Source organism: Streptomyces solicavernae (assembly GCF_029968095.1).
GTDB classification, from domain to species: Bacteria; Actinomycetota; Actinomycetes; order Streptomycetales; family Streptomycetaceae; genus Streptomyces; species Streptomyces solicavernae.
Genome location: NZ_JASCIR010000016.1, coordinates 1 through 115343, shown reverse-complemented (window position 1 = coordinate 115343; position 115343 = coordinate 1). Strand labels below are relative to the sequence as shown.

The 115343-nt window shown below is 71.1% G+C and carries 97 protein-coding genes, 4 pseudogenes and 1 riboswitch (1 of these 102 running past the window's edge); of the genes and pseudogenes, 74 read left to right on the top strand and 27 right to left on the bottom strand.

Features of this window, described 5'->3' with window-relative positions; all coding sequences use genetic code 11:
• The 13 genes from trmD to QIS99_RS19570 all read left to right on the top strand — a co-directional run.
• Window positions 1–332: the final stretch of a tRNA (guanosine(37)-N1)-methyltransferase TrmD gene (gene trmD / locus QIS99_RS19630; protein ID WP_282514850.1), read on the top strand. It extends 490 nt beyond the left edge of the window; the window shows 332 of its 822 coding nt (coding positions 491–822); its start codon lies beyond the left edge, outside the window; it ends in the stop codon at window positions 330–332.
• A 132-nt stretch (window positions 333–464) separates the two neighbouring features.
• Window positions 465–815, top strand: a complete 351-nt coding sequence (gene rplS, locus QIS99_RS19625) for a 50S ribosomal protein L19 (protein WP_282514849.1) — start codon at window positions 465–467, stop codon at window positions 813–815.
• Between the two features lie 65 nt (window positions 816–880).
• Window positions 881–1579 (top strand): signal peptidase I, encoded by a 699-nt coding sequence (gene lepB / locus QIS99_RS19620; protein ID WP_282514848.1) that lies wholly within the window; start codon window positions 881–883, stop codon window positions 1577–1579.
• Window positions 1572–2837, top strand: a complete 1266-nt coding sequence (lepB, locus tag QIS99_RS19615) for a signal peptidase I (protein WP_282514847.1) — start codon at window positions 1572–1574, stop codon at window positions 2835–2837. The genes lepB (QIS99_RS19620) and lepB (QIS99_RS19615) overlap by 8 nt, the downstream gene beginning before the upstream one ends.
• The gene (gene lepB, locus QIS99_RS19610) at window positions 2785–3855 is read left to right on the top strand and encodes a signal peptidase I (protein ID WP_282514846.1); all 1071 of its coding nucleotides are present in this window, start codon (window positions 2785–2787) and stop codon (window positions 3853–3855) included. Before lepB (QIS99_RS19615) ends, lepB (QIS99_RS19610) begins: the two co-directional genes overlap by 53 nt.
• A gap of 94 nt (window positions 3856–3949) precedes the next feature.
• Window positions 3950–4699 (top strand): signal peptidase I, encoded by a 750-nt coding sequence (gene lepB, locus QIS99_RS19605; RefSeq protein WP_282514845.1) that lies wholly within the window; start codon window positions 3950–3952, stop codon window positions 4697–4699.
• Between the two features lie 79 nt (window positions 4700–4778).
• Window positions 4779–5273 carry an NUDIX hydrolase gene (locus QIS99_RS19600; RefSeq protein ID WP_282514878.1) on the top strand — a complete coding sequence of 165 codons (495 nt, stop codon included), beginning with the start codon at window positions 4779–4781 and terminating at the stop codon, window positions 5271–5273.
• Window positions 5274–5328: 55 nt separating this feature from the next.
• A complete protein-coding gene (locus tag QIS99_RS19595; protein ID WP_005311352.1) occupies window positions 5329–5637 on the top strand; it encodes a DUF2469 domain-containing protein in 309 nt (102 codons plus the stop codon).
• 128 nt (window positions 5638–5765) lie between these two features.
• Window positions 5766–6152, top strand: a complete 387-nt coding sequence (locus tag QIS99_RS19590) for a YraN family protein (protein ID WP_282514844.1) — start codon at window positions 5766–5768, stop codon at window positions 6150–6152.
• Window positions 6152–7750, top strand: a complete 1599-nt coding sequence (locus tag QIS99_RS19585) for a YifB family Mg chelatase-like AAA ATPase (protein ID WP_282514843.1) — start codon at window positions 6152–6154, stop codon at window positions 7748–7750. Before QIS99_RS19590 ends, QIS99_RS19585 begins: the two co-directional genes overlap by 1 nt.
• 173 nt (window positions 7751–7923) lie before the next feature.
• Window positions 7924–9093, top strand: a complete 1170-nt coding sequence (dprA, locus tag QIS99_RS19580; protein ID WP_282514842.1) for a DNA-processing protein DprA — start codon at window positions 7924–7926, stop codon at window positions 9091–9093.
• A 243-nt stretch (window positions 9094–9336) separates the two neighbouring features.
• The gene (gene whiG, locus QIS99_RS19575) at window positions 9337–10176 is read left to right on the top strand and encodes an RNA polymerase sigma factor WhiG (RefSeq protein WP_282514841.1); all 840 of its coding nucleotides are present in this window, start codon (window positions 9337–9339) and stop codon (window positions 10174–10176) included.
• Between the two features lie 234 nt (window positions 10177–10410).
• On the top strand, window positions 10411–10968 hold the full coding sequence (locus QIS99_RS19570) for a TetR/AcrR family transcriptional regulator (protein ID WP_282514877.1): 558 nt from the start codon (window positions 10411–10413) through the stop codon (window positions 10966–10968).
• A 181-nt stretch (window positions 10969–11149) separates the two neighbouring features.
• Here QIS99_RS19570 and QIS99_RS19565 read toward each other — a convergent pair whose 3' ends face one another.
• Window positions 11150–11722: a murein hydrolase activator EnvC family protein gene (locus QIS99_RS19565; RefSeq protein ID WP_282514840.1), complete on the bottom strand. Its 573-nt coding sequence runs from the start codon at window positions 11720–11722 to the stop codon at window positions 11150–11152.
• Between the two features lie 443 nt (window positions 11723–12165).
• Between QIS99_RS19565 and rpsB the strand changes: the two genes are divergently transcribed.
• The 10 genes from rpsB (at window position 12166) to QIS99_RS19515 (ending at window position 23186) form a co-directional block, all read left to right on the top strand.
• The gene (gene rpsB, locus QIS99_RS19560) at window positions 12166–13119 is read left to right on the top strand and encodes a 30S ribosomal protein S2 (RefSeq protein WP_282514839.1); all 954 of its coding nucleotides are present in this window, start codon (window positions 12166–12168) and stop codon (window positions 13117–13119) included.
• A 185-nt stretch (window positions 13120–13304) separates the two neighbouring features.
• Window positions 13305–14141, top strand: coding sequence for a translation elongation factor Ts (gene tsf, locus QIS99_RS19555; protein WP_282514838.1), 837 nt, complete (start codon window positions 13305–13307; stop codon window positions 14139–14141).
• A 191-nt stretch (window positions 14142–14332) separates the two neighbouring features.
• Window positions 14333–15100 (top strand): UMP kinase, encoded by a 768-nt coding sequence (gene pyrH / locus QIS99_RS19550; protein ID WP_282514837.1) that lies wholly within the window; start codon window positions 14333–14335, stop codon window positions 15098–15100.
• A 154-nt stretch (window positions 15101–15254) separates the two neighbouring features.
• Window positions 15255–15812 (top strand): ribosome recycling factor, encoded by a 558-nt coding sequence (gene frr / locus QIS99_RS19545; RefSeq protein WP_161702561.1) that lies wholly within the window; start codon window positions 15255–15257, stop codon window positions 15810–15812.
• A complete protein-coding gene (locus tag QIS99_RS19540) occupies window positions 15812–16981 on the top strand; it encodes a phosphatidate cytidylyltransferase (RefSeq protein ID WP_282514836.1) in 1170 nt (389 codons plus the stop codon). Before frr ends, QIS99_RS19540 begins: the two co-directional genes overlap by 1 nt.
• Before the next feature lie 268 nt (window positions 16982–17249).
• Entirely contained in the window at window positions 17250–18356 is a 1107-nt protein-coding gene (rlmN, locus tag QIS99_RS19535; RefSeq protein ID WP_282514835.1) for a 23S rRNA (adenine(2503)-C(2))-methyltransferase RlmN, read from the top strand.
• A gap of 58 nt (window positions 18357–18414) precedes the next feature.
• Window positions 18415–18521, top strand: a riboswitch (TPP riboswitch).
• Window positions 18518–19606, top strand: a complete 1089-nt coding sequence (locus QIS99_RS19530; RefSeq protein WP_282514834.1) for a thiamine ABC transporter substrate-binding protein — start codon at window positions 18518–18520, stop codon at window positions 19604–19606. (Overlaps the previous riboswitch by 4 nt.)
• Window positions 19607–19650: 44 nt before the next feature.
• Window positions 19651–21291, top strand: coding sequence for an ABC transporter permease (locus QIS99_RS19525; protein ID WP_282514876.1), 1641 nt, complete (start codon window positions 19651–19653; stop codon window positions 21289–21291).
• On the top strand, window positions 21291–22322 hold the full coding sequence (locus QIS99_RS19520) for an ABC transporter ATP-binding protein (RefSeq protein ID WP_408909593.1): 1032 nt from the start codon (window positions 21291–21293) through the stop codon (window positions 22320–22322). Before QIS99_RS19525 ends, QIS99_RS19520 begins: the two co-directional genes overlap by 1 nt.
• 96 nt (window positions 22323–22418) lie before the next feature.
• Window positions 22419–23186 (top strand): hypothetical protein, encoded by a 768-nt coding sequence (locus QIS99_RS19515; protein WP_282514833.1) that lies wholly within the window; start codon window positions 22419–22421, stop codon window positions 23184–23186.
• 115 nt (window positions 23187–23301) lie between these two features.
• Here the strand turns inward: QIS99_RS19515 and QIS99_RS19510 are convergent, their stop codons facing one another.
• The 5 genes from QIS99_RS19510 to QIS99_RS19490 all read right to left on the bottom strand — a co-directional run bounded on the left by QIS99_RS19510 (window position 23302) and on the right by QIS99_RS19490 (window position 27860).
• The gene (locus QIS99_RS19510; RefSeq protein WP_282514832.1) at window positions 23302–23721 is read right to left on the bottom strand and encodes a VOC family protein; all 420 of its coding nucleotides are present in this window, start codon (window positions 23719–23721) and stop codon (window positions 23302–23304) included.
• Window positions 23722–23883: 162 nt separating this feature from the next.
• A complete protein-coding gene (locus tag QIS99_RS19505; RefSeq protein WP_282514831.1) occupies window positions 23884–25071 on the bottom strand; it encodes a hypothetical protein in 1188 nt (395 codons plus the stop codon).
• Window positions 25053–25787 carry an ABC transporter ATP-binding protein gene (locus QIS99_RS19500; RefSeq protein ID WP_282514830.1) on the bottom strand — a complete coding sequence of 245 codons (735 nt, stop codon included), beginning with the start codon at window positions 25785–25787 and terminating at the stop codon, window positions 25053–25055. Before QIS99_RS19500 ends, QIS99_RS19505 begins: the two co-directional genes overlap by 19 nt.
• 217 nt (window positions 25788–26004) lie before the next feature.
• A complete protein-coding gene (locus QIS99_RS19495; RefSeq protein WP_282514829.1) occupies window positions 26005–27384 on the bottom strand; it encodes an aspartate aminotransferase family protein in 1380 nt (459 codons plus the stop codon).
• Window positions 27369–27860, bottom strand: coding sequence for an Lrp/AsnC family transcriptional regulator (locus QIS99_RS19490; protein ID WP_282514828.1), 492 nt, complete (start codon window positions 27858–27860; stop codon window positions 27369–27371). Before QIS99_RS19490 ends, QIS99_RS19495 begins: the two co-directional genes overlap by 16 nt.
• Before the next feature lie 234 nt (window positions 27861–28094).
• On the opposite strand from QIS99_RS19490, the gene QIS99_RS19485 reads away from it, so the two are divergent.
• Entirely contained in the window at window positions 28095–29531 is a 1437-nt protein-coding gene (locus QIS99_RS19485; RefSeq protein ID WP_282514827.1) for a gamma-aminobutyraldehyde dehydrogenase, read from the top strand.
• An 89-nt stretch (window positions 29532–29620) separates the two neighbouring features.
• Window positions 29621–29893, top strand: a pseudogene (locus tag QIS99_RS19480) (twin-arginine translocation signal domain-containing protein); the annotation flags it as partial.
• Here QIS99_RS19480 and QIS99_RS19475 read toward each other — a convergent pair.
• From QIS99_RS19475 to QIS99_RS19465, 3 genes are all read right to left on the bottom strand, one after another.
• Window positions 29883–30827 carry an ADP-ribosylglycohydrolase family protein gene (locus tag QIS99_RS19475; RefSeq protein WP_282514826.1) on the bottom strand — a complete coding sequence of 315 codons (945 nt, stop codon included), beginning with the start codon at window positions 30825–30827 and terminating at the stop codon, window positions 29883–29885. The pseudogene QIS99_RS19480 and the gene QIS99_RS19475 overlap by 11 nt on opposite strands.
• Before the next feature lie 253 nt (window positions 30828–31080).
• Entirely contained in the window at window positions 31081–31773 is a 693-nt protein-coding gene (locus QIS99_RS19470; protein ID WP_282514825.1) for a glycerophosphodiester phosphodiesterase, read from the bottom strand.
• Window positions 31774–31838: 65 nt separating this feature from the next.
• Window positions 31839–32870 (bottom strand): adenosine deaminase, encoded by a 1032-nt coding sequence (locus QIS99_RS19465; protein WP_282514824.1) that lies wholly within the window; start codon window positions 32868–32870, stop codon window positions 31839–31841.
• A 142-nt stretch (window positions 32871–33012) separates the two neighbouring features.
• On the opposite strand from QIS99_RS19465, the gene QIS99_RS19460 reads away from it, so the two are divergent.
• Entirely contained in the window at window positions 33013–33897 is an 885-nt protein-coding gene (locus QIS99_RS19460; protein ID WP_282514823.1) for a DUF4190 domain-containing protein, read from the top strand.
• A 74-nt stretch (window positions 33898–33971) separates the two neighbouring features.
• Here the strand turns inward: QIS99_RS19460 and QIS99_RS19455 are convergent, their stop codons facing one another.
• Window positions 33972–34544 (bottom strand): NADAR family protein, encoded by a 573-nt coding sequence (locus QIS99_RS19455; protein ID WP_282514822.1) that lies wholly within the window; start codon window positions 34542–34544, stop codon window positions 33972–33974.
• Window positions 34545–34722: 178 nt separating this feature from the next.
• Between QIS99_RS19455 and QIS99_RS19450 the strand changes: the two genes are divergently transcribed.
• From QIS99_RS19450 to QIS99_RS19425, 6 genes are all read left to right on the top strand, one after another.
• On the top strand, window positions 34723–36291 hold the full coding sequence (locus tag QIS99_RS19450; RefSeq protein ID WP_282514821.1) for a gamma-aminobutyraldehyde dehydrogenase: 1569 nt from the start codon (window positions 34723–34725) through the stop codon (window positions 36289–36291).
• Window positions 36292–36379: 88 nt separating this feature from the next.
• Window positions 36380–37630: a polyamine ABC transporter substrate-binding protein gene (locus tag QIS99_RS19445; RefSeq protein WP_282514820.1), complete on the top strand. Its 1251-nt coding sequence runs from the start codon at window positions 36380–36382 to the stop codon at window positions 37628–37630.
• Window positions 37631–37676: 46 nt separating this feature from the next.
• Window positions 37677–38846 carry an ABC transporter ATP-binding protein gene (locus QIS99_RS19440; protein ID WP_282514819.1) on the top strand — a complete coding sequence of 390 codons (1170 nt, stop codon included), beginning with the start codon at window positions 37677–37679 and terminating at the stop codon, window positions 38844–38846.
• Entirely contained in the window at window positions 38843–39766 is a 924-nt protein-coding gene (locus QIS99_RS19435) for an ABC transporter permease (protein WP_282514818.1), read from the top strand. The genes QIS99_RS19440 and QIS99_RS19435 overlap by 4 nt, the downstream gene beginning before the upstream one ends.
• Window positions 39766–40566 carry an ABC transporter permease gene (locus QIS99_RS19430; RefSeq protein WP_282514817.1) on the top strand — a complete coding sequence of 267 codons (801 nt, stop codon included), beginning with the start codon at window positions 39766–39768 and terminating at the stop codon, window positions 40564–40566. Before QIS99_RS19435 ends, QIS99_RS19430 begins: the two co-directional genes overlap by 1 nt.
• A gap of 30 nt (window positions 40567–40596) precedes the next feature.
• Window positions 40597–42021 (top strand): NAD(P)/FAD-dependent oxidoreductase, encoded by a 1425-nt coding sequence (locus tag QIS99_RS19425; RefSeq protein WP_282514816.1) that lies wholly within the window; start codon window positions 40597–40599, stop codon window positions 42019–42021.
• Window positions 42022–42310: 289 nt separating this feature from the next.
• Here the strand turns inward: QIS99_RS19425 and tnpB are convergent, their stop codons facing one another.
• Entirely contained in the window at window positions 42311–43744 is a 1434-nt protein-coding gene (gene tnpB, locus QIS99_RS19420) for an IS607 family element RNA-guided endonuclease TnpB (RefSeq protein ID WP_282514815.1), read from the bottom strand.
• A gap of 188 nt (window positions 43745–43932) precedes the next feature.
• A pseudogene (locus QIS99_RS19415) lies at window positions 43933–44496 on the bottom strand (IS607 family transposase); the annotation flags it as partial.
• Between the two features lie 57 nt (window positions 44497–44553).
• Between QIS99_RS19415 and QIS99_RS19410 the strand changes: the two are divergent.
• A pseudogene (locus QIS99_RS19410) lies at window positions 44554–44931 on the top strand (hypothetical protein); the annotation flags it as partial.
• Here the strand turns inward: QIS99_RS19410 and QIS99_RS19405 are convergent.
• On the bottom strand, window positions 44932–45642 hold the full coding sequence (locus QIS99_RS19405) for a phosphatase PAP2 family protein (protein WP_282514814.1): 711 nt from the start codon (window positions 45640–45642) through the stop codon (window positions 44932–44934).
• A 272-nt stretch (window positions 45643–45914) separates the two neighbouring features.
• A complete protein-coding gene (gabT, locus tag QIS99_RS19400; protein WP_282514813.1) occupies window positions 45915–47249 on the bottom strand; it encodes a 4-aminobutyrate--2-oxoglutarate transaminase in 1335 nt (444 codons plus the stop codon).
• A gap of 368 nt (window positions 47250–47617) precedes the next feature.
• Here gabT and QIS99_RS19395 point away from each other — a divergent pair, with 368 nt between their 5' ends.
• The 14 genes from QIS99_RS19395 (at window position 47618) to QIS99_RS19330 (ending at window position 67363) form a co-directional block, all read left to right on the top strand.
• Window positions 47618–49966 (top strand): type IV secretory system conjugative DNA transfer family protein, encoded by a 2349-nt coding sequence (locus QIS99_RS19395; RefSeq protein ID WP_282514812.1) that lies wholly within the window; start codon window positions 47618–47620, stop codon window positions 49964–49966.
• 282 nt (window positions 49967–50248) lie between these two features.
• The gene (locus QIS99_RS19390; RefSeq protein WP_282514811.1) at window positions 50249–51865 is read left to right on the top strand and encodes a PucR family transcriptional regulator; all 1617 of its coding nucleotides are present in this window, start codon (window positions 50249–50251) and stop codon (window positions 51863–51865) included.
• Window positions 51866–52064: 199 nt separating this feature from the next.
• The gene (locus tag QIS99_RS19385; protein ID WP_282514810.1) at window positions 52065–53510 is read left to right on the top strand and encodes an aldehyde dehydrogenase family protein; all 1446 of its coding nucleotides are present in this window, start codon (window positions 52065–52067) and stop codon (window positions 53508–53510) included.
• A gap of 207 nt (window positions 53511–53717) precedes the next feature.
• Window positions 53718–55688 (top strand): acyl-CoA dehydrogenase family protein, encoded by a 1971-nt coding sequence (locus QIS99_RS19380; protein WP_282514809.1) that lies wholly within the window; start codon window positions 53718–53720, stop codon window positions 55686–55688.
• 181 nt (window positions 55689–55869) lie between these two features.
• Window positions 55870–56730: an ABC transporter ATP-binding protein gene (locus tag QIS99_RS19375; RefSeq protein ID WP_282514808.1), complete on the top strand. Its 861-nt coding sequence runs from the start codon at window positions 55870–55872 to the stop codon at window positions 56728–56730.
• Window positions 56727–57719 (top strand): iron-siderophore ABC transporter substrate-binding protein, encoded by a 993-nt coding sequence (locus tag QIS99_RS19370; protein ID WP_282514807.1) that lies wholly within the window; start codon window positions 56727–56729, stop codon window positions 57717–57719. The genes QIS99_RS19375 and QIS99_RS19370 overlap by 4 nt, the downstream gene beginning before the upstream one ends.
• A 3-nt stretch (window positions 57720–57722) precedes the next feature.
• Window positions 57723–59792, top strand: coding sequence for an iron ABC transporter permease (locus tag QIS99_RS19365; protein ID WP_282514806.1), 2070 nt, complete (start codon window positions 57723–57725; stop codon window positions 59790–59792).
• 20 nt (window positions 59793–59812) lie between these two features.
• A complete protein-coding gene (locus QIS99_RS19360; protein WP_282514805.1) occupies window positions 59813–60040 on the top strand; it encodes a hypothetical protein in 228 nt (75 codons plus the stop codon).
• On the top strand, window positions 60037–61308 hold the full coding sequence (gene dxr / locus QIS99_RS19355) for a 1-deoxy-D-xylulose-5-phosphate reductoisomerase (protein ID WP_282514804.1): 1272 nt from the start codon (window positions 60037–60039) through the stop codon (window positions 61306–61308). The genes QIS99_RS19360 and dxr overlap by 4 nt, the downstream gene beginning before the upstream one ends.
• Window positions 61305–62606, top strand: coding sequence for a M50 family metallopeptidase (locus QIS99_RS19350; RefSeq protein ID WP_282514803.1), 1302 nt, complete (start codon window positions 61305–61307; stop codon window positions 62604–62606). Before dxr ends, QIS99_RS19350 begins: the two co-directional genes overlap by 4 nt.
• 184 nt (window positions 62607–62790) lie before the next feature.
• On the top strand, window positions 62791–63972 hold the full coding sequence (gene ispG / locus QIS99_RS19345) for a flavodoxin-dependent (E)-4-hydroxy-3-methylbut-2-enyl-diphosphate synthase (RefSeq protein WP_282514802.1): 1182 nt from the start codon (window positions 62791–62793) through the stop codon (window positions 63970–63972).
• A 152-nt stretch (window positions 63973–64124) separates the two neighbouring features.
• On the top strand, window positions 64125–64976 hold the full coding sequence (locus tag QIS99_RS19340; protein WP_282514801.1) for a GNAT family N-acetyltransferase: 852 nt from the start codon (window positions 64125–64127) through the stop codon (window positions 64974–64976).
• 51 nt (window positions 64977–65027) lie between these two features.
• Window positions 65028–65567 (top strand): GNAT family N-acetyltransferase, encoded by a 540-nt coding sequence (locus QIS99_RS19335; RefSeq protein ID WP_282514800.1) that lies wholly within the window; start codon window positions 65028–65030, stop codon window positions 65565–65567.
• A 98-nt stretch (window positions 65568–65665) separates the two neighbouring features.
• The gene (locus QIS99_RS19330; RefSeq protein ID WP_282514799.1) at window positions 65666–67363 is read left to right on the top strand and encodes a proline--tRNA ligase; all 1698 of its coding nucleotides are present in this window, start codon (window positions 65666–65668) and stop codon (window positions 67361–67363) included.
• 114 nt (window positions 67364–67477) lie between these two features.
• Here the strand turns inward: QIS99_RS19330 and QIS99_RS19325 are convergent, their stop codons facing one another.
• From QIS99_RS19325 to QIS99_RS19315, 3 genes are read right to left on the bottom strand one after another with little or no spacing between them, the layout of a single operon-like run.
• Window positions 67478–68383: an aminoglycoside phosphotransferase family protein gene (locus QIS99_RS19325; protein WP_282514874.1), complete on the bottom strand. Its 906-nt coding sequence runs from the start codon at window positions 68381–68383 to the stop codon at window positions 67478–67480.
• A gap of 57 nt (window positions 68384–68440) precedes the next feature.
• Complete coding sequence (locus tag QIS99_RS19320; protein WP_282514798.1) at window positions 68441–68908, bottom strand: ferritin-like domain-containing protein; 468 nt, start codon at window positions 68906–68908, stop codon at window positions 68441–68443.
• Window positions 68905–69438 (bottom strand): hypothetical protein, encoded by a 534-nt coding sequence (locus tag QIS99_RS19315; protein WP_408909592.1) that lies wholly within the window; start codon window positions 69436–69438, stop codon window positions 68905–68907. The genes QIS99_RS19320 and QIS99_RS19315 overlap by 4 nt, the downstream gene beginning before the upstream one ends.
• Before the next feature lie 192 nt (window positions 69439–69630).
• Between QIS99_RS19315 and rimP the strand changes: the two genes are divergently transcribed.
• The 11 genes from rimP to QIS99_RS19260 all read left to right on the top strand — a co-directional run bounded on the left by rimP (window position 69631) and on the right by QIS99_RS19260 (window position 85419).
• Entirely contained in the window at window positions 69631–70155 is a 525-nt protein-coding gene (gene rimP, locus QIS99_RS19310; protein ID WP_282514796.1) for a ribosome maturation factor RimP, read from the top strand.
• 2 nt (window positions 70156–70157) lie between these two features.
• On the top strand, window positions 70158–71153 hold the full coding sequence (gene nusA / locus QIS99_RS19305) for a transcription termination factor NusA (protein ID WP_282514795.1): 996 nt from the start codon (window positions 70158–70160) through the stop codon (window positions 71151–71153).
• 185 nt (window positions 71154–71338) lie between these two features.
• Window positions 71339–71647 (top strand): YlxR family protein, encoded by a 309-nt coding sequence (locus QIS99_RS19300; protein ID WP_282514794.1) that lies wholly within the window; start codon window positions 71339–71341, stop codon window positions 71645–71647.
• A 148-nt stretch (window positions 71648–71795) separates the two neighbouring features.
• Window positions 71796–74894 (top strand): translation initiation factor IF-2, encoded by a 3099-nt coding sequence (gene infB, locus QIS99_RS19295; protein WP_282514793.1) that lies wholly within the window; start codon window positions 71796–71798, stop codon window positions 74892–74894.
• A gap of 134 nt (window positions 74895–75028) precedes the next feature.
• Complete coding sequence (locus QIS99_RS19290; protein WP_282514792.1) at window positions 75029–75322, top strand: DUF503 domain-containing protein; 294 nt, start codon at window positions 75029–75031, stop codon at window positions 75320–75322.
• Between the two features lie 54 nt (window positions 75323–75376).
• Window positions 75377–75844: a 30S ribosome-binding factor RbfA gene (gene rbfA / locus QIS99_RS19285; RefSeq protein WP_282514791.1), complete on the top strand. Its 468-nt coding sequence runs from the start codon at window positions 75377–75379 to the stop codon at window positions 75842–75844.
• The gene (gene truB, locus QIS99_RS19280; protein WP_282514790.1) at window positions 75841–76764 is read left to right on the top strand and encodes a tRNA pseudouridine(55) synthase TruB; all 924 of its coding nucleotides are present in this window, start codon (window positions 75841–75843) and stop codon (window positions 76762–76764) included. Before rbfA ends, truB begins: the two co-directional genes overlap by 4 nt.
• Window positions 76765–76953: 189 nt before the next feature.
• Window positions 76954–80484, top strand: a complete 3531-nt coding sequence (locus tag QIS99_RS19275) for a serine protease (protein WP_282514789.1) — start codon at window positions 76954–76956, stop codon at window positions 80482–80484.
• Between the two features lie 199 nt (window positions 80485–80683).
• Complete coding sequence (locus QIS99_RS19270; protein WP_282514788.1) at window positions 80684–81628, top strand: bifunctional riboflavin kinase/FAD synthetase; 945 nt, start codon at window positions 80684–80686, stop codon at window positions 81626–81628.
• Window positions 81629–81793: 165 nt separating this feature from the next.
• Window positions 81794–83857, top strand: coding sequence for a hypothetical protein (locus QIS99_RS19265; RefSeq protein ID WP_282514787.1), 2064 nt, complete (start codon window positions 81794–81796; stop codon window positions 83855–83857).
• A complete protein-coding gene (locus QIS99_RS19260) occupies window positions 83854–85419 on the top strand; it encodes an ABC transporter substrate-binding protein (protein WP_282514786.1) in 1566 nt (521 codons plus the stop codon). The genes QIS99_RS19265 and QIS99_RS19260 overlap by 4 nt, the downstream gene beginning before the upstream one ends.
• A gap of 76 nt (window positions 85420–85495) precedes the next feature.
• On the opposite strand, the gene QIS99_RS19255 is transcribed toward QIS99_RS19260, so the two are convergent.
• From QIS99_RS19255 to QIS99_RS19235, 5 genes are all read right to left on the bottom strand, one after another.
• The gene (locus QIS99_RS19255; RefSeq protein WP_282514785.1) at window positions 85496–86485 is read right to left on the bottom strand and encodes an ABC transporter ATP-binding protein; all 990 of its coding nucleotides are present in this window, start codon (window positions 86483–86485) and stop codon (window positions 85496–85498) included.
• A gap of 37 nt (window positions 86486–86522) precedes the next feature.
• A complete protein-coding gene (locus QIS99_RS19250; protein WP_282514784.1) occupies window positions 86523–87473 on the bottom strand; it encodes an ABC transporter ATP-binding protein in 951 nt (316 codons plus the stop codon).
• A complete protein-coding gene (locus tag QIS99_RS19245; RefSeq protein ID WP_282514783.1) occupies window positions 87470–88408 on the bottom strand; it encodes an ABC transporter permease in 939 nt (312 codons plus the stop codon). Before QIS99_RS19245 ends, QIS99_RS19250 begins: the two co-directional genes overlap by 4 nt.
• Window positions 88405–89478 (bottom strand): ABC transporter permease, encoded by a 1074-nt coding sequence (locus QIS99_RS19240; RefSeq protein WP_282514782.1) that lies wholly within the window; start codon window positions 89476–89478, stop codon window positions 88405–88407. Before QIS99_RS19240 ends, QIS99_RS19245 begins: the two co-directional genes overlap by 4 nt.
• 88 nt (window positions 89479–89566) lie before the next feature.
• Window positions 89567–91441, bottom strand: a complete 1875-nt coding sequence (locus tag QIS99_RS19235; RefSeq protein WP_282514781.1) for an ABC transporter substrate-binding protein — start codon at window positions 91439–91441, stop codon at window positions 89567–89569.
• Between the two features lie 298 nt (window positions 91442–91739).
• Here QIS99_RS19235 and QIS99_RS19230 point away from each other — a divergent pair, with 298 nt between their 5' ends.
• Window positions 91740–92015, top strand: a complete 276-nt coding sequence (locus QIS99_RS19230; protein WP_282514780.1) for a DUF397 domain-containing protein — start codon at window positions 91740–91742, stop codon at window positions 92013–92015.
• 89 nt (window positions 92016–92104) lie between these two features.
• Here the strand turns inward: QIS99_RS19230 and QIS99_RS19225 are convergent, their stop codons facing one another.
• The 3 genes from QIS99_RS19225 to eccE all read right to left on the bottom strand — a co-directional run bounded on the left by QIS99_RS19225 (window position 92105) and on the right by eccE (window position 97946).
• A complete protein-coding gene (locus tag QIS99_RS19225) occupies window positions 92105–95320 on the bottom strand; it encodes an SCO5717 family growth-regulating ATPase (protein ID WP_282514779.1) in 3216 nt (1071 codons plus the stop codon).
• 446 nt (window positions 95321–95766) lie between these two features.
• On the bottom strand, window positions 95767–96618 hold the full coding sequence (locus QIS99_RS19220) for a hypothetical protein (RefSeq protein WP_282514778.1): 852 nt from the start codon (window positions 96616–96618) through the stop codon (window positions 95767–95769).
• A complete protein-coding gene (gene eccE / locus QIS99_RS19215) occupies window positions 96618–97946 on the bottom strand; it encodes a type VII secretion protein EccE (protein WP_282514777.1) in 1329 nt (442 codons plus the stop codon). The genes QIS99_RS19220 and eccE overlap by 1 nt, the downstream gene beginning before the upstream one ends.
• A 426-nt stretch (window positions 97947–98372) precedes the next feature.
• On the opposite strand from eccE, the gene eccB reads away from it, so the two are divergent.
• The 14 genes and pseudogenes from eccB to QIS99_RS32440 form a co-directional block, all read left to right on the top strand.
• Window positions 98373–99935 carry a type VII secretion protein EccB gene (gene eccB, locus QIS99_RS19210; protein ID WP_282514776.1) on the top strand — a complete coding sequence of 521 codons (1563 nt, stop codon included), beginning with the start codon at window positions 98373–98375 and terminating at the stop codon, window positions 99933–99935.
• A 373-nt stretch (window positions 99936–100308) separates the two neighbouring features.
• The gene (locus QIS99_RS19205) at window positions 100309–100620 is read left to right on the top strand and encodes a WXG100 family type VII secretion target (protein WP_282514775.1); all 312 of its coding nucleotides are present in this window, start codon (window positions 100309–100311) and stop codon (window positions 100618–100620) included.
• 119 nt (window positions 100621–100739) lie between these two features.
• Complete coding sequence (locus QIS99_RS19200; RefSeq protein WP_282514774.1) at window positions 100740–101024, top strand: WXG100 family type VII secretion target; 285 nt, start codon at window positions 100740–100742, stop codon at window positions 101022–101024.
• A gap of 362 nt (window positions 101025–101386) precedes the next feature.
• Entirely contained in the window at window positions 101387–102571 is a 1185-nt protein-coding gene (gene mycP, locus QIS99_RS19195) for a type VII secretion-associated serine protease mycosin (RefSeq protein ID WP_282514773.1), read from the top strand.
• Between the two features lie 41 nt (window positions 102572–102612).
• Window positions 102613–102954, top strand: a complete 342-nt coding sequence (locus QIS99_RS19190) for a hypothetical protein (RefSeq protein ID WP_282514772.1) — start codon at window positions 102613–102615, stop codon at window positions 102952–102954.
• A 42-nt stretch (window positions 102955–102996) separates the two neighbouring features.
• Window positions 102997–104412 carry a hypothetical protein gene (locus QIS99_RS19185; RefSeq protein ID WP_282514771.1) on the top strand — a complete coding sequence of 472 codons (1416 nt, stop codon included), beginning with the start codon at window positions 102997–102999 and terminating at the stop codon, window positions 104410–104412.
• A gap of 199 nt (window positions 104413–104611) precedes the next feature.
• Window positions 104612–105664 carry a type VII secretion-associated serine protease mycosin gene (gene mycP, locus QIS99_RS19180; RefSeq protein ID WP_282514770.1) on the top strand — a complete coding sequence of 351 codons (1053 nt, stop codon included), beginning with the start codon at window positions 104612–104614 and terminating at the stop codon, window positions 105662–105664.
• Window positions 105665–106338: 674 nt separating this feature from the next.
• A complete protein-coding gene (locus QIS99_RS19175; protein ID WP_282514769.1) occupies window positions 106339–106911 on the top strand; it encodes a hypothetical protein in 573 nt (190 codons plus the stop codon).
• Window positions 106912–107177: 266 nt separating this feature from the next.
• Entirely contained in the window at window positions 107178–108749 is a 1572-nt protein-coding gene (locus QIS99_RS19170; protein WP_282514768.1) for a hypothetical protein, read from the top strand.
• Window positions 108749–110278 (top strand): outer membrane protein assembly factor BamB family protein, encoded by a 1530-nt coding sequence (locus QIS99_RS19165; protein ID WP_282514767.1) that lies wholly within the window; start codon window positions 108749–108751, stop codon window positions 110276–110278. The genes QIS99_RS19170 and QIS99_RS19165 overlap by 1 nt, the downstream gene beginning before the upstream one ends.
• Window positions 110279–110593: 315 nt before the next feature.
• Window positions 110594–110917 (top strand): hypothetical protein, encoded by a 324-nt coding sequence (locus QIS99_RS19160; protein ID WP_282514766.1) that lies wholly within the window; start codon window positions 110594–110596, stop codon window positions 110915–110917.
• Window positions 110914–112242, top strand: a complete 1329-nt coding sequence (locus QIS99_RS19155; RefSeq protein ID WP_282514765.1) for a WXG100 family type VII secretion target — start codon at window positions 110914–110916, stop codon at window positions 112240–112242. The genes QIS99_RS19160 and QIS99_RS19155 overlap by 4 nt, the downstream gene beginning before the upstream one ends.
• Entirely contained in the window at window positions 112239–113735 is a 1497-nt protein-coding gene (locus QIS99_RS19150) for a hypothetical protein (RefSeq protein ID WP_282514764.1), read from the top strand. The genes QIS99_RS19155 and QIS99_RS19150 overlap by 4 nt, the downstream gene beginning before the upstream one ends.
• Before the next feature lie 62 nt (window positions 113736–113797).
• Window positions 113798–113903, top strand: a pseudogene (locus QIS99_RS32440) (IS982 family transposase); the annotation flags it as partial.
• Window positions 113904–113912: 9 nt separating this feature from the next.
• Here the strand turns inward: QIS99_RS32440 and QIS99_RS19145 are convergent.
• Entirely contained in the window at window positions 113913–114071 is a 159-nt protein-coding gene (locus tag QIS99_RS19145) for a hypothetical protein (RefSeq protein ID WP_282514763.1), read from the bottom strand.
• Between the two features lie 93 nt (window positions 114072–114164).
• Here QIS99_RS19145 and QIS99_RS19140 point away from each other — a divergent pair, with 93 nt between their 5' ends.
• A complete protein-coding gene (locus QIS99_RS19140) occupies window positions 114165–114575 on the top strand; it encodes a SadB/YajI family lipoprotein (RefSeq protein ID WP_282514762.1) in 411 nt (136 codons plus the stop codon).
• A 27-nt stretch (window positions 114576–114602) separates the two neighbouring features.
• Here QIS99_RS19140 and QIS99_RS19135 read toward each other — a convergent pair whose 3' ends face one another.
• Window positions 114603–114941: a hypothetical protein gene (locus tag QIS99_RS19135; RefSeq protein ID WP_282514761.1), complete on the bottom strand. Its 339-nt coding sequence runs from the start codon at window positions 114939–114941 to the stop codon at window positions 114603–114605.
• Window positions 114942–115343: the final 402 nt, after the last annotated feature.

The window sequence follows — 115343 nt, the reverse complement described above, 5'->3', positions numbered from 1 at the left end:
CCGGCGTCCTCGGCAACGCCGCCTCCCACCAGGACGACTCCTTCGCGCCCGGCGCCATGGCCAACCTCCTCGAAGGGCCCGTCTACACCAAGCCCCCCGAGTGGCGCGGCCGGGACATCCCCGAGGTGCTGCTCAGCGGCCACCACGGCAAGATCGCCCGCTGGCGCCGCGACGAGGCGCTGCGCCGCACCACGCGCAACCGCCCCGACCTCATCGAGCGCACCGACCCCAAGGCCTTCGACAAGAAGGACCGCGAAATGCTCTCGATCCTGGGCTGGGCCCCCGGCCCCGACGGGCGATTTGGGCCAACGCCCGACGCCGTGGAAGAATAGGCCGCTGCTGTACGTCCAGCCTGCGCCCCTGCCACAGGGGGACCGCCGTCGGCCCGATGTAATCAGCTACCGAAACTCACCTCGTATCCTCCCGCCGATGACCTGTGGCATCGGTGAAGAAAGCAGACGAACATGTCTCACCTGCTCGACACCGTCGACGCCGCGTCGCTGCGCAGCGACGTCCCCGCCTTCCGCCCGGGCGACACCGTCAACGTCCACGTGCGCGTCATCGAGGGCAACCGCTCCCGTGTGCAGCAGTTCAAGGGCGTAGTCATCCGCCGCCAGGGCGCGGGCATCAGCGAGACCTTCACGGTCCGCAAGGTCTCGTTCTCCGTCGGCGTCGAGCGCACCTTCCCGGTGCACACCCCGATCGTCGAGAAGATCGAGCTCGTCACCAGGGGTGACGTGCGTCGCGCCAAGCTGTACTACCTCCGTGAGCTGCGCGGCAAGGCCGCGAAGATCAAGGAGAAGCGCGAGAACTGATCTCGCGCCCCGGATCCCTACGCGGATCCGGCGCCTCGGGGCCGGCCGGATAGGCTCTGACCCCGATGGACACCGAAGCAGCACAGCATGCGGAGCGCGACCGCTCCTCCCAACCCGCCGACGCCGAGCGGGAGGAGGAGGGGGCGCGCTCCGCTGCTGTCTCCGGCCGCCGTTGGCGGCGGGCCGGAGTACTCCTCGCGCTCTGCCTGGTGTTCCTGCTGCTCGTCAGCACCTTCGTACTGCAGCCGTTCCTCATCCCCAGCGGCTCCATGGAGCCGACCCTGAGCACCGGCGACCGTGTCCTGGTGAACAAGTTGGCGTACCGTTTCGGTTCCGGGCCGCAGCGCGGGGATGTCGTCGTCTTCGACGGCAGCGGCTACTTCGGCGACTCGGACTACATCAAGCGGGTGGTGGGCGTCGGCGGTGACCGGGTGACCTGCCGCGGCAAGCGGGGCGGCGGGCAGGGGCGGATCGAGGTGAACGGGGAGCCGGTGGACGAGCCTTATCTGTTTCCGGGGGACGCGCCGTCCTCGGTGCCGTTCGACGTGGTGGTGCCCGAGGGCACGCTGTTCGTCCTCGGCGACCACCGCAGCGACTCCAGCGACTCCCGCGACCACCTCGGCTCACCCGGCGGCGGCATGGTCCCCGTCGACACCGTGATCGGGCGCGCCGACTGGATAGGGCTGCCTCTCGACCGGTCCGGCGCCCTCGGGCGGCCCGACGTCTTCGCGAAGGTGCCGGAGCCGGGCGGCGCCCATGGGTAGGCGCGGCAAACCGAAAGGCGGCCAAGGCCTGCCGAAAGGCACCGGCCGCGCGGACACCGGAACGCCGCCCACCGGAACGCCGCCCACCGGAACGCAGGCCGCCGACACCCATGGCGGCACCCGCCCAACCGGAACCCACGGCGCCGGCTCCGGACCTACCGGCTCCGGCCCCAGCGACTCCGGCCCTACCGGCTCCGGCCCCAGCGACTCCGGCCGCCCCAGCGACGAGCCCGCTGCCCCGCCCCGCGCCGGCCGGGCCGAGCGCCGCAAGCTGGCCCGTAAGGTCAAACGCCGCAGGAGGCGCTCCGCGATCAAGGAGATACCCCTCCTGCTGGGCGTCGCCGTCCTCATCGCCCTCGTCCTGAAGACGTTCCTCGTCCAGGCCTTCGTCATCCCGTCCGGCTCCATGGAGCAGACGATCAAGATCGGCGACCGTGTCCTCGTCGACAAGCTCACTCCCTGGTTCGGCGCCGAACCCCAGCGCGGCGACGTCGTCGTCTTCCAGGACCCGGGCGGCTGGCTGCGCGCCGAACAGCAGCCTCAGACGGCCGACGACCCCATCGGCGTCAAACAGTTCAAACAGGCGCTCACCTTCATCGGCCTGCTGCCCTCCGCCGACGAGCAGGACCTCATCAAACGCGTCGTCGCCGTCGGCGGGGACCGCGTCAAGTGCTGTGGCCAGGACGGCCGCGTCACCGTCAACGGCGTCGCCCTCAACGAGCCCTACCTGCACCCCGACGACATCAACCAACCCTCCCAGCGCACCTTCGACGTCAAGGTCCCCGAAGGCCGCATCTTCGTGATGGGCGACCACCGCTCCGACTCCGCCGACTCCCGCTACCACCTCGACAGCCCCTACCAGGGCACCGTCTCCCAGGACCAGGTCGTCGGCACCGCCAAGGTCATCGCCTGGCCCGTCGACCACTGGAGCGAGCTGGAGCAACGCGAGACGTACGCCTCCGTGCCCGACGCCGTGGACGCGCGCGGCGATTCGGATGCCGCGGACAGCAGGTCGCATAGGGTGGCCCCCGAGAATCTGAACGCGAACGTCCCCCTCCCGACCCCTGCGGAACTCCCGCTCGTTATGGGAGTGGTAGGCCTGCAGCGCGTACGACGTCACGCACGACATCGACTGCGACATCGACTGCGACATCGCGTACGAGATGCCGTACGAAGCAGGCAGCGGCACGGAACGAGGAGTGGATGTGGGGGATTTGGCCGTCGGCGCACGATCCGGACACGACGAACCCGAGGATGAACGCGACGTGATCAACGGCGGCTCCGGCGGCTCCGGCGGCTCCGACCCAGGCGCGACGGACCCCGAGGGCAGCTCCGAGGACAGCTCCGAGGGCAGGTCCGACGACCGCTCCGAGGGCAGCTCCGGGCGGGGCCGGGGCGGGCACCGCTCCTTCTGGAAGGAGCTGCCGCTCCTCATCGGTATCGCCCTGCTCCTCGCCCTGCTGATCAAGACGTTCCTGGTGCAGGCGTTCTCCATCCCCTCGAACTCCATGCAGGACACCCTGCAGACGGGCGACCGGGTCCTCGTGGACAAGCTGACCCCCTGGTTCGGCTCCGAGCCCGAGCGCGGCGAGGTCGTCGTCTTCCACGACCCGGGCAACTGGCTCAAGGGCGAGCCCACCCCCGAGCCGAACTTCGTGCAGCAGGCCCTCAGCTTCATCGGCCTCATGCCGTCCGCCGAGGAGAAGGACCTGATCAAGCGCGTCGTCGGCGTCGCCGGTGACACGGTCGAGTGCAACGGCACCGGCCCGCTGAAGGTCAACGGCAAGGCCCTCGACGAGAGCAGCTACGTCAGCCACAGCTTCGGCGACTTCAAGGCGACGCCCTGCAGCGACGACGACCTGGGCGGCCAGTTCAAGGTCACCGTGCCCGCCGGCAAGATCTGGGTCATGGGCGACAACCGCCAGAACTCCCTGGACTCCCGCTACCACCAGCGGGACCCCGGCGGCGGCTTCGTGCCCGTCGACAACGTCGTGGGGCGCGCCATTGTCAAGGCCTGGCCCATCGACCGCTGGGGCACGCTGCCCGTCCCGGACACCTTCGACCAGCCGGGCATCAACACGGCGGCAGCGGCCGTTCCGGGGGCGCTGGGTGTGGCCGGGGCGCTGCCGCTGGTGCTGTGGCGCAGGCGCAGGGTTTCCGGCGGCGGCAACCTCGGGGTTTCCGGCTCCGACAGCTCCAGGCTTTCCGACGGCGACGACTCCAGGCTTTCCGGCGGCGGCAACTCCAGGGTTTCTGGCGGCAGTACCGCCCGGTAGGGTGCCGTCCCAGATCACCGATCTTCCGAGTGCGACCGGTCATGCCCGAGCGTGACCGAATGTCACCGGGTCGATTCACCGAGGTGGGGCTGGGATGACCAGAACGCGACGTACGGACGAGGGCCGCGGCGGGCTCGGCAGCAGGCTGTCGAACCTGGCCGTGGCCCTCGGCTGTGTGCTCTTCCTCGGCGGCTTCGCCTGGGGCGCGCTGCTCTACCAGCCCTACACCGTGCCGACCCAGTCGATGACCCCGACCATCGGCGCCGGCGACCGGGTCCTCGCCGAACGCATCGACGGCAGCGAGGTGCGCCGCGGCGACGTCGTCGTGTTCAACGAGGAGTCCTGGGGTGACCTGCCCATGGTCAAGCGCGTGGTGGCCGTCGGCGGCGACAGGATCGCCTGCTGCGACGACCAGGGCCGCCTCACCGTCAACGGCGAGGCCATCGACGAGCCGTACCTCCCCGACGGCGTCAAGGCCTCCGACACCGGCATCCCCCCGACCACCGTGCCCAAGGGCCGCCTCTTCCTCCTCGGCGACGAACGCAGCACCTCCCTCGACTCCAGCGTCCATCTCGACGACGCGGGCAAGGGCTCCGTACCGCGCGACGCCGTGGCCGCCCGCGTCGACGCCGTCGCCTGGCCCCTGAACGGCATGCTGCCACGTCCCACCGGCTTCGCCGACCTGCCCGGCGGCCTCTCCGAACCCGGACCGCTGCGCCTCGTCGTCGGCGCGATCGGCACGGGTGCGGTCCTCATCCTCGGCGGCGCCGCGGGCGGCTCGTTCGCCAAGCGCGGCAGGCGCCGACCCCAGGGGCGACGCAGGGAGCCGGCCGGTGTCCGCTGAGCCCGCCGGGCCTGCCGGGCCTGCCGGTCCTGCCGGTCCTGCCGGTCCTGCCGGGCCCGCCCCGCTTGCCGAGGACGAGGTGCGGAGGGTCGCCCGCGTCGTGCTCCTCGACCCCGACGACCGCATGCTGCTGCTGTACGGGCACGAGCCGGAGGACCCGGACGACACCTGGTGGTTCACGCCCGGCGGCGGCCTGGAGGGCGACGAGACCCGCGAGCAGGCGGCCCGGCGCGAACTCGCCGAGGAGACCGGCATCACCGACGCCGAGCTCGGCCCGGTGCTGTGGCGGCGCACCTGCTCCTTCCCGTTCGCCGGCCGCCGCTGGAACCAGGACGAGTGGTACTTCCTCGCCCGTACGAGACAACTCGCCCCCACCGCACGGACCGCGGCGCACATGCCGGGGCTCACCGATCTTGAACAGCGCAGTGTGTCCGGAATGCGGTGGTGGACCTGGGAAGAACTCTCCGCCACCCATGAGACGGTGTATCCGACCAAGCTCGCCGGGCTGCTGAAGGCGCTGCTCGACGAAGGACCCCCGGCCAGTCCCACCGTCCTCGACACAGAAATCGTCTAGCGACGGACCGGACTGGCGCACAATAGGGGCACGCACGGCTGAAGGGGAACATGCCATGAGCGCCGAGGACCTCGAAAAGTACGAGACCGAGATGGAGCTGAAGCTCTACCGGGAGTACCGCGACGTCGTCGGTCTGTTCAAATACGTGATCGAGACGGAGCGGCGCTTCTACCTCACCAACGACTACGAGATGCAGGTGCACTCCGTCCAGGGCGAGGTCTTCTTCGAGGTGTCCATGGCCGACGCCTGGGTGTGGGACATGTACCGGCCGGCCAGGTTCGTGAAGCAGGTGCGGGTCCTCACGTTCAAGGACGTGAACATCGAGGAGCTCAACAAGAGCGACCTCGAACTGCCGGGCAGCTGAGTTCTGTGGCGCCCTGGGGCGGGCGTAACCCCTGTGGGTGACGGAGTTATCCACAACCAGCCGGTTATCCACCAAGATCCACAAGCGCGGCGCTGATACGCCACCTTCGAACCCGGAGGTGGTGCCCCATGAACGCACGCGGAGCACTCGGCAAGTACGGCGAAAACCTCGCCGCGCGGCAACTCGTCGCCGCAGGAATGAAGATCCTCGACCGCAACTGGCGGTCCGGACCCGGCGGCGAGATCGACATCGTCGCCCTCGACCACGACACCCTCGTCCTCTGCGAAGTCAAAACGCGCCGAGGACACCCCGACCCCCACCACACCGACCGGCCCTTCCAGCACCCCATGGCGGCCATCACCCCCGCCAAGGCCGACCGTCTGCGCACCCTCGCCGCACGCTGGCTCCACCACCACGGAGGACCACCACCCGGCGGCGTCCGCATCGACCTCATCGGCGTCCTCCTGCCCACCCGCGGCGCCCCCGTCGTCGAACACGCACAGGGGGTGGCGTGATGGCCTTCGCCCGCACCTGCTCCGTCGCGCTCGTCGGCGTCGAAGGCGTCGTCGTCGAAGTCCAGGCCGACCTCGAACCCGGCGTCGCCGCGTTCAGCCTCGTCGGCCTCCCCGACAAGAGCCTCACCGAAAGCCGCGACCGGGTCCGCGCCGCCGTCGTCAACTCCGGCAACTCCTGGCCGCAGAAGAAACTCACCGTCGGCCTCAGCCCCGCCTCCGTACCCAAGGGCGGCAGCGGCTTCGACCTCGCCGTCGCCTGCGCCGTACTCGGCGCGGCCGAACGCCTCGACCCCCGCACCCTCGCCGACGTCGTCATGATCGGCGAACTCGGCCTCGACGGACGCGTCCTGCCCGTACGCGGCATCCTGCCCGCCGTCCTCGCCGCAGCCGACGCAGGCTACGACCAGGTCGTCGTCCCCGAACACGCCGCAGCCGAAGCCGCCCTCGTCCCCGGCATCTCCGTCCTCGGCATCCGCAGCCTGCGCCAACTCATCGCCGTACTCACCGACGAACCCGTACCCGAGGAAGAACCCGCCACCGACACCACCCGCACCACCCCCGCAGGCTTCGCCGGAACACTCGCCACCATCAGCACCCCCGACACCACAGCCGCCCACCACGACCTCTCCGAAGTCGTCGGCCAGACCGCCGCCCGCACCGCCCTCGAAGTCGCCGCGGCCGGCGGCCACCACCTCTTCCTCCAAGGCCCCCCAGGCGCGGGCAAAACCATGCTCGCCGAACGCCTGCCCTCGATCATGCCGCCCCTCACCCAGAAGGAATCCCTCGAAGTCACCGCCGTCCACTCCGTCGCCGGCACCCTCCCGCCAGGCCGCCCCCTCGTCGAAACCCCGCCCTACTGCGCGCCCCACCACTCCGCCACCATGCAGTCCCTCGTCGGCGGCGGCCCAGGCCTCCCACGACCCGGCGCCGTCTCCCTCGCACACCGCGGCGTGCTCTTCCTCGACGAGGCGCCCGAGTTCAGCGCCAAAGCCCTCGACGCCCTGCGCCAACCCCTCGAATCCGGGCACATCGTCGTCGCCCGCGCAGCCGGAGTCGTCCAACTCCCCGCCCGCTTCCAGATGATCCTCGCCGCCAACCCCTGCCCCTGCGGCCGCTGCACCCTCCTCAGCGAGACCAGCAGCTGCACCCCCGGCGCCATCCGCCGCTACCAAGGACGCCTCTCCGGCCCTCTCCTCGACCGCGTCGACCTCAAAGTCGAAGTCGAACCCGTCACCCGCGCCGACCTCACCGCCACTGTCCGCCGCGGCGATTCCACCCGCCAGGTCGCCGACCGGGTACGCCAGGCCCGCGAGCGCGCGGCCGCACGCCTCACCGGCACACCCTGGACCACCAACAGCCACATCCCCGGACACGAACTCCGCACCCGCTGGCACCCCGCCCCCGGCGCCCTCCACGAAGCCGAACGCGACCTGGAGCGCGGACTCCTCACCGCCCGCGGCCTCGACCGCGTCCTCCGCATCGCCTGGACCATCGCCGACCTCAGCGGCCGCGACCGCCCCGACGTCAACGACGTCAACCTCGCCCTCCACCTCCGCACCGGCATCCCCCGCGGCACGCCCATGGCCATCGCACCCTGACCGCCGCAGCGCGCAACTCACCGCCACCGCAACCTTCCTGACCACCCCTTTCGCAACTCACCGCCACCGCAACCCTCCTGACCACCCCTTCCACAACTCACCGCCACCACAACCCTCCGGACCACCCGTTCCACAACTCACCGCCACCACAACCCTCCGGACAGGAAGCAGCCATGCCCGCCGACACCGCAGCGGACGAACGCCACGCCCGCATCGCCCTCAGCCGCATCCTCGAACCGGGCGACGAAACCACCGGCCGGTGGCTCCGCACCTACGGCGCCACCGGCCTCCTCCACCACCTCACCCACGAAGACACCGCCCTCCCGGGCGTCACCCCCAAACGCCTCGCAGGACTACGCCACCGCGCCATCACCACCCACCCCGAAACCGACCTCCACACCCTGCACGCCACCGGAGCCCGCTTCCTCATCCCCACCGACCCCGAATGGCCCGGCCAACTCCACGATCTCGGCGACACCCGGCCCATCGGCCTCTGGGTGCGCGGCAACGCCGACCTCCGCATATGGGCCCTGCGCTCCGTCGCCGTCGTAGGCGCACGCGCCTGCACCGAATACGGCGCACACATGGCCGCCAGGATCGCCGCCGGCCTCGCCGAACACGGCTGGGTCGTCGTCTCCGGCGGCGCCTACGGCATCGACGGCGCAGCACACCGCGCCACCCTCGCCGCAGGCGGCGCCACCGCCGCCGTCCTCGCCAACGGCGTCGACACCGCCTACCCCCGCGGCCACACCGGGCTCCTCCAGCGCATCGCCCAACAAGGCCTCCTGGTCGCCGAGTTACCCCCCGGTGCGCACCCCACCGCCTACCGTTTCATCCAACGCAACCGCATCATCGCCGCCCTCACCCGCGGCACCCTCGTCATCGAAGCCGCCCACCGCAGCGGCGCCCTCGTCACCGCCCGCAACGCCGCCCGCCTCGGCCGCCACACCCTCGGCGTCCCCGGTCCTGCCACCAGCAGCCAGTCGGCAGGCGTCCACCAACTCCTGCGTGGCGAGGCCACCCTCGTCACCGACGCGGCCGAAGTCATCGAACTCATCGGCGAGATGGGCCAGCTCGCCCCCGAACGCCGCGGCCCCGTCGTCCCCAGAGACCTCCTCAAACCCCTCCCCGCACGCGTACTCGCCGCCCTCCCTGCCGCCCGGCCCGCCCCCGTCGCGGCCATCGCCACCGACGCGGCCACCACCACCGACGACACCATCGCCAGCCTGTACGAACTCCAATCCCTCGGATTCGTCGAACGACACGGCGACAACTGGAAGTTGACACGCCAGAGCGCCCGAAACGACTTTCCGCGACGCGAAGACAAACGTGAAGACACCTGAAACGTCACGTTGCGCCGTCCGGACGATCCCCGGTGACCTTGGCAGATTCTGTGATTTCGGCCCCCGCAGACGTCATCCGCACACCCGACGGGAACAACCTCCGGCAACCCCGACCGCACATCCCGCGGCCAACAGATCCCCTACTCTTCGCACACTGCGACGCTCCAGTCACGCTACGCTCACAAAGCTTCCGACTCCGATGCGCACGTACTCGATCCACAGCAGAACGGCTCAAGGCAACGAATGCCCCAGCACACCTCCGGGTCCGACCGGGCGGCGGCCATTACCCCCGCCGCCCGCGACGGCGCGCGGCCCCCCGCACCCTCGTCGCTCGACGAACTCTGGAGGTCGTACAAGGCAACGGGCGACGGACGACTGCGCGAACAACTGATCCTCCACTACTCGCCCCTGGTGAAATACGTCGCCGGCCGCGTCAGCGTCGGCCTGCCGCCCAACGTCGAACAAGCGGACTTCGTCTCCTCCGGCGTATTCGGACTCATCGACGCCATCGAGAAGTTCGACATCGACCGCGAAATCAAATTCGAGACGTACGCCATCACCCGTATCCGCGGCGCCATGATCGACGAACTCCGCGCCCTCGACTGGATCCCACGCTCCGTACGCCAAAAGGCCCGCAACGTCGAACGCGCCTACGCAACCCTCGAAGCCCAACTGCGCCGCACACCCTCCGAAAGCGAAGTCGCCGCGGAGATGGGCATCCCACTCGAAGAACTCCACGCGGTCTTCAGCCAGTTGTCCCTCGCCAACGTCGTAGCCCTCGAAGAACTCCTGCACGTCGGAGGTGAGAGCGGCGACCGGCTCAGCCTCATGGACACCCTTGAGGACACCGCCGCCGAGAACCCCGTGGAGATCGCCGAGGACCGCGAACTCCGCCGGCTCCTCGCCCGCGCCATCAACACCCTGCCCGACCGCGAGAAGACCGTAGTCACCCTCTACTACTACGAGGGCCTCACCCTCGCCGAGATCGGCAACGTCCTCGGGGTCACCGAGAGCCGCGTCAGCCAGATCCACACCAAGTCCGTCCTCCAGCTCCGCGCCAAGCTCGCCGGCTTCGGACGCTGAATCGGTCCTGCCCCCACGACCACACCGAACGCCCGCCACCGGAACCGCCCGCCGCGCGCCGCCTGCCGCCCGTCGCCCGTCGCTCGGCCCTTGGCCGCCGGGGCCGCGATCGACTGCGACGGACTGCGACGGACCCCGACGGACCCGAACACGGCGGATCCCCGCCCGAGCCGACTCCCGCACCAGGCGTCCGCTCCGTACAGTGGGTACGTGCCAAGGATTCGAGCGGCCTCAGTGGCCGAGCACCGGTCGATGCAGCGCGGCGCCCTCCTTGACGCCGCCAGGTCCCTGCTGTCCGAAGGCGGAACGGAGGCGCTGACCTTCCCCGCGCTCGCCGAACGCACCGGGCTGGCCAGATCCTCCGTCTACGAGTACTTCCGCTCCCGCGCAGCCGTCGTCGAGGAACTCTGCGAAGTCGACTTCCCCGTCTGGGCCGCCGAGGTCGAATCCGCGATGCAGGCCGCGGTAGGCCCCGAGGACAAGGTCGAGGCGTACGTACGGGCCCAGCTCGCCCTCGTCGGCGACCGCCGCCACCGAGCCGTGGTCGCCATCTCCTCCAGCGAACTCGACGCGGGCGCCCGCGAGAAGATCCGCGCCGCACACGGTGGCCTCGTCTCCATGATCGGCGAAGCACTCGAAGCGCTCGGCCACGAACAGCCACGCATGGCGGCGATGCTCCTCCAAGGCATCGTCGACGCCGCCGTCCGCCGCATCGAACTCGGCGCGGCCGAGGACCCGGAGGCGATCACGGAGGCTGCTGTCGGGATGGCCCTGCGCGGCGTCCACGGCTGACCCGGGGGCCCTCCCCCCTCCCCCTCCCCCCACCCCCACCCCCACCCTCACCCCTCCCTCTCCTCGCCCCCTCCAGTGCACAGAGGACCTCGGCCGTCCCGAGATCCGTATGACGGAAGGCGGCTGGAGTGCCTTCGTCGAGTCGTTGGCGTTGGGCGCGGCCGGGCCGGAGGACTCGGATCTACCTCGTCCCTGACTCCGACCCCTTCCCCGACCCCCAAACCGGCAGCAGCCTGGAAGGCCCTCGGCTGAGGAGTTGTGGCGGCAGCAGCGTGAGCGGGTCGAGGTACGTCGCGCCGCGCCGCAGGCCCCAGTGCAGGCAGGATCGCGGGCAATGGGCGTCGGCGGCTGACGCCGGGCGTTCCACGGTGCCGATGACGTCTCCTGCGGCTACTTCATCACCCTTGTCGACGAGGGCGTGTACGGGTTCGTACGTGGTGCGCAGGGGTGGGTCTCCGGTTCCGGTGTGGTCGATGGTGAGGACTCCTCTGTCCGCGATGCGTCCGACGTAGCTGATGCGGCCGGGTGCGGCCGCGCGTACGTCGGTTCCGCGTGGTGCGGCGAGGTCGATGCCGCGGTGGCCGGGGCCGTAGGGCGTGGCCGGTGGGTCCCAGCCGCGGACGATCAGGGCGCGGACGGGCCAGGCCCGGTCGCCGGGCGGCGTGGGCGTGACCGCAGCAGGAGGCGTGGCCGGTGCCGTGGCCGGCGGCGCCGTGCCCCCGGCCTCGGCAGCCCGCACCGGTGTGCCGCCCACATGACTCCCGGCGGCCGCCGAGATCACAGCCGGGGCGGCGAGCGCCAGCGCCAGAGCCCGAGCCAGCGCCAGCCGGGGCGTCAGAGCCCGAGCCCGAGCCCGAGCCCGAGCCGGGACCAGGGTTGGTGGCCGTGGCCGTGGCCGTGTCCGGGGTTTTCGGGGTGCGAAGTGCATGGGTGGAGTCTGCCGAAGTGGGCTCGGTGGCGGTGATCTTGGTGCGGATCTGTGGATAACTGGCCGGTTGTGGATATCGGCGTCACCCGGTACGTCGCGGGTCCCGTACACTTCTTGTGGCGATCCGGGTCACCGGGTCGACTTCGCACGCCCCGACACCTGGCTGCAGAGCCGGAAGGTGTCAGCGCCCCTCGGTCCCGTACGCAGGTACGTGGCATGGCGCGCGCCGGGGTGTCAGGACACAACCGAGAAAAACAAGGAGTACGGCCATGGCCGTCGTCACGATGCGGGAGCTGCTGGAAAGCGGCGTCCACTTCGGTCACCAGACCCGTCGTTGGAACCCGAAGATGAAGCGTTTCATCTTCACGGAGCGCAACGGCATCTACATCATCGACCTGCTCCAGTCGCTGTCGTACATCGACCGCGCCTACGAGTTCGTCAAGGAGACCGTCGCCCACGGCGGCACGGTCATGTTCGTGGGTACGAAGAAGCAGGCCCAGGAGGCGATCGCCGAGCAGGCGACCCGCGTCGGCATGCCCTTCGTCAACCAGCGCTGGCTGGGCGGCATGCTCACCAACTTCTCGACGGTCTACAAGCGCCTGCAGCGCCTGAAGGAGCTTGAGCAGATCGACTTCGAGGATGTGGCCGCGTCCGGCCTCACCAAGAAGGAGCTCCTGGTCCTCTCGCGTGAGAAGGCCAAGCTGGAGAAGACCCTCGGCGGTATCCGCGAGATGCAGAAGGTGCCCAGCGCCGTCTGGATCGTGGACACCAAGAAGGAGCACATCGCCGTTGGTGAGGCCCGGAAGCTGAACATTCCGGTCGTCGCGATCCTCGACACCAACTGCGACCCCGACGAGGTCGACTACAAGATCCCCGGCAACGACGACGCGATCCGCTCCGTCACGCTGCTCACCCGTGTCATCGCCGACGCCGTCGCGGAGGGCCTGATCGCCCGCTCCGGCGGTGCCGGTGAGGGCAAGGGCGAGAAGGCCGCGGGCGAGCCGCTGGCCGAGTGGGAGCGCGACCTGCTTGAGGGCGAGAAGAAGGCCGAGGCCGACAAGCCGGCCGAGGCCGAGAAGGCCGCCGAGGCCGACAAGCCGGCCGAGGCCGAGAAGGCCGCCGAGGCGGAGAAGCCGGCCGAGGCCGCTGCCGAGGCTCCCGCTGCCGAGGCTCCGGCCGCTGACGCCCCGGCTGCCGACGCCCCGGCCGCCGAGCAGGCCTGACCTTTCACCGGTCACAAGGTCACAGCTTCGGTAGGTGACGGCGGGGGCCGATGTGCCCCCGCCGTCGACCCGTCACGTGGAACCCGCTGAACCGCTGAACCTCTGAACCGCTGACCCGCAGATCTCTGGTCGCAGGTGTTCGAGCCCGGCGGCCGTCACAGACTTCGAGAAAGATTCACTGAATCATGGCGAACTACACCGCCGCCGACGTCAAGAAGCTCCGGGAGCTCACCGGCGTAGGCATGATGGACTGCAAGAAGGCGCTCGACGAGGCCGAGGGCAACGTCGACAAGGCCGTCGAGGCGCTTCGTATCAAGGGCCAGAAGGGCGTCGCCAAGCGCGAGGGCCGCAGCGCCGAGAACGGCGCCGTGGTCTCCGTGATCGCCGACGACAACACCTCGGGTGTCATCGTCGAGCTGAAGTGCGAGACGGACTTCGTCGCCAAGGGTGAGAAGTTCCAGGCTGTCGCGGGCGCGCTCGCCGCGCACGTCGCCGCCACCAAGCCCGCCGACATCGAGGCGCTGCTCGCGTCCGAGATCGAGGCCGGCAAGACCGTGCAGGCGTACGTCGACGAGGCCAACGCCCTCCTGGGCGAGAAGATCGTCCTGGACCGCTTCGCCCAGTTCTCCGGCGCTTTCGTCTCGGCGTACATGCACCGCACGATGCCCGACCTGCCGCCGCAGATCGGTGTTCTGGTCGAGCTGGACAAGGCCGACGCGGACCTCGCCAAGGGCATCGCGCAGCACATCGCCGCGTTCGCTCCGAAGTACCTGACCCGTGAGGACGTCCCGGCCGAGGTCGTGGAGTCCGAGCGTCGCGTCGCCGAGGAGACCACGCGCGCCGAGGGCAAGCCGGAGGCCGCGCTCCCGAAGATCGTCGAGGGTCGCGTCAACGCGTTCTTCAAGGACGCCACGCTGCTCGGCCAGCCGTACGCCCTTGACAGCAAGAAGTCCGTCGAGCAGGTCCTCAAGGAGGCCGGTGTCAGCCTGAAGCGCTTCTCGCGCATCAAGGTCGGCATCTGAGTCCGTACCGCGCTCGACTCAAGACCCCGCTAGGGTCGACAGCAGCCGTCCGGGACAGGATGCGCCCGCGGAGTGCCGTGGGCGCCGGGCGGCCGCAGATCTGACGAGGAGGCCATTGCCGCAGTGGGACGCAAGTACCCCCGGCAATGGCCTTCTTGTATGTGTGCCACGCAAGAGAGCGAGATCTCCCCATGACCAAGGCCGACCAAAGCGGCGACGGTAAAACGACCGGCAAAACGACCGGCCGATTTCTGCTGAAGCTCTCCGGTGAGGCGTTCGCCGGCGGCGGCGGTCTGGGCGTCGACCCCGACGTGGTGCACGCCATCGCCCGCGAGATCGCGGCCGTGGTGCGGGACGGCGCGCAGATCGCCGTCGTCATCGGCGGCGGCAACTTCTTCCGCGGCGCCGAGCTGCAGCAGCGCGGCATGGACCGGGCCCGCTCGGACTACATGGGCATGCTCGGCACGGTCATGAACTGCCTTGCCCTGCAGGACTTCCTGGAGAAGGAAGGCATCGACAGCCGGGTGCAGACCGCCATCACGATGGGTCAGGTCGCCGAGCCGTACATTCCGCTGCGGGCCGTGCGGCACCTGGAGAAGGGCCGCGTGGTGATCTTCGGTGCCGGTATGGGCATGCCGTACTTCTCCACCGACACCACCGCCGCGCAGCGCGCCCTGGAGATCGACGCCGAGGCGATGCTGATGGGCAAGAACGGCGTCGACGGGGTGTACGACTCGGACCCGAAGAAGAACCCCGACGCGGTGAAGTTCGACGCGCTGGGGTACGGCGAGGTCATCACCCGGGACCTGAAGGTGGCCGACATGACCGCCATCACGCTGTGCCGGGACAACAGCCTTCCCATCCTGGTCTTCGAGTTGCTGGCGGAGGGCAATATCGCCCGCGCCGTCAAGGGTGAGAAGATCGGCACTCTCGTGAGCGACCAGGGCACCCGGTCCTGACCCTCATCTCCCGGGCCCGGTCCGGGGGATGGACAATGTCCTGCCGGTCGGACACCGTGCAGGAAGAGACGCGACGCAGCCGGTGCCCTTGCCGTACCCGCGGACGGGACGCGCGGGGTGCCCCCAGCCCACTCAAGACACGCAGGAGCAAGTGGTGATCGAAGAGACCCTCCTCGAAGCCGAGGAGAAGATGGAGAAGGCCGTCGTGGTCGCCAAGGAGGACTTCGCCGCAATCCGTACGGGGCGGGCGCACCCGGCGATGTTCAACAAGATCGTGGCCGACTACTACGGGGCGCTGACGCCGATCAACCAGCTGGCCTCGTTCTCCGTGCCGGAGCCGCGCATGGCCGTGGTGACGCCGTTCGACAAGAGCGCGCTGCGCAACATCGAGCAGGCCATCCGCGACTCGGACCTGGGCGTCAACCCGAGCAACGACGGCCACATCATCCGAGTGACGTTCCCGGAGCTGACCGAGGAGCGCCGCCGCGAGTACATCAAGGTCGCCAAGACCAAGGCCGAGGACTCCAAGGTCTCGATCCGCTCGGTGCGCCGCAAGGCCAAGGACACCATCGACAAGGCCGTCAAGGACGGCGAGGTCGGTGAGGACGAGGGCCGTCGCGCGGAGAAGGAGCTCGACGACACCACCGCGAAGTACGTCGCGCAGGTGGACGAGCTGCTCAAGCACAAGGAAGCCGAGCTGCTAGAGGTCTGATGAACGACTCTTCGTGGGGGGCTCCGCCGCAGGCCGGTTATGGGGAACCGCCCGAGACGGGCCCCGCCCAGGGGCGCCCCCCTGCGGGTGCTGCCTACGATGAGGCCGACGCGCAGCGGACTCGGCCCATGCCGGTCGTCCCCGGGATGTCCGAGCTGCCCGGCACCGGGGGAGCACCCGGCACCGGGGGAGCACCCGGCACCGGGAGAGCACCCGGCACCGGGGGAGCCGCTGCAGACCGGTTCGACAGCGAGGCGGGGGCCGCTCTGACGAGTGGCCCCTTGTTCCGCGACGAGATGCCGCAGGAGCCCATGGCCAGTCCCACACCTCAGGTTCCGCAGCCGCCTCAGAAGAAGCGTGCGGGCCGCGATCTGCGGGCGGCCATAGGGGTCGGCGCCGGACTCGGCGCGGTCATCGTGGCGTCGTTGTTCGTCGTCAAGGCCGTGTTCGTCGGTGTGATCGCGGTCGCCGTGGTCGTCGGCCTGTGGGAGCTGACGTCGCGGCTGCAGGAGCGCAAGGAGATCAGGGCTCCGCTGGTGCCGCTCGCGATCGGCGGCGCGGCGATGGTCGTCGCCGGGTACGCCCGGGGCGCCGAGGGCGCCTGGGTGGCGATGGCGCTCACGGCGCTCGCGGTCCTGGTGTGGCGCATGACGGAACCGCCCGGAGGTTATCTGCGGGACGTCACGGCCGGTGTGTTCGCCGCGTTCTACGTGCCGTTCCTCGCGACGTTCGTGTCGATGATGCTGACCGCGGACGACGGCGCCTGGCGGGTGCTGACGTTCCTGGTCCTGACGGTCGTCAGCGACACCGGCGCGTACGCGGTGGGCTGGCGGTTCGGCAAGCACAAGCTGGCGCCGCGGATCAGCCCCGGCAAGACCCGCGAGGGGCTGCTCGGCGCGGTGTCGTTCGCGATGGCGGCGGGCGCGCTGTGCATGGAGTTCCTGATCGACGGGGGCTCCTGGTGGCAGGGGCTGCTGCTCGGCCTCGCAGTGGCGGCGAGCGCGACCCTCGGCGACCTCGGCGAGTCGATGATCAAGCGGGACCTCGGCATCAAGGACATGGGCACCCTGCTTCCCGGCCACGGCGGGATCATGGACCGGCTCGACTCGCTGCTGCCGACGGCTCCGGTGGTGTGGCTGCTGCTCGTGCTGTTCGTCGGCTCCGGCTGACCTCGTCGTACTGCTTCCTTACGGTTGCGGGCCCGCCGCCCCCCGGACGGCGGGCCCGCTGTCGTATCGCAGGTACCCCCGAGTGGCAGCCGCCGTGAGACAGTCGCCACGTGAGAGACGCAGGTCACGCGGGTGCGGCGGCCCGGCGGCCGGGCCGCCTGTGGGCCGTCCGAGGGGGCCTACGACGACCAACGACGACCGCCAACGGCCACTGCGGGAACCTTGAGCCGCAGGTCACCCCAAGTGGATCTGCCACACTGGTGGAGTCATGCCTAAGCCCGGAGAACTCACTTTCGTCGCGCCCCGCGGAGCCAAGAAGCCGCCGCGGCACCTCGCCGACCTCACGCCCGCCGAGCGCAAGGAAGCGGTGGCCGAGATCGGCGAGAAGCCGTTCCGCGCCAAACAGCTGTCCCAGCACTACTTCGCGCGGTACGCGCACGACCCCGAGCAGTGGACGGACATCCCCGCCGCCGCCCGCGGCAAGCTGCAGGAGACGCTGCTGCCCGACCTGATGTCGGTCGTGCGGCACATCAGCTGTGACGACGACACCACCCGTAAGACGCTGTGGAAGCTGCACGACGGGACGCTCGTCGAGTCCGTCCTGATGCGGTACCCGGACCGGGTCACCATGTGCATCTCCTCGCAGGCCGGCTGCGGCATGAACTGCCCGTTCTGCGCGACCGGGCAGGCCGGCCTCGACCGGAACCTGTCCACCGCGGAGATCGTCCACCAGATCGTGGACGGCATGCGGGCGCTGCGCGACGGCGAGGTGCCCGGCGGTCCCGCGCGGCTGTCGAACATCGTGTTCATGGGCATGGGCGAACCCCTCGCCAACTACAACCGCGTCGTCGGCGCCATCCGCCGCCTCACCGACCCCGAGCCGGACGGCCTCGGCATCTCGCAGCGCGGCATCACCGTGTCCACGGTCGGCCTGGTGCCCGCGATGCTGCGCTTCGCCGACGAGGGCTTCAAGTGCCGCCTCGCGGTCTCCCTGCACGCCCCGGACGACGAGCTGCGCGACACCCTCGTGCCGGTCAACACCCGGTGGAAGGTCCGCGAAGTCCTCGACGCCGCCTGGGAGTACGCGGACAAGTCGGGCCGCCGCATCTCCATCGAGTACGCCCTCATCCGGGACATCAACGACCAGGCGTGGCGCGGCGACCGGCTCGGCCGGCTCCTCAAGGGCAAGCGCGTGCACGTCAACCTGATCCCGCTGAACCCGACGCCCGGCTCGAAGTGGACGGCCTCGCGGCCCGAGGACGAGAAGGCGTTCGTCGAGGCCATCGCGGCGCACGGCGTGCCCGTCACCATCCGGGACACCCGCGGCCAGGAGATCGACGGGGCCTGCGGGCAGCTCGCCGCCGCCGAGCGCTGAGCCCCGGGCCCGCACAGGGGCGCCCGGCACCGGTGCAGTACTGTGCATTAGTACAAATGAATTCCGACAGGGGAGCGCCAGACGGGCGCTGAGAGTGCGGCGGTGCCGCAGACCCTCGGACCTGATCCGGGTCATACCGGCGTAGGGAGTCAGCACCAGTCATGAAGATCCATACTCGGCGTGTCTGCACGGTCGTCCTCTGCGGGGCGCTCGGCGTCTCCACCCTCGCCGCCTGCGGCGACAGCGGCGGCTCCGGGGCCTCCGGCGACGGCGGCAAGACCGTCACGCTCGTCACGCACTCGTCCTTCAACGTCTCCCCCGAGGTGCTGAAGGAGTTCGAGAAGACCTCCGGGTACAAGGTCGACATCCTCAAGGGCGGCGACGGCGGCGAGGTCGTCAACAAGGCCGTCCTGTCCAAGGGCAACCCGCAGGGCGACGTCCTCTTCGGCGTCGACAACACCCTGCTGTCCCGCGCCGTCGACAACGGCCTGTTCACGCCGTACGAGGCGAAGGGCCTGGAGAACGTGCTGCCCCAGTACCGGGTGGACGAGAAGCACCACGTCACGCCCGTCGACAGCGGCGACATCTGCGTCAACTACGACCGGAAGTACTTCGCCGACAAGAACATCGAGCCGCCGAAGACCTTCGACGACCTGATCAAGCCCGAGTACAAGAACCTCCTCGTCACCGAGAACGCCGCGACCTCCTCGCCCGGCCTCGGCTTCCTCCTCGGCACCGCCGCCGAGTACGGCGACCAGGGCTGGCAGGACTACTGGAAGAAGCTGAAGGCCAACGGCGTGAAGGTCGTCGACGGCTGGGAGCAGGCCTACAACGAGGAGTTCTCCGGCTCGGCCGGCGGCAAGAAGGCGGGGGCGGACCGGCCGCTCGTCGTGTCGTACGCGTCCAGCCCGCCCGTCGAGGTCCTCGGTGTGAAGCCGGAGCCGGAGCAGGCGCCCACCGGCGTCGCCACCGGGACCTGCTTCCGGCAGATCGAGTTCGCGGGCCTGCTGAAGGGCGCGAAGAACGAGAAGGGCGGCAAGGCCCTCATCGACTTCCTGATCTCCAAGAAGTTCCAGGACGACATGCCGCTGCAGATGTTCGTGAACCCGGTCCGTGAGGGCGCCCAACTGCCCGAGCTGTTCCGGAAGTTCGGCGTCGAGGTCGAGGACCCGAAGACCATGGACCCGAAGAAGATCACGGAGCACCGTGAGGACTGGGTCAAGTCGTGGCAGTCGCTGGTCCTGAAGTAGACGCAACGGCCCGCAGCACGACGAAGGACGTCCGCGGGAGCGCGCTGCGGCTCGGCCTGCTCGTCGTGCCGGTCGCGTTCTTCGCGGTGTTCTTCGCCTACCCGGTCGCGGCGATCGTCGCCCGCGGCCTCAAGACGGGCGACGCATGGCAGTTCGGGCGGCTCGCCGATGTCCTCGCCGAGCCCGACCTGCAGCAGGTGCTGTGGTTCACCACCTGGCAGGCGCTCGCCTCCACCGGGCTCACGCTGCTCGTCGCACTCCCGGGCGCGTATGTGTTCGCGCGCTACGACTTCCCCGGCAAGCAGCTGCTCCGGGCCGTCGTCACCGTGCCGTTCGTGCTGCCCACCGTCGTCGTCGGCACCGCGTTCCTCGCGCTGCTCGGCCGCGGCGGCGCCCTCGACGAGCTGTGGGGGCTGCGGCTCGACACCACCGTGTGGGCGATCCTCCTCGCGCATGTCTTCTTCAACTACGCCGTCGTCGTCCGCACCGTCGGCGGCCTCTGGGCGCAGCTCGACCCGCGGCAGGAGGAGGCCGCGCGGATGCTCGGCGCGTCCCGGTTCGCCGCCTGGCGGAAGGTGACGCTGCCCGCGCTCGGGCCCGCCGTCGCCGGGGCCGCGCTGATGGTGTTCCTGTTCACGTTCACGTCGTTCGGTGTCGTGCAGATCCTCGGCGGGCCCACCTTCACCACCCTCGAAGCGGAGATCTACCGGCAGACCGCGCAGCTCCTCGCCCTCGACACCGCCGCCGCCCTCACCCTCGTGCAGTTCGCCGCCGTCGGCGCCATCCTCGCCGTGCACGCCTGGACCGTGCGCCGCCGCGAGGCCGCCCTCCGCCTCGTCGACCCGGCACAGACCGCCCGCCGCCCGCAGGGCCCGGCCGGGTGGGCGCTGCTCGGCGGGGTGCTGCTGACCGTGCTGCTGCTCGTCCTCGTCCCGCTCGGCGTCCTCGTCGAACGCTCCCTGCACCCCTCCACCGGCTACGGCCTCGACTACTTCAGCGCCCTCACCTCCGCCGACGGCGGCGCCTTCCTCGTACCGCCCATCGAGGCCATCGCCAACTCCGTCGAGTACGCGCTCGCCGCCACCGCGATCGCCGTGACCGTCGGCGGGCTCGCCGCGCTCGCCCTCACCCTCACCCGGCGCGGCGGCACCACCGCAGGACGGTTCGTACGGGGCTTCGACGCGCTGCTCATGCTGCCGCTCGGGGTGTCCGCCGTGACCGTCGGCTTCGGGTTCCTCATCACCCTCGACGAACCGCCGCTCGACCTGCGCGCCTCCTGGATCCTCGTGCCGCTCGCCCAGGCCCTCGTCGGCGTGCCCTTCGTCGTACGGACCATGCTGCCGGTGCTGCGTGCCGTGGACGAACGGCTCCGCGAGGCCGCCGCCGTGCTCGGTGCGTCCCCGTGGCGGGTGTGGCGCGAGGTGGACCTGCCGCTCGTGCGGCGCGCGCTGCTCGTCGCCGCCGGGTTCGCGTTCGCCGTGTCCCTCGGCGAGTTCGGGGCGACCGTGTTCATCGCGCGGCCCGACCAGCCCACCCTGCCCGTCGCCGTCGCCACCCTCCTCGGCCGCGCCGGCGAGCTCAACTACGGGCAGGCGATGGCCCTTTCGACCCTGCTGATGCTGGTGTGCGCGGTGTCGCTGCTGCTCCTCGAACGCATCCGCACCGACCGGACCGGAGAGTTCTGATGCTGCGCCTCGACGACGTGTCCGTACGCTTCGACGGCCCGGCGGGCCGCGCGGCGCTCGACGGCGTCGACCTCGACGTCGCCGAGCACGAGACCGTGTGCGTGCTCGGGCCCAGCGGCAGCGGCAAGTCCACGCTGCTCCGCGTCGTCGCCGGACTCCAGGCACCGGACACCGGGCGTGTGCTGCTCGCCGAGCACGACCAGCGCGGCGTGCCCGCCCACAAGCGCGGCGTCGGCCTGATGTTCCAGGACCACCAGCTGTTCCCGCAGCGCGACGCCGGCGCCAACGTCGCCTTCGGCCTGCGCATGCACCACGTACCCCGCGCCGAACAAGACGCCCGCGTACGGGAGTTGCTCGACCTCGTCGGACTGCCCGGCGCCGCACGGCGCGCCGTCGCCTCGCTCTCCGGCGGCGAGCAGCAGCGCGTCGCCCTCGCCCGCGCCCTCGCCCCGCGCCCCCGGCTGCTGATGCTGGACGAGCCGCTGGGCCAGCTCGACCGGTCCCTGCGCGAACGCCTCGTCGTCGAACTCCGCGCCCTCTTCGGCGAGTTGGGCACCACCGTGCTCGCCGTCACGCACGACCAGGGCGAGGCCTTCGCGCTCGCCGACCGGGTCGTCGTCATGCGCGAGGGACGGATCGCGCAGAGCGGCACGCCCCTCGACGTGTGGCAGCGGCCGGCCGACGCGTTCGTCGCCCGCTTCCTCGGCTTCGACAACGTGGTCCCCGCCGCCGTCGCCGGTGAGGCCGCCGACACCGCCTGGGGCAAGCTCCCGGTGCCGCCCGGCTCCGCCCAGGGCAGCCACGACCTGCTCGTACGGCCCGCAGGAGTACGGCTCGTGGCCGCCGCGGACGGCCTGGCCTGCACGGTCACGGCCCGCACCTTCCGCGGCACGCACGTCGCCGTCCACCTCAGGCCCGAGGACGCCGCGGCACCCCGCCTCGAAGCGGCCTGCGCGCTGCGGGACGCGCCGGAGCCGGGCGCGCGGGTGGGTGTGGTGTTCGACGTGGCGGACGTGGTGGTGCTCGGCTGAGCAGGCCGCGTACCGCCGTGCAGGTCCTGCCTGTTCGGGCCTGTTGACCGCGTTGATAACTTGGACCCTCAGTCTTCACTCCTTCCCGGGGGACCAATGAGCCAGCCCTGGCAACCCGCCTCTCAGCCGCAGCCGCCCCAGCCGGACGGCGGCAACCCGTACGCACAGTCGCCCGGGGCCGGGGCCGGCGCGCCCCCGCCCATGCCCCCGCAGCCGCCCGCGGGCCCGCCGCCGGGCGCGCCCGCAGGACCGCCGCCCGGCCCGCCGCAGGGCATGCCGCAGGGCCCGCCCCAGGGCATGCCCCCGCAGGGTGTGCCCCCGCAGGGCATGCCGCCGCAGGGCTTTCCCGGGCAGCCGCCCGCGCCGCCGCAGTTTCAGGGCGGCCCGATGCCGTACCCGCCCCAGCGGACGGGCTCGCCGGGCAGCCCGGTCGGCGCGTTCTTCCTCGGCCTGCTCGTCTCGTTCGTGATCTCGCTGATCTACGTGGTCGTCATCTTCGCCTCGTACAAGAGCCTGACCGACGAGGCCGCGGGCTACGCCCTGTACTACGGCCACGCGTTGCTCAACGGCGCCGCCGTCGGTGCGGTCGCCGGGCTCGTCGGGCGGCGCAGCAACGGTGCGCATGTCTCCGCAGGCATCATCGGCGCGCTGGGCGCGTTCTTCGGCAGCACCAACGCCTTCGTGGCCCTGTACCTGGACACCCCGGGCAGCAGCCCGACCTTCCTGCTGCGCGAGATGCCGTTCTTCCCCGCCCAGGCCTGGTGGGGCCCGGACGCCGGCTCCGGGATGCTCGCGCTCCTCGGCCTCGTCCTCGCCGCCGGCGCGGGCTGGGGCATCGCCCGGCTCACCGGTTCCCGCCGCTGAGTCCCGTACGTACGAGAAGGGCCCGCACCGTCCCGACGGACGGCGCGGGCCCTTCGGCGTGCCGGGGCCGTCCGGCGCCGCGTGCGCGCCGGGGTTCGGGGAGCGGCGGCGGAGCTCAGCCCTGCACGGCGCTCTGGTCCATCCACAGGACCTCGAAGTGATGGCCGTCCGGGTCGAGGAAGGAGCGGCCGTACATGAAGCCCATGTCGCTCGGCTCGCCCGCGGGGGAGCCGCCCGCGGCGAGGGCGCGGTCGGCCAGCTCGTCGACCTGGCGGCGGCTCTCCGCGCTCAGGCAGATCAGGGCCTCCGTGGACCGGGTGGAGTCCGCGACCGGCTGCACCGTGAAGCGGGCGAACTTCTCCTCCTGGAGGAGCATGAGGACGATGGCGTCGCTGACGGTGACGCAGGCGGTCTCGTCGTCGCAGAACTGCGGGTTGAGTGCGTAGCCGACCTCGCTGAAGAACTTCTTCGACAGCTCGACGTCCTTGACGGCGAGATTGATGAAGACCATCTGCTGGTGCGGGCGCGCGGCCATGTGGGGCTCCGTGAGGTGTGAGGGTCGGTCTCCGTGCCGGCCCGCCGTACGTGACGTGCCGTAACAGGGGAGACCGGACCGGCGTGCGGAACTCATCGGTGGGCCACCGGATTTGGGGAAGGTTTTTCGCAGGCTGATCCGCAAGGACCGGGGAGACGGGCCCTAGCCGCTGAGCGGGGCCGACGCGAGCGTGCCGACCAGCCAGGTGAGCGGGGAGAACACGGCGAGCAGCGCCAGCGCGCGCAGACCGGCGGCGCCGCGCAGGAGCGAGACCGGCGCGCCGAGCTGCAGCAGGGCGGTGGTGGTGTCGGCGCGGGACTGGCGGGCCTCGACCGCCGCGGTGGCGAGGGTGAGGACCGCGCACCCGCCGACCAGAACGCCGCCGAGCACCGTCAGCGGTCCGATGCGCGGCGCGGCGCCGCCGTAGAGCTGGAGGGCGGCGAGTCCGGCGGCGGCGACCGCGCACAGCACGCCGAGCGGCCGGCCGATGCGGCGCGACTCCTCCTGCAGGGCGCGCCCCGCGAGCAGCCGGGCGGCGCCGGGCCTGGCCGACTGCAGCAGCGTGCCGCACAGGTAGGTGAGCGCGGGCCCGGCGAGGGTGAGGCCGAGCGCGGTGATCGCCCAGCCGCCGAGCACGGCCGCGGAGGACGAGGCGAGCCGGCCGGGCAGCGGGAAGCCGGTGGCCGTCTCGCGCGCCGCGTACGTCTCCACCGCCAGGCCGACTGCCATCAGGGCCACGCCCCAGGGGAGCCCGGCGGGCTGCGGCATCGGCGGCGCGGGCTCGTCGTCGGCGGGACCGGTGCTCTCCGGGGCCAAAGCCGGAGTCCGGCCGGACTTGACCGTACGAGGGCGCAGCGCGAGGGCGCCCGCGACGGTGCCGGCGACCGGGACGGTCAGCAGCAGCGTGCCGACGGCGGCGAGCGGCAACGGCCGTCCCGCACCGAGGAGTTCGGCGGCGGCGCCGTCCAGCGGGAGGCCGCGGATGTCGCCGCGCAGGTGCAGGAAGAACAGCAGCGCCAGCATCGAACCGAGGGTGCAGGAGATCGCCGTGTTGATCGCGGAGAGCAGCATCAGGCGGGCCGGTCCGAGGCCGGCCGCGAAGAGCGCGGCGCGCGGCCGGGTCGCCGGGTCGGTACGGGCGACCGCCACCGCGAATTGCACGGTCGCGGCGAGCGGCACCACGCACCAGGCGAGGCGCAGCGCGGACGAGCCGGCGGTCTGCGGGTGGCCGAGCGCGTACCCGAGGGCGCACAGCAGCAGGAAGCCGGTGCCGGCGGAGGCGGCGGCGACGGCGAGCCGGCGCAGCAGGACGAGCGGGTGGGCGCCGCGGGCTAGACGGAGAGCGAGCACGCCGCGCCTTCCGCCTCGGCGTCCGCGGGCAGCCGGACGGTGTTGACGAGGCGGCCGTCCAGGAGGCTGACGCTGCGGTCGGCGTAGGCCGCGACGCCGGCGTCGTGGGTGGCGAGGACGACGGTGATGCCGTGCGAGCGGGCCGCCGTGGTGAGGGTGCGCAGGACGTGGGCGCGGTCGGCGGCGTGCAGGGGGGCGGTGGGTTCGTCGGCGAACAGGACGGTCGGCTCGTTGACCAACGCCCGGGCCACGGCGACGCGTTGGCGTTCCGCGTGGCTGAGGGCGTGCGGGCGCTTGCGGGCGAGGTGGCCGATGTCGAGCCGGTCCAGCCACTCCAGGGCGGCCTTGCGGGCGGGGCGGTGGCCGGCGCCGTGCAGCAGCAGCGGCAGGGCGGCGTTCTCCCAGGCGGTGAGTTCGGGGACGAGGCGCGGCTGCGGGTCGATCCAGCCGAACTTGTCGCGGCGCAGCCGTTCGCGGACCAGCGGGCCCATGGTGTGTACGGGGGCGGAGTTGAACCAGACCTCGCCCTGCTGTGCGACGAGCTGACCGGAGAGGCACCGCAGCAGCGTCGTCTTGCCGCTGCCGCGCGGGCCGCCGACGGCGAGGATCTCCTGCTCGCGCACGCCGACGGAGATGCCGGTGAGGGCGGGGGTGCCGCCGCGCGAGACGTGCAGGGTGCGTGCCCACAGCACGTCGTTGTCCGGTGGGGCCACCATGGCGATACACCTCGGTTCGGTTTACGAAGGGCGTGGAAGGCGCACGGGGAACCGTGCGGTGCCGTCCCCCGTACGGGGGAACGAGGCACTGGGCCGATCGGTCACAGGAACCGTAGGGACATATGGGGACAATAAGGACAGCACACGGCCCGGGGGCACGCGTTCTCACTCGAACGGGGCACCCGGGCCGTGGGGTGGTGCGCGGCGCGCGTGGGCTTTACAGCTTGGTCCACGCCTCCGTGAGGACGTTCCGCAGGATCTGCTCGATCTCGTCGAACGTCGACTGGTCGGCGATCAGCGGCGGTGCCAGCTGGATGACCGGGTCGCCACGGTCGTCGGCACGGCAGTACAGGCCGTTGTCGTACAGCGCCTTGGAGAGGAAGCCGTACAGGACGCGCTCCGTCTCCTCGTCGTTGAAGGACTCCTTGGTGGCCTTGTCCTTCACGAGCTCGATGCCGTAGAAGAAGCCGTTGCCGCGGACGTCGCCGACGATCGGCAGGTCGTGCAGCTTGCTGAGGGTGTTGAAGAAGTTGCCCTCGTTGTCCAGGACGTGCTTGTTCAGGCCCTCGCGCTCGAAGATGTCGAAGTTGGAGAGCGCCACGGCCGAGGAGACCGGGTGGCCGCCGAAGGTGTAGCCGTGCAGGAAGGTGTTGTCACCCTTGTAGAACGGCTCCGCCAGGCGGTCCGAGACGATGCAGGCACCGATCGGGGAGTAGCCCGAGGTCATGCCCTTGGCGCAGGTGATCATGTCCGGCACGTAGCCGAACTTGTCGCAGGCGAACATCGTGCCCAGGCGGCCGAAGGCGCAGATCGTCTCGTCCGAGACGAGCAGCACGTCGTACTGGTCGCAGATCTCGCGCACGCGCTGGAAGTACCCGGGCGGCGGCGGGAAGCAGCCGCCGGCGTTCTGCACCGGCTCCAGGAAGACGGCCGCGACGGTCTCGGGGCCCTCGAAGAGGATCTGCTGCTCGATCTGGTCGGCGGCCCAGCGGCCGAAGGCCTCCGGGTCGTCGCCGTGGATCGGGGCGCGGTAAATGTTGGTGTTCGGCACCTTGTGCGCACCGGGGACCAGCGGCTCGAACGGGGCCTTCAGGCCCGGCAGGCCGGTGATCGACAGGGCGCCCTGCGGGGTGCCGTGGTAGGCGACCGCACGCGAGATGACCTTGTACTTGGTGTGCTTGCCCTGCAGCTTGAAGTACTGCTTGGCCAGCTTCCAGGCGGTCTCGACGGCCTCGCCGCCGCCGGTGGTGAAGAAGACCTTGTTCAGGTCACCCGGCGCGTAGTTCGCGAGGCGCTCGGCGAGCTCCACGGCCTTCGGGTGGGCGTACGACCAGACCGGGAAGAAGGCGAGTTCCTGCGCCTGCTTGTACGCGGTCTCGGCGAGCTCGGTGCGGCCGTGGCCGGCGTTGACCACGAACAGGCCGGCGAGGCCGTCGAGGTAGCGCTTGCCCTGGTCGTCGTAGATGTAGGTGCCCTCGCCACGCACGATGGTGGGAACGGGCGCGTTCTCGTACGAGGACATGCGGGTGAAGTGCATCCACAGGTGGTCGTACGCGGTTCGGCTGAGGTCCTGGCTCACGGCTATCGGGTTCCCCACATATAGGTCTGCTTCTTGAGCTTGAGGTAGACGAAGCTCTCGGTGGAGCGCACGCCGGGGAGGGTCCGGATGCGTTTCTGGATCACGTCGAGCAGCTGGTCGTCGTCCTCGCAGACGACCTCGACCATCAGGTCGAAGGAGCCGGCGGTGATCACGATGTACTCGACTTCGGGCATCGCCGTCAGCGCTTCCGCCACCGGGTCCGTATCGCCCTCGACGTTGATGCCGACCATCGCCTGCCGCCGGAAACCCACGGTGAGCGGGTCGGTGACGGCGACGATCTGCATCACGCCCTGGTCGAGCAGCTTCTGGACGCGCTGTCGTACGGCCGCTTCGGACAGGCCCACGGCCTTGCCGATCGCGGCGTACGGGCGGCGCCCGTCCTCCTGCAACTGCTCGATGATGGCGAGGGAGACGGCGTCCACGGAGGGAGAGCCGTTTCCGGTCCTGGGGGAGTCTGCGCTTCGACTGGCCACGTCCTCACTGTGCACGACGTGTCGTCTGATTTGCAAGTCCAAACCGATGAAATTCGTTGTTGTCAGTGTCTCAGCCCACTGATTTCGTAGTTGTGGAGCGTTGGGTATGTCGAAAGCGTGGGTCGGGACGTTAGGGTAGCCCTGGGTGTCTCACCCACCGGACATCACGCTCCGCTGGGGCACCGGGGCACCGACCGATCCGCTCAAGACCAACCCTCTGGTTAGGAGGCCGCAGTGACCACCGAGCTGCGTCGTCTGCGCAATTACATCGACGGGGAGTTCCGGGACGCCGCGGACGGGCGGACCACCGAGGTGGTCAACCCGGCTACCGGCGAGGCGTACGCCACCGCACCCCTGTCCGGCCAGGCCGACGTCGACGCCGCCATGGCCGCCGCCGAGCAGGCGTTCCCGGCCTGGCGCGACCTCGTACCCGCCGAGCGCCAGAAGGCGCTGCTCAAGATCGCCGACGCCTTCGAGGAGCGCCAGGAGGAGCTCATCGCGGCCGAGTCGGAGAACTGCGGCAAGCCCATCGGGCTGACCCGCTCCGAGGAGATCCCGGCGATGATCGACCAGATCCGGTTCTTCGCGGGCGCCGCCCGGATGCTGGAGGGCCGCTCCGCCGGCGAGTACATGGAGGGCCTGACCTCCATCATCCGCCGCGAGCCGATCGGCGTCTGCGCCCAGGTCGCGCCGTGGAACTACCCGATGATGATGGCCGTCTGGAAGTTCGCCCCGGCGCTGGCCGCGGGCAACACGGTCGTTCTCAAGCCCTCGGACACGACCCCCGCGTCGACCGTCCTGATGGCCGAGATCATCGGCTCGATCGTGCCGAAGGGCGTCTTCAACGTCGTCTCCGGCGACCGCGAGACCGGCCGCATGATGGTCGAGCACAACACCCCGGCCATGGCCTCCATCACCGGCTCCGTGCGCGCCGGCATGCAGGTCGCCGAGTCCGCCGCCAAGGACCTCAAGCGGGTCCACCTGGAGCTCGGCGGCAAGGCGCCCGTCGTGGTCTTCGAGGACGCCGACATCCCCGCGGCCGTCTCCGGCATCTCCGAGGCGGGCTTCTTCAACGCCGGCCAGGACTGCACGGCCGCGACCCGCGTCCTCGTCCACGAGTCCGTGCACGACGAGTTCGTCACCGCCCTCGCCAAGGCCGCAGCCGACACCAAGACCGGCATGCCCGACGACGAGGACGTCCTCTTCGGCCCGCTGAACAACCCCAACCAGCTCGCGCAGGTCGAGGGCTTCATCGACCGGCTGCCCGCGCACGCCAAGGTCGAGGCGGGCGGCCGGCGCGTCGGCGACAAGGGCTACTTCTACGCGCCGACCGTCGTCTCCGGCCTCAAGCAGGACGACGAGATCGTCCAGAACGAGGTCTTCGGCCCCGTCATCACCGTCCAGTCCTTCACGGACGAGGACCAGGCCGTCGCGTACGCGAACGGCGTCGAGTACGCCCTCGCCTCCTCGGTGTGGACCAAGGACCACGCGCGCGCGATGCGCATGTCCAAGGTCCTCGACTTCGGCTGCGTGTGGATCAACACCCACATCCCGCTGGTCGCGGAGATGCCGCACGGCGGCTTCAAGAAGTCCGGCTACGGCAAGGACCTCTCGGCGTACGGCTTCGACGACTACACGCGCGTCAAGCACGTGATGACGTCGCTCGGCTGAGCGCTGCCGACGTTGTGAACCACGGACGCGGCGGGCAGTGGACAGGGTGTCCATTGCCCGCCGCGTCCGCGTCAAGTGAGGCTGTCCGTATGGCCGTTCATTCACGTCGTACGTTGCTCAAGGGGCTCGGCGCCGCCGGGCTGGCCGGCACGCTCGCCGGATGCGGGGTGCCCTCCGCCCGGATCGGCCCCGGCGAGCGGGCCGCGCCCGACCGGTCCGCCCGCGACAAGACGCTCACGTTCGCCAACTGGCCGCTCTACATCGACACCGACGACGAGGACGCCTCCCGCCGCCCCATCCTCGACGCGTTCCGCGAGCGCACCGGGATCTCCGTCACGTACACCGAGGAGATCAGCGATCACGGACGGGCGTGCCGAGGATCTGGTGCGGCAGTGGTTCGCGGGCCGAGTGCCAGGCGGGTGGGAGTCCGGCGGTGCCCGTGCGGGCGGCGATGACCCCGCCCGCGATCGCGCACGTGGTGTCGATGTCACCGCGCCCGCCGACGGTCGACCACAGGCCCTCGTGCAGATCGTCCAGGTGGCCCGCGGCGCACCACAGGGCGTACGGGACGGTGTCAGGGCCCGACATCCGGTAGCCGGAGCCCAGGACCTGAGCGGCGTGCCGGACCGAGGCGCGCTCCGGCAGCCGGGCCGCGGTCCGCACCCCGGACCGGACGTCCCCGACGGGCAGCCGCTCGGCGACGGCCTGAAGGAAATCCCGCCGAGCCGGGGCCGCCTCGCCCCGGCTCCGGGCGGCGAGCGCCGCGGCCACGGCGACTGCCACCGCCCCGCCGACCGCTTCCGGGTGGTGATGCGAGACGGCGCTCTGCGCGGCGGCCCGTGCGGCGACCGCGTCGAGGTCGTCGGCGAGCCAGGCGCCGAGCGGGGCCACCCGCATGGCCGCGCCGTTCCCCCAGGAACCCTGGCCGCCGAACTGCCCGCCGACCACGTCCCGCCAGGGCTCGCCCGCGCCGATCCGACGCAGCACGTCGTGCATCGAGGCGCCGTAGCCGCGGTACGGGTCGTCGGCGTAGGCCTCGGCGAGGCAGCGGGCCAGCCGGTCCTGGTCGACGCGGCCCTCGCCCTCGGCGAGCTCCCGTACGAGCACGAGCGCTTGGGCGGTGTCGTCGCTCCACCGCCACAGCGGCTCGGGCGGCAGGACCCGCGCCTCCAGCGCGGCCGGACCCGCACGCCGCAGGATCCCGAACCACCGGTCACCGAAGGCATCACCGAAGGCGAGCCCGGAGAGGGAGTCCCACGCGGGGGCAGGCAGGCTGAGGGCAGGCAGATCGACCATCCGGGCAGTATCACGGGGCGGAGGGGCGGGCGGCGAGGGAGTTTTCCGGCGGATTGCGGATTGCGGATTGCGGATTGCGGATTGCGGATTGCGGGGTGCGAGGCGCGGGGCGCGTCCGGCGCACGGCGGCCGTGTCCCACGTACCGCCGGTGCGCCGGATCGTCGGCCGGGAGGTGGCTCGCACCCCTCAGGGAAGACCAGCTCAACTACCCGTATCCGCAAGGGTGTTGTCCGGGGTCCGGCCCGCAGGGGATCAGGTGCGGGCCGCCTGCGTGCGCAGGGTGAGCAGGACGTCCACGCGGTTCGTGGTGATCGCGTCCACGCCGAGATCGAGCAGGCGGCGCATCGTGCGGCGGGTGTCCGGGGTCCAGGCGGAGACGAGCAGGCCGTCCCTGTGGATGCGGGCGACCAGGTCCCGGCTCAGCAGCCCGAAGCGGTAGTTGAGCCAGCGCGGGCGCAACTCCTCGATGACCGCCGGGCGGACCGGGGCGAGTGTCGTCCAGGTCAGGGCGAGCTCCGCCGCCGGGTCGGCCTCGCGGACCCGGGCCATCGTCCGCGGGCCCGCGCAGTACGAGACGCGCTCGGCGGCACCGCAGTCGTGCACGGTGCCGACGACCGTGCGGGCCGCCTGCGCGGAGGCGCCCGGCAGGTCGAGCAGCAGGCGGCGGCCGGGCGTCGCGGCCAGGGCCTCGGCGAGGGTGGGGACCCCGCCGCCGGTGAGGCCGCGCACCTCCGCCGCGGACAGCTGCGCGAGCGGACGGTCGTGGCCCCAGAGGCGGCTCAGCGTCTCGTCGTGCAGCAGCACGGGCACGCCGTCGCGCGTCAGCCGTACGTCGGTCTCCACGGCGTCCGCGCCCGCGGCGAACGCGGAACGCAGCGACGGCAGGGTGTTCTCCCGGGCCCGGTACGGGTCGCCCCGGTGGGCCACGGCGGTGAGGGTCTGCATGTGCCCATTGTCGCCAGTCGTGATCACCGGGGCGAGCCGGGAGGGTCCCCCGTCACCTACTGCCCTTACCGGGCGAGCCAGTTCGCCGTGTACGTGTCGATCTCCGCGGTGAGCTTCGCCTTGCCGCTGTCGTCCAGGAAGGACGCGGTGACGGCGTTCCTGGCGAGCTCGGCGAGGCCCCGCTCGTCCAGGTCGAGGAGGCGGGCGGCGACGCCGTACTCGCTGTTGAGGTCGGTGCCGAACATCGGCGGGTCGTCGGAGTTGATGGTGACGAGCACCCCGGCCGCGACCATCTGCCTGACCGGGTGCTCGTCCAGGTCGAGGACGGCGCGGGTCGCGATGTTGGAGGTCGGGCAGACCTCCAGCGGGATGCGGTGCTCGGCCAGGTGGCGCAGGAGCGCCGGGTCCTGGGCGGAGCTCGTGCCGTGCCCGATGCGCTCGGCGCGCAGCTCGGTCAGCGCGTCCCAGACGGTCTGGGGCCCGGTGGTCTCGCCCGCGTGCGGCACGCTGTGCAGGCCCGCGGCGATCGCCCGGTCGAAGTACGGCTTGAACTGCGGGCGCGGCACGCCGACTTCGGGCCCGCCGAGGCCGAACGACACCAGGCCCTCCGGGCGCAGCCGGTCGTCGGTGGCGAGCCGGACGGTCTCCTCGGCGGATTCGAGCCCGGCCTCGCCGGGGATGTCGAAGCACCAGCGGAGCACCGTCCCGAACTCGGCCTCGGCGGCCTTGCGGGCGTCCTCGATCGCGTCCATGAACGCCCGCGGGTCGATACCGCGGCGGGTCGAGCTGAACGGCGTGACGGTCAGCTCCGCGTACCGGATCTGCTGGCGCGCCATGTCCCGGGCCACCTCGTACGTGAGCAGCCGGATGTCCTCGGGGGTGCGGATCAGGTCGACCACCGACAGGTACACCTCGACGAAGTGCGCGAAGTCCGTGAACGTGAAGTAGTCCGCGAGCGCCTCCGGGTCGGTCGGGACCTTCGAGTCCGGGTGCCGGGCCGCGAGTTCGGCGACGATGCGCGGGGAGGCGGAGCCGACGTGGTGGACGTGCAGTTCGGCCTTCGGCAGACCGGCGATGAAGGCGGGCAGATCGGACATCGGGTTCCTCCCCGGGAACGGCGCCTCTTCAGGGGCGCGGATGATCGGCTGATCGGTGGATCGGGGATCATCGTAGGAGGCCGCCCGCTCGGCGGGTCCTGGGCCTTAGCATGACCGAACGTACGAATGAGGGGATCGCCCAATGTCCGACGAAGCACGGCAGACGCCGGGCGAGCCCGTGTCGCGCGACCCGTGGGCGCCGCCGGCCGCCGAGGGAGCGCCGCCTGCGGATGCCGCGCAGCGGTCTGCGGACGCCGCGCCGGAAGTGCCGGGCACGCCGGGAGCGCCGGGAGCGCCGGAAGTATCGCTGAGCAAGCCGGAAGTGTCGCTCGGCAAGCAGGGACCCGAGCCCGAAGCGGTGCCGCGGGACCCGTGGGCGCCGCCCGCGGACGGCGCCGGGCGCGGGGGTTCGGTGCACGACCAGAACACGGTGGCGTCGATGCCGGGCGCGGGCCAGGACGGCACGCGGGCGGCTGCTCCCGCGGACCCGTGGCAGGCGCCGCCCGCGCCGGGCTACGGCTACCCGGCGGGCGGCGGTGACGCGGTGCCCCCGCCGCCGGTCTCGCCCGAGGGGCCGGGGCAGGCGCCTGCGTCGCCGTACGGCGCGCCCGTCGGTGCGCCCGCCCCGGGGCAGCCCGGCTACCCGGGCTATCCGGGGTACGGCTCCGGCTCCGCCGGGTACGGCTGGTCGCAGGTGCCGATGCAGCCGAGCAACGGCATGGGTGTCACGTCGCTTGTGCTCGGCATCATCGCCGCGGCGATCTTCTGCCTCTGGCCGGTCGCGATCCTCCTCGGCATCCTCGCGATCATCTTCGGTGCGATCGGCCGGGCCAAGGCCGGCCGCGGCGAGGCCACGAACCCGGGCCAGGCCCTGGCCGGTCTGATCTGCGGCATCGTCGGCCTGGTGCTCGGCGTGGTCTTCCTCGTCGTGGTGATCGTGGCGGCCGCGAACGACTCGTCCAACGACCCGAACCCGTACGACGGCATCTCGGCGTCCCGGGTCCTGGACGCACGGGCGGCCGACTGACGGCGACGCGGAGCGAAGTCCCGTCCCGGGGGCCGGAGTTCAGCCGAACTCCGGCCCCGTCTGCGGCGGGATTCCTACCCCCGCAACTGCCCCCGAGCCTCCATCAGCGCAAAACCCAGCAGGTTGGAGCCGCGCCAGCGGGACGGGTCCTCGGCGCCGGGGTCGTCCGCCGCGAGGCCTGTGCCCCAGATGCGGTCCACCGGGCTGGCCTCGACCAGGACCCGCTCACCCGTACCCACCAGGAACTCCCGCAGCTCCTCGTGGGCCGCGAACTTGTGGACGCTGCCCTCGACGACGATGCCGAACCGCTCGCGCTGCCACCGCTGTTCGTCGAAGCCGCGGACCAGGCGGCCCGCCTTCTTCGCCGCGGCGGGAGAGGTCGCCGTGAGTGCCTTGCGCTCGGCCTCCGCGTCCTCGAAGAGGCGGGCCTTCGCCGCCATCATCCAGTGCTCCGCCGTCGCGTACTCCACGCCGTCCACCGTGAACGGCGCCTTCCACCACTGGCTGAGGCAACTCGCGCCTATGCGGCCGTCCTTGCGCGGTGCGTGGCCCCAGAAGGGCAGGAACTTCACCCGCTCCCCGCGCGCGATCCGCTCCGCCAACCGGGCCACCTGTGTGTTCGCCGCCTGAGCGTTCCCCTCGTTCATGCATGCGAGTCTGGCACCCGCCACTGACAATCCGTCCCTGAGTATTCGAGGTGACTCGACACCTGGTCGACCGATTCCGTCGCGTAACCAAAAGGAAACAACGGAATCCCTTGGCGAGGCGTGGTCCCTCTGTCAGGATCGGCAGTCAATTCGAGCTGGAGCTACGGAAGAGCGCGTGATGGGCGACATCGGCAACACCAGCAGCACCACCAGCAACAGCGAGACCCACTCCACCCCCTTCCCCGCACGGAACCGCTTCGCGGACGGGGCGCAGTACATCGGCGGGCGGCTCGTCCCCGGTGCCTCGGGGCGCAGGCACGCCGTCGTCGACCCGGCCACCGCCAAGGAGGTGTACGACTACGAGCTGGCCGGCGCCGCCGACGTGGACGCCGCCGTCGCCTCGGCCGCCGAGGCCTTCCCGGGCTGGTCCGGCGCCACCCCGGGCGAGCGCTCCGACGCCCTGCACCGCTTCGCGGACGTCCTGGCCGCACGGGCCGAGGAGTTCGCGCAGGCCGAGTCGCTGCAGTGCGGCAAGCCGATCAAGCTCAGCCGCGAGTTCGACGTCCCCGGCAGCATCGACAACACCGCGTTCTTCGCGGGCGCGGCCCGGCACCTCCAGGGGCAGTCCGCGGGGGAGTACTCCGCCGACCACACCTCGTACGTACGCCGGGAACCCATCGGCGTCGTCGGGTCCATCGCGCCCTGGAACTACCCGCTCCAGATGGCCGCCTGGAAGGTGCTCCCGGCGATCGCCGCGGGCAACACGATCGTCCTGAAGCCCGCCGAACTGACCCCGTTCACCTCGCTGTTGTTCGCCGAGGCCGCCACGGAGGCGGGCATTCCGGACGGGGTCGTGAACGTCGTCTCGGGCGCGGGGCGGGAGGCGGGCGAACACCTCGTCGGGCACCCGGACGTCGCGATGACCTCCTTCACCGGGTCCACCGCCGTCGGCAAGCGCGTCGCCGAGATCGCCACCAGCACGGTCAAGCGGCTGCACCTCGAACTCGGCGGCAAGGCCCCGTTCGTGGTGTTCGACGACGCCGACCTGGAGGCCGCCGTGCACGGCGCGGTCGCCGGGGCACTCATCAACACCGGCCAGGACTGCACCGCCGCGACCCGCGCGTATGTCCAACGGCCGCTGTACGACGCCTTCGTGAGCGGCGTCGCCGACCTCATGGCGACCGTGCGGCTCGGCGACCCCTTCGAGGAGTCCACCGACCTCGGCCCGCTGATCTCGCACGCCCAGCGCGACCGCGTCGCCGCCTTCGTCGACCGGGCCCGCGGCTACGCCCGCATCGTCACCGGCGGCGAGGCCCCGAAGAGCGACGGCCTCGCGGAGGGCGCGTACTACCGGCCGACCCTCGTCGCCGACGCCGCGCAGGACAGCGAGATCGTGCAGTCCGAGATCTTCGGGCCCGTCCTGGTCGTGCTGCCCTTCGACTCCGACGAGGAGGGCATCCGGCTGGCCAACGACACCCCGTACGGCCTTGCCGCCTCCGCCTGGACCCGGGACGTGTTCCGGGCGGGCCTCGCGACCCGCGCCATCCAGGCGGGCTGCGTGTGGATCAACGACCACATCCCGATCCTCAGCGAGCTGCCGCACGGCGGCTACAAGGCGTCCGGCTTCGGCAAGGACATGTCGGCGTACTCCTTCGAGGAGTACACGCAGATCAAGCACGTGATGTACGACAACACCGCGGTCGCCAGGAAGGACTGGCACCGCACGGTCTTCGGGGACCGCGCCTGACCACCGCGCCCCCTTCCCGCGCGGCGGCCGGTTCCCCCTCCGGCCGCCGCGCCCTCCTCTCAGGCCTTCCCGAAAGGGCACCACGCGTATGGATCAGTTCACGTCCGACAGCCTGTCCCCGGTCCAGCTCGCCGCGATGCGGCGCAGCCTGAGCAACGGCAGGTCGGCCATCGGCCGACGGAGCCTGCTGCGGGCCGGCGGCGGAGGCGCGCTCGCCCTCGGCGGCCTCGGCACCCTCGCGGGCTGCGGCATCCCGCCCGCCGCCCGGAGCGAGGGCGACGGCGGGTCCGAGGACTTCTCGGACAAGGAGAAGCGCGTCAACTTCTCCAACTGGACGCAGTACATCGACGTCGCCGAGAACGACAAGACCCGCCGCCCCACCCTGGAGGCGTTCACGAAACGGACCGGCATCAAGGTCGAGTACGCCGAGGACGTCAACGACAACAACGAGTTCTTCGGCAAGATCAAACCGCAGCTCGCCGCAGGCCAGGACACCGGCCGCGACCTGATCTGCGTCACCGACTGGCTCGCCGCCCGGCTGATCCGCTTCGGCTGGGCGCAGAAGCTCGACGTCGCCAACCTGCCGCACGCGTACGCCAACCTGGCCCCGCAGTTCCGCGAGGTGGAGTGGGACCCGGGCCGGGCCTACACCTACCCGTGGGCCGGCATCGCCGTGGTCGTCGCGTACAACATCAAGGCGACCGGCGGCCGGGAGGTCACCTCGGTCTCGCAGCTGCTCGACGACCCGAAGCTCAAGGGCAGGGTCGGCCTCCTCTCCGAGATGCGCGACACCATGGGCATGACCATGCTCGACATGGGCAAGGACCCGGCGAAGTTCACCACCGACGACTTCGACGCGGCCGCCGCACGGCTGCAGAAGGCCGTCGACAAACGCCAGATCCGCCGCTTCACCGGCAACGACTACACGTCCGACCTGACCAAGGGCGACCTCGCCGCCTGCCTCGCCTGGGCCGGAGACATCGTCCAGCTCCAGGCCGACAACCCGGACGTCAGGTTCCACATCCCGGACAGCGGCTACATCACCGGCACCGACGTCCTCCTCGTGCCCAACAAGGCGCGCCACAAGGAGAACGCGGAACGGCTGATCGACCACTACTACCAGCCGGAGATCGCCGCCGAACTCGCCGCGTGGATCAACTACGTGTGCCCGGTCGACGGAGTGAAGGAAGAGCTCGCCAAGATCTCCGAGGAGGCGGCGAACGACCCGCTGATCGTCCCGGACAAGGAGATGTCCGAGAAGTCGAACAGCTTCCGCGCGCTCAGCCCGAAGGAAGAGACCGCGTACGAGGCCAAGTTCGCCAAGCTCACCGGCGCGTGACCGCGACCCGAGGCCCTGCAACTCTTCGACTCTCCGGTAGGAACCCATGACTGACGACACGACGCGCGGCGACGTCCGCCTCTTTGGCATCGGCAAGACCTACGGCGCCTTCACCGCCGTGCACCCGCTGGACCTGACCATCCCCGAGGGCTCGTTCTTCGCCCTCCTCGGCGCCTCCGGCTGCGGCAAGACCACAACGCTCCGCATGATCGCAGGACTTGAGGAGCCCACCACCGGCACGGTCCACCTCGGCGAGCAGGACGTCACCGCGCTGCCCCCGTACAAGCGGCCGGTGAACACCGTCTTCCAGTCGTACGCGCTCTTCCCGCACCTCGACATCCAGGAGAACGTCGCCTTCGGGCTGCGCCGGCGCGGCATCAAGTCGGTGAAGAAGCAGGTCGGCGAGATGCTCGACCTGGTCCAACTCGGCGACAAGGCGAAGCACAAGCCGCACCAGCTCTCCGGCGGCCAGCAGCAGCGCGTCGCCGTGGCCCGCGCCCTGATCAACCACCCGCGCGTGCTGCTCCTCGACGAGCCGCTCGGCGCCCTCGACCTCAAGCTGCGCCGCCAGATGCAGCTGGAGCTGAAGCGCATCCAGACCGAGGTCGGCATCACCTTCGTGCACGTCACCCACGACCAGGAGGAGGCCATGACGATGGCCGACCAGGTCGCCGTGATGAACGCGGGCCGCGTCGAACAGCTCGGCGCCCCCGCCGACCTGTACGAGAACCCGCGCACCACGTTCGTCGCCAACTTCCTCGGCAGCTCCAACCTGATCGAGGCCGAGATCGCCGCGCAGAACGGCGGCACCCTCGCCCTCAAGGCCGGGGACGGCAAGCTGTCCCTGCCCGCCGCGCGCTGCTCCGCCCCGACCACCACCGGCGGAAAGGCGCTGGTCGGCATCCGCCCGGAGAAGATCTCGCTCGCGCACGCCGACGACGCGGGGGAGATCCCGGACGGCCGCAACCGCCTCACCGGCCGCGTGACCGCCACCAGTTTCATCGGCGTCTCCACGCAGTACGTCATCGACTCCCCGGTCTGCGAGGGCCTGGAGGTGTACGTGCAGAACGTCGAGCGGGACGGCCGGCTCGCCCCCGGCGCCGAGGTCGTCCTGCACTGGAACCCCGAGCACACCTTCGGCCTGGACGCCGCGCAGGCCATCGACGCGGGCGTGGAGAAGGTCGAGACGGACGCCGGCGAAGGGGTGGCCGCATGACGACGCTCACCGAGGCGCCGCCCGCCGCCCCCGAGCCACAGACGCGGGCTCCACGCAGACGCCGCAAGCTCACCCCGTACTGGCTGCTGCTCCCCGGCATCCTCTGGCTGCTCGTCTTCTTCGCGCTGCCGATGGTCTACCAGGCCTCGACCTCCGTGCAGACCGGGTCCCTTGCGGACGGATACAAGGTCACCTGGCACTTCGCGACCTACTGGGACGCGCTCGCCGAGTACTGGCCGCAGTTCCTCAAGTCCCTCCTGTACGCGGGACTCGCCACCGTCTTCTGCCTGCTGCTCGGCTATCCGCTGGCGTACCTGATCGCGTTCCGCGCGGGCCGCTGGCGGAACCTGCTGCTCATCCTGGTGATCGCGCCGTTCTTCACCAGCTTCCTGATCCGTACGCTCGCCTGGAAGACGATCCTCGCCGACGGCGGCCCGGTGGTCGGCGCCCTCAACGCGCTGCACGTCCTGGACGTCACCAGCTGGCTCGGCATGACCGAGGGCGACCGGGTCCTCGCCACCCCGCTGGCCGTGGTCTGCGGACTCACGTACAACTTCCTGCCGTTCATGATCCTGCCGCTCTACACCTCCCTGGAGCGGATCGACCCACGGCTGCACGAGGCGGCCGGCGACCTGTACGCGCGGCCCGCCACCACCTTCCGGCGGGTGACGTTCCCGCTGTCCATGCCGGGGGTCGTCTCGGGCACGCTGCTCACCTTCATCCCGGCGAGCGGCGACTACGTCAACGCCCAACTCCTCGGTTCCACCAGCGAGAAGATGATCGGCAACGTCATCCAGTCGCAGTTCCTCACCGTCCTCGACTACCCGACGGCGGCCGCGCTCTCCTTCATCCTCATGGCGGCGATCCTCCTGATGGTCACCTTCTACATCCGCAAGTCCGGGACGGAGGACCTGGTCTGATGGCACTCCTTCTCTGGCTGCGGCGCCATCTCGTCGTCCTCGCCGGCCTGTTGACGCTGGTCTTCCTGATCCTGCCGAACCTGGTCGTCCTGGTCTTCTCGTTCAACAAGCCCAAGGGCCGCTTCAACTACGCCTGGCAGGAGTTCTCCACGCACGCCTGGCGGGACCCCTGCGGCGTCGCCGACCTGTGCGGTTCGCTCGCGCTTTCGCTGCAGATCGCGCTGTGGGCGACGCTCGGCGCGACCGCGCTCGGCACGCTGATCGCCTTCGCGCTCGTCCGGTACCGGTTCCGGGCGCGCGGCGCGATCAACTCGCTGATCTTCCTGCCGATGGCGATGCCCGAGGTCGTCATGGCCGCCTCGCTGCTCACGCTCTTCCTCAACATGGGCGCACAGCTCGGCTTCTGGACCATCCTCATCGCGCACATCATGTTCTGCCTGAGCTTCGTCGTGACGGCGGTCAAGGCCCGCGTGATGTCGATGGACCCGCGCCTTGAGGAGGCCGCCCGCGACCTGTACGCGGGACCCGTGCAGACCTTCGTACGGGTGACGCTGCCGATCGCGGCGCCGGGCATCGCGGCGGGCGGGCTGCTCGCCTTCGCGCTCTCCTTCGACGATTTCATCATCACCAACTTCAACGCCGGCTCGACCGTGACCTTCCCGATGTTCGTCTGGGGCTCGGCGCAGCGCGGCACCCCCGTGCAGATCAACGTCATCGGTACGGCGATGTTCGCCGTGGCCGTGATCTGCGTCCTGGCCGGAATGCTGCTCGGCAACCGGCGCAAGAAGCAAGCTGCTTGACTCGTGTAGTTCTCAAGGGAGTTGGAAGCCATGGCCCGTAGCGCCATGAGCAGTGCAGATGTCCTGGACACCCTCGCGGGCGTCAAGCCGGTCCCGTACTGGCTCGACGACCCCGCGAGGCCCGCCGCGGAGCCCGCCCTCACCGGCGGCGAGCAGTGCGACCTGCTCGTCGTCGGCGGCGGCTACAGCGGACTGTGGACCGCGCTGGGCGCCAAGGAGCGCGACCCCGGCCGCGAGGTCGTCCTCATCGAGGCCCGCGAGGCCGGGTGGGCCGCCTCCGGCCGCAACGGCGGCTTCTGCGCCGCCTCCCTCACCCACGGCTTCGGCAACGGCCTGGCCCGCTGGCCCGGCGAGCTGCCGAAGCTGGAGGAGCTGGGCGCCCGCAACCTGGACGAGATCGAGGCGGCCCTCGCCCGGCACGGCATCGACTGCGACTTCGAGCGCACCGGCGAGATCGACGTCGCCACCGCCCCGCACCAGGTCGACGAACTCACCGAGCTGTACGGCGAGATGAGCCGCCTCGGCCTCGCGGACGGCGTGGAACTCCTCGACCGGGACGCGGTCCGCGAGCAGGTCGACTCGCCGACGTTCCACGGCGGCCTCCACGACCGCGCCGGCGTCGCGATGCTGAACCCGGCCAAGCTGGCCTGGGGCCTGAAGGCGGCCTGCCTGCGCCTCGGCGTCCGCGTCCACGAGAACACCCCGGCCACCGCCCTCGTCCGGCACGGCGCGGGCATGGCCGTGCGCACCCCGTACGGCCGGGTCCTGGCCCGCCGCGTCGCGCTCGCCACGAACGTCTTCCCGTCCCTGGTCAAGCGCGTCCGCCCGCTCACCGTCCCGGTCTACGACTACGCCCTGACCACCGAACCGCTCACCCAGGACCAGCTCGACGCGATCGGCTGGAAGAACCGCCAGGGCCTCGGCGACGCGGCCAACCAGTTCCACTACTTCCGGCTCACCGCCGACCACCGCATCCTCTGGGGCGGCTACGACGCGGTCTACCCGTACGGCGGCAAGCTCGACGCCGCACTCGACCACCGGCCCGAGACGTACGCCCGGCTCGCCGGCCACTTCTTCGACTGCTTCCCGCAACTGGCGGGCCTGCGCTTCAGCCACGCCTGGGGCGGCGCCATTGACACGTGTTCCCGGTTCTCGGCGTTCTTCGGTACGGCGCACCAGGGGCGGGTGGCGTACGCGGCCGGGTACACCGGCCTCGGCGTGGGCGCCACCCGGTTCGGCGCGGACGTGATGCTCGACCTGCTCGCGGGCGAGCCCACCGAGCGCACCTGCCTGGAGATGGTCCGTACGCGGCCGCTGCCGTTCCCGCCGGAGCCGTTCGCGTGGGCCGGGATCGGCCTGACCAAGTGGTCCCTCGCCCGCGCGGACGCGCACGCGGGCCACCGGAACCTGTGGCTGCGGACCATGGACCGGCTGGGCCTCGGCTTCGACAGCTGAGGCGGGGCTTTCCGGACACGGCCTGGGGCGGCGAGCAATTTTCCACCAGTTTTCCGAACCCGCGTAAGGGCGGCGGCTCCGCGGCCTCTCTCTCGTGACACGCATCGTGCGGCGACGAGAGGGAGGCCCTGCCATGGACGGTACGGGGGCGCAGTCGGCAGTGGAGTGGCTGGTCTCGGTGGCACCGGACCCCGAGGCCTGCCGCTGGGAGTGGGAGCGCAACCGTTGCTGAAAGCCTCAACGGCTCTCAGTAATCCCGACATTTCGGCCGGGAAAGTCCGTGACGGTGTCACCAAAGCGTGAGGGCTTCGGTGTCCTGTTGACGGTCTCTCGTTTCTGTCCGCTGTTGCGGGATTGCGCCACCTGCCCGCCCCGTCCCGGCCTTGCGGCTGGATCGGGTAGCGCGGGTCTTGTGGTCGGCTCCACGAGGTTTCGTCACTTGCGTACCCCGGTCTCCGGCCACTCCGGTACCGGTCATGCCGGCCGACGCGAGGTCGGCGAGGTTGCGTGCGGCGTTCTCGTCCCGGTCCATGACCAGGCCGCAGTTGTCGCAGGAGAACACTCGGACGTGCAAAGGCAGCTTGGCTTTCGCTGTCTTGCACGACGAGCAAGTCTTTGAGCTGGGGTACCAGCGCGAGGCGACCACCGTGCGGCAGGCGTTGCGCTGTCCTTTGTAAGTGAGCTGGCGGCGGATCTCTCCGAATCCGGCGTCGGCGATCTTGCGGGCCAGACGCCGGTTCTTGAGCATCCCGGCGACGTTGAGGTCTTCGACCACGACGGTTCCGTACTCGTCCCGGATGCTGGCGGTCAGCTTGTGCAGGGCATCGGCCCGCAGGTTCGCGGTGCGGTGGTGGATGCGGTTGCGCTGCTCGTTGGCCTTGCGCCAGCGGTTCGACGGCTCCCGGCGAGTCGTCTTGCCCGTGATCGGGTCGTGGACGGCCGGGCCTTGGCGGCGCGAGACACGGCGGGACAGCCGCTTGAGCGTCTTGAGGGCAGTTTCGTAGTGCTTCGGGTTCGGCGCGTACCGGATCTCGCCGGCCGAGTCGGCCATGACGGCGAGCACCTTCACCCCGAGGTCGACGCCCACCGCAACGCCGGGACGTGCGACGCGGGTGATCTCCCGCCGGGTCTCGACCTGGAACGAGACGAACCAGCGGCCCCGCTCGTGGCGCACGGTCGCCGACAGGATGCGGGCCGTACCGCCCGCGACCCGGCGTTGGAGCTTGGTCGTGCTCTCGTGGGTGCGGATCGTGCCCAGCCGGGGCAGTGTCACATGACGGCCGTCGACATCGACGCGGATGGTGCCGGTGGTGAACCGGCACGCAAGGCGCGCCTTGTGCTTGGACTTGAAGCGGGGCATGCCCATACGAGCGCCCTTGCGTCGGCCGTTCTTCGACTTCGCGTAGTTGTCGAATGCGGCAGCGGCGTTCGCCAGGCCGGTGTTGTATGCCTCCTTGGAGTTCTCCTCCCACCAGTCGGCGAAGTGGTTGGTCTTTTTGGCCTGGTTGAACTCCTTACGCAACGCGGGCAGCGACCACGGCCGCCACGGCGTCAGCTCCCCTTCGGGGATTCCGTACGACGCTTCGGCCTTGCGCTGCCACCAGGATGCAGTCACCCATCCGATAGCCCAGTTGTATGCGGCCCTGGACGCACCGCAGTGCGAACGCAGCGCGGCTTCCTGTGTCGCGTTCGGGTCCAGGGCGTACTTGAACGCCTGGACCACGAAACCGGGCTGCGGCTGGAACTTCGGCCGCTTCCTCTTCGGCTTCTCTTCGTTGTCGCTCACTCGGCGCCCTCGGCGCCCTCGGCGCCCTCGGCGCCCTCGGCGCCCTCGGCGCCCTCGGCGCCCTCGGCGCCCTCGGCGCCCTCGGCGCCCTCGGCGCCCTCGGCGCCCTCGGCGCCCTCGGCGCCCTCGGCGGTCGCCGCGGCAACGGCACGAGCGGCCCGATTCTTCGCGGCACGCTGCCCGTGCAGGCGGGCGCACATCAACGTCAGCACCTCGGTCATGTCCCGCACCAGATCGTCACTGGTCTCCTCGGCATCAAGGATGATCAGCTTGCGGCCCGATGCGGCGAGTGTGGATTGCAGGTGCTCGACTCCGAAGCGGGCCAGCCGCTCACGATGCTCGACCACGATCACGGCGGCGTCGGGGTCGGCCAGGACGCGGTGCAGCTTGCGACGCTTGCCGTTGAGGCCCGACCCGATCTCGGTGACGACCTCGCCCACGGCCAGGCCCAGCTTGGTGGCCCCGGTGACTACGCGGGTCACCTGCCGCTCAAGGTCGCTCTTCTGGTCGGCCGATGAGACGCGGCAGTACGCCACGACCCGCCCCTCCTGAGTCTTCTCCGGCTCGTGCACGAACCACACGCCGGTAGGCGACTGGGACACCGGCACGGGCATCTTCCCGGCCTTCGCCCACCGCCAAGCGGTCTGGTAATGCACGCCCTCACGAGCGGCCCAATCGGACAACCTCATGAGACCAGCATAGATGATTGGTGATCAACGATGAGACATAGCACAACAGTTGCTATCCCCCTCGGGGTGGCGCTGCTCCCGGCGGGCCGGCTCTGGGATGTGCTGATCCTGCCGGGCGAGCTCGGCTGTCCGACCCTCGACGTGCTGAACCGCTGCATCGACCGCCCCGGCCCCGTCCTCGCCGACTCCGGCGACGCCCGGACCGGCTTCTTCGTGCCCGCGGGCACGGTGGGCCGCTGGATCGGCACCGGCGTACGGGGCGCGGGCGACGGCACCTGGATCGTCGTGCCGTACCCCGGCCGGGCCACCGGCGGCGTGCGCTGGCTGGTCCCGCCGGACGGCTCGGGCACCCTCAACGACCCGGCGCTGCTCGAACTCGCCATGCATGAGGCGGCGGCGCGGCTGGCGGGGGGAGGCGGCCAGGGCGGCGCTTGACTACGTACTTCGGCGGGCGGTGAGCGTGCTTCGGCGGGCGGTGAGGGTCAGGGCGGTCAGGAGCATGCCGCCGAGCAGCCAGCTCGCGAGGACGTCGAGGGGCCAGTGGTAGCCGCGCCGGACCAGGCCGTAGCCGACGGCGGCCACAAGCAGGGCGGTGCCGGCGAGGAGTCCGCGGCGCAGCCGGGCGGTGCGCAGCCAGGGGCGGACGAGCAGGGCGGCGGCCCCGTACGCGACGATCGCGGTGGCCGCGTGGCCCGAGGGGTAGAAGCCGCCCGAGCCGTCGGCGCCGCCCGTGCCGGGCGGGCCGGGCCGGTCGAAGAGGGCCTTGAGCGGGGCGACGAGCAGCGGCACGGCGGCCAGCGCCAGCGCGGCGCAGAGCGGGCCGAGCCACCAGCGCGGCTCGGCCGCGCGCCGGGCGCGCGGCACCGCGTACGCGACGGCCGCGGCGAGCACCACCGGCGCGACGGTCATATGGCCGAGATCGGCGAGGAGTTCGGCCACGCCGTCCGGGAGGCCGCTGCGCCGGACGAGGCCCGCGAACCGCTCATCGGCCGCGCGGAACGGCCCGGACGCGGCGACCTGCCAACTGACCAGGGCGAAGCCCAGGCCCAACGCGGCCGACGCGGCGAGGAGTTGACGGAAAGGGGCCGGCCGCCCCGGAACAGGGGGGGTGGTTCCGGGGCGGCCGTGGGGACCGGCGTGCCGCACGCCCCGGGGGGTTTGGGGCGGGCGGCCGTCCGATCGGTGAGGAGATCCGGAGCCAGAAGCTCCGGCAGTGTGCGCGAGGGCACGGCCCGGGCGGGCCTTGCGAGGCTCCGTCCCGGTGTCGCCCACAGTCTCCGGTGAGCGGCGTGTTTCTCTCATCTGCGAAGAACGTACGGCAGAGGGCGGCGGTTCCGACAGGCGATCGCTCATCCCGCCACCCGCCTCGCACACCTTCTTCACAGCGTCTGCCGTGGCCCGTGCGTGCGTCAGGCGTCTCAGATCTGCGCGAACGCCTGCTCGATGATGTCCAGGCCCTCGTTCAGCAGGTCCTCGCCGATGACCAGCGGCGGCAGGAAGCGCAGCACGTTGCCGTAGGTGCCGCAGGTGAGGACGAGCAGGCCCTCGGCGTGGCAGGCCTTGGCGAGCGCGCCGGCGGCCTCCGGGTTCGGCTCCTTGGTCGCAGGGTCCTTGACCAGCTCGACGGCGATCATGGCGCCGCGGCCGCGGATGTCGCCGATGATCTGGAACTTCTCCTGCATCGCGGCGAGGCGGCCCTTCATGACCTCCTCGATGCGCTTGGCCTTCCCGTTGAGGTCGAGCTCCTTCATCGTCTCGATCGAGCCGAGCGCACCGGCGCAGGCCACCGGGTTGCCGCCGTAGGTGCCACCGAGGCCGCCCGCGTGCGCGGAGTCCATGATCTCGGCGCGGCCCGTGACCGCCGCCAGCGGGAGGCCGCCGGCGATGCCCTTGGCGGTGGTGATCAGGTCGGGGACGACGCCCTCGTCCTCACAGGCGAACCACTGGCCGGTGCGGCAGAAGCCGGACTGGATCTCGTCGGCGACGAAGACGATGCCGTTGTCGCCTGCGAACTTCGCGATCTCGGGCAGGAAGCCCTTGGCCGGCTCGATGAAGCCGCCCTCGCCGAGCACCGGCTCGATGATGATCGCGGCGACGTTCTCGGCGCCGACCTGCTTGGTGATCTGGTCGATGGCCTGCGCGGCGGCCTCGGGGCCGCAGTTCTCCGGGCCGGTCGGCCAGCGGTAGCCGTACGCCACCGGCACCCGGTAGACCTCGGGCGCGAACGGGCCGAAGCCGTGCTTGTACGGCATGTTCTTGCTGGTCAGCGCCATGGTCAGGTTGGTGCGGCCGTGGTAGCCGTGGTCGAAGACGACGACGGCCTGGCGCTTGGTGTGCGCGCGGGCGATCTTCACGGCGTTCTCGACGGCCTCGGCGCCCGAGTTGAACAGCGCGGACTTCTTGGCGTGGTCGCCCGGCGTCAGCTCGGCCAGCGCCTCGCAGACCTCCACGTAGCCCTCGTACGGCGTGACCATGAAGCAGGTGTGCGTGAAGTCGGCGAGCTGCGCGGAGGCGCGGCGCACGACGGCCTCGGCGGAGGCGCCGACGGAGGTCACGGCGATGCCGGAGCCGAAGTCGATCAGGCGGTTGCCGTCGACGTCCTCGATGACGCCGCCGCCCGCGCGCGCGGTGAACACCGGCAGTACGGAGCCCACGCCGCCGGCCACCACCGACGTGCGGCGGGCCTGCAGCTCCTGCGACTTCGGGCCGGGGATCGCGGTGACGAGGCGGCGCTCCTGCGGAATGGCGGTCATAAGGGGGCTCCCGGGGCGAATGTGGGGGTTCGGACGCTTGCTCTTCTGCGCAGGCTAGGCGCGGTGCGGGGGAGCGGGCATGTTCCGTTGGGGAGTAGTAGGCCGCCTGGCTTGTCCGCGGCGGATATGGCGTAGGGCCGGGTGCGCGCTCCGCGGCGGACATGGCGTGCGGCCGGGTGCGCGCTCCGCGGCGGACATGGCGTGCGGCCGGGTGCGCGCTCCGCGGCGGGCCCGCGCGGTGGCCGGGGAACGGTGAACTGCCCCGCCGCTGCAACTAGATTGAGCGCGGACGCACCCGCCGGCCGCCAGGTCAGGCGGGCGCGGGCCGACAGGTCGGGCAAGGGCGGAAGCAGCAGGGGGCACAGGTCATGGACCGCGAGGGCACGTACGAGGCACACGACGGGAAGCAGCCGCCCACGCCGGTGAGCACGCCCGCCGCACCGCCGATGCCCCGCCGGCCGCCCGGCTCCGGCGCGTCCCCGGTCGCCGAGTGGCTGGCGACGGCGCGGCCCGAGGCGGAGCCGGGGGTCTGGCGGTTCGGGTACCGGCCGCGGGGGCCCCAGCAGGACGACCGGGAGCTGAAGCGGCGCCTGGTCCGGGGGATGGTGATTCCCACGGTGCTCGGCCTGGTGCTCTGGTCGCTGTTGCAGAACGGCAGCTTTCCGTACCTGTGGATGCCGGTGAAGGTGTTCACCCCGGCGGAGTGGTGGTACGCGGGGAGCATTTCCCCCCAGGGATGGCAGGGGCAGCACGCGCTGATCGTCTACGGCGGCGCCGTGTTCGGCCTCCTGGTCTGGGCGGTGGTCCGGCTCAGCACCTGGAGTGAGGCCGTCCGGTACTTCGTGAGGGCCAGGCCGCAGCCCTCGCGCGCCCTGATCGCCGCCGTGGCCGCCGTGGGAGTCCTCGCCCTCGTCTGGCCGGGCGTCTTCGGGCTCGGCCTGGAACCCGTGCCCGTCGTCACGCCCGTGCTCTCTCTGGTCGCGCTGCTCGCGGGCCGCTCGGTGTTCACGTCCACCCCTGTGGTCACCTACGTCGTATACACGTCGATCACGCTCGCCGTGCTCTGGCCCTTCGCCCGGATCGGCGGCTGGCGTTCGGCCCTGCGGAAGTCGCCCACCGCACCGCCCCCGCCCCGCCCCGCAACCGCCCCCACCTCCGCCCACTGGCCCCAACTGCGCGCCGCCGGGCAGGACAAGGCGGCCGACCTGCTCGCCGCCGAACTGCGCGACGGCCGGATGAACGACGTCGACTGCGCCCGCGTCACCCGCGCCTGGGACGCCGCCGGGAGCGACCCCGGCAAGCGGGCGGCGTTCGCGGACACCGTCGCCCGGCACGGCGCCGCCGCCTGGGCGCACCCGTCCGGCAGCCGTGACCTGCCCGCCCGCAGCGCCACCCACGACCTGCTCGTCGACCAGGTCAGGATCGGCCGCTTCGCGCAGGACGAGCGGAACCCGTACGCCGTCCGGGGCATCCAGGCCGCCCTCGAACCCAAGGTCCTCGGTACCTCGCTGCTCGCCGTCGGCCCGTCCGGCGCGGGCAAGACCAGGCAGCTGATGCGGCCCGTCGCCGAGGGCCTCGCGCTGCAGGCGCTCACCGGGCGGGCCGCGGTCGTCGCGGTCTGCGCCGCCGGTACGCCGCTGGGCCCGGACGACGCGTACGACGTCGTGGTCCGGCCCGGCGACCCGGCGTCCCCGTACGCCCTCGACCTGTACGCGGGCTGTGCCGACCCGGACGAGGCCGCCGCGTTCCTGGCCGAGGCGCTGGTCGGCGACCTCGAATCCGCGGACACCCGGCGCTCCGCCACCGCGCTGGCCCAGCTGCTCGGCCCCTACCGCGCGGTGCACGGACACTTCCCCTCCGTACGGGTGCTGCGCGAGCTCCTGGAGGGCGAGCCGGCCGCCCTGTCCGCGCTGCGGGCGGAGCTCGGCGACACGGCCCGGCACGCCGGGATGCGGCGCGAACTGGACGCGCGGGTCCGGCAGTCGGGCACGCCGGGCGACCCGTGCCCGGCGCTCGCGGAACGGCTCGCCCTCGTCGACCGGCCCGCCTTCGCCGGGTCCTTCGGCGGGGACGAGGGCGCCCCGTTCTCCGTGTCGGCCGTGGCCCACCACCCGCTGCGGGTCCGCGTCGACCTGCCCGAGCCGCGGCACGAGGAGGCCTCCCGGTTCCTCGCCCGGCTGCTGCTCGCCCAGTTCTCCCACGTCGTACGGGACCGGGCCGGGCGCCCGCACTTCGCCTGCCTGGTCCTCGACGACGCCGCGCGTACCCTGACCGCCGGGAGCGTGCCCGCGATCCGGCGGCTGCGGTCCCTGCACGCGGGCGTGGTGCTCGGCCTGCGCACGGTCGGCGAGGTGCCCGAGCCGCTGCAGGACCCGCTGTACGCGGCGGTCGGCTGCCGGATGGCGTTCTCCGGGGTGACCACCTGGGACGGGCGGCCGTTCGCGGCGGCCTGGGGCACCGAGCGGGTGGAGACCCGGGAGGTCGCCCAGCACACGGTCTACGCCGATCAGCCGATGGCCCGGGCCCTGCACGCGCTGCGCAGGCTGGTCACCGGGCGGGCGGTCACCACGGACGCGGTCACCGTCCGCCAGGTCGAGCGCGAACGCTGGTCCGCCTCCGACCTCGCGCAGAACGTCCCGCCCGGCCACGCCGTCCTCTCCCTGGCGACGGTCGACGGGGCCTCGGCGCCGCCGCTCCTGGTCGACCTGCGGGGCTGAGGAGCGGCGCGGGCCAACGGGGGCGGCGCGGGCGGCCCGCGTTAGTACGTCCGTACCGGCACAGGCAAGAGCGCTCACGGAATCGACACGCAGCTTCCATACGGTGAGGCAGAATTGACGAGGGCCGTTCATACGGGTCGGCCAAATGATCCCGTTTGGTCCTGTTCGATCCTGAGTGGTGCCCTGCCGAGCCCCGTACGCCTCGTCACCGCCGCCTCGTCACCGCCGCCTCGTCACCGCCGCCTCCGCACCGCCCAACCGACCAGAAGCCGTGAAGGTCCCATGCCGCCCACGCTCGCCTCGCTCGTCCAGCACTCCAAGCTCAAACTCACCGTGCGCGCGGGCGAGGACCGCCTGGACACGCCCGTGCGCTGGGCCCACGCCAGCGAACTCACCGACCCCGTGCCCTACATGGAGGGCGGGGAGCTGCTGCTGATCACCGCCCTCAAGCTGGACGCCGAGGACCCGGAGGCCATGCGGGAGTACGTCCGGCGGCTCGTCGGCGCGGGTGTCATCGGCCTCGGCTTCGCGGTCGGCGTGCACTACGACGACGTCCCCGACGCCCTCGTCGCCGCGGCCAGGGCCGAGGACCTGCCGCTGCTCGAAGTGCCGCGCCGCACGCCGTTCCTGGCGATCGTCAAGGAGGTCTCGGCGGCCATCGCCGCCGACCAGTACCGCTCCGTCACCGACGGCTTCGCCGCCCAGCGCGAACTCACCCGGCAGGCCCTCAGCGGCGGCCCCGAGGGTGTGCTCACCGCGCTCGCCGCGCAGGTCGACGGCTGGGCGGCGCTGTACGACGCGTCCGGCTCCGTCGTCGCCACCGCGCCCGAGTGGGCCGCCCGCCGCGCCGCCCGGCTCACCTCCGAGGTGGAGCGCCTGCGGGACCGCCCGGCGCCCGCCAGCGCCCTGATCGGCGGCGCCGACGACCGCGTCGAGCTGCACTCCCTGGGCGCGGGGCGCCGCCCGCGCACCGCGCTCGCCGTCGGCACCGCGGCCGCGCTCGGCACGGCGGAGCGGTACGCGGTGCACTCCGCGATCGCCCTGCTCACCCTCACCACCGAGCGCTCCCGCTCCCTGCACGCCGCCGAACAGCGCCTCGGCGCGGCGGTCCTGCGGATGCTGCTCGCCGGGGAGCCGGACCACGCCCGCACCGTCGCGGGCGAGCTGTACGGCGGACTCCTCGACGCCCCGTTCCGGCTGCTGATCGCCGAGACCGCCCCGGCCCACCCGCGCGCAGGCGGCAGCGCGCCCGCGGTTGCCGGACACGACCCGCTGGCCGACCTCGCGGACGTCGTCGAGGCCGCGGCCGCGCGTGCCGGTGAGGCCGTGCTCGTCGTACCGGACGGCGGCGACCGGCTCGTGCTGCTCTTCGCCGACGGCGGCGCCGCGGCCACCGCCTGCCTGCAGCTGGCCGCCGTCACCGACGCGGCCCGCGCCGAGGGCCGCGAGCAACCGGCCGCCGACGGCGAGCAGTTGGTGGTCGGCCTGTCCGCGCCGGCCGGACCGATCGCCGCCGCCACCGGGTACAAGCAGGCCGAACAGGCCCTCTCCGTCGCCCGGCGCCGCGGCCGCACCCTGGTCGAACACGAGGAGCTGGCCGCGGGCTCGGTCCTGCCGCTGCTCGCCGACGACGCGGTACGGGCCTTCGCCGACGGCATGCTGCGGGCGCTGCGCGAGCACGACGCGACGGGCCGCGGGGATCTCGTGGCCTCGCTCCGGGCGTGGCTCTCCCGGCACGGCCAGTGGGACGCGGCGGCGGCGGACCTCGGCGTCCACCGCCATACGCTGCGCTACCGCATGCGGCGGGTCGAGGAGATCCTGGGGCGCTCCCTGGACGACCCGGACGCGCGGATGGAGCTCTGGCTGGCGCTGAAGGTGTCGGCGGCGGCGTCGGACTGAGGGCTGCTGCCCCGTAGGTGCAGGTATGGGCCGGGCCCCGACAGGGGCACGGGGAACTGGGCCATTCCGGCACCCCGCCCACCCCAACTCCTCCACCTCGTACAAGAGGCGCGCGCGGCGCCCGCGCCTACCGTGGGGCCGTACCCCTCGTACGAACCCCTCGTACCCCAGACACACCACCGCGGAAGGGCCGGGCACCATGACCGACACCACTGCCTTCTGGCTCGCCGGCCGCCAGGCCACCGGCGACACCACCTTCGACGTCACCTCGCCCTGGGACGGCCGCACCGTCGGCCGCGTGAGCGTCCCGACCGACGCGCAGGTCGAGGAGGCCGTCGCTGCCGCGTACGCCTCGCGCGAGGCGCTTTCCGCGACCCCCGCCCACGTGCGGGCCGCCGCCCTCGACCACGTCACCGCGCGGCTGGCCGAGCGCGCCGAGGAGATCGCCCAGCTGGTCTCCGCCGAGAACGGCAAGCCGATCAAGTGGGCCCGCGGCGAGGTCGGCCGGGCGGTGGCGGTGTTCCGTCTCGCCGCCGAGGAGGCCCGCCGCTTCAACGGCGGCGACGCCCAGCGCCTGGACACCGACGCGGGCGGCCAGGGCCGGCTCGCCCTGACCCGCCGCTTCCCGCGCGGCGTGGTCCTCGGTATCGCGCCGTTCAACTTCCCGCTGAACCTGTGCGCGCACAAGGTCGCCCCGGCCATCGCCGCCGGCGCCCCGATCATCCTCAAGCCCGCCCCGGCCACCCCGCTCTCCGGTCTGATCCTCGGTGAGCTGCTCGCCGAGACGGACCTGCCCGAGGGCTCCTGGTCGGTGCTTCCGGTCGCCAACGACAAGATGCCCGCCCTGGTCCAGGACGAGCGTCTGCCCGTCATCTCCTTCACGGGCTCCGAGAAGGTCGGCTACGCGATCATGGACTCGGTGCCGCGCAAGCACATCACCCTCGAACTCGGCGGCAACGGCGCGGCCGTCGTCCTGGACGACTTCTCCTCCGACGCCGACCTCGACTGGGCCGCGAGCCGCATCGCGACCTTCTCGAACTACCAGGGCGGCCAGTCCTGCATCTCCGTGCAGCGCGTGATCGCCGACGCCTCCGTCTACGACCGGCTCCTTCCCCGTATCGTCGCCGCCGTCGAGGCGCAGGTCACCGGTGACCCGTCGGACGCGGCCACCGAGGTCGGCCCGCTCGTGGACGAGAACGCCGCCAAGCGCGTCGAGTCCTGGGTGGACGAGGCCGTCGCCGCCGGTGCCACGCTGCTCGCGGGCGGCAAGCGCGAGGGCGCCTCGTACGCCCCGACCGTCCTCGCCGACGTGCCCGCCGACACCACCCTCGCCTGCGAGGAGGTCTTCGGCCCGGTCCTCACCGTCACCAAGGTGGACGGCGAGCAGGCCGCGTTCGACGCCGTCAACGACTCCAAGTACGGCCTGCAGGCGGGCGTGTTCACGCACGATGTGCAGCGCGCCTTCCGCGCCCACCGCGCCCTTGAGGTCGGCGGCGTGATCGTCGGCGACGTGCCGTCCTACCGCGCCGACCAGATGCCGTACGGCGGCGTCAAGCAGTCCGGCGTCGGCCGCGAGGGCGTCGCCCACGCCATGGCGGACTACACGTACGAGCGGGTCCTGGTCCTGACCGGCCTGGAGCTGTAAGCCGTACGTCCCCCAGGAGGCGGCCGGAACCTGTGCGGGGTTCCGGCCGCCTTCGCGTTGCGCCAGAACACGGAGGCGGCTTCGCGTTGCGCCGAACGCCCCCGAGCCCTGGTGGGGATCTTCCTCTTCGGGTAGATACGACCGAGTAGGCCCGGTCGGTGCCCCTACCCTCCGGTGAGTCCCCGATGCGCGGCGAGGTGAGCCCTCATGTCGGCAGGCACGGCAGGCACGGCAGGCACGGCAGGAACGCACAAGGAGCCGAAGGTCTCCGAACGGGAGGCGCGGCAGGTCGCCGAGGCGGCCAGGGAGCAGGAGTGGCGCAAGCCGAGCTTCGCCAAGGAGCTGTTCCTCGGCCGGTTCCGGCTCGACCTGATCCATCCGCACCCCCTGCCCGCCGACGAGGACGTGCGCCGCGGCGAGGCCTTCCTCGCCCGGCTGCGGGAGTTCTGCGAGAACGAGGTCGACGGCGCCCTCATCGACCGCGAGGCGCGCATCCCCGACGACGTGATCCGCGGGCTCAAGGAGCTCGGCGCGCTCGGCATGAAGATCGACGCGAAGTACGGGGGCCTCGGCCTCACGCAGGTCTACTACAACAAGGCACTCGCCCTGGTCGGCTCCGCCAGCCCGGCGATCGGCGCGCTGCTCTCCGCGCACCAGTCGATCGGCGCCCCCCAGCCGCTGAAGCTGTTCGGCAGCCAGGAGCAGAAGGACACGTTCCTGCCGCGCCTGGCCGCCACCGACATCTCCGCGTTCCTGCTGACCGAGCCGGACGTCGGCTCCGACCCGGCCCGCCTCGCCACCACCGCCGTACCGGACGGGGAGGACGGCTACGTCCTGGACGGCGTGAAGCTGTGGACCACCAACGGCGTCGTCGCCGACCTGCTCGTCGTGATGGCGCGGGTGCCGAAGTCCGAAGGGCACCCCGGCGGGATCACCGCGTTCCTGGTGGAGGCAGGCGACGAGGGTGTCACCGTGGAGCACCGCAACGCCTTCATGGGGCTGCGCGGCCTGGAGAACGGCGTCACCCGCTTCCACCGGGTCCGGGTCCCCGCCGCGCACCGCATCGGCCCCGAGGGCGCCGGCCTGAAGATCGCCCTCACCACCCTCAACACCGGCCGCCTCTCGCTGCCCGCGATGTGCGTCGGCGCCGGCAAGTGGTGCCTGAAGATCGCCCGCGAGTGGTCCGCCGAGCGCGAGCAGTGGGGGCGGCCGATCGCGCTGCACGAGGCGGTCGGCAGCAAGATCTCGTTCATCGCGGCCACCACCTTCGCCCTGGAGGCGGTGCTCGACCTGTCCTCGCAGATGGCCGACGAGGACCGCAACGACATCCGCATCGAGGCCGCCCTCGCCAAGCTGTACGGCTCCGAGATGGCCTGCTTGATGGCCGACGAGCTGGTCCAGATCCGCGGCGGCCGCGGCTTCGAGACCGCCGACTCGCTCGCCGCCCGCGGAGAACGCGCCGTCCCCGCCGAGCAGGTCCTGCGCGACCTGCGCATCAACCGGATCTTCGAGGGCTCCACCGAGATCATGCATCTGCTGATCGCCCGCGAGGCCGTCGACGCCCACCTGAAGGCGGCCGGGGACCTGATCGACCCGGACAAGTCCCTCGGCGACAAGGCGAAGGCGGGCGCCCGGGCGGGCGGCTTCTACGCGCGCTGGCTGCCGAAGCTCGTCGCAGGACCCGGCCAACTCCCGCTCTCGTACGGGGACTTCCACCCGGCGGGCCACCCGGACCTGGCCGCCCATCTGCGGTACGTGGAGCGCACCTCGCGCAAGCTCGCCCGCTCCACCTTCTACGCCATGTCCCGCTGGCAGGGCCGGATGGAGACCAAGCAGGGCTTCCTCGGCCGGATCGTGGACATCGGCGCGGAGCTGTTCGCGATGAGCGCGGCCTGCGTACGGGCCGAACTCCTGCGCGGCGAGGGCGAGTTCGGGCGAGAGGCGTACCAACTCGCCGACGCCTTCTGCCGCCAGTCCCGGCTGCGCGTCGAGGAGCTGTTCGACCGCCTGTGGGCCAACACGGACGACCTGGACCGCAAGGTCGTACGGGGTGTGCTTTCCGGTACGTACGCGTGGCTGGAGCAGGGCGTCGTCGACCCCAGCGGCGAGGGGCCGTGGATCGCCGACGCGACGCCGGGGCCGACGGTGAAGGAGAACGTGCACCGGCCGATCCGCTGAGGCGGGCCGCGTACGCGGGTGGCGTGAAGCGGGTGGCGTGCAGCTGCTGTGAGCGGGTGGCGTGCAGCCGCTGGTGTGAGCGGGTGGCGTGAAGCAGCTGGCATGCGGCGCGAATTCGGCTTGCGTCCGGATCGTGGAGGTGCCTTCCGTGGCCCGTTAAGGTTAGGCTAACCTTCGCGACGTGAACGTTGCAGAAGAGACCTCCGCGGCCCCCCGCACCCGTGGCCACACCCTTGCGGCCACCGGGGTGACCGTGGCGTACGACGGCGTGGACGTCGTGCACGACGCGTCCCTCGCGCTGCGGCCCGGCGAGGTCACCGCGCTCGTCGGGCCGAACGGCAGCGGCAAGTCGACCCTGCTGCGCACCGTCGCCCGGCTGCAACGTCCGCGCAGCGCCACCCTCGTCCTCGACGCCGACACCGACGGACTCGCCCTGTCCCCACGCGCGTTCTCCCGGTACGTCGCCCTGCTCACCCAGTCCCGCCCCACCCCCGGCGGCCTGACCGTGCGCGACGTCGTCGAGTTCGGGCGCTACCCGTACCGCGGCCGCTGGGGCAGGGCCGATCCGGGCGGGCGCGGTGCCGTGGACCGGGCCCTCGCCCTGACCGGGCTCACCGGACTCGCCGAGCGCGGCGCCGAACACCTCTCCGGCGGACAGCTTCAGCGCGTCTGGCTGGCCGGCTGCCTCGCCCAGGACACCGGCGTCCTGCTCCTCGACGAGCCCACCACCTACCTCGACCTGCGCTACCAGGTCGAACTCCTGGACCTCGTGCGGGACCTGGCCGACGACCACGGCATCGCCGTCGGCGTCGTCCTGCACGACCTCGACCAGGCCGCGACCGTCGCCGACCGCATCGTGCTGCTGCACGACGGCCGGATCGTCGCCGACGGCCTCCCCGAGGACGTCCTCACCCCCCAGCGGCTGACCGACACGTACGGCATCCGCATCGAGGTCGACACCGACCCGCTCACCGGCCGCCTCCGCACCCGCGCCGTCGGCCGACACCACACCCGTACCGAAAGGCTCAACTCCCCGTCATGAGACGCCTCCTGTGCACCGCGGCGGCCGTCACCGCCGCGGCCCTCGCCCTGACCGCCTGCGGGACCACCCAGCCCGCCACCGACGCCGACACCGACACCGACGCCAAGGCCGCCGAGGCCATCACCCTCACCGACGCGAGCGGCGAGAAGGTGAAGCTCGACGGACCGGCGAAGAAGGTCGTCGGCACCGAGTGGAACGTCGTGGAGGACCTCGTCTCGCTCGGCGTCGACCCGGTCGGCGTCGCCGACGTCAAGGGCTACAAGACGTGGAACACCGCCGCCCCGCTCAAGAACGAGCCCAAGGACATCGGCACCCGCGGCGAACCCAGCACCGACAGCATCGCCGCCCTGAACCCGGACCTGATCGTCGCCACCAGCGACCTCCCCCCGAACGCGGTGAAGCAACTCCGCAAGGTCGCCCCGGTCCTGGAGATCCGCGCCGCCGACGCCTCCGACCCGATCGGCCGGATGACCGGCAACCTCGACCTCATCGCCAAGGCCACCGGCACCACCGAGCGCGCCGAGAAGCTGAAGAAGGACTTCGACGCGAAGCTCGCCGAGGGCCGCAAGGCGCTGAAGGACGCGGGGCTCGACGGCGCCGAGTTCGCCTTCGCGGACGGCTACGTCAGGTCCAACCAGGTCTCCGTCCGCCCCTTCACCAGCGGCTCCCTCATCGGCGCCGTCAACGCCGAACTCGGCCTGAAGAACCCCTGGAAGGTCAAGGGCGACAAGAGTTACGGCCTCGGCGCCACCGACGTCGAGGGCCTCACCAAGCTGGGCGACGACGTCGAGTTCGCCTACATCGGCAGCGACGGCGACAAGAACAGCACCCCGTTCGCCGGCGTCCTCAAGAAGGACAAGGTGTGGACCTCCCTGCCGTTCGTGAAGAAGGGCAACGTCCACCGCCTCCCCGACGGCATCTGGATGTTCGGCGGCACCACGTCGATGAGCCAGTACGTCGACTCCGTCGTGAAGGCGCTGACCAAGTAACCGATGGCCGCCACCGCAACCACCCCCGCCGTACGACCCTCCACGGCCGCGTCCCGGGCGGGCGCGGCCGCGGTGGCGGCCGCACTGGTCCTCCTCGTCGCCGTCCTCGCCCTCGTCGACCTCACCCAGGGCACCGCCGACGTCGGCGCCCCCGAGGTCGTCAAGGCGCTCACCGGCCGGGCCGACCCCACGGACGCCTCCGTCGTCATCGCCTCCCGGCTGCCCCGGGCCGTCGCCGGACTCCTCGTCGGGGCCGTCCTCGGCATGGCCGGCGCCGCCCTGCAGTCCGTCAGCCGCAATGTCCTCGCCTCACCCGACACCCTCGCCGTCAACGCCGGGTCCTACCTCGCCCTCGGCCTCGCCGCCGTCACCGGGGTCTCGCTGCCGCTGCTCACCTCCTCCGGCATCGCCTTCGCCGGGGGCCTCGCCGCCGCTGCCGTCGTCCTCGGCCTGTCCGGGCTCGGCACCGGCACCGTCAAGCTCGTCCTCGCCGGCAGCGCCCTCACCCTCGGCCTCACCGCCGTCACCGAGGGACTGCTGCTGCTCTTCCCGCAGCAGACCGAGGGCCTGTACGCCTGGAACCAGGGCAGCATCGCGCAGAGCGGCTTCGACGGCGTCCTCCAGGTAGCGCCCATCGCCCTCGCCGGGCTCGCCGGACTGCTCCTGCTCGCCCGCCGCGTCGATGCCCTCGCCCTGGGCGACGACGCCGCCCGCGGCCTCGGCGTCCCGGTCCGCGCCACCCGCGCCACCGGCGTCGTCCTCGCCGCGCTGCTCTCCGCCGCCGCCGTCACCCTCGCCGGACCGATCGGCTTCGTCGGCCTCTGCGCCCCCGCCCTCGTACGACCGCTCGCCCGCCGCGTCAAGGCGCTCACCCGGGCCCGCGCACGCATCCCCTTCGCCGGGCTGGCCGGCGCCGCCCTCGTGCTCGGCTCCGACGTGGCGCTGCGCACCGTCGTCCCCGCCGACGTCGCGGTCGCCGTGCCCACCGGCGTCGCCACCAGCCTCATCGGCGCCGCCTTCCTGATCGCCACCGCCGCCCGGCTGCGCGACACCGCGGGCCCCGCCGCCCCCGAGCGGATACGGCTGCGCAGCCGCACCGCGTTCCTCACCTCCACGGCCGTCCTCGTCGCCGTCGTCGTCGGCCTGAGCATCGCCGCCGTCCTCCTCGGCGACGCCAAGCTGCTCCTCGGCGACGTCCTCAACTGGGCCCAGGGCAGGGCCGGTCAGAGCATCGGCTTCGTCCTCGACACCCGCGTGCCCCGCGTCCTGGCCGCCCTCCTCGCCGGCGCCGCCCTCGCCCTCGCCGGGACCCTGGTGCAGGCCGTCACCCGCAACCCGCTCGCCGAACCCGGCACCCTCGGTGTCTCCGGCGGCGCCGCGCTGGGCGCCGTGCTGCTCGTCACGACCGTGCCCGTCGCCGCGTCCTGGAGCGTCGCCGCCGCCGCGTTCGCGGGCGCCGCGCTCAGCTCCGTCCTCGTCTTCGGGCTCGCCGCCCGCGGCGGCTTCGGGCAGAACCGGCTCGTCCTCGTCGGCTTCGGCGTCGCCACCGGCACCGCCGCCCTGGTCAGCCTGCTCATCGTGCTCACCGACCCGTTCAACGCCACCAAGGCCCTCACCTGGCTCTCCGGCTCCACCTACGGCCGCACCCTGCCCGACGTCGCGCCCCTGGCCGTCGTCCTCGCCGTCGGCCTGGCCGTCGCCGCCCTGCGCCGCACCGAGCTCGACCTGCTCTCCCTCGACGAGGACACCCCGCGCCTCCTCGGCCTCGGCCTCGCCCGCGGCCGGCTCGGCTTCCTCGCCCTGGCCGTCCTGCTCACCGCCACCGCCGTCGCCGCCGCGGGCACCATCGGCTTCGTCGGCCTCGTCGCCCCGCACGCCGCCCGCGCCCTGGCCGGACGACGGCACCACCGCGTGCTGCCCGTCGCCGTCCTCCTCGGCGCCGCGCTCGTCTGCACCGCGGACCTGGTCGGCCGCACCGTCATCGCCCCGGCCCAGCTCGGCGCGGGCCTGATGACCGCCGTGATCGGCACGCCGTACTTCCTGCACCTGCTGATCCGGGGCCGCCGACAGTGACGTAAGGGAGGACGTACGAGATGACGCACCGGACGACGGACGGGACGACGGACGGGACGACGGACGGGACGACGGACGGGACGACGGACGGGACGACGGACGGGACGACGGACGGGACGACGGACGGGACGACGGACGGGACGACGTACGAGACGGCGTACGAGACGGCGTACGCGACCGGCTCCCCGGCGACTGGCAGGGGCACCCGGTCAGGATCCACAAGAAGCCAGGCAACAATGGGGGCATGAGCGACAGTCCAACGCCCCTCGCCGATCCGCATCTGGTCTTCGACCCGGTGACGGACGACGGCCCCCGGGACATCGTCGTCCTGGGCTCGACGGGATCCATCGGCACCCAGGCCGTCGACCTGGTCCTGCGCCATCCCGACCGCTTCCGCGTGACCGCACTCTCCGCCGCCGGCGGCCGGGTCGGGCTGCTCGCCGAACAGGCCAGACGGCTGCGCGTGCGCACCGTCGCGGTCGCCCGCGAGGACGCGGTGCCCGCCCTGCGCGAGGCCCTCGCCGCCCAGTACGGCAGCGGCGAACCGCTCCCCGAGATCCTCGCAGGCCCGGACGCCGCCACCCAGGCCGCCGCATCGGACTGCCACACGGTGCTCAACGGCATCACCGGCTCCATCGGCCTCGCCCCGACCCTGGCCGCCCTGGAGGCGGGCCGCACCCTCGCCCTCGCCAACAAGGAATCGCTGATCGTCGGCGGCCCGCTGGTCAAGGCCATCGCCAAGCCCGGCCAGATCATCCCCGTCGACTCCGAGCACGCCGCGCTCTTCCAGGCCCTGGCCTCCGGAACCCGCGCCGACGTCCGCAAGCTCGTCGTCACCGCCTCCGGCGGCCCCTTCCGCGGCCGTACGAAGGAACAGCTGGCCGACGTCACGCCCGAGGACGCGCTCGCCCACCCGACCTGGGCGATGGGCCCGGTGATCACCGTCAACAGCTCGACGCTTGTCAACAAGGGCCTGGAGGTCATCGAGGCCCACCTCCTCTACGACATCCCGTTCGACCGCATCGACGTCGTCGTGCACCCGCAGTCCTACGTGCACTCGATGGTCGAGTTCACCGACGGCTCCACGCTCGCCCAGGCCACCCCGCCCGACATGCGCGGCCCCATCGCCATCGGCATCGGCTGGCCCGAGCGGGTCCCGGACGCGGCCCCCGCCTTCGACTGGACCAGGGCATCGAGCTGGGAGTTCTTCCCCCTGGACGACGAGGCCTTCCCCGCCGTCAACCTGGCCCGGCACGTCGGCGAACTCGGCTCCACCGCCCCCGCCGTGTTCAACGCCGCCAACGAGGAGTGCGTGGACGCCTTCCTGCACGGGAAGCTGCCCTACCCCGGCATCATGGACACCGTCACCCAGGTCGTCACCGAGCACGGAACCCCGCGTACGGGAACCTCGCTCACCCTGTCGGACGTCCTGGAAGCGGATGCCTGGGCGCGCACCCGGGCCCGTGAACTGTCGGCAGAACTGTCCGCCAAGGCCACCGCGGAGGCGCGTGCATGACGACCCTGATGATGATCCTCGGCATAGTGGTCTTCGTGATCGGGCTGCTCTTCTCGATCGCCTGGCACGAGCTGGGGCATCTGTCGACCGCCAAGCTCTTCGGCATCCGCGTGCCGCAGTACATGGTCGGCTTCGGCCCGACCCTCTGGTCGCGGAAGAAGGGCGAGACCGAGTACGGCATCAAGGCCGTCCCGCTCGGCGGCTACATCCGCATGATCGGCATGTTCCCGCCGGGCCCGGACGGACGCATGGAGGCCCGCTCCACCTCGCCCTGGCGCGGCATGATCGAGGACGCCCGCTCGGCCGCCTTCGAGGAGCTGCAGCCCGGCGACGAGAAGCGGCTCTTCTACACGCGCAAGCCGTGGAAGCGCGTCATCGTGATGTTCGCCGGGCCGTTCATGAACCTGATCCTGGCCGTCGCGATCTTCCTCGGCGTCCTGATGACCTTCGGCTGGAACGAGACCACCACCACGGTCAGCAAGGTCTCCGACTGCGTCATCGCCCAGTCCGAGAACCGCTCCACCTGCGAGAAGGGCGACAGGCCCGCCCCCGCCAAGGCCGCGGGGCTCAAGCCCGGCGACACCATCGTCGCGGTCGACGGCAAGCCGATCGGCGACTGGTCCACCCTGCAGACCACGATCCGCGACACCATCGGCCCGGCCACCGTGACCGTCGAGCGTGACGGCGCCCGCAAGGTCCTCAAGGCCGACCTGATCGAGAACAAGGTCAGCAAGACCGACGGCGAGGGCGGTTACGTCGAGGGCGAGTACGTCACCGCCGGCTTCTTCGGCTTCACCCCCGCCTCCGGCATCGTCGAACAGTCCTTCGGCGAGTCCGTGGTCCGTATGGGCGACATGATGGAGAACGGCGTCGAGTCCCTGATCGCCCTGCCCTCCAAGGTCCCTGACCTGTGGGACGCGGCCTTCGGCGACGGCGAGCGCAAGCAGGACTCCCCGATGGGCGTGGTCGGCGCGGCCCGCGTCGGCGGCGAGGTGTTCACCCTGGACATCCCGCCGGAGAACCAGATCGCGATGATGCTGTTCCTCGTCGCGGGCTTCAACCTCTCCCTGTTCCTGTTCAACATGCTCCCGCTGCTGCCCCTGGACGGCGGCCACATCGCGGGCGCCGTCTGGGAGTCCGTACGACGCGGCTTCGCCAAGCTGCTGCGGCGGCCCGACCCCGGGCCGTTCGACGTGGCGAAGCTGATGCCGGTCGCCTACGTGGTCGCCGGGATCTTCGTCTGCTTCACCCTCCTGGTGCTGATCGCCGACGTCGTCAACCCGGTCAGAATCTCCTGATCACGTCCCGTTCACGGCGGCCGCCCACACTGCGTGGACGGCCGCCGTGCGTGGTACCCCACCGCCGTGCGATGTGCTTACGGCGCACGGCGTGGCGTAATCTCGACATCCGGAGCCCGCCGAGCGCGGGGCACGCACGCTCCGCTTCGACCCACCTGATCCACACCTTGGGGTTGCACAGCAGATGACTGCTATTTCTCTGGGAATGCCGTCCGTACCGACCAAGCTCGCCGAGCGGCGCAAGTCCCGGCAGATCCAGGTCGGCACGGTCGCGGTCGGCGGCGACGCCCCGGTGTCGGTCCAGTCGATGACCACCACCCGCACCTCGGACATCGGCGCCACGCTGCAGCAGATCGCCGAGCTGACCGCCTCCGGCTGCCAGATCGTCCGCGTGGCCTGCCCCACGCAGGACGACGCCGACGCCCTGCCGGTGATCGCCAAGAAGTCGCAGATCCCGGTCATCGCCGACATCCACTTCCAGCCGAAGTACGTGTTCGCCGCCATCGACGCCGGCTGCGCCGCGGTCCGCGTCAACCCCGGCAACATCAAGCAGTTCGACGACAAGGTCAAGGAGATCGCCAAGGCCGCCGGCGACGCGGGCACCCCGATCCGCATCGGCGTCAACGCCGGCTCCCTGGACCGCCGCCTGCTGCAGAAGTACGGCAAGGCCACCCCCGAGGCCCTGGTCGAGTCCGCCCTCTGGGAGGCCTCGCTCTTCGAGGAGCACGGCTTCCGCGACATCAAGATCTCGGTCAAGCACAACGACCCGGTCGTGATGGTCAACGCCTACCGCCAGCTCGCCGCCCAGTGCGACTACCCGCTGCACCTCGGCGTCACCGAGGCGGGCCCCGCCTTCCAGGGCACCATCAAGTCGGCCGTCGCGTTCGGCGCGCTGCTCGCCGAGGGCATCGGCGACACGATCCGCGTCTCCCTGTCGGCCCCGCCGGTCGAGGAGGTCAAGGTCGGCAACTCCATCCTGGAGTCCCTGAACCTCAAGCCGCGGCGCCTGGAGATCGTCTCCTGCCCGTCCTGCGGCCGCGCCCAGGTCGACGTCTACAAGCTCGCCGAAGAGGTCACCGCCGGCCTCGACGGCCTGGAGGTGCCGCTGCGCGTCGCCGTCATGGGCTGCGTCGTCAACGGCCCCGGCGAGGCCCGCGAGGCCGACCTCGGCGTCGCCTCCGGCAACGGCAAGGGCCAGATCTTCGTCAAGGGCGAGGTCATCAAGACCGTCCCCGAGTCGAAGATCGTGGAGACCCTCATCGAGGAGGCGATGAAGATCGCCGAGCAGATGGAGCAGGACGGCGTCCCCGCCGGCGAGCCGGCTGTGGTCGCCCTGGGCGAGCCCGAGGCCTCGGTCGCCGGCTGACCCCCTCCCCGTAGCGCCCGAGCCCCGTCCCCGTATCGCCCGGTGCGGCGCACAGCCCCGTCCCCGCAGCTCGCAGGGACGGGGCTCGGCCATGCCGGGTACAGTGCGGAGACCGGCAGACATTACGGCTTTACGGTGAGGCCCCAGCGAACGTGTTGACCCAGACCACCACCAGGGTGCTCGACCCCGCAGATCTGGACGCCGCCCTGGCGGTCCTCGGGCGCGAGCCGGTCAACAACGCCTTCGTCACCTCCCGCGTCCACGTCACCGGACTCGACCCCTGGCGCCTCGGCGGCGAGATGTGGGGCTGGTACGCCGACGGCCGCCTCCGCTCCCTCTGCTACGCGGGCGCCAACCTCGTACCGATCTGCGCAGGCCCCGAAGCCGTCCGCGCCTTCGCCGAGCGCGCCCGCCGCTCCGGCCGCCGCTGCTCCTCGATCGTCGGCCCCGCCGAACCCACCGCCCGGCTCTGGCGGCTCCTCGAACCCCACTGGGGCCCGCCCCGCGAGATCCGCCGCCACCAGCCCCTCATGGTCACCGACCGGCTGCCCGCCGACATCACGCCCGACCCGTACGTCCGCCGCATCCGCAAGGACGAGATGGACGTGATCATGCCGGCCTGCGTGGCGATGTTCACCGAGGAGGTCGGCGTCTCCCCGCTCGCCGGGGACGGCGGGCTGCTCTACCAGGCCCGGGTCGCCGAACTCGTCGGCTCCGGCCGGTCGTTCGCCCGCCTCGACCCCGCCACGGGCCAGGTGATCTTCAAGGCCGAGATCGGCGCCGCCACCCCCGAGGCCTGCCAGATCCAGGGCGTCTGGGTCGCCCCCGAACACCGCGGCCAGGGCCGCTCCGTCACCGGCATGGCCGCCGTCGTGCGGTACGCGCTCGCGGACGTCGCCCCCGTCGTCAGCCTGTACGTCAACGACTTCAACACCCCCGCCCGCGCCTCGTACCGCCGCGTCGGCTTCACCGAGGTCGGCACGTTCATGAGCGTGCTGTTCTGAACCGCCCCCGGCCCCCTGGGGGACCCCGGCACGGAGAAGTAGGGTTCCCGCATGACTGACGACGTCGTGATCGGGCCCCTCGACCTCGCCGCTCACGTGGACGAGGCCCTCGCCGTGCAGGCCCTCGCCTTCGGGCTCGACGACGACGAGATCGCCGTACGCCGCCAGATCGTCCTGCGCCACGTCACCTACCCCGGCGCCCGCGCCCTCGGCGCCACCACCCCCGAGGGCCGCCTCGTCGGCTTCGTCTACGGCATGCCCAACGACCGCGCCCACTGGTGGTCCAGCGTCGTCGAGCCCTATCTGCGCGCCCAGGACATCGACCACTGGCTCGACGACTGCTTCGTCATCACCGAACTCCACGTCCACCCCCGCCACCAGGACCGCGGCATCGGACGCACCCTCATCACCAAGCTCACCGACGCCGCCACCCAGTCCCGCTCGATCCTCTCCGCGATCGACACCGACAGCCCGGCCCGCGGCCTCTACCGCTCCCTCGGCTACACCGACCTCGCCCGGAACGTCCACTTCCCCAGCGCCCCCCGGCCGTACGCGGTGATGGGCGCACCCCTGCCGCTGCGCCGCCGCTGACCCGGAATCCGGGCCCCCGCGCGAAACGGATTTCCGAACCCGGACCCGCCCCGGCTAACCTCCAGAGCATTCGACGCTTTCCCCAGCAGGAGATCACCATGGCAGCCCAGGTCCAGCGCATGTCCCGATTGATGGTCAAGACACTGCGCGACGACCCGGCGGACGCCGAGGTCCTCAGCCACAAGCTGCTCGTCCGCGGCGGCTTCGTGCGCCGTACCGCCGCCGGGGTCTGGTCCTGGCTGCCGCTCGGCAAGAAGGTCCTCGCCAACGTCGAGCGCATCGTCCGCGAGGAGATGGACGCCATCGGCGCCCAGGAGGTGCTGCTCCCCGCCCTCCTGCCGAAGGAGCCGTACGAGGCCACCGGCCGCTGGGAGGAGTACGGCGCCGAGCTGTTCCGCCTGAACGACCGCAAGGGCGGCGACTACCTCCTCGGACCCACCCACGAGGAGATCTTCACCCTCCTCGTCAAGGACCAGTGCACGTCCTACAAGGACCTGCCCGTGATCCTCTACCAGATCCAGACCAAGTACCGCGACGAGGCCCGCCCCCGCGCCGGCATCCTGCGCGGACGCGAGTTCACCATGAAGGACTCGTACTCCTTCGACACCGCCGACGAGGGCCTCGCCGAGTCGTACGCGCTGCACCGCGCCGCCTACCAGCGGATCTTCGAGCGCCTCGGCCTCGACTACCGCATCTGCGCCGCCACCGCCGGAGCCATGGGCGGCTCCAAGTCCGAGGAGTTCCTCGCCCCGGCCGCCGCCGGCGAGGACACCTTCGCCGACTGCCCGAACTGCGCGTACGCGGCCAACACCGAGGCCGTCTCGTTCGAGCTGAAGCCGGTCGACGGCGCCGCCGTGCCCGCGCTCGAAGAGGTGGCGACCCCCGACACCCCGACCATCGAGACGCTCGCCGCGTACATGGACGTCCCGGCCTCCGCGACGCTGAAGAACCTGCTCGTGAAGGTCGACGGCGAGATCGTCGCCGTCGGCGTCCCCGGCGACCGCGAGGTCGACATGGACAAGGTCGAGGCCCACTTCGCCCCGGCCGCCGTCGAGCTGGTCACCGCCGAGGACTTCGAGGAGCGCGCCGACCTCGTCAAGGGCTACGTCGGACCGCAGGGCCTGGAGAAGGTCACGTTCCTCGCCGACCCGCGCATCGCCCCCGGCACCGCCTGGATCACCGGCGCCAACAAGGAGGGCGTGCACGCGCGGAACGTCGTCGCGGGCCGTGACTTCGAGGTCGACACGTACGTCGACGTCGTGGTCGTCGAGGAAGGCGACCCCTGCCCCAGCTGCGGCACCGGCCTCAGGCTCGACCGCGCCATCGAGATCGGCCACATCTTCCAGCTCGGCCGCAAGTACGCCGACGCCTTCCAGCTCGACGTACTCGGCCAGAACGGCAAGCCGGTCCGCGTCACCATGGGTTCGTACGGCATCGGCGTGTCCCGCGCCGTCGCCGCCCTCGCCGAGCAGCACGCCGACGACAAGGGCCTGGTCTGGCCGAAGGAGGTCGCCCCGGCCGACGTGCACGTGGTCGCCGCCGGCAAGGCCGCCCAGACCGAGCTCGCCCTGTCGGTCTCCGGGCAGCTGGCCGAGGCGGGCGTGCGCGTCCTGGTCGACGACCGCGCGGGCGTCTCCCCGGGCGTGAAGTTCACCGACGCGGAGCTGTTCGGCGTCCCCACCATCCTGGTCGCGGGCCGCCGCACCGCCGAGGGCGTCGTCGAACTGAAGGACCGCCGCACGGGCGAGCGCGAGGAACTGCCGGTGGCGGACGCGATCGCGCGCATCGTCGGCTGACGCACCCGGACAGAAGCCGGGCGGGCTGAGGCACCTCAGCCCGCCCGGCCTTCTCCTTGCCGCTGTTCCGTGGCGGGGCGGGGCCCTACAGCTGTTCCGTGGCGGGGCGGGGCCCTACAGCCAGGACGCGAACTCCAGCAGTACCTCCGCCTGCCCCCGCCGCCCGCGGCGCAGCGCCTGCGTGCCCGAGGCGACGGCGCGGAACAGCGTCCAGCCGCGCACCCGGTCCCGGTCCACCTCCAGCGAGTCCGCCAGCTTCGTCACCCGCCGCCGTGCCGTGGACGCCCCCGCGCTCGCCGCCACCAGATCGTCGAGCCGGTCGAGCACAAGCCCCGCCAGGTCGTACGCCCGCTCACCCACCAGCGGGTGCGGGCCCACCACCAGCCACGGTGTGCGCTCGCCGGACAGCACCTTGCCCTGGCGGAACTCCCCGTGCAGGAGCAGCAGTTCGGCCTCCGAGGCGACCAGCTCGTCCCGCGCCGCCAGCGCCGCGTCGACGAGCGGACGCATCGCCTCGTCCACCGGCCCGACAGCCGCCGCCAGCCGTGCGGACCGCTCCGCGACCGTCTCGAAGGACCGCTCGGCGGGCGGCTCCACCCACAGCTTGCGTACCGTCCCCGCCGCCTCCAGGAGCGCCTTCGCCTCCGGCAGCGACCGCAGTGACACCTCCGGGTGCAACCGCTCCATGAGCAGCGCCCCGTCCTCTTCGGCGGGCCCGTGCAGCAGCCTGCACGCCCCCCAGCCGTCCCAGCACGCGAGCGCCGCCGCCTCCGCCTTTGGGCAGGTGCCGGGCGCGGCGAGCTTCAGCGTCGCGGGCGTCCCGTCGGCCCGCCGGACGAGGGCCACCAGACTCGAACGGCCCCCCGGCGCCAGCAGCCGGTCGACGGTCAACTCCCGCCGCTGCACGGCCTGTTCGAGCCGTACGGGCAACTCCGCCAGCCACTCCTCGACGGCGGCCGCATCCTCGTACGTCGCCTCGCCCAGCGCCCTGACGAGACGCTGCGGCGGTTCAAAAGACAGGGGCGACATACGTGCGTGCATCCTTCCGGCCTGCGGACTGCTCTGGTACGGCTCGGCTCAGGTCTGCGGGGTCGCAGACGCCGAAGCGGGCTCGTGCCGCTCGGCGAGCCCAGGGAAGGCTACGCTCCCGCCGCGCCAGCGCACCGCCCGCACCGCTGCCTCCCGCAGCGCGTCCGCCGCCGCCCGGCGCCGCGCGTCCTCCGTCGCCCGTACGAGATCCGCGTACACCCCGGCCACCCGGTCCTCCAGCTGCGCCGCCAGGCGGGCCGCGGCGGGGGAGTCCGGCACCGGGAACGGCAGCGCGTAGGCCGCCTCCGCCTGCGCGGGCGTGCCGCCCAGGTCCCTGACCGTGCGCTGCAGTTCGTCGCGGCGGGCCCGGTGCGCGTCGTACGCGGCGCGCGCCTCGTCCCTGCGGCCCTTGCGGATCCGGCCGCCGACCACGCCGTAGCCGTAGATCGCGGCGTGCTCCGCGCGCAGCGCCGACTGGTACGCCTCGATGCGCTGATCGGTCTTCCCGGAACTCATCGGCCCGCCTCGCTCAGCAGGTACGCGTGCGCATCCCCGGCGGCCGCCACGGAGGCGAACAGCCTGGCCTGCTCGCCGGGCACGTCGGTCAGCGCGGTCCGCCGGCCGTCCGCCAACTGCCGCTCCGCACCCGCGAGTTGGGCGAGCGCCGCCTTCTTGTCGCCCGGCACCTCGGGTGCCTTCCGCGTCGGCGACGGGGAGCCCGAAGGGCCGGTCTCCGCACCGCCGAACGCCTTCGCGTGCCGCGCGACCTCGGCGCGCAGCGGGCGCAGCCGGTCGGCGAGCGCGGGGTGGGCGGCGATCACGGCGTCGTATCGATTCAGCAACTCGGCGCTGTCCCCGGCCGCCCGCGCCCGGGCCTGCTCGGCGGCGGCGGACCGCTTGTCGGACGCGTCCGCGCCGCCGCCCGAGCACCCGGCGAGCAGCACGGTCCCGGCGGCCCCGGCGGCCGACACGAGCAGGGCCCTGCGCCCCGGCCCCGGGGGAATCGGCCGGTCACTCCCGGCGCGCGACGGCAAGGTGAAGGGCACGGCAGACGTCCTCATGAGCTCGTACGGCAGAGAAGAGAAGGTGTTCCGCGTCCAGCGGGCACGCCCGCGATCACCGTACCGTCGGTCCGACCCGGTGGACGGCAACACCCTGTGCGACCGGATACGCTTTGACCTGACACGCAGACCTGAACGGCAAACCACAACAGCACACGCGGCCGAGGAGTCACCCGGATGAGCACCACCCAGAGCGAGAGGCTGCGGGACCTGCTTGAACCGCTCGTCACCTCCAAGGAACTGGATCTCGAAGAGATCACCGTGACCCCGGCCGGCAAGCGCCGCGTGCTGCGTGTGGTCGTGGACTCGGACTCCGGGGTCTCCCTGGACACCTGCGCCGAGTTGAGCCGCGAGCTCTCCCAGAAGCTGGACGACGCCGACGCCATGGGCGAGAGCGAGTACGTCCTTGAGGTGACGTCGCCCGGAGCCGACCGCCCGCTCACCGAGCACCGCCACTACGTCCGCGCCGTGGACCGCCTCGTGAAGTTCCAGCTGACCGCCGAGGCCGGGGCCGGAGAGCTGACCGCGCGGATCCTGAAGGCCGACGACGAGGGTCTCGACCTGGAGGTGCCCGGCGTGAAGGGCCGCAAGCCCACCGCCCGCCGCCTGGCCTTCGCGGACATTGACAAGGCGCGCGTGGAGATCGAGTTCAACCGCAAGAACAAGCCCGCCGGTAACACCGAGAACACAGAGGAGGCGTAGCCGTGGACATCGACATGAGTGCCCTGCGGGGTCTGGTCCGGGAGAAGGAGATCTCCTTCGACCTGCTCGTCGAGGCGATCGAGTCGGCCCTCCTCATCGCCTACCACCGCACCGAGGGAAGCCGCCGCCACGCGCGCGTGCAGCTCGACCGCCACAGCGGGCATGTGACGGTCTGGGCGAAGGAGGAGGCCGCCGAGCTCGAAGAGGGCCAGGAGGCCCGGGAGTTCGACGACACCCCGTCCGGCTTCGGCCGGATCGCGGCGACCACGGCGAAGCAGGTCATCCTGCAGCGCCTGCGGGACGCCGAGGACGACGCGACGCTCGGCGAGTACGCGGGGCGCGAGGGCGACATCGTCACCGGTGTCGTGCAGCAGGGCCGCGACCCGAAGAACGTCCTGGTCGACATCGGAAAGCTTGAGGCGATCCTGCCGGTGCAGGAGCAGGTCCCGGGCGAGACGTACGAGCACGGCATGCGGCTGCGGTCGTATGTGGTGCGGGCCGTCAAGGGCGTGCGCGGTCCGTCGGTGACTCTTTCGCGTACGCATCCGAACCTGGTGAAGAAGCTGTTCTCGCTTGAGGTCCCGGAGATCGCGGACGGTTCGGTGGAGATTTCGGCCATCGCGCGCGAGGCCGGCCACCGCACCAAGATCGCGGTCCGCTCGACCCGCTCGGGCCTGAACGCCAAGGGCGCCTGCATCGGCCCGATGGGCGGCCGGGTGCGCAACGTCATGGCCGAGCTGAACGGCGAGAAGATCGACATCGTCGACTGGTCCGACGACCCGGCCGACATGGTGGCCAACGCGCTGTCCCCGGCCCGGGTCAGCAAGGTCGAGATCGTGGACCTCGCCGCCCGCTCGGCGCGGGTGACCGTGCCGGACTACCAGCTGTCGCTCGCCATCGGCAAGGAGGGCCAGAACGCCCGCCTCGCCGCCCGACTCACCGGCTGGCGCATCGACATCCGCCCGGACACCGAGCAGCCGCAGCAGGACCAGGGCTGAGTCCGGGACAGGACCAGGGGCTGAGTCCGGGACAGGACAGGGCCGACCGGGCCGGTCACGCGCGGGAATGCATCGCGTACACCCGGTGTTGACGAGATCACGCCGGGTTTCGCTGAGATCAAGACGACAGCCGTTCGATTTCTCCCCCAAAGGGGTGAGGTCGGTGCGGGGAGGTAGACTTAAGCGTGTCTGGCCGGACGCATGCCGGAGCATGCCCTGAGCGAACCTGTGTGGGATGCCGGGAGCGGGCGGCCAAGACCGATCTGCTGCGGATCGTGCTGGCCGAGGACGAAGGCGCCGAGGGCTCCGGAAAAGGAGTCCGCCTGGTCCCCGACCCTCGCGGTACGCTGCCCGGCCGGGGTGCGTATGTACACCCCGCCCTGGTCTGTCTTGACATGGCGGTCCGCCGCCGAGCGTTCCTCAGGGCGTACCGCGTCCGTGGTCCGCTCGACACCACGGATCTCAGCCGGTATGTCGGGCAGGCACAACCGTAAGAACGTCACCGCACGGAACCGCCGTGCAGTGCTGGTACCTCGCGAGTTGGAAGTAGGTCGAGATTGCGATGAGCACTCGATGAGTACGCGATGAGTACGCCCATGAAGTAGCGACGGTCCGGCGGTAACCGGACCTAAAAGGAGCGAAGTGGCTAAGGTCCGGGTATACGAGCTCGCCAAGGAGTTCGGAGTTGAGAGCAAGGTCGTCATGGCCAAGCTCCAGGAACTCGGTGAGTTTGTCCGTTCGGCGTCCTCGACGATCGAGGCGCCCGTTGTTCGAAAGCTGACTGACGCGCTGCAGTCCGGCTCCGGTGCCGCAGGCGGTGGCAAGAGCGCCGCCAAGCCCGCCGCGCCGCGCAAGGCCGCACCCGCGAAGCCGTCGGCACCGTCCCCCGCGCAGGCCGCGAAGCCTGCCGCCCCCAAGCCCGCACCGGCCCCCAAGCCGGCCGCGGCCGAGAAGCCCGCGGCGCCCGCGCCGACTGCGCCGACTGTGCCGACTGTGCCGTCACCGGGTCCGCGTCCCACGCCCGGTCCGAAGCCCGCGGCGGCGCCGAAGCCCGCCCCGGCGGCCCCGGCGCAGCCCGAGTTCAGCGCGCCTCCGGCCGCTGCGCAGGGCCCCAAGCCCGGCGGTGAGCGTCCGGCTCCGCGCCCCGGCGCCCCCAAGCCCGGCGGCCGTCCGGCCCCCGGTCAGGGCGGTCAGGGTCAGGCCCGTCCCGGTGCCCCGCGCCCCGGTGGCGAGCGCGGTCCGCGTCCCGGTGGTCGTCCCACCGGTCCGCGTCCGGGCAACAACCCCTTCACCTCTGGTGGCTCCACCGGCATGGCGCGCCCGCAGGCGCCCCGTCCGGGCGGCGGACGCCCCGGCCCCGGCGGGCCCGGCGGCCCCGGTGCCCCCGGCGGCGGCCCGCGTCCGCAGGGTCAGGGCGGCGGCCAGGGTGGTCCCCGTCCGCAGGGTCAGGGCGGTCCCCGTCCGACTCCGGGCAGCATGCCCCGTCCGCAGGGCGGCGGCGCCGCAGGACAGGGTGGTCCGCGGCCTGGCGGCGGTAACCGTCCGAACCCGGGCATGATGCCGCAGCGTCCCGCGGCCGGTCCCCGTCCCGGCGGCGGCCCCGGTGGTGGCCGTGGTCCCGGCGGCGGCGGTCGTCCCGGTGGCGGCGGCGGTCGTCCCGGCTTCGCCGGTCGTCCCGGCGGTCCCGGTGGCGGTGGCGGCGGCTTCGCCGGCCGTCCCGGCGGCGGTGGCGGCGGTCGTCCCGGCGGCTTCGGTGGCGGCGGTGGCCGTCCCGGCTTCGGCGGACGTCCCGGTGGCCCGGGTGGCCGCGGTGGCACGCAGGGCGCCTTCGGCCGTCCCGGCGGTCCCGCGCGTCGCGGCCGCAAGTCGAAGCGGCAGAGGCGCCAGGAGTACGAGGCCATGCAGGCCCCGTCGGTCGGCGGCGTGATGCTGCCTCGCGGCAACGGCGAGATCGTTCGCCTGTCGCGCGGTGCCTCCCTCACCGACTTCGCCGAGAAGATCAACGCCAACCCGGCGTCGCTCGTCGCGGTGATGATGAACCTCGGCGAGATGGTCACGGCCACGCAGTCCGTCTCCGACGAGACGCTGACGCTCCTCGGCGACGAGATGAACTACACCGTTCAGATCGTCAGCCCCGAGGAGGAGGACCGCGAGCTGCTTGAGTCCTTCGACCTGGAGTGGGGCGAGGACGAGGGCGGCGACGAGGCCCTGGTCTCGCGTCCGCCGGTAGTGACCGTCATGGGTCACGTCGACCACGGTAAGACCCGCCTCCTCGACGCCATCCGCAAGACGAACGTCGTCGCGGGCGAGGCCGGTGGCATCACCCAGCACATCGGTGCCTACCAGGTCGCGACCGAGGTCAACGGCGACGACCGCCGCATCACCTTCATCGACACCCCCGGTCACGAGGCGTTCACCGCCATGCGTGCCCGCGGTGCCAAGTCGACCGACATCGCGATCCTCGTGGTGGCGGCCAACGACGGTGTGATGCCGCAGACGATCGAGGCCCTGAACCACGCCAAGGCGGCCGACGTGCCGATCGTGGTCGCGGTCAACAAGATCGACGTCGAGGGCGCCGACCCGACCAAGGTGCGCGGTCAGCTGACCGAGTACGGCCTGGTGGCCGAGGAGTACGGCGGCGAAACGATGTTCGTCGACATCTCCGCCAAGCAGGGTCAGAACATCGACTCGCTGCTTGAGGCCGTCGTCCTCACCGCCGACGCCTCGCTCGACCTGCGGGCCAACCCGGAGCAGGACGCGCAGGGCATCGCGATCGAGGCCCACCTCGACAAGGGCCGCGGTGCGGTTGCCACCGTCCTGGTCCAGCGAGGCACGCTGCGCGTCGGTGACACCCTCGTCGCCGGTGACGCGTACGGCCGAGTCCGCGCGATGCTCGACGACAAGGGCGAGAACGTCGAGGTCGCCGAGCCGTCGACGCCGGTCCTGGTCCTCGGTCTGACCAACGTGCCGGGCGCCGGTGACAACTTCCTGGTGGTCGACGAGGACCGTACGGCCCGTCAGATCGCCGAGAAGCGCGCCGCCCGTGAGCGCAACGCCGCGTTCGCCAAGCGCACCCGCCGGGTGTCCCTGGAGGACCTCGACAAGGTGCTCAAGGCCGGCGAGGTCGAGCAGCTCAACCTCATCATCAAGGGCGACGCGTCCGGTTCGGTCGAGGCCCTGGAGTCCTCGCTGCTGCAGCTGGACGTCGGCGAAGAGGTCGACATCCGCGTCCTGCACCGCGGTGTGGGTGCCGTCACCGAGTCGGACATCGACTTGGCGATGGGCTCCGACGCCATCGTGATCGGCTTCAACGTGCGCGCCGCCGGGCGTGCCACGCAGATGGCCGAGCGCGAGGGTGTGGACGTCCGGTACTACTCGGTCATCTACCAGGCGATCGAGGAGATCGAGGCGGCCCTCAAGGGCATGCTCAAGCCGGAGTACGAAGAGGTCGAGCTCGGCACGGCGGAGATCCGCGAGATCTTCCGCTCGTCCAAGCTGGGCAACATCGCCGGTGTCCTGGTCCGCTCCGGAGAGGTCAAGCGCAACACCAAGGCGCGCCTCCTCCGCGACGGCAAGGTCATCGCCGAGAACCTCACGATCACCGGTCTGCGCCGCTTCAAGGACGACGTCACCGAGATCCGCGAAGGCTTCGAGGGCGGTATCAACCTCGGAAACTTCAACGACATCAAGATCGACGACGTCATCGCGACGTACGAGATGCGCGAGAAGCCGCGCGGCTGATCGAGCAACGAGCCGGGGCCGGTCGACGGGAAATTTCCGTCGATCGGCCCCGGCCGTTCCGTGTACGGTTTGGATGTCCCTGCCAAGCGTCGCAGGGCCCTCCATCCCGTACCGGCGGGTCATCCGGACAACACATGTATGTGGGGACTCTGTCCTTCGATCTGCTCCTCGGCGACGTACGGTCCCTGAAGGAGAAGCGTTCCGTAGTCCGCCCCATCGTCGCCGAGCTGCACCGGAAATTCGCCGTGAGCGTGGCGGAGGTCGGCGAGCAGGATCTCTACCGCAGGGCCGAGATCGGCGTGGCGATGGTGTCGGGGGACACGGGGCATCTGTCGGACGTACTGGACCGGTGCGAGCGGTTGATGGCCGCCCGGCCCGAGGTGGAGCTGCTGTCGGTGCGTCGGCGGCTGCACGGCGACGACGACTGACACGCAACGCACCCTGCACGTACGAGAAAAGCAAGCAAAAAGGGAGACGGACCAGTGGCCGACAACGCGCGGGCGAAGAAGCTGGCGGACCTCATCCGAGAGGTGGTCGCCGAGAAGCTGCAGCGCGGAATCAAGGACCCGCGCCTCGGTTCGCATGTGACGATCACCGACACCCGGGTCACCGGTGACCTGCGGGAGGCGACCGTCTTCTACACGGTCTACGGCGACGACGAGGAGCGGGCCAACGCGGCCCGCGGCCTGGAGAGCGCCAAGGGCGTGCTGCGCAGCGCGGTGGGCGCGGCGGCCGGGGTGAAGTTCACCCCGACCCTGACGTTCGTCGCGGACGCGCTGCCGGAGAACGCGAAGACCATCGAGGACCTCCTCGACAAGGCACGCGCCTCCGACCAGGCGGTACGTGACGCGTCCTCGGGCGCCGCGTACGCCGGTGAAGCCGACCCGTACCGCAAGCCGGGCGAGGACGACGCAGACGACGCGGACGAGGCGGGCGACGCCTCCGCATGAGCAAGCAGAACAGCGGCAACGGCGGCGGCGCGACGCCGGACGGCCTGATCATTGTCGACAAGCCGTCCGGTTTCACCTCGCACGACGTCGTCGCCAAGATGCGCGGCATCGCCCGCACCCGCCGGGTCGGGCACGCCGGCACGCTCGACCCGATGGCGACGGGCGTGCTCGTGCTCGGCGTGCAGCGGGCCACGAAACTCCTCGGCCACCTCGCGCTGACCGAGAAGGAGTACCTGGGCACGATCCGGCTCGGCCAGAACACCGTCACCGACGACGCGGAGGGCGAGATCACCTCGTCCACCGACGCGTCCCAGGTGAAGCGGGACGCCATCGACGCCGCGATCGCCCAGCAGACCGGCGACATCATGCAGGTCCCGTCGAAGGTCAGCGCCATCAAGATCGACGGCAAGCGCTCCTACAAGCGGGCCCGAGAGGGCGAGGACTTCGAGATCCCGGCGCGGCCGGTGAAGGTCTCCTCGTTCGCGGTGTACGACGTGCGGGACGCGGTCGCCGAGGACGGCACTCCCGTACTCGACCTGGTCGTCTCCGTCGTCTGCTCCTCCGGTACGTACATCCGCGCCCTGGCCCGTGACATCGGCGCCGATCTCGGCGTGGGCGGGCACCTGACGGCGCTGCGGCGCACCCGGGTCGGCCCGTACAAGCTGGACGCGGCGCGGACCATCGACCAGCTCCAGGAGGAGCTGACGGTGATGCCGGTCGCCGAGGCCGCCGCGGCCGCGTTCCCGCGCTGGGACGTGGACGCGAAGCGGGCGCGGCTGCTGCTCAACGGGGTGCGGCTCGAACTGCCCGACGAGTACGGCTCGCAGCGGGCGGTCGCCGTGTTCGACCCGGACGGGCGGTTCGTGGCGCTCGTCGAGGGGCAGGGCGGCAAGGCCAAGAGTCTGGCCGTGTTCGGCTGAGTGCTGAGCGATCAGGCGGGGCGGGTCCGGTTTCCGGGCCCGCCCTTCGTCGTACCGGGGCGTTTCACTCCAACGAGTAGGCGCGCGGGGTGAATCCGGGGTGTGTGAGGGGCGCATCCGGTTGATCGCCTGCGCCGCTGATCACGGGCGGCCTACGGTCGGTCACGCGGCTGTGGGGAGGTTCGAGGAATGGCGGCACAGGACTCCCGGTCCGGCAGTGCGCAAGGGCTTGAGCACGCGCTGGTCCGGATCTGCGACCTGGCCGGACGGCCCAGAGGCGCGGGTTTCGCGGCGGACGAGCTCGGCACGGTGATCACCAGCCACGAGGCCGTCGACGGCCAGGACCGGCTCGTGCTGCACGCGCCCGGCGGACACCGCTGTGTCGTCGACGCCCCGCAGGTCGTCCCCCTGCCGGAGGCGGGCCTCGCGCTCGTGCGCACCCGGGGTCTCGACGTACGGCCGCTGCCGGTGACCGTGCGGGAGACGGTCGGGACCGGGGCGTACGTGACGATCGCGGCGCAGGGCTGGCGGCAGGCGCGGGTCCTCGGCAGTGGGGCGCGGGTTACCTATGCGACGCGCGAGCGGCGCCATCTGCTGCCCGGCGCAGTGGAGTTGGCGGTCGGCACGGACGGCAGCGACGCACTGCGGGCCGGTGGGGGAGCGGCCGGCGGGCCCGTCGTCGACGCGGAGACGGGAGCGGTGCTCGCGGTGCTCGGCACGGCGCTGCAGCCGGAGAGCTACGGGGCCGGGGGGTATGGGGCCGGTGGGTGCGGGGCCGGGGGGTACGGGGCCGGTGGGTGCGGCTTCGGGGATCCGGTGGACGCCGCCGTGGTGGTGCGCGCACCGGGGCTCGCGGTGCCGCTGCGGCGGGCTGCCGCCGCGGACCCGGGCGGCCCGCTCGCCGAGCTGCTCGCGCGCAACGCGGCGACGGTGCCCGCGTACGGGAAGGACCTGAACGTCGCCGGGGCGCTGCAGCTGACCGCCACCTCGGTGGGGTCCGACGGGCCGCGCGCGGAGGAGCGGATCGTCGAAAGGGCCGCCGTGGAGGCCGCGTTGACGCGGTTCCTCGCGGTCCGGGGCGCCGCCGTCCTCGCCCTGGTCGGGGCGCCCGGCAGCGGGCGTACGACGGAACTCGCCGCGCTCGCCCGCCGCCGCGCGCGGGGCGCGGCGCCCGCCCCCACGCTGTGGCTGCGCGGCGCGGGCCTGTGGGCGGACGACGCGTCGGTGGCGGACGCGGTGGCGCGGGCGCTGGCGGACGCGGGGCGGATCGTGGCGGCGTCGGCGGAGGGCGGCCGGGAGCTCGGGGACATCTCCGTGGACCGGGTCACACGGCTGGTCCGGGACGCGGGCCGGCCCCTGCTGATCCTGCTCGACTCCCCGGAGGAGATGCCACCCGTCCTCGCCCACCGGCTCGCCGACTGGACGGCGGGCAGCACGGCCTGGCTCCGCGACACGGACACACGCCTGGTGGTGGCGTGCCGCGCCGAGTACTGGGAACAGGCGGGGCGGCTGTTCCCGGAGGGGGCGTTGTACGGGGAGGCGGGGGAGGCGGGGGAGTCGGGTTCGGGGGGTTCGGGGGGCACGGCCGGTGCGCCGGGCTCGGGGGGCTTCGGGGATGCGGCTGGTTCGGTCGGGTCTGGGGATGCGGCTGGTTCGGTGGGGCGGTCGGTTTTCGCGGAGCAGTCCGTGTGGGTGGACCCCTCGGGCCCCGCGTACGGGAACCGTGCGGGCGGCCGGCCGGGGCCTGCCCGTCCGTCGGCTCGGCCGGGCGGGGCCGCGCCCGGGCCCACCCCGCGTGCGCCCGGGGCGTCCGTGCTGCCGCCCTGCGTGGTCCTCGGGGCGCTCGATGCGGAGCAGGCGGCGCGGGGCCGGGCCATGTACGGAATCCCCGAGCACGCCGTGTCGGACGCGGTCGCCGCGCACCCGCTGGCGCTGCGGCTCCTCGCCGAGGTGCGGGCGGCCGTCGCCGGGGAGCCGGAGGGCAGGCCGGGGCGCGAGGAGATCCTGGGCGCGTACCTCGACCTGATGTGCCTGCGGGTCGCCGTGCGGATCGCCGTCCCGCACCGGGTCCGCGGTACGGCGGTACGGCGGCTCGCCGCGCAGGTCGCCGGGCGGGTGCACGACGCGGCCAGGCGGTGCCTCGGGCCGGGGCAGGGGGAGCTGGACCGGGCGTCGTTCGAGGCGGTGTTCCCGTGGGCCGGCGGGGTCGCCTCCGCCGTCCTCACCGAGGGGCTGCTCGTGCCGGCCGGGGGCGGCTACCGGTTCGCGCACGAGGAGCTGGCCGACTGGATCCAGGGCGCGCACCTCGACCTCGACGGCGCGCTGCACTCCCTCGTGCACCGGTGGCGGGACGGAGGCTCGGCTTCCGGCGGGCGCCCGCTGCCCGTGCCCCGGCACCGTATCGGGCCCGTCGTGGAGGCGCTGCTGCTGCTCGGGCGGCAACAGGGGCACGCTCAACTGGGCGCCCGGCTCGCCGAGTTGGCGGAGGCGGTCGACGAGCTCGCGGACCGGACGGGGGCCGGAGGCCGGGCGGCGGACGGGGGCCGGACGGGGCCCGAGGGCCGGACGGGGACCGGGAGCCGGGCAGCGGCCGGGGGCGGTGCAGGGGCCGGGGGCCGCACGGGGGCCGGGGGCCGTACGGATGCCGGGGGCCGGGCGCGTGCCACCGGGCGGCAGCGGGCCGACGCCGCCTGGTGGGCCGAGCGCCTGCTGTCCGGCGTACTGCTGCGCGTGCCGGACGCCCGGCCGTACCTCGGCGTGCTGCGGCCGCTCACCGAGCGGATCGCGCGGCGCGGCGCCCCGGGCGAGTCACCGGTCGAGGGGTTCGAGGTGTTCGGGCCCGCGTTCTGGCGCCGGCTCGCGCTGCCCGACGCGGACCGCATGGACCTGCTGCGCCGGCTCGTCGTCGCCGACCCCGAGCCGGGCGCCGAGCACGGCGGCGACCGCTTCCTGGACGCCGTCGGGGAGTGGCTGCGGGACGCGCCCGGCACCGTACAGCCGCTGCTGACCCGGTGGTTCACCGACGAGCGGGCGCTGCACGCCGCGCCGGACGCCACCGTGGCGCGCGCCGCGCAGGCGCTGCTCCACACCCACCGGCACCGGGCCGTCGACGAGCTCACCGAAGCCCTGGCCGACTGCTCGCACCGGCGCGGCGACGAGCTGCTCGCCGCGCTCGCCGAGGAGGAGCCCGGTGCCATCTGCCGGGCCGTGGAGCGCTGGACGCACGACGCGCGCGCGGACCGGCGGGTCACGGCCGCCGCGTGCGCGCTGCGGACCGCCCCGCACGTCCGGGCGGAGGCCGACCGCGCCCTGCTGCGGTACGCCGCGCTCGCCCTGCTGGACCGGCCCGCCGACTGTGCGCTGCACGGGGCGGCGCTCGCGCTCCTGGTCCGCGACCCGGAGACCCGTGACCGGCACCTGGCGCTCGCGCTGCGCCGGTTCGCGGCAGGGGACCCGCAGCTGCCGGCGAGCGCGCTGGCCGTGGCGGTCGGTACGCATCCGGAGACGGTGCTCGGTGCGTTCCGGGAGCGGCTGCACGAGCCGGGGCCGGTCTCCGTGGATGTGCTGCGGGCTCTCGCCGAGCTGTCGGAGCCGGGGCTCGCGGGGCGGGTGGGGGAGGTTGTACGGGAGTTTCTGTCGGTGCGGCCGGAAGGAGCGGAGGTGGTACGGGAGCTGCTTCCGGACCACGTCCCGCCCCGTCGTCTCGGCGCGCCCCGCTGACCCCGGTTCCCCGCACCCCTGGCCGGGCCCCGACAGGGGCGCGGGGAACAGCCCCTCCGCGAGGAGCGGGGGTCCGGGGGCGGAGCCCCGAGGTTGCCGGGGGGAGGGGCAGCCGATGCGAGCGTCAGCGAGAGGGCATGGCACTCTTAGACCTGCGCAATCAACAGGACGTAATCGGGTTCGGCGAGGAGCAAATACCGTGCAGCGCTGGCGAGGCTTGGAGGAGATCCCCGAGGACTGGGGGCGCAGCGTCGTCACCATCGGCTCCTACGACGGGGTGCACCGCGGGCACCAGCTGATCATCGGGCGTGCCGTGGAGCGGGCCCGGGAGCTGGGCGTCCCGGCCGTCGTCGTCACCTTCGACCCGCACCCCAGCGAGGTCGTGCGGCCCGGCAGCCACCCGCCGCTGCTCGCCCCGCACCACCGGCGGGCCGAGCTGATGGCCGAGCTCGGCGTGGACGCGCTGCTCATCCTGCCGTTCACCGCCGAGTTCTCCCGGCTCGCGCCCGCCGACTTCGTGGTGAAGGTCCTCGTCGACAAGCTGCACGCGCGCGTGGTCGTCGAAGGCCCCAACTTCCGCTTCGGCCACAAGGCCGCGGGCGACGTCGCGCTCCTCGCCGAGCTCGGCTCCCCGTACGACTACGAGGTCGAGCTCGTCGACCTGTTCGTCAGCGGCGAGGCGGGCGGCGGCGCGGCGTTCTCCTCCACGCTGACGCGTCGGCTCGTCGCCGAGGGCGATGTCGCCGGGGCCGCCGAGATCCTCGGGCGGCCGCACCGCGTCGAGGGTGTCGTCGTGCGCGGCGCGCAGCGCGGCCGCGAGCTCGGCTTCCCCACCGCGAACGTGGAGACCCTGCCGCACACCGCGATCCCCGCCGACGGGGTGTACGCGGGCTGGCTGCACGCCGATGGCGAGCAGATGCCCGCCGCGATCTCCGTCGGCACCAACCCGCAGTTCGACGGCACCACGCGCACCGTCGAGGCGTACGCGATCGACCGCGTCGGACTCGACCTGTACGGGCAGCACGTCGCCGTGGACTTCCTGGCGTTCGTGCGCGGCCAGCAGACCTTCGACTCCGTCGACGGGCTGCTCGTCGCCATCGCCGACGACGTGAAGCGCTGCCGGGAGCTTCTCGAACGCTCCTGACGAACGCCCCACCGAACGCAACACCGAACGCACAACCGAACGCCCCACCGAACACCGCCACCGAACGCCCCACCGAACAGCGCCACCCGTAATTCCCGAACTGCCGTTTCCCCGTACGGGAATTGAGGCATCCTAAGCGCACAGCAGGGGGCCGAGGGGGGAGCTGTGGCGCAGGATGCGTGGGCGGGGATGTCGCAGCGGGACGGACAGCTCGCCCGGTGGGTGCAGGACCAGCTCGCCGTCCCCGAGTGGGGCGGCGCCGAAGCGGAGGCCCGGCGGCCGCTGCTCCTGCTCGGCGGGCGCGGCACGGGCAAGAGCAGCCTCCTCGCCCACCTGAAGTGGCTCGGCCAGCACACCCACACCGCGCACCTGGACCTGGCGCAGTTCGACACCGGCCAGCGGGGCACCGCCGACGTGGTCACCGAACTGGTCTTCCAGCTCGGCGCCGCCACCCCCAGCTTCCCGGAGCTGCGGCTGCCCGCCTCCGCCGCGCTCGCCCTCGCGCTCGCCGTCGAGACCGACCCGGCCAACCGGGTCCGGGCCGTGCGGCAGATCCGGGCGGCGCTGGACGCGGGGCGGGCCGAGGAGGAGTCCGGCGCGCTGCTGATGGCGCTGGTCGAGTCGGCCGCGACGATCGCCGGGCTGCCCGCCCTGGCCATGGCGGTGCTGCCGATGCTTCGGGGCGGCCGCACCGCGTGGGCCCGGGCCCGGCACCAGCGCAGGCTCCGGCAGGTCGAGCACCGCCTCGGCCGGGGCGAAGCGGCGTCCCCCGAGGAGTTCCTGGTCAGCCTCAACCACGGCTTCCGGCACGGCACAGCGGCGAACCGTGCGGAGGCCGAGGAGGTTCTGCTCCGGGCGTTCCTCGCCGACCTGCACCGCACGTACGCCGACGCGGACGGCGGGCACCGGCCCCTCGGCTGCCTCGTCCTCCTCGACGACATCGACAACGACCTCGGCGACGCCTTCCTCGAAGCGGTCGACGCCGCCCGGCAGGCCCGGGGCGAGCCCGACCCGCTGGTGATCGTCGCCACCGCCCGCTCCCGCCCGCCGTTCCTGGAGAACCGCGAGCCCGGCCTCGTGCCGCACGGCGCCTACCTGGCGTGCTGGCGCGCCGCCGACGGCGAGGAAGGCCCCGCCTTCGTGCCCCGGCGGATCGGCGGCCGCGTCGACGTGGCGCAGCTGCGGCCCCTCGACCGGGACGAGGTCACCGACTTCGCCCAGCGCGTCGTGGCCAACCTGCCGCGCCCCGCGGTGCGTGGCATCTCCCGGCCCGCCGCGTGGCTCGGGCGCATCCTGTACGAGCTGACGGGCGGTCAACCCCTGGCCACGGCCGCCGCGTTGACCTCGCTGGCGACGACGTTCGAGACCGACGTCCCCGTCGGCGAGCGGCTGCGGCACGTGTTCACCTCCGGCGGCCGGCACACCATCGCCGGGCAGGTCCTGCCGCGCCTCCTCGGCGATCCCACGCCCGCGGACCGGCTCGCCCTGCGCTGCGCCGCCGCCCCCGTGGAACCCGGCCGGGCCGTCGCCGCCGAGGGCCTGTGGCGCGGCTCCGGCCACCTGCGCGAACGGGTCGCCGAGGCCGCAAGGGACGACCTGCGCACCGAGGCCGTCCGGGTCGACGACGAGCCGTTGGCGGTCCTGCCGCGCGTCGTCCGCCGCCTCCTGCTGCACGAACTCGCCCAGGAGGAGGGCGGGGGCTCCACCCGCACCTGGGCCTGGACGTACGAGACGCTGCGCCTGGCCGCCGCCGTGACCGAGAGCGGCACCGGCGACTTCCGGGAGGCCGCGTACTGCCGCCTCGCCGAGGGCGACGTGGTGGCCGCGACGGGCCTGCTGCACGGCGCGTTCCAGGAGGTCAGGTCCGGCGCCCTGGACGCCGAGACCTGGTGCCGTGCCCTGTCCTGGGTCCAGCGCGCCCCGCGCCGCCGCCTGTACGACCTGGCCGACCCGGGCCAGGAGTACGAGCGCCGCTGCGCCGAGGCCGAGCCCGAACTGTCCGAGGAGCAGCGTCCCGTCGCCCGGCTGCTGATCGCCGGCCAGCTCACCCTGCACCCGAGGACCGACCCGTACGCCGATCTGTGGTCGGACCCGCTGGGCGACCCGACGGCCGAGCTGCGCGGGGTGATCGTGGAGCAACTGGAGCGGCTGCGGGGGGAGTTGCGGGGCTTCAGGCAGTGGCAGACGCTGGACGACCGGATGCGGCTCTACCGAAAGGAACCGTGGTGACGGACCCTCAGCACTCTCCGTCGACAGGGCCGTGGCCGGTGCCCGGCCGGCCCCGGACGAAGCGGTGGTACGTCCTGTGGGGCGGGGCGGCCACGCTGCTCGTGGCGGCGGTGGTGTACTTCCTGGCCGCCGACACCTGGGGGACCCGCGCCTACCTCTTCGACCGGTGCGCCGAAGGCGTGTGGGAGCAGGGCCCGGACGACGAATGCGTGGGCGTCACGGACGGGGCGTACTCGTTCGACGATTCCCTGGACGCCGTCACCCGCGCCATCCACGAGGAGAACCAGCGCGTGGAGAAGACCGGCAAGCCCTGGGTGGCCGTCGCCTACGTCCACCCCCTGACGGCAGGCGGCAGCGGCCTGGCCGACAACTCGGCGCGGCAGGAGCTGGAGGGCGCCCGCCTCGCCCAGTACGCCCTCAACCGGCACGAGGTGGGCGGCCACGGCGACGTACCGCAGATCAAGCTGCTGCTCGGCAACCCGGGGGCGCGCGGGCAGCAGCACGAGAAGCTGGTCGGGCAGCTCGCCGAGATGCAGGACGACGAGGAGCACCGGCTGGTCGCCGTGACCGGTTTCGGACCGTCGTACGCCACCACGAAGAAGATCATCGAGGAGCTGCGGAGCCTGGGTCTGCCGCTGGTCGGCGGCACGTCCACGGCCGACAACCTCACCGACGGCGACCAGGTCGGCTTCTTCCGGGTGAGCAACCCCAACCGGAGCGAGGCCGCCGCCGCGGCCCGGCACCTCAAGGACCTGCAGGACAAGAACGACGGCTTCCGCGTGGACGTCATCGAGGACCGCAGCGGCGAAGAGGTCGACACCGGCAACGAGCTGTACAGCACCTCCCTGTACCGGGGTTTCGCGGACGCCGCCGAGAAGCAGGGCCTCAAGCTGGAGAGGCTCGGCCTCGACTACAGCTCGAACGCGCCCGCGACGGCCACCGCCTTCTCGTCCATCGCCGAGCGGGTCTGCCGGGAGAAGCTCGACGCCCTGTACTTCGCGGGACGCGGCAAGGAGCTGCGGCAGTTCATCACCGCCATGAGCGCCTTCGGCCAGCGCTGCCCGGTCACCGTGTTCACCGGGGACGACGCCGTCGGCATGTACGCGGACGGCCAGGAGGGCGACGAGGCGCGGAAACGGTTCACCGACGCCTGGGAGCGCAGCGGGGTCACCGTCCGCTACACCGCGCTCGCCCACCCCGACCTGTGGCGGGACGGCTACCCGGGCGGGAGGGCCGACCCGATGCCCGAGTTCGCCGAGCGCTACGAGAAGCTGACCGGCCGCGGCCGCGGCGACCTCGACGACGGGCAGGCCATCGCCGTGCACGACGCGGTCCTCGTCGCCGGCACGGCCGTCCGGGACGCGTGGCCCGCGAAGACCGAGAGGTACTCCGGGGCGGTGCGGCAGATGCTGCTGCAGGTCAAGGAGGGCAACGAGGTGGCGGGGCTGAGCGGGCTGATCCGCTTCGACGACGCGGGCAACCCGGACGACAAGGTGCTGCCCATCGTCGAACTCCGGCCGTCCGGGGGCCAGTTCGTGTTCCGGGAGGGCGTGGAACCGTGACGGTTCTCCGGCTCCGGATGTCTCAGGGGGTCGTCGTGGCTCAGGGTGCCGTCGTGGCTCCGGGGGCCGTCATGGCTCAGGGTGCCGTCGTGGCCGCCCTCGCCCAGTGGCACGCCGCCTGCGTCGTGCGCTCGGCCGACAGGACCGGCAGGTCCTCCGTACGGCAGGAGCCCGCGACGCCCGCGCGCTCCGCCGCGCCCGAGGCGAGCACCTGGCAGCGCGCGTGGAAGCGGCAGCCGCCGGGGATGCGGGTCGGGTCCGGCGGCTCACCGGTCAGCACGACCGGCTCGCCGGAAGCCTCCGGCAGCACGGACAACAGGGCCTGGGTGTACGGGTGCCGGGGGTGGGTCAGCACCTCCTCGACCGTGCCCGTCTCCACCACCCGGCCCAGGTACATCACCGCGACCCGGTCGGCGATGTTCCACGCGAGCCCCAGGTCGTGCGTGACGACGAGCGCCGACAGGCCGAGGTCCCGGCGCAGCGAGAGCAGCAGCGCCAGGATCTCGCCGCGCACGGAGGCGTCCAGGGACGCCACCGGCTCGTCCGCGACGATCAGTTCGGGGTCCAGGACGAGCGCCCCGGCGATGACGACGCGCTGACGCTGGCCGCCGGAGAGCTCGTGCGGGTAGCGCTGGAAGAACCGCTCCGGCGGGCGCAGGCCGGCCCGTGACAGGGCCTCGGCGACCTTCGCGCGCTCGTCGCCCGCGTACCGGTGCACGCGCAGGCCCTCCGCGACCGCCTCGTACACGGTGTGCCGGGGGTTGAGGGAGCCTCTGGGGTCCTGCAGGACCAGCTGGACGCGGTTGCGGTACGTCTTCAGGGAGCGGGTGTCGTACGTCAACGGGGCGCCGTCGAACGTGACGTGACCTGCGGTCGGCTTCTCCAGGCCCAGGAGGGCGCGGGCCAGGGTCGTCTTGCCGCAGCCGGATTCGCCTACGAGGGCTACGATTTCGCCCTTGCCGAGGGTGAGGTTGACGCCGTCCACGGCTCGGGCGCTGCCGCTGCCGCGCCTTCCGGAGAAGGTGACGTGCAGGTCGGCTGCGTGGAGCAAGGGTGACTCGGTCATCGTCCGTCCTTCCGTTGCCAGGTGGTGCCCACAGCCGTCACACGTGCACGCATGCCGCCCTCCGCTCCTCCTCGCCCCGCAACGCCTGGTCCTCCACCGCGCAGCGGTCCAGCGCCACCGGGCATCGCGGATGGAACGTGCAGCCCGGCGGCAGGTCCGAGGGGTCCGGGGGGTCGCCGGCCAGGCCCCGGGGGGCGTGGCGGGAGGCCGGGTCGCCGATGCGGGGGAACGCCGCCGAGAGGGCCTTGGCGTACGGGTGCAGGGCCGACTCGTAGACCTGCGCGGCCGGGCCCTGCTCCACGACGCGGCCCGCGTACATCACCGCGAGCCGGTCGCAGGTGTCGGCGAGGACCGCCAGGTCGTGGCTGATCATGATCAGGCCGACGTTCTGCTCGGCCACCAACTGCTCGATCAGGCGCAGGATCTGGGCCTGGATCATCACGTCCAGGGCCGTCGTGGGCTCGTCGGCGACGATCAGCTTCGGGTCGCAGGCCAGGGCCATCGCGATCATCACGCGCTGGCGCTGCCCGCCGGAGAGCTCGTGCGGGTACGAGTCCGCGCGGGACGCGGGCAGGCCCACGTGCTCCAGGAGTACGGCGACCTTCTTCCGTACGCCCGAAGGGGGCGCCGTGCGGTGGATCAGCATGGGCTCGGCGATCTGGTCGCCGATGCGGCGCACCGCGTTCAGGGAGTGCATCGCGCCCTGGAACACGATGGAGGCGCCCGCCCAGCGCACCGCCCGAAGCCGCCCCCACTTCATGGTGAGGACGTCCTCGCCGTCGAGCAGGATCTCCCCGGAGAGCTTCGCCCCGGCGGGCAGCAGCCGCAGCAGGGCCAGGGCGAGCGTCGACTTGCCGCAGCCGGACTCGCCCGCGATGCCGAGCTTCTGGCCGGCCGCCAGGGTGAGGTCGACCCCGCGTACGGCGGCGGCCCCGGTGCCGTACGTGACGTTGAGGTCCTTGATGTCGAGCAGTGGTGCGGTGGTCACCGGGACACCCCCAGCCTCGGGTTGAGCACGGACTCGACGGCGCGGCCGCAGAGCGTGAAGGACAGCGCCACCAGGGCGATGGCGATCCCGGGCGGCACCACGTACCACCACTTCGTCGTCGCACCGGCGTCCCGGGCGTCCTGGAGGAGCCCGCCCCAGGACGTGACCGTCGGGTCGCCGAGGCCGAGGAAGGCGAGAGTGGCCTCGGTGAGGACCGCCGAGGAGATCACCAGGGTGGTCTGGGCGAGGACCAGCGGCATCACGTTCGGCAGCACGTGCCGGGTCATGATGTGGGTATGGCCGCCGCCGAGCGCCTTGGCGCGTTCGATGTACGGGCGGGACTCCACGGCGAGCGTCTGCGCGCGGACCAGACGGGCCGTGGTGGGCCAGGTGGTGACGCCGATCGCGAGGATGATCGTCCAGATCGAGCGGGAAAGGACGCTGGCCAGGGCGATCGCCAGGACGAGGGTCGGCATGACCAGGAACCAGTCGGTGACCCGCATGATGACCGTCGCGTACCAGCCCTTGTAGTGCCCGGCCGTGATGCCGATCAGGGTGCCGATCGCCACGGACAGCGCCGCCGCGAGGAAGCCGACCGTGAGCGAGAAGCGCGCCCCCCAGATCAGCAGGCCCAGCATGGTGCGGCCGTACTTGTCCGTGCCGAGCGGAAACTCCCCGCCGGGCGCCTCCAGCGGCCGTCCCGGCGCCTTCGTGACGCTCTGCACGTCCGCGCCGACCAGCAGCGGGGCCAGGAGGGCGAGCAGGACGAAGAGGGCGAGCGAGGCCAGGCCGAACAGGCCCGCGCGGTGTGTGCGGTACTGCCGCCAGAAGCGCGCCACGGACTGCCGTCTGCGGTCCCGGGCGAGGGCGCGGGTGCTCTTCGGGGACGTGGTCTTCGCAGGCGTATCGGTCGTAGGCGTATCGGTCGTGGTCATCGGCCCACCCGGGGATCGAGCAGCGGATAGATCAGGTCGGCCAGGGTGTTCATCAGGATCACACCGGCCGCGAACACGAAGAACAGGCCCTGGAGCAGGGGGAGATCGGGGATCGACAAGGCGTCGTAGAAGAGTCCGCCGAGGCCCGGCCAGGAGAACACCGTCTCGACCAGGATCTGCCCCGCCACCACATGCCCGAGGTTCACGAACAGCAGCGTCACCGTGGGAAGCAGCGCGTTGGGCACGGCGTGGCGGCGGCGTACGAGGGTGTCGCGCAGGCCCTTCGCGCGGGCCGTCGTCAGATAGTCGCCGCCCATCTCGTCGAGCAGCGAGGAGCGCATCACGAGCAGCGTCTGCGCGTACCCGACCGCTACCAGCGTGACCACCGGCAGGACCATGTGGTGCGCCACGTCCAGGGCGTGCGCGAGGCCCGTGGAGCCGTCGCCTGACTCCATCAGGCCGGTCGGGAACAGGCCCGGGACGAATCCGGCGCCGACCGCGAACACATTGATCAGCATCAGGCCCAGCCAGAACGACGGCACCGAGTAGAGGGTCAGCGACAGGCCCGTGTTGAAGCGGTCGCCGAGCCCGCCGCTGCGCCACGCCGAGCGGGTGCCCAGCCAGACCCCGATCAGCGAGTACAGGACGAACGCCGTGCCGGTCAGCAGCAGCGTCGCAGGCAGCCGGTTCCAGATCAACTCGCCCACGGGATCGTGGAGTTGGTACGAGTTGCCGAAATCGCCCTGCAGCGCCTGACCGCAGTACAGCGTGAACTGCTCCCACAGCGGCTTGTCGATGCCGAACTGGCGGCGCAGCGCCTGCAGCTGCTCCTCGGAGACGGCCCGGCCGTGCGTGATGGTGCGGACCGGGTCGCCCGGGATGATCCGGAACAGGAAGAAGCTCGTCACGAGCACGGCGAACAGCGACACCGCCGCGCCGAGCAGCTTGCCCGCCCCGTATCTCAGATAGGCGACGGTGTCACGGGCGCGCGGCCCGCGGCCCGACGGCCCGGCCGGAGCCGGGCCGTCGGGGTCCGCGAGCGCGGTGGTACCGGTGGAGGCATCGGTCATGGAACGGATCCGCCTATTCGCGCTCTGTTGTCCGCGTTCCTCTATCGCGTTCCTCTTGTTATCGCATTCCTCTTGTCGCGATCTTCCGCTATTCGCGTTCTTCCGCGGTGGCGCGGCGGCGCAGCGCCACGAACGCCCCGGCGCCGATGACGACGACGGCAGCGGCGGCGATGCCGATCACCACGCCCGCCGACGTCCCGCCGTCCGAGCCCGCCCCGTCGTCCGCCGGCACCGCCGACCACCAGCTCCAGTACCCGTCCTGGCCGTAGATGTTGCCCGCGTCCGAGGGCATCGTCGTGATCGACTTGATCTGGTCCGTGCGGTACGCCTCGACGGCGTTCGGGTACGCGATGATGTTCATGTAGCCGGTGTCGTACAGCCGCGACTGCATCTGCTTGACGAGGTCCTGGCGCTTGGCCGGGTCGTACTCGGCCTGCTGCTTCTTGTACAGCTCGTCGTACTTCTCGTCACAGATGAAGTTGTCCGTCGGGGACGTGGCGCCCGGCTTGGACGGCAGCGCGTCGCAGATGTGCAGCGACAGGACGAAGTCCGGGTCGGGGTTGACGGACCAGCCGTCGAAGGCCAGGTCGTACTCGCCCGCGTACCAGGGGTCGGTCACGTTGTCGAGGCACTGCACCTCAAGGCCGATGCCGAGCTCGCCCCACCACTCCTTGAGGTAATTGCCGATCGACTTGTCGATCGGGTCGGTGGCGTGGCACAGAATGCGGAAGTCGAGCGGCTTTCCGTCCTTGCCGACGCGCTTTCCGTCGCCGTTCTTCTTGTAGCCCGCCTCGTCCAGGAGTCTGGCTGCCTTCTTCGGGTCGTGCGCGAGTTCCTGGTCCGGGGACGGTTTCCAGAAGTAGTCCGAGAAACGCGGCGGGATATATCCCTCGCCCTTGACCGCGTGGCCCCGGAACACCTTGTCGATGATCGTCTCGCGGTCCACGGCCAGGAAAAGGGCCTGCCGCACCTTCCGGTCGAGCAGTGCCGGATGGCCGTCGCCGAACTTCTCGCCGTCCTTGGTCTGCGCACCCGGATTCGTGGCGAGCGCGAAGAAGCGGCGGCCCGGCGCGTCATTGACCTTCACGTTCGGGACGTTCTTCAACTCCGCGGCCTGCGCCGGGGTGAGCGAGGGCTGACCTGCGACGAAGGACACCTCGCCCTTCTTCAGGGCCGCCACCGCCGCGTCCTGGTCCTTGTACGTCTTGAAGACCAGCTCGTCGAACTTCGGGGCGCCGCGCCAGAAGTCCTTGTTGGGCTCCAGCTTGACGTACTTGTCCTTCTCGTAATCGGTGAGGATGAACGGGCCGTTGCCGACGATCGGGAACTTGTCGTCGTTGTTGAACTTCCCGAAGTCCTCGACCTTCTCCCACACGTGCTTCGGCACGATCGGCACGTCGAGGGCGGTCATCGTGGCCTGCGGCTTCTTCAGCTCGATGACCAGTTTCTCCGGCGAAGGAGCCGTCACCTTCTTGAAGTTGGTGACATAGCTGGCATTGACCGTGGCGGCGCCCTCGTCCGTCATGATCTTGTTGAACGTCCACGCCGCGTCCTCGGCCGTGGCCTGCTTCCCGTCGGACCACTTCGAGTCCTTGCGGATGGTGTACGTCCAGGTCAGCTTGTCGGCGGACGGCTCCCACTTGGTGGCGAGCCCCGGGACCGTGTGGCTGTCCTTCGGGTCGTAGTTCGTCAGATACTCGTACATCAGCTTGTGGATGCTCGTACTGACCAGACGCTGGGCGAGGAACGGGCTGAGCGAGTCGACGCTCTGCGCCACCGCGACCGTCAGCCTCGTCTTGCCGGTGCTCTCCGCCTGCGCCGAGTCCGGCGCCGGGTTGAGCGGCGAGGCGAGGCCGGCGGTGAGCGTCAGCGCGGCGGCCCCGGAGGCGAGCAGGACGCGGACGCGGCGGCGTGGCCTTCTTCTCGCTGGTACGTCTGGTACGGGCTGAACTCTTGTGTCCATGGGCAGTTGACCTCGCGTAGTTGCTCGCTCAGAAAGGCGGACGTACTGCGGGACGTACTGGATGACAGGCGATGCCATGCGGAACAGCTCAGTTGGATGAGGTGTGTGTCTATCAGCGGTGGTCTAAACATGTCAACGGCGGATGAACCCGGCGTGGCCTGCGGGAACGCCCCTGTTATGACGCCGAGTTGGGCCCGTGACCGACATTGGTACAGCCCTCTGAAGACGTACGCCGAAAGGCCAGGACCGACGGTAGAGTCCGAGGCACGGGTCAGGCCAGCGGAACGGAGAGATCCTGATGTCGACGGAGCAGCAGCAAGAGCAGGCGCAGGCGGCGCTCAAGGCGCGCAAAGAGGCGGAGAAGGACGCGCTGTACGCGCTGGACATCAGCGGCGTCGAATGGCACAGCGCACCCGGCGGGCCCGAGGACGAGAAGGTCGAGATCGCCTATCTCGAAGGCGGCGCCGTCGCCATGCGCAACTCCAAGGAGCCCGAGACGGTGCTGCGTTACACCGAGGCGGAGTGGCGCGCGTTCGTGCTCGGCGCGCGCGACGGGGAGTTCGATCTGAAATAGCGCGAAGGTTCTTCTCGTACGAGCGAAGGGGTTGGCGTCCGGTGACGCCAACCCCTTTCGCTCGTACGGGTGTGGCCACCCGCTTCCTGCTACTGGGTCCAGCCCGGAGGGACCGAACCGCCCTGCTGCTGGCCCGGCTGGCCCGGCTGGCCCGGCTGGCCCGGCTGGCCGCCCTGCTGGGGCTGTTGCTGCTGCGGCTGCTGGGTCCAGCCCTGGCCCTGCGGCGGCTGCTGCTGGCCCTGCTGCTGCCAGCCCTGGCCCTGCTGCGGGGCGCCCTGCTGGGGGTAGCCCTGCTGCGGGGCCTGTGCCTGCTGCTGCGGGTAGCCCTGCTGCATCTGCTGCTGGCCGCCGTAGCCCTGGCTCTGCGCGGTGCGGGCCAGGTCCTCGGTGACCAGGGACGCCAGGTTGAAGTACGCCTCACGGGTCTTCGGGCGCATCATGCCGAGGTCGACCTCGGCGCCGGCCGCCAGGTGCTCGTCGAACGGCACCACCTGGACGGCGCGGCAGCGCGTCTCGAAGTGCGCGACGATGTCCTCCACCTTGATCATCTTGCCGGTCTCGCGGACACCCGAGATCACCGTGATGGAGCGCTGCACCAGGTCCGCGAAGCCGTGCGCCGACAGCCAGTCGAGCGTCGTCGACGCGGAGCTCGCGCCGTCCACCGACGGGGTCGAGATGATGATCAGCTGGTCGGCCAGGTCGAGCACGCCGCGCATCGCGCTGTACAGCAGGCCCGTACCCGAGTCGGTCAGGATGATCGGGTACTGGCGGCCGAGCACGTCCAGCGCCGAGCGGTAGTCCTGGTCGTTGAACGTGGTCGACACGGCCGGGTCCACGTCGTTGGCGATGATCTCCAGGCCGGAGGGCGCCTGCGAGGTGAAGCGGCGGATGTCCATGTAGCTGTTCAGCTGCGGGATCGCCTGCACCAGGTCACGGATGGTCGCACCCGTCTCGCGCCGCACGCGGCGGCCGAGCGTGCCCGCGTCCGGGTTGGCGTCGATCGCGAGGATCTTGTCCTGCCGCTCCGAGGCGAGCGTCGCGCCGAGCGCCATCGTCGTCGTGGTCTTGCCGACGCCGCCCTTGAGCGAGATGACCGCGATCCGGTAGCAGGACATCACCGGCGTACGGATCAGCTCCAACTTCCGCTGCCGCTCGGCCTCTTCCTTCTTCGCGCCCAGCTTGAACCGGGACGGGCCCGCGTTGTTCTTGCGCTGCTTGGGCTGGCTGCGCAGCAGCCGGTCGGACGACAGCTCCACCGCCGCGTTGTACCCGAGCGGGGTGCCGGGCGCGGCCTGCTGCTGCTGCGGCTGCTGCGCCCCGGGACCGGCCTGGCCGGCCTGACCGCCCTGCGACCAGCTCTGGGGGGCCTGTTGCTGGGGCTGTTGCTGGGGCTGGGGCTGTTGGGGCTGCTGGGGTTGTTGCGGTTGGGGCTGTTGCTGGCCGGGCTGCTGGGGCTGCTGGTGCTGCTGCTGGGCCTGCTGTTGGGCCTGCGGGGGCATCTGCTGGCCGGGCTGCTGCTGGCCCTGCTGCGGGTGCTGCTGCATCGGGTGGGCCTGCGGGTGCTGCGGGTTCTGCTGCTGCGGGTGCTGGCCCTGTGCCTGCTGGCCCTGTGCCTGCTGCTGTGGGGCGTGCGGCTGCTGTCCGGCCTGCTGCGGGTAGCCGTAGCCGTACTGCTGCGGGACCTGCTGCTGGGGGTAGCCGTAGCCGGGCTGCTGACCCTGTTGGGCCTGCTGAGCCTGTTGGGCTTGCTGAGCCTGTTGGGCTTGGGCGGCCTGCTGGGCTTGCTGCTGTGCCTGTTGTGCCTGCTGTGCGGCGTAAGCCTGTTGGGCCTGCTGTTGGGCCTGCTGGGCGGCCTGGTCCTGCTGCGGCATGGGCTGGGCGCCGGGGTGCTGCTGGGGCATCGGCTGTGCGGCCTGCGGGTGCTGGCCCTGCGCCGGTTGGGGGTAGCCGTAACCGCCCTGCTGGGCTTGCTGGGCCTGGGCTGCCGCCGCGGCCTGCTGGTCCTGCTGCGGCTGCTGGCCGGGCTGCGGCTGGGCGGCCGCCTGGTCGGGCTGCGCGGGCTGGTAGCCCTGCGGCAGCGGCAGGGGAGGCTGCTGCTGCGGGGCCTGAGCCGCCTGCGGGGCCTCTGGCGCCTGCGGGGCTTCGGCCGACGCGGCGGACTCGGGGGCGGTCGGCTGCTGTTCGGCCTCGCTCTCCCCGGCCTCGTCCGCGGAGCCCTCCTCGGCCTCGGCCTGCTCCGGGGCCTGCTCCGGCTCGTCGGACGGCGCGGGCTCGTCGTCACCGGAGCCGAACAGCGCGGCCGCCTCGGCGTCCGCGGCGGCGTGGTTGAGCTCGGCGGGCTGCTCCGGCTCGTCGTCGGACGTGTCCGGCGCCGGGGAAGCGGCAGGCGTCGCACCGCTGTCCTCGTCGTCCACGGGCCGCAGCACCGGGAAGCCGGGCGAGGCCGGAGCCTCCGAGGTGGGAGCCTCCGAGGCGGGCGCCGGAACGGGCGCCGCCGGAGCGGGAGTCGACGGAGCGGGGGCCGACGGAGCCGCGGGTGCGGGCGCCGCCGGGGCGGGCGCCGGGGGAGCCGGGGACGCGTCCACGGACGGCGCGGGCGAGGCGTCCACCGACGGGGAGTGCGCGGGCTCGTTCCCGGACTGCGGGTAGCCGTACCCACCGGAGGCGTCCTGCGCGGACGGAGCGGACTGTGCGGACGGAGCGGGCTGCGCGGGCTGCGCGGGCTGCGCGGGCTGCGCCTGCGGGTAGCCGTAACCCCCCGACGTGTCCTGGCCGGACGCCGGGGCGGGGGTCTGCGGCTGGGCGGTCTGCGGCGGCGCGGCCTGCGGTGCGGCGGCCTGCGGCGCGGACTGCTGCGGGTAGCCGTACCCGCCGGAGGCGTCCTGCGCGGGCTGGGCCGGCTGCGCGGGCTGGGCGTGCTGCGGGTAGCCGTACCCGCCCGCGGTGTTCTGCTGCGGGTACCCGTATCCCCCGGACGGGTCCTGCTGCGGCGCCGGGTAACCACCCGTCCCCTGCGGTGCGCCTACGCCGTACTGCCCCTGCGGTGCGCCCGCGCCGTACTGGCCCTGCTGCGGCTGCTGTGGCTGCTGCTGTTCCTGGGCCGGAGGCTGAGGTGCCCCGGGCCCGCCGAGCGGCTGGCCGGTGGGAGGCGGCGGCGAGGCCGGTTCGGCGTTGCCGCCGCGCGATCCCTGGTCGTACCAAGCAGGAGGCTCGTAGACGATTTCGAACTCGCCCGTGAGGTCGAGTTCACGGTCTTCCCCGTCAGGGGACTGGCCGCCTCGGTAGTCGGACCGATCCCTGTTCACTGCTTGCCTCCTGGTCAGCCACTGCTGCTGAATGCGTACGTCGCGGTCGGGCGGATGGGGTGGCGCGTCCCACGCGTCTGCGACGCAACCGCATCACCAGAAGAGCCTAATCACTCGCACCGCGGTACGGGAAAGCGCCCTTGTGTGCGCTCCGTCTCCGCCGCCGTTGCGGACGACCGGCTTCCCCGGGGTCCCCGGGCTCTGCTCGCCCCGGATCCGAGGATCGGATCCGGGTGCCCGGAATCACGGAACATCCGGGCGGGTTGGGGGATTCTCGGCCCGTCCGGACGGACTCCGAGCATCCAAGGGCATCGGATCGGCCACCGAAAGACGCAATCCGGCCGGACGTCGAACGCCGGCCGGAGAGACGGGTACGCGAGCCGATCGGCCCCGGTGCGGCTCCGCGACCGGACATCACAATCCGGTTGCGGAGCGGTCCGGGGCGCTCAGTCCATCCGGCGCGCCCCACCGAGCAGACCGTTCTCGGCGTCGGTGGGCTCGGTCATCACGTACTTGCGGTGCTTGCGGGTGCACCACAGCGCGACGTTGTCCGACAGCGTCGGCAGCAGCTGCAGGTGGTCCGCGGGTACGCCGAGGGTCTCGCGTACGACCTCGGTCTCCTGCGGCGAGATGCGCTGGATGCCGACCAGCTGGGCCTGCGCCAGCCAGCGCGGCGCGTGCTCGCCGACGTACGGCAGGACCGTCACGACCGCCTGCCAGGGCAGCGAGGTGACCCGGCCGCGCGGCGGGCGGACACCGCAGTCACGGATCAGCACGACCGGGCTGGAGACCGAAGGTCCCTGCGCGGGCACGCGGCCCACCGGGTAGACGGTCACGCACTGCTGGCCGCCGCCGGCCGCCTGCGCCAGCTGCGTCCACACCTGCGGGCGGCCCGTCTCGACGGCCACGCGCGCGCCCGTCGCCGCCGAGCGGAGCGCGAGCACCTGGGCGAGCCACAGACCGCCGACCACGCACACGTCGAACGGGGTGGGGCGGGCCAGGCCGAGCACGGCGGGCGTGTTCTCGGTGTCCGTGCCGATGATCACGCCGTCGTCGCCGATCGGCATGCTGATCGCGGCGATCTCGTCGGACGTCACCACATGGCGGTTGCGGCGCGGGCCGCGCAGGCCGAACCCCGGGCTGAAGATGCGCCGTTGCTCCGGCTGCTGCGGCGTCTCCGGCTGCTGGAGCAGCGGGATCATGCCGGTGTCGGTCGGCGAGGCGACGTGGGCGGGCCGGCGCTCGGGCCCGCCCTGGCGCTGCTGTCCCTGGTTCATGGTCGGCGTGGGGTAGGACATCAGGACGTACCTCCGAGCGGCAGGGTGGCGAGGGCGCCGGGGACCTGTTCGCGGTCGAGCCGCACGAGGCCGACCTTGGAGGCGCCCGCGGCGCGCTCCAACTCGCGGCGTGCCTGGTCCAGTTCGTTCTCGCCGCGGCCCGTGATGCGTACGTGGCCCGCGATCGCGATGCCGCGGTTGCCGGCTCGGCTCAGGGTGGTGCTGAAGGTGGTCGCCAGCACCGGCAGCGAGGTGAAGCGGGTGACCAGCTGCGGCAGTCCGACGCCGCCCTGGCCGAGCTGCGGCCAGCGGGAGATCCAGTACGTGGTGTGCCAGCGGTCGTCCACCCGCCAGGTGCGGACGGCCTCGACCGTGCGCCGCTGGGTGGGCCGGCCGTCGTTGCTGTGCTGGGAGTTGGCGCGCGGGTTCAGGCAGCTGGAGGTGGCGACCGCGTTCACCAGCTCGTTCTCGTCCAGGATCGTCGCCTCGAAGCCCTGGCCCGCCAGGCGGCTGGCGAGCTGGTCGGCGACGCGCAGCAGGGCGCGCTGGGCGCCGGGCACGCCGCCGCCGCGGGCCTCCACGGCCTCCGGGCACAGCTCGGGGTCGAGCTTGAGCGCGATCCACGTCAGCCGCAGCGCCGGCGAGCCGGACTGGGCCTGCAGCGGGCCGTACGACCGCGCGGCGACCGACTGCTGCGGCAGGTGCGGGGCGGGCGCGGGCTGCGTGTGCTGGACGACCTGGGCGGAGGCCAGCTCGATGCCGTCCACCTCAAGGGAGTCCTGGATCAGCTGCAACGGCAGCTGACGGTTGGCCATTTCGGGCCGCAGCGGCTCGTCGCTCGGCTGCACGAACAGCACGGCCGTCAGGAACGAGCCGTCGCCGATCATGCCGATCGACCGGTCGTCCCGGGACACGAAGCTGTACGTGCGCAGCGCCGCGTCGCACTCGACGGCCGGCGCCAGCATCGGCTCGGTGCCCGGCGGAACCGGCGACTTGGCCTCGCGCTGGCGCTGCTTGAGCGCGCGCGCCGTCTCGTACCACTCCGGCAGCGGACGGTGGTGGCGGCGCAGGATCGCCAGCAGCACCAGGAGCGCGGCGACGGCTCCGGCCGGGGCGAGCAGCCAGCGCTCGACGAGCCCGGCGACCACCATGATCGCGGCGGCCAGCTCGACCAGGACCAGCTGCTGCAGGCGCAGCGGGCCGAGCCCGCCGGGGCGCGGCAGGGTGCGCGGCGCCGCGGATGTCGAGGATGCTGCGGGAACCGGTGCGGGGTTGGGCCTGCCCCTGCCCCCGCCCCTCGGCTGCTGCTGTGCGCGGCGTCCGCGCCGAGTGCTCGTAGCGCTGGTCATCCCCCGGGACATCCCTTTCGCAATGTGGCATCAATTCGCTTGGTGGCGCACGGCTGTGCGGGTCGACCGTGGGTCGACTGCCCGTCGTCGCTCGCCGTCGCCCGACGACTGACTCGTCGTCCGTGCGTCGCCGTCGCGGCCGCCGTGCGCTGCGGTGCCCTGTGTTCGTGTGGGAGGTCACGCTACCCGCTGACACGGCCCCGGCGACACGGGGGCCGGGACAGGGAAGTGCGGCGGCTCTGTGAACTTCCGGTACAGAGCGGACGCGCAGACCGAACCTGGTGGACCGGGGCCCCACGGCGCAGTGCATAGTAGGTGCCCTGTTGTGCTCAACCGGCCCTTGAATGCGCGCTGATGCTGCCGGGGACCGGTCGGGGGGCAACGACTGAGCATGGCAAAACGGGAGAAACGGGAGAGCTGGGACACATGGCAAAGCGTCGGGATGAGCTCGCCGCCTACACATTCGCGCGTAAGCGCACGGTCGCGGCTTTCCTGGCACCGGAGCCCGGGGGGTCTGAGGAAGGTGCGCCGCGTCCGGTTCGCACCGTGATGCCCAGTCTGGCCGTCGGTGTCATCCTCGTCATCGGCTTCATCGCGTGGGGCGTGATCAAGCCCGCGGCACCCAAGGGCTGGGACAAGCCGGGCGAACACGTCATCGTGGACAGCGATTCGACCACGCGGTACGTCATCCTCAAGGAGGGCGGCGAGAAGGTCCTGCACCCGGTCCTCAACTACGCCTCCGCGAAGCTCCTGCTCGAAAAGGGCAAGGGCACGGTCATCGAGGTGCCGGCCAAGGAGATCGACAAGAGCAAGATCCGGCACGGTCCGACCATCGGCATCCCGTACGCCCCGGACCGCCTGCCCTCCGAGGAGGACGCCGCGGAGCCCAAGACCTGGGCGGTCTGCGAGCGTCCCGCCAAGGGCGGCGCGACCCCCGACCGCGCGGTGTTCGTCCTCGACAAGGAGGACGCCAAGGCCGTCAGCGGCAAGGGCAAGGTCGACTCCGGCGAGGTCCTGTACGTCGAGGAGCCGAAGACCAAGCTCCGCTTCCTGGTGGACGGCGAGGGCCGGGTGTTCCGCCTCGGCACCAACGCCGTCAACGCGGATCCGACGCTGCGCAACACCCTGCTCGCCGCGACCATCGGCAGCAAGAACAAGCCGCAGCCGGTCAGCCCGGAGTGGCTCAAGACGCTTGACGACAGCGGCACCATCTCCTTCCCGGAGATCCCCGACGTGGGCTCGGCCACCTCGGTCCAGGGTCTGCCGCAGAACGCCGGCACCATCGGCCAGGTCCTCAAGGCCGTGGACGCGCAGGGCGAGAACTTCTACGTCGTCCTCGGCGACCGCGTCGCCTCGATCAGCGAGTTCGAGGCCTCGCTGATCACGAACTCCCCGTCGGCACAGGGCTCCATGGCCGAGGCGATCTCCGTGACGAACCAGGACGTCAGCACCGCCAACGGCGGCGCGGCGCAGCCGCTGGAGGGCCACGAGGACTGGCCCCAGAAGACGCCGAAGCAGGCCAACGCCGTGGACCCCACCACGGGCGCGGACAACAACACCTCCTGCAGCCTGTTCGACGGCAGCTTCGACAAGGAGGCCAAGAAGCCCAACCTCGGCGCCTGGGCGGGCAAGGCGTACCCGAGGAAGGTCATGACCGACTCCCTGAACGCGTACGTCTCCTCCGGCTCCGGCCTGCTCTTCCGGGAGATCAAGGTGAGCGCCGCCGGTGGCGGCGGCACGTACCTCCTCACGGACACCGGTCTGCGCTACTCCCTGCCTGTCGGCAACGACAACGCCTCGGACAAGACCGGCGACAAGGGCAACGGCGCCAAGAAGGGCGAGCAGCCCTCCGAGACCGACAAGGCGCGCACCCGCCTCGGCTACGAAAAGGTCAAGGACGAGGTGTTCGTCCCGGAGAACTGGGCCCAGTTCATCCCGAAGGGTCCGATGCTGGACACCGGGAGCGCGGAGCAGGCCCAGAGCCAGTGACGTCCGGACGACGGCGCCGGTCCCGCGAGGGCCGGCGCCGTCGGCGGTTCGTGGCCGGTTCGCGGCTGGTCCGTCGGGAAGGCTTTTGCCGGGGTGGCTTCGCAGGGAAGGCTTTCGCCGGGGCGGCCTCGCCGGGGCGGCCTCGCCGGGAAGGCTCAAAGTGGCTTCTCCTGCCCGGAGTTGGCCGCTCCCAATCACAGGCACGTCGCTGGACTGTGTGAAGTCTGTAACTGATCGCTGCTGCCGCTGGATGTGTCAGTGGCGGGCGATAGAGTGCGTACAGCGCTCATTGATGTGTAGGCAGAAGTGACGCCTCAAACCCGAGAAGCGGTACTGGCTTCTCGGTCCACAACGACATGGGGGAAGGTTCACCATGGCCGGCCAGTTTCGGGTAACAGAAGATCAGCTCGCCAAGCTCTCCGGAGACATCAACACGGCGAACGGCCAGATCCAGGGCGAGATCCGCCGCCTCAACGGCGTGATCGAGCAGATCGCGGGCGGCTGGCAGGGCCAGGCGGCCAAGTCGTACCACTCGCTGCAGGAGCGGTGGAACCAGGACGCGAAGCGCATGAGCGACATCCTGCAGGACATCAAGGAAGCCGTGGACTCCACGCGGAGCAACTACACCGCGTCGGAAGAGCAGCAGAACTCCGAGATCAGCAAGATCATGTCGGACTTCGGCTGATCGACGCTCGATCGAGCGGTCATCGCCCGGAGGAGCTGACGCGCACCGCGCGCACCACGCCCACGCCGACTGCTCAACGCCCCACCAAACTTCCGCAATCTCCCTGAAAGGGAACGACGATGTCCATTCTCGTCAATTACGCAACGATCACCAACGCTGCGACCGACGTGCGCACCACCGCCGGCCGCATCAAGCAGCAGCTCGACGACATCGAGGCCGCGGTCAAGAACGTCGCGCAGACCTGGGAAGGTGAAGCGCAGGAGGGTTACCAGCGCAAGCAGCGCGAGTGGGACCAGACCGCGCAGAGCCTGCACCAGACGCTGATGAAGATCGCGTCGGCGCTGCAGAACTCGGCCGAGAACTACCAGGCCACTGAGAAGCAGAACGCCAACACCTGGGGCTGATCCTCAGCCCGATGTGGGCCTGAGTCGGTGTGACCCGAGGCGTTGAGGGAGGCCCGGTCGGCGCGATCCGCGCGGACTGGGCCGAACTCGCCTCAGCACCCGGATCGGGCGCGTTCACCTGAGGGCAACCGACTGTTCGCCTCGCCACGCTGAACTCGGCCGAGCCGGCCGAATCACCACTCCGCACCACTCCGCACCACCTGCACCACCTGCACCATCACGTACCAACACGCACCAGCGCCAGAATTGACAAGCCATCCCTGGGGGTCCTGAGCATGGGGGTCCTGACACCCCGTACGCGTACGAGTACGAGTGGAACCCGCGCACTGCAGCGGGCCATTGGCGTACTCACAGTCACGGGGATGTGCCTGGCCGCGGCCCCGCCCGCCCTCGCGGCCTCGGGCTCCGACCACCCCGAATTCAGCCTCGACTCAAGCTCGGACTGCGAATTCGGCGGCAAGAACATCGAGTCCACACCCTGGTCCCTCCAGCGGATCATCATGAACCAGCTGAGGGACAAGGCCACCGGCAAGGGCATCACCGTCGCGGTCATCGACACCGGCGTCGACGACCGCAACAAGCAGCTCGCCGGTCAAATGGCCCCAGGCGGCGAGGACTTCGTCGGCAACACCGACGGAACCGAGGACCTTCAGGGCCACGGCACGCGCGTCGCCGGAATCATCGCGGCCAAGAAGATCGCCGGAACGGGCTTCCAGGGCCTCGCGCCCGAGGCGAAGATCCTCCCCATCCGCTACACCGGCGGACAGACCAAGGACGGCAAGCCGAAGCAGGGCAACTCGAACACGATGGTGGCGGCGATCAACCACGCGATCGAGCAGGACGTCGACATCATCAACATCTCCTCGGACACGGCGGACCGGAAGGACGTGGCCCCGCTGCGCAAGGCGGTGGCCCGCGCCGTGGCCAAGGACATCCTGGTAGTCGCCGCATCCGGCAACGACGGCTTCGACGCCAAGTCCCAGAAGACCTACCCCGCTTCGTACGACGGAGTGGTCGCCGTGGCCGCCTCCAACCGCAACGACGAGCGCGCCTTCTTCTCACAGGCCGGCGACTTCGTCGACATCGCCGCACCCGGCGTGGGCATGGTGTCCACGGTCCCGCGGGGCGGCCAGTGCACCGCAGACGGCACGAGCTTCGCGGCCCCGTACGTCGCGGGCGTCGCCGCCCTGATGATGGAGCGGTACCCCGACTGGAACGCCAAGCAGATCACCGCCCGCATGCAGGAAACCGCCCAACGCCCCACCGCAGAGCCGAACCGCTACGTCGGCTGGGGAGTCGTCGACCCGATGGCCGCGCTGTCCAACAGCAGCGAACCGGGCGAGACCCCCAAGCTCGCCAAGCCCAAGCGGGGTGGTGGCGAGGTTACGGCCATGAAGGTCACCATGGGGGAGACTCCGGCTGAGCGGGAACAGCGGATTGCGACTTATGTGCTGGGGACCGGGCTGCTGCTGGTGTTCGTGGCCGGAGGCAGTGGAGTCGCCATCCGGGATTGGCGGCGCAAACAATCGCCTTCAGGCTCGAAGTAACAACATCAAGCACTTGAACCGCAGGGGAGAGGAACGGGGAAATGGGCGACAGCACGGGCATGCGGGTTGACCTCAGCGCGCTGGACGAGGTCGTGAGCAGGCTCAGGACGTTGGTCGACGACATGGAGGAGGCGGGCAAGACCTCCAAGTACCGGACCGACATTCCGCAGAGCGCTTTCGGACAGGCAGGAACCTTTCTTGAGGCCGGCGACCTTTTCAATGCTCACGAGACAGCCAAGTCCGACTTGAACCGCGCCATCACGGATCTGCAGGACCTGATCGAGAAGTTCGGCACGAGTACGTCGAAGGTCAGGGGCAAGTACACGGAGCAGGAGTACGCCACTAAGGAGCAGATGGGGGGCGGTTCCGGAAAGTGGGAATAGTGGCATTCGTTCAGGAACCGTTGCTGAGGGGAAGGGGACACCATGTCCGGTGAGAAGGAACAGAAGCCAGTACTTGAGTCAGCGACGTGCGAAGCGGGTCGTCCGGAGACCACGACGCAGTTCATCAACTACTCACTCAAAGAGCTCAAGCAGATGCTTGAGGGCACGGACCACAAGAGGATCGAGGAGACGAGCCAGAACTGGGGCCATGTGCACCGGATCCTGGCTGGCGGTGAGGATAATATCGCCGACCGACTCGACAAGGCCGTCAGTAACGTCCTGGAGCACTGGACTGGCGAAGCTGCAAACTCGTTCGCGAAGAAGGCTCGCGAAATCTCGCAGAGCATCAGGAACGCTGCTTGGTATGCCGACCTGAACAAGGGACAGTTTGGCGAAGCGGCCGAGTACCTGAAGCTGTACAAGCCTCAGCTTGATGCCATCAAGGAGCCCGACCTCCTGGATAAAGCTGGTGACGCCCTCACTGACTGGTCCTGGGATAACGGCGAATCCACAGCCCATGACCTCAACAATAAGAACATGACTGCCGCTCAGGTGGCTGAGGCCAATGAGGGGAAGATCGGCGCTAGCCGAGAGACTCAGCTACAAGCCGTTGCGGTCATGGAGAACCTGGGTGCTCAGTACGCACGGGTTGCTCGGAACCTGAATGGCAACAAGATTCAACAGGACGACAACCGCAACATTAAGGACCCGGACGGCACCATCGAGTACCCGCCGCCGGTCACTGGAGGTGGCGGTGGTGCGTCCGTGCCTGGGGCGGGTGGTACCACCAAGCCGTGGAGCGCCGGACCGCCGAAGGGTATCGGCGCTGCCCCTGCGGTCCCGCGGGACAAGGGCATCACCGGAGGATCGACAGTTCCGTCTGTGAAGACGAACACCGACAGCCTCGCTCCCGGCCTGACAGGTAAGACCTCGCTGCCTGGCGGTGGCGGGGGCCTTCCCGCCGGTGGCGGCGGAGTTCCTGGTGGTGGCGGACCTGGTGGAGCCTTTGTGCCTACCGGTGGCGGCGGCCCTGCAGGAGGGGGACGCGGAGGTCTGGGCGCGGGTGGTGCCCGCGGTGCCGGCGGCGCCGGAACTGGCCGAGGCGCCGCTGGCCGCGCTGGCATGGGCGGCATGGGTGGCGGTATGGGCGCTGGCGGTCGCGGTGCTGCTGGTGCAGGCGGACGAGGTGCGCTGGCCAAGGCCCGTGGCGGTGTCGTCGGTGCGGCCAAGGGCATCACGGGCAAGGGCAGCGGTGGCGGTGCAGGTCTGCACGGCAGCCGCGGCGGCTCTCAGCGCGCGGGCATGGGTGGCGGCATGGCCGGAGGAATGGGCGGTCGTGGCGGTCGTCGCGGCGAGGAGAACGAGGGGCGCGACCGTCCCGACTACCTCGTCGAGGACGAGGAGACGTGGGTCTCGGAAGAGGACCGCAAGCGGAACGTGCCGAAGAACATCGAGTAGTTGGCTGAGCGAGCCGGGCGCATCTGCGACCGGCTCGCTTATGAAGGCTGGCGGATCCAGTCGCAGTTGAGTGAGGAGCAAGGAATTGGGAGTCAAGCGAGTCTGGTCCACGACGGGAGTCGCGGCATTGACGGGAGCTTTGCTCCTCACTTCGGCCCCTGTGGCGTCTGCAGACTACATCCGTGATCAGCAGTGGCTGATGGACGTCTACACCATGGAAGAAACCTGGGGTGTAACTCAGGGTGAAGGCGTAACTGTAGCGGTCATTGATACTGGCGTGGATGGTAGCCACCCTGATCTGACCGGGCAGGTCTTGAAGGGCAAGGACTTCACCGGTGGTGGCGATGCTCAGGAGGATGTAGAGGGGCACGGCACGGCTATGGCTAGCCTGATTGCCGCTCATGGGCACGGTGCCGATAATGCTGACGGAATGATGGGAATCGCTCCTAAGGCGAAGATTCTTCCGTTGCGCGTGCTGCAGAATGATGACGACAAGTTGCTCGATGATGAGTGGGCGACTGCAGTGCGTTATGCAGTGGATAATGGGGCCAAGGTGGTTAATCTGTCCCTCGGAGATGAGGGTGGAAAGACCCTACGCGTCGGCAGGGAGGCCATCGCGTACGCTCAGGATCACGACGTCCTTGTCGTCGCGAGTAGCGGAAATGAGGGTGGCGCAGTTGGCTACCCCGCTGCGCTCCCGGGCGTTCTCGCTGTAAGTGCGGTTGACGAGAACGGCGAGTTCTGGGGCAGCTCCGGCGCAGGCAAGGAGGTGGACCTCGCTGCTCCCGGTGTTGACATCCTCTCCGCTAACCCCACAAACCCCAAGGGTTACGACCTATCCACAGGTACGTCTGACTCTGCCGCCATCGTCTCCGGAGCCGCAGCCCTAGTCCGCTCCAAGTACCCCGACCTGACCGCAGGCCAGGTGGCCAACCGCCTCATCAAGTCGGCCTCCTTCCTCGGCAAGAAGGGCCTGAAGGCGCCCGACGACAAGTACGGCTATGGAGTGCTCCGCCCCAACAAGGCCGTCACCATGGACATTCCCAAGGGGCCGAAGGAAGGCCCACTGGGGAAGCTTCCCAGTGATACGGCGTCGAAGGCCGGCGGTTCCGAGGCCGGTGAGAAGAATGGCGCGAGTGGCAATGAGGACTCTTCCTCCAGCAGTAACCTCCCGTTGGTCATCGGTGGAGGCGTTGCTGTCCTGATCGTTATCGGTGTCATTTTCGCTGTGGCTCGCGGTCGCCGCGGCTGAGGAATCCATCGGGTAGGCCCGGAGCGCGTAGCACTGAGAAGTGCCATGCGTCCTGGGCTCTCGATATTCTGAGTTCCCTGCGAAATCCCCGGGGTCGTTTTCTTAGGTGCATTGATGAGTCGCGTAACCTCGGGGGAGACTCAAACTGCGGCAGGGGAATGGCGCTGGTCGCCTCAGGTGGAAACCTAGTGGCGACAGATCACGGTATTTCGAGCGGTTACGCTGAACCGAGCCAACTCTCCAGACCTCGCCACTGGCCAGGAACGTGACGCCCCACTGCCGTCGTCGAAGTGGGGGCATGACTCGTGCAATCACCTTCCTGCTGTCGAGTAGTGTCATTGCAGGAGCGGGTAGGCTCGATATCCTGATGAGTTCTGGAAATCGCGAATCAGGTATGGATGAATCGGGAACTCCTGGCCATCACGCGGAATGATTCGGAGCGCACTCGCGGGCTGCCCATGGCGCTGGAGGCTATTGCTGGAGAGGCAGGCCTCTGCCGTCCCAGTTCGAAATTCCTGGCAGAGAAGTAACGGGCTGTGGTCAACGAGCGTTACCGTCCCTCTGCAGCGCAACTGCCGCTCAGAGCATGTGCGGTGATGGGAGGAAACTGAGCGTTGAATGGCTCATCGCGTAAAGCCCCGGTGGGTATTGTGTTGGGGTTCACGGTAGTGATTGTGCTGCTGGTTGTCGGGGCTATTGTGGCGGGGTCCGGTCCCGAAGAGAAGCGGGAAGCCCCGCATGAACTTGCGCTGCCCACAAAGCTCGTAGACAAGTACCAGTTGCACAGCTCAAGCGATGCCGCTCCTCGTGGGGACGGAGCATGGGACCCGGTTGATGTGAAGGACTGGACGGGCGTGGCGGGGAAGTATGCGGTTGCGATCGATCGGCCTAATGTCAACGGTGTGGTGATTGCCGGGATGTACGGCGACATCGCGCACCCCGAGCGGGTACGGGAGTCGCTCTTGCGGGGGACGGCTGACCGGGACGACACCAAGTTGGCAGTGAGGCCTGAGGAGTTCGTGATCGACGCGGACGGCCCGGAGTGGAGCTGCCAGGTGGTGGTTCGAGGGAAGGGCTTGAGCAAGACGACGCTTCCGGTCTGCGCCTGGGCCGATGAGAGCACCGCCGGCAGTGTCCTCTTCCTGAGCCCGCGGTACATGACGGAACCACCTGCTCGGGTGGATCTCGACCACGCTGCGCGTGATGCGCATGCGATCCGGGATGAGCTTCGCAAGCCGGTTGAGTGAGGTGGGCCGTGCGAGGTTGCCGTGTTTGCGTTGATTGAGCGCAACTCCTGCACGGTACTCGCACGGCCCCCTCGGCCCTTGCTGTCGCGAAGCTTGTAGGGTGTGCTGATGTCATCGGGGAGGGAGTCGCGGGAGGGGCGAGCGGTATTCGCCGGGCTCCCGCGGCCGTGACTTCATCGTGAGGTCTGCCGAGTTGCTGTCCCACGTCTGCGTGTGGAATGTCGCTTGACGGTCCCTCGTCCACAGCTTGCTGTCCGAGGGGAGTCATGTCCTATCCGCCGCCGCCCCATGGGTCGGGAAATTCAACTGGGCCCGTAAATCCGGGATATCAGGGCAATCCGGGAAATGTTGGGGGCTACGCCACTCCAACTCCGCAACACGGCCAACCAGTTCAGGGCAACGGTCCCTACCCGCAACAAGGTTGGCAACAGCCGCCGCCCGCCCCGCCGACGCCTCCGGGGGATTCCGGTGACGGCAAGGGCTTCAAGCGCGTCGTCATCGGCCTGGTGGTCGTAGCGGTACTGGCTGTCTTCGGCGTGGGTGGTCTCGCCCTGTATCAGACACTCGGTGGCGCTTCCATGTCGGCCACCGACGAAAGTGGCGGCGAGGAGATCGTCAGCGACGAGGAGATCGCCTCGCTGCTCGTCGGTCGCACCAAAGCGCTTGCCGGCGGAGACGAGGAGGAGTACCTGGCTCCGTTCACCGGCAAGGCGAAAGACACTCAGCGGAAGATCTTCAAGAACCTCCGCAAGCTGCCCCTCGAAGAGGCCAAGTACAAGGTCATCAAGCAGACCGGTAGCGGCACGGACGAGTACGGTTCGGACGATGTGTCCGTCAGCCTCGACATCGCATTTGTGCATCAGATCAAGGGTGTTGACGTTCGCCCCGTGTCTGAATGGTATCGATGGACCATTTCCAAGGAGACCGCTGACGACGAGCCTCGCATCACCGAGGTCGGCGGTTCACCTTCCGCGTACGGCACGAAATCGGCAGTCTTCTACCCTGCGCCGTGGGATGTGTACGACGACATGTACGTCAAGCGCGGCCAGAACTCCATCATCATCGGAGACAAGAAGAATTCCGCTTCGATCGGCCGCTATGCGCCGATCGTTGACCGGGCCGCCAAGTCCGACCTTTCTCTGTGGAAGTCGAAGGGGCCGGGCACGGAGAATACTCCCAACTCGTTCCTCGTCATTCTGGAACCGGACCGGAAGAAGTACATCGAGCTCTACAACGCCTCCAAGGACGACGTCGGCTATGACGCGGGTCAGAGCGTTCCCATGCCGGCCTTCAACGAGAACTTCCGCGGAGGGAAGGACGAGAAGCTCGACTACGGGGGTGCTCGCATCAAGATCGATACCTCCTCCACCCAGTTCAAGGGTTCCGCGTGGAAGCGTGGCGTAGCCGCCGTCTCACGTCACGAGATCGCTCACGCTCTGGTGCAGCCCCTTGACCTGGGCACCTACACCGCCTTCGGGCCGGGTGACAACTCCGTTCGCACCTGGGTGGCCGAGGGCTTCGGGGAGTATTTCGGACTTCGAGGAGACCGGGAGTACGCCGAGTGGTCGGTGAAGTCGGGAACCGAGGACCTCAACTTCGACGGCAAGCTCCCGGATGACGACTTCGAGATGGCGAACTCGGTCGGCGCCAACTATGCCCTGAGCTATCTGGCCATTAAGTTCATCGCCGACAAGGCAGGTGAAGAAGCCGCGCTCGGCTTCGTGGCCGCTCATTACCAGAAGCCGAAGAACATCGATCAGCAGCTGCAGAACGCCACCGGTATGGGCAAGCAGGAATTCGAGGCCGCCTGGGCCGAGTACGTGAGGAGCAAGCTCTGATGAGCACCAATGGGCCTACTCCGGGAATGAATCCCCACGGGCAGCAGCCTTTCCCGCCTCCTCCGCCTCAGCAGGTCCCCTCCACACCGCCGCCGGGCACCTACGCGCAGCCCGGTGTGCCGCCGCAGCCGCAGCAGGCGTACGGGTACCAGCAGCCGGCTCCTGGGCAGGGGCACCAGTTCCCCGGAGCGCCGGGGCCTGTGCCGCCCGCACAGCCGCGAAAGAAGAGCAAGGCCGGCCTGGTTGTGGTTCTGGTCGTCGCCCTCCTGCTGCTCGGTGGCGCGGGTGGTGCGGCCTGGTTCCTCCTCGGCAACTCCAGTGCCGAACCGTACTGGAGCGTTCCCACCGATGCCGAAGCGCTGTCCACCGTCGACGAGGTGGACGGAACATGGTTCACGGACAAGGCCGTCGTTCAGACCTGGGCCGGCGGTGTGAAGGCATTCAACAAGCAGACGGGCAAGCGCCTCTGGGCCAAGCCGCTGCCAGGCTCCGGCAATGTTCCTTGCATCGCGCCTGCTCAATCCTCCGGGGACATCGGCGTGGTCGCCTACGGCGCGTCGACCACGGACGGGTTGACGGAGTCGTGCGACGGCGTGGTTGCGTATGACCTGAATTCCGGCGAGGAACTGTGGCACAAGGAGTTCAAGGCCAAGGCAGATGCGCCGGGTGACCTCAACCTGTCCGTCGCCCGTGCAGGCGAGGTCGTCGTCGTTCAAACAAGCAAGGAGCTGCGGGCGCTGAAGGTCTCCGACGGAAGCGTCGCGTGGGATGCGGGCAAGCCTCTCAACAAGGACTGCGAAAAGGTCTCGTACACGGGCGGGCAGAACCTGATCTGGATTCGTTCCTGCTATGCCGGAGATGCCTTCAAGGACACCGAGCGGTGGTGGAAGGATGTAGCCCTCATCGACCCGGCCACGGGCGAGTCCAAGTGGATGGAGAAATTCCCCAGCGAGCAGGCGGAAAAAATGAGCGTGTACTCGACATCGCCGCTCGTCATCCAGAACGGGTCCAAGGGCCTGGTGTCGGTGGATGAGAACACCGGCCGTACGCTGGCCAAGTTCGAAGGCGGCGAGGCCATCAGCAGCTACGGCACCTGGGCCAAGAGCGGCAGTCCACTGAGGACGGTAACGAGTGTCGGCAATATCTTCGTGATGTCGGGCAGCGACCCGGGCGATTACGAAGGCGGCCGCCAGTCGATGATCGCTTTCGACCTCAACACCGGCAAACAGCTCTGGAAGACCAAGCCGGAGAAGGTGATCAACCTGTTCCCGCTGCACACGGGCAGCAAGGATCGTATCCTCGCGTACGAGGACCGCGCCTCGGATCCACCCAGGCTCGTCGAGTTCTCGGCGAAGGACGGGGCCAAGAAGACGGTTCTCGAATACGCCGACGGCGTGCAGGAGTCACTGAGTGCGACTGCACAGCCGTTCTGGAACGCGGACCGTGTGTACGTGTCGAGCATCGAAGGCAGCCTGTCGACGTCTGCGGACTCCTACGCGCTCGTGGCGTTGCCAGGCAAGAAACAGTGAACCTGGTTCTGTGAACTGACCGGTGGGCAGCGGCATATGTCGCTGCCCACCAGTGCGTCCAGTCGATGTCCCGTGGCGGTTGGACGCCGCGGACGACGCCCCCTTCGCCCAGCTTGCGACATGTGCTCCTGTGTGTGGTGTGGAGATCTTGCACCGGTAGCGGCGGGTAGGTCGCTGTGGGTAACGGAACGGTCAAATCCCTTGGGCTGGGCGGTAGTTTCACGCAGCCGCCGCGTCGTGTGGGGTGCCGCCCTGCGGCTTCGCGGTGGGTGCATTCGTACGGTGGAACCATGGACGCAGGGGGATCTGGGGCAAGTGACGGACGAGTTCTACATCGGCCACAACGCGTTGGAGAAGCTGAGCGGCGCCTTCTCGCGTGAAGCGGACCTGCTGGGCGAGCAGTTGGCGAAGTTCAAGCCCAAGACGGACAGCGAGGCCATCCATGACGGGTTCGGGTTTCTCACCGAGTCCGAAGAAGTGACCTCCGCCTACATCGAGTTGGCGGAGGCGATGACCAAGGCGATCGAGGGGCTCCAGGAGCACGCGTACGCCGTTGGCGACAACCTCGACAAGAACTCCCACAACTCCGCGGCCGCCGACAAGGCGATCGAGGAGCAGTTCAAGGGAGGCGGCCAGTGAGCGACGAGTCGGTTGCCGAGAAGGTTTACGAAGCCGGGCTTGAGCTTGTCAATCCCGGTGGCGAGCCCGATGTGCTGCGCGATGCCGCGAAGGCGTGGGGCGACATGGGGGAGGCGCTCGACAAGTTCGTCGTGCACGTGGACAAGGCGGTCCGGGAAGCGACCGGGAGCCAGTGGTATGGGCCTGCCGCCGATGCGTTTCTCCTCCACTGGGGCGAGATCAAGAAATCGGTCGAGGAGGCTCAGCCGTCCTTTGAAGAGGCCAAGAAGGGGCTGAACGAAGCGGCAGACAAGATCGAGGAGATCAACGACGAGATCCACCAGATCTATCTGGAGATCGGCGTCACGATCGGTGTCTCCGTGGCCACCTCGTTCATCACGCTCGGATTCTCCGCCGCCGCGGGTGCGGCGAATGCCGCGCGGCTCGCGGGGCAGGCGACTGCCGCCGCGGCCCGCCTCGGCCGCATTCTGGCCACCATCGCCCAGTGGTTCCAGAAGCTGCGGAACATCAAGGGCTGGGGCCATGTCTTCGCGTTCGCCGGGCGTACGGGCATCGAGTTCGGCAACGGCGTCGCCACCAGCATGCTCAGCGGCAAGGGCCCCGAGTGGGAGAACAACCTGGTCGGCGGTGTCGCCGGAGCCGGCATGGGGAAGGTCGCTGACCTCGCTCTCGGTGGCCGGCTGGGCGGTGGCATCGGGGAATCGATCGGCATCGGTGTCGCGGGCGGCGCCTCCGGCAGCATCCTGGGCGACGCGGCCAACGCCTCCGGCCCCTGGGCCGACAAGGACGACGAATTCGATTGGTCGCAGGCGCTGATCGGAGCGGCGGCCTCAGGTGCGGGCGGCGGCGTTGGCGGTGGCGTCACCCATGGCTCCAGCGGTGGCGCGGACGGGGCCGCCAGTGATGGAGCAGCCGGTGATGGAGCGTCCGGGGGCGGTACGTCGGGCGGCGAAGGCGGGAGCAGTGGTTCCGGGAGCGGTGAGTCCGGGAGCGGCGGTTCCGGGAGCGGGACAGGGAGTGGATCTGGGGACGGCTCAGGTGGCTCCGGAGCCAACGGCAACAGTGGCAACAGCGGTGACGGCAGTTCCGGCGCCGAAGGCAGCGGCACCTCCGACAGCAGCCCCGACCAGCTCACGGACCAGCAGCGCGAGACCCTTCGCGACGAAGCGGCGGGAAGCCGCATTGGCCAGGAGTTCGGCGTCGCCGGCAACCGGATGAAGGAAGCCGACAGCCTTGAGGACGACCTCGAAGAGGACCAGCAGAAGACTGCCGACCAACTCCGGGGCCACGCCAACAACACGAGCCTGGTGGATGATTTCGGGTGAACGGCAACGGCAACGGCAACGGCAACAGCAACAGCAGCGGCAGGGGCAGCGGCAGCGGGAACGAGAGCGGAAACGAGAGCGAGTACGTGATGGTGAACGAGTCGCAGCCTCCGCCCGCCACGGACAAGGCCGTTCGTCTCGGTGGTCCGATCGGCTGGACCGCTGTCGCCGCCCTTCTCCTGCTGTTCGCTGCCTGGTTGTTCCTGCAGGCCTCGCTGTTGCGGAACGTCCTCGTGCTCGTGGCCGCGCTGATCGCGGCCTGCTGTACCGCCTGCGGCATGCTCGTACGCCGCAACGCCGGCCGCCCGGACCGTCCGGCCGTGCACCGTGGCCTGATCCAAGCTGCCGCCGTGCCCGCGGCGCGCGCCGGTGCGCTGCCCGGTCGCCTGGCGGGGCTGGGTAGTTGGCGCAGGCGTGAGGCGTTGAGCGCCGTCGCCGGGTTCCTGGTGGCTCTCGCGCCGCTCGCGCTCGGCGTCGGCAGCCCAGTGCTCGAAGGCAAGGCCGCCGATCTGGTGGCCGCCGGTCACGTCGTACGCGAACTGCGCGTGGAGTCCGTACGAAATGTCGAGGAGGACGAGCACAAGAACGGCAGCACGTACTTCTGCACCTCGACGGTCACGCTGCCACCGGCCGACGGGAACGGGCCCGGCACGCGTGCCGAGTTCCGTTCCGAGTGGGCGGACGAGTGCACCGCAGGGGCGCGGGCGTTTGTCGCGTACGCCCCCGAGGAGCCGCAGCTCGGTGCGATCGGGGACAACGAACGAGCCCTCGTCGAGCGGCAGGTGAACGGGCGTGCGCTCAGCAATTGGTGGACCGGCATCTTCGCGCTGCCCGCCCTCGGCCTGGTGGCCACGCTGATCGGCTTCGCCGCGACGGCCCGGCGCGACGAGCGGTACCCGAGGGAGCTGCGCGGCGACGAGTCCGTGCTGCGCGTCCGGATCACCGGTGGGTTCGCGAGCGGTGACAACGGGGCGCGGCCGCTGCTGCTCGCCTCGGACGCCGGGACGGTTGAGTTCCACTCGCACGCGCCCGCCGTCTCGCTCGCGCGGGCGGCCATGGGGGTGCAGGGGTTCCTCGTATGGCACCCGGAGCGGAACCACACCGGCGGGCGCAAGGGGCCGAACCGTATCGGCGCCGCGTTCGTCAGCGACGACGGCTGGTACGTCCACGGTGCCCTCGACCCCGAGGCCTCGCAGGCGCAGGGCAGCGCGGGTGTTCAGGGGACGGCGGTCGACGCCGCGTACGAGGCACGCCCGCTGGACCTGGACGCCGGCTGGGTCCTCAGCCTTCCGCCGCGCCTGGCGCAGGCCCTCGCTGTCTGGGCCGGGCTGCTGGTGCTGCTCGCCCTGCCGCTCGCGCTGCCCGGCCGGGTGGTGCTCGGCATCGTCGGGTCCGCGGGACTGCTGGTCTTCGGGACCGTCGTCGGCATGATGCGCTCGGACGCCGACGAGAAGGAGCAGCGGGTACGGGCGGGCGGCGCCGCCGAGGGCTAGATGATTGAGTCCGATGTCTGTGCTGGCCGCGACCATGGCGAAGGGCGCCCGTTGGCCTGAGTGTGACTTCTGACCTGGACGCCCTTCTGGCGGCACTGTACGTGTTCATCGACGACCATGTGGCTCCCCGTCGCCGGATCCGGGCGACCTCCGAAACTGACGGCCGCCGCGCCGACATCAGCCGTCGGCGTCCCGGCCGATGCCCCTGTGTGTGCAGACGACCGGGTCGATCAGGGAGACCGTCGGGGCGTCGGGGCGTCCGGGTGCGGGTGTCACAGTGCTGCCATCGTTGGCGTACGGACTGCCCAGGACGCGGTCGTACGCGCGATACTGCACGGGACGAGAGTGAGGAGCAGCGACATGGGCAGGCACGGCGGTAACTCCCCGAACCCGAGTGGCCCGCAAGGCCCTTCCGATGACGAGCGGGGCGTGTGGGACGAAGCGCTCGAACCGGAGCAGCAGCGCGCGCTGAACGCGTCGCTCCGCCAGGTCAGGGACTTGCCGGGGGCGAGCCCCGAGCTGCAGGAGATGGCGAAGAAGCTGCTGTCGGGGCGGGTCTCGCTGCGGGACATCGTGGACGACCCGTCGGGCTCCCGGGTCTTCGGCGGCGGCGACCTCGCGAAGCTGCGCGGCCAGTGGGAGTCGGCCTCGGAGGAGGAGCGCGACCGGCTGCGGAACACCGAGGCGGACGAGGACTCCGGCCGCGACTCACGCAACGAGGGCGGGCGGGACGGGACGGACCGGCAGGACGGACGGGACGGGCAGACCCGCAACTCGCAGGAGGGCGAACGCCCGAAGAAGAGCCAGGGGCGGCACAGCGGGGGGTTCTCGCTCTACTGATCCTGTCGACGGAGGTCGCGTGGTGCGTCAGCTGTTGCGCTCGCGGGCACGGTTCTTCTTGTAGAGCGCGATCGCCTGCTCGGTGGGGAAGTTGGGCGTGGCGTAGGTCTTGCCCTTCTCCTTCGACACGACGACTTTCCCGCCACCGGGAGCGGCAGCCTTGAGCGGGACTTCGTCCGGGTACGCCAGGGCAGGCAGGACCGGATACACGAGATAGCCCTCGTCGAATTCATGCACGGCAAGCTCGGCGCGCGTACCGTCGTCCAACTTCGGCTCGGCGTAACAGCTGTGGAAGATGGCGAGTGCTTCCTCGGGGGTGGTGGGTGGGCGGTGCTCAGGCTGCTGGTCGGGCGACTCGGGCTGCATGTTGTGCCTCCGGTAGGGGTGCGTTCGGTTGTCGCCGAGGGCGGTTTCCCCTGCTTCGGCGGCGCGGTCCAGTCACCTCACCGGAGCGACGCAGCACGGCCAATCCCACCTCGACCCCCCATCCGGCTGGTGAAGTCGACCCGGTCCAGCTCCACGCACAGCTGCACATCGTCGGGGTGCGCCCCGAGCCGCCGCCCGGCGCGCAGTTCGGCCGTGGCCGGGGAGGTGCGGGCACAGTGCAGGTACGGGGTTGGGTTCCGGTTCAGAACAGTCCGTGCCACATCTGTTCGACGATGAGGGACCACCAGGTGTCGGGGTTGGCTTGGGCGGTGGCGTCGATGGCGGCGAGTTGTTCCTGGAGTTCGGCCACTGCCGCGCCCGCTTCGTGCGGGTTCATGCCCA

Bases quoted from the DNA above. Each gene is read 5' to 3' on its own strand.
- ispG (WP_282514802.1), top strand. From the start codon at position 62,791: ATGACTGCTATTTCTCTGGGAATGCCGTCCGTACCGACCAAGCTCGCC.
- QIS99_RS19475 (WP_282514826.1), bottom strand. From the start codon at position 30,827: ATGGTCGATCTGCCTGCCCTCAGCCTGCCTGCCCCCGCGTGGGACTCC.
- QIS99_RS19220 (WP_282514778.1), bottom strand. From the start codon at position 96,618: ATGTCCTACCCCACGCCGACCATGAACCAGGGACAGCAGCGCCAGGGC.
- QIS99_RS19235 (WP_282514781.1), bottom strand. From the start codon at position 91,441: ATGGACACAAGAGTTCAGCCCGTACCAGACGTACCAGCGAGAAGAAGG.
- eccE (WP_282514777.1), bottom strand. From the start codon at position 97,946: ATGACCAGCGCTACGAGCACTCGGCGCGGACGCCGCGCACAGCAGCAG.
- QIS99_RS19275 (WP_282514789.1), top strand. From the start codon at position 76,954: ATGGCGGCACAGGACTCCCGGTCCGGCAGTGCGCAAGGGCTTGAGCAC.
- QIS99_RS19385 (WP_282514810.1), top strand. From the start codon at position 52,065: ATGACCGACACCACTGCCTTCTGGCTCGCCGGCCGCCAGGCCACCGGC.
- eccB (WP_282514776.1), top strand. From the start codon at position 98,373: ATGGCAAAGCGTCGGGATGAGCTCGCCGCCTACACATTCGCGCGTAAG.
- QIS99_RS19465 (WP_282514824.1), bottom strand. From the start codon at position 32,870: ATGTCCGATCTGCCCGCCTTCATCGCCGGTCTGCCGAAGGCCGAACTG.
- gabT (WP_282514813.1), bottom strand. From the start codon at position 47,249: ATGACCGCCATTCCGCAGGAGCGCCGCCTCGTCACCGCGATCCCCGGC.
- QIS99_RS19335 (WP_282514800.1), top strand. From the start codon at position 65,028: ATGACTGACGACGTCGTGATCGGGCCCCTCGACCTCGCCGCTCACGTG.
- QIS99_RS19350 (WP_282514803.1), top strand. From the start codon at position 61,305: ATGACGACCCTGATGATGATCCTCGGCATAGTGGTCTTCGTGATCGGG.
- QIS99_RS19165 (WP_282514767.1), top strand. From the start codon at position 108,749: ATGAGCACCAATGGGCCTACTCCGGGAATGAATCCCCACGGGCAGCAG.
- lepB (WP_282514848.1), top strand. From the start codon at position 881: ATGGACACCGAAGCAGCACAGCATGCGGAGCGCGACCGCTCCTCCCAA.
- QIS99_RS19470 (WP_282514825.1), bottom strand. From the start codon at position 31,773: ATGCAGACCCTCACCGCCGTGGCCCACCGGGGCGACCCGTACCGGGCC.
- QIS99_RS19170 (WP_282514768.1), top strand. From the start codon at position 107,178: ATGTCCTATCCGCCGCCGCCCCATGGGTCGGGAAATTCAACTGGGCCC.
- rplS (WP_282514849.1), top strand. From the start codon at position 465: ATGTCTCACCTGCTCGACACCGTCGACGCCGCGTCGCTGCGCAGCGAC.
- QIS99_RS19290 (WP_282514792.1), top strand. From the start codon at position 75,029: ATGTATGTGGGGACTCTGTCCTTCGATCTGCTCCTCGGCGACGTACGG.
- QIS99_RS19595 (WP_005311352.1), top strand. From the start codon at position 5,329: ATGAGCGCCGAGGACCTCGAAAAGTACGAGACCGAGATGGAGCTGAAG.
- QIS99_RS19330 (WP_282514799.1), top strand. From the start codon at position 65,666: ATGGCAGCCCAGGTCCAGCGCATGTCCCGATTGATGGTCAAGACACTG.
- QIS99_RS19455 (WP_282514822.1), bottom strand. From the start codon at position 34,544: ATGAACGAGGGGAACGCTCAGGCGGCGAACACACAGGTGGCCCGGTTG.
- QIS99_RS19430 (WP_282514817.1), top strand. From the start codon at position 39,766: ATGGCACTCCTTCTCTGGCTGCGGCGCCATCTCGTCGTCCTCGCCGGC.
- QIS99_RS19585 (WP_282514843.1), top strand. From the start codon at position 6,152: ATGGCCTTCGCCCGCACCTGCTCCGTCGCGCTCGTCGGCGTCGAAGGC.
- pyrH (WP_282514837.1), top strand. From the start codon at position 14,333: ATGACCAAGGCCGACCAAAGCGGCGACGGTAAAACGACCGGCAAAACG.
- QIS99_RS19190 (WP_282514772.1), top strand. From the start codon at position 102,613: ATGGGCGACAGCACGGGCATGCGGGTTGACCTCAGCGCGCTGGACGAG.
- QIS99_RS19460 (WP_282514823.1), top strand. From the start codon at position 33,013: ATGTCCGACGAAGCACGGCAGACGCCGGGCGAGCCCGTGTCGCGCGAC.
- whiG (WP_282514841.1), top strand. From the start codon at position 9,337: ATGCCCCAGCACACCTCCGGGTCCGACCGGGCGGCGGCCATTACCCCC.
- QIS99_RS19425 (WP_282514816.1), top strand. From the start codon at position 40,597: ATGGCCCGTAGCGCCATGAGCAGTGCAGATGTCCTGGACACCCTCGCG.
- QIS99_RS19240 (WP_282514782.1), bottom strand. From the start codon at position 89,478: ATGACCGATGCCTCCACCGGTACCACCGCGCTCGCGGACCCCGACGGC.
- QIS99_RS19380 (WP_282514809.1), top strand. From the start codon at position 53,718: ATGTCGGCAGGCACGGCAGGCACGGCAGGCACGGCAGGAACGCACAAG.
- QIS99_RS19205 (WP_282514775.1), top strand. From the start codon at position 100,309: ATGGCCGGCCAGTTTCGGGTAACAGAAGATCAGCTCGCCAAGCTCTCC.
- QIS99_RS19440 (WP_282514819.1), top strand. From the start codon at position 37,677: ATGACTGACGACACGACGCGCGGCGACGTCCGCCTCTTTGGCATCGGC.
- QIS99_RS19255 (WP_282514785.1), bottom strand. From the start codon at position 86,485: ATGACCGAGTCACCCTTGCTCCACGCAGCCGACCTGCACGTCACCTTC.
- rimP (WP_282514796.1), top strand. From the start codon at position 69,631: ATGAGCACCACCCAGAGCGAGAGGCTGCGGGACCTGCTTGAACCGCTC.
- QIS99_RS19530 (WP_282514834.1), top strand. From the start codon at position 18,518: ATGAAGATCCATACTCGGCGTGTCTGCACGGTCGTCCTCTGCGGGGCG.
- QIS99_RS19500 (WP_282514830.1), bottom strand. From the start codon at position 25,787: ATGGTGGCCCCACCGGACAACGACGTGCTGTGGGCACGCACCCTGCAC.
- truB (WP_282514790.1), top strand. From the start codon at position 75,841: ATGAGCAAGCAGAACAGCGGCAACGGCGGCGGCGCGACGCCGGACGGC.
- lepB (WP_282514847.1), top strand. From the start codon at position 1,572: ATGGGTAGGCGCGGCAAACCGAAAGGCGGCCAAGGCCTGCCGAAAGGC.
- QIS99_RS19200 (WP_282514774.1), top strand. From the start codon at position 100,740: ATGTCCATTCTCGTCAATTACGCAACGATCACCAACGCTGCGACCGAC.
- QIS99_RS19510 (WP_282514832.1), bottom strand. From the start codon at position 23,721: ATGGCCGCGCGCCCGCACCAGCAGATGGTCTTCATCAATCTCGCCGTC.
- QIS99_RS19365 (WP_282514806.1), top strand. From the start codon at position 57,723: ATGGCCGCCACCGCAACCACCCCCGCCGTACGACCCTCCACGGCCGCG.
- QIS99_RS19435 (WP_282514818.1), top strand. From the start codon at position 38,843: ATGACGACGCTCACCGAGGCGCCGCCCGCCGCCCCCGAGCCACAGACG.
- QIS99_RS19590 (WP_282514844.1), top strand. From the start codon at position 5,766: ATGAACGCACGCGGAGCACTCGGCAAGTACGGCGAAAACCTCGCCGCG.
- QIS99_RS19245 (WP_282514783.1), bottom strand. From the start codon at position 88,408: ATGACCACGACCGATACGCCTACGACCGATACGCCTGCGAAGACCACG.
- QIS99_RS19445 (WP_282514820.1), top strand. From the start codon at position 36,380: ATGGATCAGTTCACGTCCGACAGCCTGTCCCCGGTCCAGCTCGCCGCG.
- dxr (WP_282514804.1), top strand. From the start codon at position 60,037: ATGAGCGACAGTCCAACGCCCCTCGCCGATCCGCATCTGGTCTTCGAC.
- mycP (WP_282514770.1), top strand. From the start codon at position 104,612: ATGGACGTCTACACCATGGAAGAAACCTGGGGTGTAACTCAGGGTGAA.
- lepB (WP_282514845.1), top strand. From the start codon at position 3,950: ATGACCAGAACGCGACGTACGGACGAGGGCCGCGGCGGGCTCGGCAGC.
- QIS99_RS19540 (WP_282514836.1), top strand. From the start codon at position 15,812: ATGAACGACTCTTCGTGGGGGGCTCCGCCGCAGGCCGGTTATGGGGAA.
- QIS99_RS19360 (WP_282514805.1), top strand. From the start codon at position 59,813: ATGACGCACCGGACGACGGACGGGACGACGGACGGGACGACGGACGGG.
- dprA (WP_282514842.1), top strand. From the start codon at position 7,924: ATGCCCGCCGACACCGCAGCGGACGAACGCCACGCCCGCATCGCCCTC.
- QIS99_RS19390 (WP_282514811.1), top strand. From the start codon at position 50,249: ATGCCGCCCACGCTCGCCTCGCTCGTCCAGCACTCCAAGCTCAAACTC.
- mycP (WP_282514773.1), top strand. From the start codon at position 101,387: ATGTGCCTGGCCGCGGCCCCGCCCGCCCTCGCGGCCTCGGGCTCCGAC.
- QIS99_RS19395 (WP_282514812.1), top strand. From the start codon at position 47,618: ATGGACCGCGAGGGCACGTACGAGGCACACGACGGGAAGCAGCCGCCC.
- QIS99_RS19515 (WP_282514833.1), top strand. From the start codon at position 22,419: ATGAGCCAGCCCTGGCAACCCGCCTCTCAGCCGCAGCCGCCCCAGCCG.
- tsf (WP_282514838.1), top strand. From the start codon at position 13,305: ATGGCGAACTACACCGCCGCCGACGTCAAGAAGCTCCGGGAGCTCACC.
- QIS99_RS19450 (WP_282514821.1), top strand. From the start codon at position 34,723: ATGGGCGACATCGGCAACACCAGCAGCACCACCAGCAACAGCGAGACC.
- QIS99_RS19520 (WP_408909593.1), top strand. From the start codon at position 21,291: ATGCTGCGCCTCGACGACGTGTCCGTACGCTTCGACGGCCCGGCGGGC.
- rpsB (WP_282514839.1), top strand. From the start codon at position 12,166: ATGGCCGTCGTCACGATGCGGGAGCTGCTGGAAAGCGGCGTCCACTTC.
- rlmN (WP_282514835.1), top strand. From the start codon at position 17,250: ATGCCTAAGCCCGGAGAACTCACTTTCGTCGCGCCCCGCGGAGCCAAG.
- QIS99_RS19230 (WP_282514780.1), top strand. From the start codon at position 91,740: ATGTCGACGGAGCAGCAGCAAGAGCAGGCGCAGGCGGCGCTCAAGGCG.
- QIS99_RS19320 (WP_282514798.1), bottom strand. From the start codon at position 68,908: ATGAGTTCCGGGAAGACCGATCAGCGCATCGAGGCGTACCAGTCGGCG.
- QIS99_RS19370 (WP_282514807.1), top strand. From the start codon at position 56,727: ATGAGACGCCTCCTGTGCACCGCGGCGGCCGTCACCGCCGCGGCCCTC.
- QIS99_RS19135 (WP_282514761.1), bottom strand. From the start codon at position 114,941: ATGCAGCCCGAGTCGCCCGACCAGCAGCCTGAGCACCGCCCACCCACC.
- QIS99_RS19185 (WP_282514771.1), top strand. From the start codon at position 102,997: ATGTCCGGTGAGAAGGAACAGAAGCCAGTACTTGAGTCAGCGACGTGC.